Annotated in this window: 104 protein-coding genes, 2 tRNA genes and 2 other RNA genes (2 of these 108 only partly in view); 64 read left to right on the forward strand and 44 right to left on the reverse strand. The window is 56.6% G+C overall.

Annotated features, from left to right (window positions below; all coding sequences use genetic code 11):
• Nucleotides 1-362: the 5' portion of an alpha/beta hydrolase fold domain-containing protein gene (locus tag AC6IY8_RS13025; protein WP_497774955.1), read on the reverse strand. The gene continues 580 nt to the left of window position 1, outside the view; the window shows 362 of its 942 coding nt (coding positions 1-362); the start codon lies at nucleotides 360-362; its stop codon lies off the left edge, out of view.
• 342 nt (nucleotides 363-704) lie between these two features.
• On the opposite strand from AC6IY8_RS13025, the gene AC6IY8_RS13030 reads away from it, so the two are divergent.
• The 5 genes from AC6IY8_RS13030 (at nucleotide 705) to AC6IY8_RS13050 (ending at nucleotide 6,018) form a co-directional block, all read left to right on the forward strand.
• Nucleotides 705-1,940, forward strand: coding sequence for a hypothetical protein (locus AC6IY8_RS13030; protein WP_497774956.1), 1,236 nt, complete (start codon nucleotides 705-707; stop codon nucleotides 1,938-1,940).
• Between the two features lie 305 nt (nucleotides 1,941-2,245).
• Nucleotides 2,246-3,304, forward strand: a complete 1,059-nt coding sequence (locus AC6IY8_RS13035; protein WP_497774957.1) for an NAD(P)-dependent alcohol dehydrogenase — start codon at nucleotides 2,246-2,248, stop codon at nucleotides 3,302-3,304.
• Nucleotides 3,305-3,308: 4 nt separating this feature from the next.
• A complete protein-coding gene (locus AC6IY8_RS13040; protein ID WP_497774958.1) occupies nucleotides 3,309-4,313 on the forward strand; it encodes an AraC family transcriptional regulator in 1,005 nt (334 codons plus the stop codon).
• Entirely contained in the window at nucleotides 4,313-5,020 is a 708-nt protein-coding gene (locus tag AC6IY8_RS13045) for a dihydrofolate reductase family protein (RefSeq protein ID WP_497774959.1), read from the forward strand. The genes AC6IY8_RS13040 and AC6IY8_RS13045 overlap by 1 nt, the downstream gene beginning before the upstream one ends.
• An 11-nt stretch (nucleotides 5,021-5,031) precedes the next feature.
• The gene (locus AC6IY8_RS13050) at nucleotides 5,032-6,018 is read left to right on the forward strand and encodes an aldo/keto reductase (RefSeq protein ID WP_497774960.1); all 987 of its coding nucleotides are present in this window, start codon (nucleotides 5,032-5,034) and stop codon (nucleotides 6,016-6,018) included.
• 109 nt (nucleotides 6,019-6,127) lie between these two features.
• Here the strand turns inward: AC6IY8_RS13050 and AC6IY8_RS13055 are convergent, their stop codons facing one another.
• Nucleotides 6,128-7,048 (reverse strand): YeiH family protein, encoded by a 921-nt coding sequence (locus AC6IY8_RS13055; protein ID WP_497774961.1) that lies wholly within the window; start codon nucleotides 7,046-7,048, stop codon nucleotides 6,128-6,130.
• A 160-nt stretch (nucleotides 7,049-7,208) separates the two neighbouring features.
• Between AC6IY8_RS13055 and AC6IY8_RS13060 the strand changes: the two genes are divergently transcribed.
• Nucleotides 7,209-8,111, forward strand: coding sequence for a LysR substrate-binding domain-containing protein (locus tag AC6IY8_RS13060; RefSeq protein WP_497774962.1), 903 nt, complete (start codon nucleotides 7,209-7,211; stop codon nucleotides 8,109-8,111).
• 18 nt (nucleotides 8,112-8,129) lie between these two features.
• On the opposite strand, the gene AC6IY8_RS13065 is transcribed toward AC6IY8_RS13060, so the two are convergent.
• From AC6IY8_RS13065 to AC6IY8_RS13095, 7 genes are all read right to left on the reverse strand, one after another.
• Nucleotides 8,130-9,989 (reverse strand): glycosyltransferase 87 family protein, encoded by a 1,860-nt coding sequence (locus tag AC6IY8_RS13065; RefSeq protein WP_497774963.1) that lies wholly within the window; start codon nucleotides 9,987-9,989, stop codon nucleotides 8,130-8,132.
• A gap of 12 nt (nucleotides 9,990-10,001) precedes the next feature.
• Entirely contained in the window at nucleotides 10,002-11,291 is a 1,290-nt protein-coding gene (locus AC6IY8_RS13070; RefSeq protein WP_497774964.1) for a nucleotidyltransferase domain-containing protein, read from the reverse strand.
• Entirely contained in the window at nucleotides 11,288-11,815 is a 528-nt protein-coding gene (locus AC6IY8_RS13075) for a c-type cytochrome (protein WP_497774965.1), read from the reverse strand. Before AC6IY8_RS13075 ends, AC6IY8_RS13070 begins: the two co-directional genes overlap by 4 nt.
• A 4-nt stretch (nucleotides 11,816-11,819) precedes the next feature.
• Nucleotides 11,820-12,188 (reverse strand): cupredoxin domain-containing protein, encoded by a 369-nt coding sequence (locus AC6IY8_RS13080; RefSeq protein ID WP_497774966.1) that lies wholly within the window; start codon nucleotides 12,186-12,188, stop codon nucleotides 11,820-11,822.
• Between the two features lie 327 nt (nucleotides 12,189-12,515).
• A complete protein-coding gene (locus AC6IY8_RS13085; protein ID WP_497774967.1) occupies nucleotides 12,516-13,505 on the reverse strand; it encodes a hypothetical protein in 990 nt (329 codons plus the stop codon).
• A 182-nt stretch (nucleotides 13,506-13,687) separates the two neighbouring features.
• Entirely contained in the window at nucleotides 13,688-14,077 is a 390-nt protein-coding gene (locus AC6IY8_RS13090) for a hypothetical protein (RefSeq protein WP_497774968.1), read from the reverse strand.
• Nucleotides 14,074-14,979 carry a hypothetical protein gene (locus AC6IY8_RS13095; protein WP_497774969.1) on the reverse strand — a complete coding sequence of 302 codons (906 nt, stop codon included), beginning with the start codon at nucleotides 14,977-14,979 and terminating at the stop codon, nucleotides 14,074-14,076. The genes AC6IY8_RS13090 and AC6IY8_RS13095 overlap by 4 nt, the downstream gene beginning before the upstream one ends.
• A 216-nt stretch (nucleotides 14,980-15,195) precedes the next feature.
• Here AC6IY8_RS13095 and AC6IY8_RS13100 point away from each other — a divergent pair, with 216 nt between their 5' ends.
• The 13 genes from AC6IY8_RS13100 (at nucleotide 15,196) to AC6IY8_RS13160 (ending at nucleotide 32,214) form a co-directional block, all read left to right on the forward strand.
• Complete coding sequence (locus tag AC6IY8_RS13100) at nucleotides 15,196-16,692, forward strand: B12-binding domain-containing radical SAM protein (protein ID WP_497774970.1); 1,497 nt, start codon at nucleotides 15,196-15,198, stop codon at nucleotides 16,690-16,692.
• On the forward strand, nucleotides 16,689-18,191 hold the full coding sequence (locus tag AC6IY8_RS13105) for a B12-binding domain-containing radical SAM protein (RefSeq protein WP_497774971.1): 1,503 nt from the start codon (nucleotides 16,689-16,691) through the stop codon (nucleotides 18,189-18,191). The genes AC6IY8_RS13100 and AC6IY8_RS13105 overlap by 4 nt, the downstream gene beginning before the upstream one ends.
• 27 nt (nucleotides 18,192-18,218) lie before the next feature.
• A complete protein-coding gene (locus tag AC6IY8_RS13110; protein ID WP_497774972.1) occupies nucleotides 18,219-19,703 on the forward strand; it encodes a B12-binding domain-containing radical SAM protein in 1,485 nt (494 codons plus the stop codon).
• Nucleotides 19,704-21,098 carry a B12-binding domain-containing radical SAM protein gene (locus AC6IY8_RS13115; protein WP_497774973.1) on the forward strand — a complete coding sequence of 465 codons (1,395 nt, stop codon included), beginning with the start codon at nucleotides 19,704-19,706 and terminating at the stop codon, nucleotides 21,096-21,098. It begins immediately after the preceding gene.
• Nucleotides 21,095-21,907 (forward strand): class I SAM-dependent methyltransferase, encoded by an 813-nt coding sequence (locus AC6IY8_RS13120; RefSeq protein WP_497774974.1) that lies wholly within the window; start codon nucleotides 21,095-21,097, stop codon nucleotides 21,905-21,907. Before AC6IY8_RS13115 ends, AC6IY8_RS13120 begins: the two co-directional genes overlap by 4 nt.
• Complete coding sequence (locus AC6IY8_RS13125) at nucleotides 21,904-22,911, forward strand: class I SAM-dependent methyltransferase (RefSeq protein WP_497774975.1); 1,008 nt, start codon at nucleotides 21,904-21,906, stop codon at nucleotides 22,909-22,911. The genes AC6IY8_RS13120 and AC6IY8_RS13125 overlap by 4 nt, the downstream gene beginning before the upstream one ends.
• The gene (locus tag AC6IY8_RS13130) at nucleotides 22,908-24,371 is read left to right on the forward strand and encodes a B12-binding domain-containing radical SAM protein (RefSeq protein WP_497774976.1); all 1,464 of its coding nucleotides are present in this window, start codon (nucleotides 22,908-22,910) and stop codon (nucleotides 24,369-24,371) included. The genes AC6IY8_RS13125 and AC6IY8_RS13130 overlap by 4 nt, the downstream gene beginning before the upstream one ends.
• Before the next feature lie 2 nt (nucleotides 24,372-24,373).
• On the forward strand, nucleotides 24,374-26,317 hold the full coding sequence (locus AC6IY8_RS13135) for a methyltransferase domain-containing protein (RefSeq protein WP_497774977.1): 1,944 nt from the start codon (nucleotides 24,374-24,376) through the stop codon (nucleotides 26,315-26,317).
• 23 nt (nucleotides 26,318-26,340) lie between these two features.
• Entirely contained in the window at nucleotides 26,341-27,396 is a 1,056-nt protein-coding gene (locus AC6IY8_RS13140; protein ID WP_497774978.1) for an SPASM domain-containing protein, read from the forward strand.
• Between the two features lie 15 nt (nucleotides 27,397-27,411).
• Nucleotides 27,412-28,131, forward strand: a complete 720-nt coding sequence (locus AC6IY8_RS13145; RefSeq protein ID WP_497774979.1) for a response regulator transcription factor — start codon at nucleotides 27,412-27,414, stop codon at nucleotides 28,129-28,131.
• A gap of 239 nt (nucleotides 28,132-28,370) precedes the next feature.
• The gene (locus tag AC6IY8_RS13150) at nucleotides 28,371-29,879 is read left to right on the forward strand and encodes a sensor histidine kinase (protein ID WP_497774980.1); all 1,509 of its coding nucleotides are present in this window, start codon (nucleotides 28,371-28,373) and stop codon (nucleotides 29,877-29,879) included.
• 32 nt (nucleotides 29,880-29,911) lie between these two features.
• Nucleotides 29,912-31,480 carry a hypothetical protein gene (locus AC6IY8_RS13155; protein ID WP_497774981.1) on the forward strand — a complete coding sequence of 523 codons (1,569 nt, stop codon included), beginning with the start codon at nucleotides 29,912-29,914 and terminating at the stop codon, nucleotides 31,478-31,480.
• Complete coding sequence (locus tag AC6IY8_RS13160) at nucleotides 31,480-32,214, forward strand: cupredoxin domain-containing protein (RefSeq protein WP_497774982.1); 735 nt, start codon at nucleotides 31,480-31,482, stop codon at nucleotides 32,212-32,214. The genes AC6IY8_RS13155 and AC6IY8_RS13160 overlap by 1 nt, the downstream gene beginning before the upstream one ends.
• Before the next feature lie 66 nt (nucleotides 32,215-32,280).
• On the opposite strand, the gene AC6IY8_RS13165 is transcribed toward AC6IY8_RS13160, so the two are convergent.
• The 3 genes from AC6IY8_RS13165 to alr all read right to left on the reverse strand — a co-directional run bounded on the left by AC6IY8_RS13165 (nucleotide 32,281) and on the right by alr (nucleotide 34,209).
• Nucleotides 32,281-32,490, reverse strand: coding sequence for a hypothetical protein (locus tag AC6IY8_RS13165; RefSeq protein WP_497774983.1), 210 nt, complete (start codon nucleotides 32,488-32,490; stop codon nucleotides 32,281-32,283).
• Between the two features lie 310 nt (nucleotides 32,491-32,800).
• Nucleotides 32,801-32,887: transfer RNA gene (locus tag AC6IY8_RS13170), tRNA-Leu, on the reverse strand.
• Nucleotides 32,888-33,069: 182 nt separating this feature from the next.
• Nucleotides 33,070-34,209, reverse strand: coding sequence for an alanine racemase (gene alr / locus AC6IY8_RS13175; protein ID WP_497774984.1), 1,140 nt, complete (start codon nucleotides 34,207-34,209; stop codon nucleotides 33,070-33,072).
• 271 nt (nucleotides 34,210-34,480) lie between these two features.
• Here alr and AC6IY8_RS13180 point away from each other — a divergent pair, with 271 nt between their 5' ends.
• A complete protein-coding gene (locus tag AC6IY8_RS13180) occupies nucleotides 34,481-34,963 on the forward strand; it encodes a hypothetical protein (RefSeq protein ID WP_497774985.1) in 483 nt (160 codons plus the stop codon).
• Between the two features lie 34 nt (nucleotides 34,964-34,997).
• Here the strand turns inward: AC6IY8_RS13180 and dnaB are convergent, their stop codons facing one another.
• The 4 genes from dnaB to AC6IY8_RS13200 form a co-directional block, all read right to left on the reverse strand.
• Nucleotides 34,998-36,377, reverse strand: a complete 1,380-nt coding sequence (gene dnaB / locus AC6IY8_RS13185) for a replicative DNA helicase (RefSeq protein ID WP_497774986.1) — start codon at nucleotides 36,375-36,377, stop codon at nucleotides 34,998-35,000.
• Nucleotides 36,378-37,020: 643 nt separating this feature from the next.
• On the reverse strand, nucleotides 37,021-37,557 hold the full coding sequence (locus AC6IY8_RS13190; RefSeq protein ID WP_497774987.1) for a hypothetical protein: 537 nt from the start codon (nucleotides 37,555-37,557) through the stop codon (nucleotides 37,021-37,023).
• An 11-nt stretch (nucleotides 37,558-37,568) separates the two neighbouring features.
• Entirely contained in the window at nucleotides 37,569-37,898 is a 330-nt protein-coding gene (locus AC6IY8_RS13195) for a c-type cytochrome (RefSeq protein ID WP_497774988.1), read from the reverse strand.
• Between the two features lie 43 nt (nucleotides 37,899-37,941).
• Nucleotides 37,942-38,277: a c-type cytochrome gene (locus tag AC6IY8_RS13200; protein ID WP_497774989.1), complete on the reverse strand. Its 336-nt coding sequence runs from the start codon at nucleotides 38,275-38,277 to the stop codon at nucleotides 37,942-37,944.
• 115 nt (nucleotides 38,278-38,392) lie between these two features.
• On the opposite strand from AC6IY8_RS13200, the gene hpnI reads away from it, so the two are divergent.
• The gene (gene hpnI / locus AC6IY8_RS13205) at nucleotides 38,393-39,559 is read left to right on the forward strand and encodes a bacteriohopanetetrol glucosamine biosynthesis glycosyltransferase HpnI (RefSeq protein ID WP_497774990.1); all 1,167 of its coding nucleotides are present in this window, start codon (nucleotides 38,393-38,395) and stop codon (nucleotides 39,557-39,559) included.
• Nucleotides 39,560-39,566: 7 nt separating this feature from the next.
• Here hpnI and AC6IY8_RS13210 read toward each other — a convergent pair whose 3' ends face one another.
• From AC6IY8_RS13210 to tyrS, 4 genes are all read right to left on the reverse strand, one after another.
• On the reverse strand, nucleotides 39,567-40,844 hold the full coding sequence (locus AC6IY8_RS13210; protein WP_497774991.1) for a glycosyltransferase: 1,278 nt from the start codon (nucleotides 40,842-40,844) through the stop codon (nucleotides 39,567-39,569).
• A 109-nt stretch (nucleotides 40,845-40,953) separates the two neighbouring features.
• The gene (locus AC6IY8_RS13215; RefSeq protein WP_497774992.1) at nucleotides 40,954-41,541 is read right to left on the reverse strand and encodes a hypothetical protein; all 588 of its coding nucleotides are present in this window, start codon (nucleotides 41,539-41,541) and stop codon (nucleotides 40,954-40,956) included.
• A gap of 120 nt (nucleotides 41,542-41,661) precedes the next feature.
• Nucleotides 41,662-41,919, reverse strand: a complete 258-nt coding sequence (locus tag AC6IY8_RS13220) for a hypothetical protein (RefSeq protein ID WP_497774993.1) — start codon at nucleotides 41,917-41,919, stop codon at nucleotides 41,662-41,664.
• Between the two features lie 90 nt (nucleotides 41,920-42,009).
• Nucleotides 42,010-43,254, reverse strand: coding sequence for a tyrosine--tRNA ligase (gene tyrS / locus AC6IY8_RS13225; protein WP_497774994.1), 1,245 nt, complete (start codon nucleotides 43,252-43,254; stop codon nucleotides 42,010-42,012).
• A 92-nt stretch (nucleotides 43,255-43,346) separates the two neighbouring features.
• Here tyrS and AC6IY8_RS13230 point away from each other — a divergent pair, with 92 nt between their 5' ends.
• From AC6IY8_RS13230 to AC6IY8_RS13245, 4 genes are all read left to right on the forward strand, one after another.
• The gene (locus tag AC6IY8_RS13230; RefSeq protein WP_497774995.1) at nucleotides 43,347-43,781 is read left to right on the forward strand and encodes a dUTP diphosphatase; all 435 of its coding nucleotides are present in this window, start codon (nucleotides 43,347-43,349) and stop codon (nucleotides 43,779-43,781) included.
• A gap of 335 nt (nucleotides 43,782-44,116) precedes the next feature.
• Nucleotides 44,117-44,677, forward strand: a complete 561-nt coding sequence (efp, locus tag AC6IY8_RS13235) for an elongation factor P (RefSeq protein WP_497774996.1) — start codon at nucleotides 44,117-44,119, stop codon at nucleotides 44,675-44,677.
• A gap of 54 nt (nucleotides 44,678-44,731) precedes the next feature.
• The gene (locus AC6IY8_RS13240; RefSeq protein WP_497774997.1) at nucleotides 44,732-45,022 is read left to right on the forward strand and encodes an acylphosphatase; all 291 of its coding nucleotides are present in this window, start codon (nucleotides 44,732-44,734) and stop codon (nucleotides 45,020-45,022) included.
• A gap of 26 nt (nucleotides 45,023-45,048) precedes the next feature.
• Nucleotides 45,049-45,576, forward strand: a complete 528-nt coding sequence (locus AC6IY8_RS13245) for an adenine phosphoribosyltransferase (RefSeq protein ID WP_497778632.1) — start codon at nucleotides 45,049-45,051, stop codon at nucleotides 45,574-45,576.
• Nucleotides 45,577-45,625: 49 nt separating this feature from the next.
• On the opposite strand, the gene AC6IY8_RS13250 is transcribed toward AC6IY8_RS13245, so the two are convergent.
• Complete coding sequence (locus tag AC6IY8_RS13250; RefSeq protein ID WP_497774998.1) at nucleotides 45,626-46,687, reverse strand: SDR family NAD(P)-dependent oxidoreductase; 1,062 nt, start codon at nucleotides 46,685-46,687, stop codon at nucleotides 45,626-45,628.
• Nucleotides 46,688-46,848: 161 nt separating this feature from the next.
• On the opposite strand from AC6IY8_RS13250, the gene AC6IY8_RS13255 reads away from it, so the two are divergent.
• The gene (locus AC6IY8_RS13255) at nucleotides 46,849-47,268 is read left to right on the forward strand and encodes a hypothetical protein (protein WP_497774999.1); all 420 of its coding nucleotides are present in this window, start codon (nucleotides 46,849-46,851) and stop codon (nucleotides 47,266-47,268) included.
• Between the two features lie 170 nt (nucleotides 47,269-47,438).
• Nucleotides 47,439-48,254, forward strand: a complete 816-nt coding sequence (locus AC6IY8_RS13260; RefSeq protein ID WP_497775000.1) for an amidohydrolase family protein — start codon at nucleotides 47,439-47,441, stop codon at nucleotides 48,252-48,254.
• 54 nt (nucleotides 48,255-48,308) lie between these two features.
• On the opposite strand, the gene AC6IY8_RS13265 is transcribed toward AC6IY8_RS13260, so the two are convergent.
• On the reverse strand, nucleotides 48,309-48,680 hold the full coding sequence (locus AC6IY8_RS13265; protein WP_497775001.1) for a hypothetical protein: 372 nt from the start codon (nucleotides 48,678-48,680) through the stop codon (nucleotides 48,309-48,311).
• 224 nt (nucleotides 48,681-48,904) lie between these two features.
• Here AC6IY8_RS13265 and ssrS point away from each other — a divergent pair.
• From ssrS to AC6IY8_RS13285, 4 genes are all read left to right on the forward strand, one after another.
• Nucleotides 48,905-49,093, forward strand: a non-coding RNA gene (gene ssrS, locus AC6IY8_RS13270) — 6S RNA.
• A gap of 112 nt (nucleotides 49,094-49,205) precedes the next feature.
• Nucleotides 49,206-50,042 (forward strand): prolipoprotein diacylglyceryl transferase, encoded by an 837-nt coding sequence (lgt, locus tag AC6IY8_RS13275; RefSeq protein ID WP_497775002.1) that lies wholly within the window; start codon nucleotides 49,206-49,208, stop codon nucleotides 50,040-50,042.
• 24 nt (nucleotides 50,043-50,066) lie between these two features.
• Nucleotides 50,067-51,209, forward strand: a complete 1,143-nt coding sequence (locus AC6IY8_RS13280; RefSeq protein WP_497775003.1) for an RluA family pseudouridine synthase — start codon at nucleotides 50,067-50,069, stop codon at nucleotides 51,207-51,209.
• A gap of 93 nt (nucleotides 51,210-51,302) precedes the next feature.
• The gene (locus AC6IY8_RS13285) at nucleotides 51,303-52,538 is read left to right on the forward strand and encodes a VWA domain-containing protein (protein ID WP_497775004.1); all 1,236 of its coding nucleotides are present in this window, start codon (nucleotides 51,303-51,305) and stop codon (nucleotides 52,536-52,538) included.
• A gap of 15 nt (nucleotides 52,539-52,553) precedes the next feature.
• Here AC6IY8_RS13285 and AC6IY8_RS13290 read toward each other — a convergent pair whose 3' ends face one another.
• The gene (locus tag AC6IY8_RS13290) at nucleotides 52,554-53,579 is read right to left on the reverse strand and encodes a VWA domain-containing protein (protein WP_497775005.1); all 1,026 of its coding nucleotides are present in this window, start codon (nucleotides 53,577-53,579) and stop codon (nucleotides 52,554-52,556) included.
• A 244-nt stretch (nucleotides 53,580-53,823) separates the two neighbouring features.
• Between AC6IY8_RS13290 and AC6IY8_RS13295 the strand changes: the two genes are divergently transcribed.
• The 13 genes from AC6IY8_RS13295 (at nucleotide 53,824) to AC6IY8_RS13355 (ending at nucleotide 67,652) form a co-directional block, all read left to right on the forward strand.
• On the forward strand, nucleotides 53,824-55,101 hold the full coding sequence (locus AC6IY8_RS13295; protein ID WP_497775006.1) for a VWA domain-containing protein: 1,278 nt from the start codon (nucleotides 53,824-53,826) through the stop codon (nucleotides 55,099-55,101).
• 267 nt (nucleotides 55,102-55,368) lie between these two features.
• A complete protein-coding gene (locus tag AC6IY8_RS13300) occupies nucleotides 55,369-55,953 on the forward strand; it encodes a GTP-binding protein (protein WP_497775007.1) in 585 nt (194 codons plus the stop codon).
• 89 nt (nucleotides 55,954-56,042) lie between these two features.
• Complete coding sequence (msrP, locus tag AC6IY8_RS13305) at nucleotides 56,043-57,002, forward strand: protein-methionine-sulfoxide reductase catalytic subunit MsrP (RefSeq protein ID WP_497775008.1); 960 nt, start codon at nucleotides 56,043-56,045, stop codon at nucleotides 57,000-57,002.
• A gap of 146 nt (nucleotides 57,003-57,148) precedes the next feature.
• Nucleotides 57,149-58,546, forward strand: coding sequence for a class II fumarate hydratase (gene fumC / locus AC6IY8_RS13310; protein WP_497775009.1), 1,398 nt, complete (start codon nucleotides 57,149-57,151; stop codon nucleotides 58,544-58,546).
• Between the two features lie 62 nt (nucleotides 58,547-58,608).
• Complete coding sequence (locus AC6IY8_RS13315) at nucleotides 58,609-59,802, forward strand: VIT1/CCC1 transporter family protein (RefSeq protein ID WP_497775010.1); 1,194 nt, start codon at nucleotides 58,609-58,611, stop codon at nucleotides 59,800-59,802.
• A gap of 143 nt (nucleotides 59,803-59,945) precedes the next feature.
• A tRNA-Pro gene (locus tag AC6IY8_RS13320) sits at nucleotides 59,946-60,022 on the forward strand.
• Nucleotides 60,023-60,302: 280 nt separating this feature from the next.
• The gene (gene greB / locus AC6IY8_RS13325) at nucleotides 60,303-60,929 is read left to right on the forward strand and encodes a transcription elongation factor GreB (protein WP_497775011.1); all 627 of its coding nucleotides are present in this window, start codon (nucleotides 60,303-60,305) and stop codon (nucleotides 60,927-60,929) included.
• A gap of 224 nt (nucleotides 60,930-61,153) precedes the next feature.
• On the forward strand, nucleotides 61,154-62,491 hold the full coding sequence (locus AC6IY8_RS13330) for an NnrS family protein (RefSeq protein WP_497775012.1): 1,338 nt from the start codon (nucleotides 61,154-61,156) through the stop codon (nucleotides 62,489-62,491).
• Nucleotides 62,492-62,604: 113 nt separating this feature from the next.
• Nucleotides 62,605-63,702, forward strand: coding sequence for a TIGR04053 family radical SAM/SPASM domain-containing protein (locus tag AC6IY8_RS13335; protein ID WP_497775013.1), 1,098 nt, complete (start codon nucleotides 62,605-62,607; stop codon nucleotides 63,700-63,702).
• A gap of 66 nt (nucleotides 63,703-63,768) precedes the next feature.
• Entirely contained in the window at nucleotides 63,769-64,218 is a 450-nt protein-coding gene (rpiB, locus tag AC6IY8_RS13340; protein WP_497775014.1) for a ribose 5-phosphate isomerase B, read from the forward strand.
• A 12-nt stretch (nucleotides 64,219-64,230) separates the two neighbouring features.
• Complete coding sequence (locus tag AC6IY8_RS13345) at nucleotides 64,231-64,944, forward strand: GDSL-type esterase/lipase family protein (RefSeq protein WP_497775015.1); 714 nt, start codon at nucleotides 64,231-64,233, stop codon at nucleotides 64,942-64,944.
• 68 nt (nucleotides 64,945-65,012) lie between these two features.
• On the forward strand, nucleotides 65,013-66,305 hold the full coding sequence (gene glyA / locus AC6IY8_RS13350) for a serine hydroxymethyltransferase (RefSeq protein ID WP_497775016.1): 1,293 nt from the start codon (nucleotides 65,013-65,015) through the stop codon (nucleotides 66,303-66,305).
• A 174-nt stretch (nucleotides 66,306-66,479) separates the two neighbouring features.
• Nucleotides 66,480-67,652: a glycosyltransferase family 4 protein gene (locus AC6IY8_RS13355; RefSeq protein ID WP_497775017.1), complete on the forward strand. Its 1,173-nt coding sequence runs from the start codon at nucleotides 66,480-66,482 to the stop codon at nucleotides 67,650-67,652.
• 490 nt (nucleotides 67,653-68,142) lie between these two features.
• Here the strand turns inward: AC6IY8_RS13355 and AC6IY8_RS13360 are convergent, their stop codons facing one another.
• Nucleotides 68,143-70,761, reverse strand: coding sequence for a M1 family metallopeptidase (locus AC6IY8_RS13360; protein ID WP_497775018.1), 2,619 nt, complete (start codon nucleotides 70,759-70,761; stop codon nucleotides 68,143-68,145).
• Nucleotides 70,762-70,951: 190 nt separating this feature from the next.
• Between AC6IY8_RS13360 and AC6IY8_RS13365 the strand changes: the two genes are divergently transcribed.
• Nucleotides 70,952-74,017 carry a DUF4982 domain-containing protein gene (locus AC6IY8_RS13365; RefSeq protein ID WP_497775019.1) on the forward strand — a complete coding sequence of 1,022 codons (3,066 nt, stop codon included), beginning with the start codon at nucleotides 70,952-70,954 and terminating at the stop codon, nucleotides 74,015-74,017.
• Nucleotides 74,018-74,026: 9 nt separating this feature from the next.
• Nucleotides 74,027-74,785, forward strand: coding sequence for an exodeoxyribonuclease III (gene xth, locus AC6IY8_RS13370; RefSeq protein ID WP_497778633.1), 759 nt, complete (start codon nucleotides 74,027-74,029; stop codon nucleotides 74,783-74,785).
• Nucleotides 74,786-74,953: 168 nt separating this feature from the next.
• On the opposite strand, the gene AC6IY8_RS13375 is transcribed toward xth, so the two are convergent.
• Complete coding sequence (locus AC6IY8_RS13375; RefSeq protein ID WP_497775020.1) at nucleotides 74,954-76,522, reverse strand: Ig-like domain-containing protein; 1,569 nt, start codon at nucleotides 76,520-76,522, stop codon at nucleotides 74,954-74,956.
• Nucleotides 76,523-76,951: 429 nt separating this feature from the next.
• Here AC6IY8_RS13375 and AC6IY8_RS13380 point away from each other — a divergent pair, with 429 nt between their 5' ends.
• The 4 genes from AC6IY8_RS13380 (at nucleotide 76,952) to nusB (ending at nucleotide 79,682) form a co-directional block, all read left to right on the forward strand.
• On the forward strand, nucleotides 76,952-77,200 hold the full coding sequence (locus tag AC6IY8_RS13380; protein ID WP_497775021.1) for a hypothetical protein: 249 nt from the start codon (nucleotides 76,952-76,954) through the stop codon (nucleotides 77,198-77,200).
• Nucleotides 77,201-77,371: 171 nt separating this feature from the next.
• Complete coding sequence (locus AC6IY8_RS13385; RefSeq protein ID WP_497775022.1) at nucleotides 77,372-78,166, forward strand: enoyl-CoA hydratase-related protein; 795 nt, start codon at nucleotides 77,372-77,374, stop codon at nucleotides 78,164-78,166.
• A 232-nt stretch (nucleotides 78,167-78,398) separates the two neighbouring features.
• The gene (ribH, locus tag AC6IY8_RS13390) at nucleotides 78,399-79,232 is read left to right on the forward strand and encodes a 6,7-dimethyl-8-ribityllumazine synthase (protein WP_497775023.1); all 834 of its coding nucleotides are present in this window, start codon (nucleotides 78,399-78,401) and stop codon (nucleotides 79,230-79,232) included.
• An 18-nt stretch (nucleotides 79,233-79,250) separates the two neighbouring features.
• Nucleotides 79,251-79,682 (forward strand): transcription antitermination factor NusB, encoded by a 432-nt coding sequence (nusB, locus tag AC6IY8_RS13395; protein ID WP_497775024.1) that lies wholly within the window; start codon nucleotides 79,251-79,253, stop codon nucleotides 79,680-79,682.
• A gap of 90 nt (nucleotides 79,683-79,772) precedes the next feature.
• Here the strand turns inward: nusB and AC6IY8_RS13400 are convergent, their stop codons facing one another.
• A complete protein-coding gene (locus AC6IY8_RS13400) occupies nucleotides 79,773-81,827 on the reverse strand; it encodes a hypothetical protein (RefSeq protein WP_497775025.1) in 2,055 nt (684 codons plus the stop codon).
• 438 nt (nucleotides 81,828-82,265) lie between these two features.
• Here AC6IY8_RS13400 and AC6IY8_RS13405 point away from each other — a divergent pair, with 438 nt between their 5' ends.
• The 3 genes from AC6IY8_RS13405 to AC6IY8_RS13415 all read left to right on the forward strand — a co-directional run bounded on the left by AC6IY8_RS13405 (nucleotide 82,266) and on the right by AC6IY8_RS13415 (nucleotide 85,292).
• Nucleotides 82,266-83,798 carry a 2-isopropylmalate synthase gene (locus AC6IY8_RS13405; RefSeq protein WP_497775026.1) on the forward strand — a complete coding sequence of 511 codons (1,533 nt, stop codon included), beginning with the start codon at nucleotides 82,266-82,268 and terminating at the stop codon, nucleotides 83,796-83,798.
• 318 nt (nucleotides 83,799-84,116) lie between these two features.
• On the forward strand, nucleotides 84,117-84,698 hold the full coding sequence (locus AC6IY8_RS13410; protein WP_497775027.1) for a hypothetical protein: 582 nt from the start codon (nucleotides 84,117-84,119) through the stop codon (nucleotides 84,696-84,698).
• A gap of 45 nt (nucleotides 84,699-84,743) precedes the next feature.
• Nucleotides 84,744-85,292, forward strand: a complete 549-nt coding sequence (locus tag AC6IY8_RS13415) for a hypothetical protein (RefSeq protein WP_497775028.1) — start codon at nucleotides 84,744-84,746, stop codon at nucleotides 85,290-85,292.
• A gap of 670 nt (nucleotides 85,293-85,962) precedes the next feature.
• Here AC6IY8_RS13415 and AC6IY8_RS13420 read toward each other — a convergent pair.
• The 9 genes from AC6IY8_RS13420 to AC6IY8_RS13460 form a co-directional block, all read right to left on the reverse strand.
• Entirely contained in the window at nucleotides 85,963-86,220 is a 258-nt protein-coding gene (locus AC6IY8_RS13420; RefSeq protein WP_497775029.1) for a helix-turn-helix domain-containing protein, read from the reverse strand.
• On the reverse strand, nucleotides 86,217-86,477 hold the full coding sequence (locus tag AC6IY8_RS13425; RefSeq protein WP_497775030.1) for a helix-turn-helix domain-containing protein: 261 nt from the start codon (nucleotides 86,475-86,477) through the stop codon (nucleotides 86,217-86,219). The genes AC6IY8_RS13420 and AC6IY8_RS13425 overlap by 4 nt, the downstream gene beginning before the upstream one ends.
• Before the next feature lie 261 nt (nucleotides 86,478-86,738).
• Nucleotides 86,739-86,999 carry a hypothetical protein gene (locus AC6IY8_RS13430; protein ID WP_497775031.1) on the reverse strand — a complete coding sequence of 87 codons (261 nt, stop codon included), beginning with the start codon at nucleotides 86,997-86,999 and terminating at the stop codon, nucleotides 86,739-86,741.
• Entirely contained in the window at nucleotides 86,987-87,517 is a 531-nt protein-coding gene (locus AC6IY8_RS13435; RefSeq protein WP_497775032.1) for a hypothetical protein, read from the reverse strand. Before AC6IY8_RS13435 ends, AC6IY8_RS13430 begins: the two co-directional genes overlap by 13 nt.
• Entirely contained in the window at nucleotides 87,510-87,800 is a 291-nt protein-coding gene (locus tag AC6IY8_RS13440; protein ID WP_497775033.1) for a hypothetical protein, read from the reverse strand. Before AC6IY8_RS13440 ends, AC6IY8_RS13435 begins: the two co-directional genes overlap by 8 nt.
• A gap of 1 nt (nucleotide 87,801) precedes the next feature.
• Nucleotides 87,802-88,224 carry a hypothetical protein gene (locus AC6IY8_RS13445; RefSeq protein WP_497775034.1) on the reverse strand — a complete coding sequence of 141 codons (423 nt, stop codon included), beginning with the start codon at nucleotides 88,222-88,224 and terminating at the stop codon, nucleotides 87,802-87,804.
• A complete protein-coding gene (locus tag AC6IY8_RS13450) occupies nucleotides 88,214-88,576 on the reverse strand; it encodes a hypothetical protein (protein ID WP_497775035.1) in 363 nt (120 codons plus the stop codon). The genes AC6IY8_RS13445 and AC6IY8_RS13450 overlap by 11 nt, the downstream gene beginning before the upstream one ends.
• A gap of 243 nt (nucleotides 88,577-88,819) precedes the next feature.
• Nucleotides 88,820-89,158 carry a hypothetical protein gene (locus AC6IY8_RS13455; protein ID WP_497775036.1) on the reverse strand — a complete coding sequence of 113 codons (339 nt, stop codon included), beginning with the start codon at nucleotides 89,156-89,158 and terminating at the stop codon, nucleotides 88,820-88,822.
• Nucleotides 89,151-89,468: a hypothetical protein gene (locus AC6IY8_RS13460; protein ID WP_497775037.1), complete on the reverse strand. Its 318-nt coding sequence runs from the start codon at nucleotides 89,466-89,468 to the stop codon at nucleotides 89,151-89,153. Before AC6IY8_RS13460 ends, AC6IY8_RS13455 begins: the two co-directional genes overlap by 8 nt.
• 134 nt (nucleotides 89,469-89,602) lie before the next feature.
• On the opposite strand from AC6IY8_RS13460, the gene AC6IY8_RS13465 reads away from it, so the two are divergent.
• The 3 genes from AC6IY8_RS13465 to rnpB all read left to right on the forward strand — a co-directional run bounded on the left by AC6IY8_RS13465 (nucleotide 89,603) and on the right by rnpB (nucleotide 92,253).
• The gene (locus tag AC6IY8_RS13465) at nucleotides 89,603-90,640 is read left to right on the forward strand and encodes a hypothetical protein (protein WP_497775038.1); all 1,038 of its coding nucleotides are present in this window, start codon (nucleotides 89,603-89,605) and stop codon (nucleotides 90,638-90,640) included.
• 134 nt (nucleotides 90,641-90,774) lie between these two features.
• Nucleotides 90,775-91,350: a hypothetical protein gene (locus AC6IY8_RS13470; RefSeq protein WP_497775039.1), complete on the forward strand. Its 576-nt coding sequence runs from the start codon at nucleotides 90,775-90,777 to the stop codon at nucleotides 91,348-91,350.
• Between the two features lie 451 nt (nucleotides 91,351-91,801).
• Nucleotides 91,802-92,253: RNase P RNA component class A (gene rnpB, locus AC6IY8_RS13475), an RNA gene on the forward strand.
• 91 nt (nucleotides 92,254-92,344) lie between these two features.
• On the opposite strand, the gene AC6IY8_RS13480 is transcribed toward rnpB, so the two are convergent.
• On the reverse strand, nucleotides 92,345-92,791 hold the full coding sequence (locus AC6IY8_RS13480) for a hypothetical protein (RefSeq protein ID WP_497775040.1): 447 nt from the start codon (nucleotides 92,789-92,791) through the stop codon (nucleotides 92,345-92,347).
• A 429-nt stretch (nucleotides 92,792-93,220) separates the two neighbouring features.
• On the opposite strand from AC6IY8_RS13480, the gene AC6IY8_RS13485 reads away from it, so the two are divergent.
• On the forward strand, nucleotides 93,221-94,411 hold the full coding sequence (locus AC6IY8_RS13485; protein ID WP_497775041.1) for an alpha/beta hydrolase family protein: 1,191 nt from the start codon (nucleotides 93,221-93,223) through the stop codon (nucleotides 94,409-94,411).
• A 174-nt stretch (nucleotides 94,412-94,585) separates the two neighbouring features.
• Nucleotides 94,586-96,400 carry an ABC transporter ATP-binding protein gene (locus AC6IY8_RS13490; RefSeq protein WP_497775042.1) on the forward strand — a complete coding sequence of 605 codons (1,815 nt, stop codon included), beginning with the start codon at nucleotides 94,586-94,588 and terminating at the stop codon, nucleotides 96,398-96,400.
• On the opposite strand, the gene AC6IY8_RS13495 is transcribed toward AC6IY8_RS13490, so the two are convergent.
• Nucleotides 96,397-97,455: a hypothetical protein gene (locus AC6IY8_RS13495; RefSeq protein WP_497775043.1), complete on the reverse strand. Its 1,059-nt coding sequence runs from the start codon at nucleotides 97,453-97,455 to the stop codon at nucleotides 96,397-96,399. The genes AC6IY8_RS13490 and AC6IY8_RS13495 overlap by 4 nt on opposite strands.
• 105 nt (nucleotides 97,456-97,560) lie before the next feature.
• On the opposite strand from AC6IY8_RS13495, the gene AC6IY8_RS13500 reads away from it, so the two are divergent.
• The 4 genes from AC6IY8_RS13500 (at nucleotide 97,561) to AC6IY8_RS13515 (ending at nucleotide 102,522) form a co-directional block, all read left to right on the forward strand.
• Nucleotides 97,561-98,676, forward strand: coding sequence for a phospholipase D-like domain-containing protein (locus tag AC6IY8_RS13500; RefSeq protein WP_497775044.1), 1,116 nt, complete (start codon nucleotides 97,561-97,563; stop codon nucleotides 98,674-98,676).
• Nucleotides 98,666-99,298 (forward strand): hypothetical protein, encoded by a 633-nt coding sequence (locus AC6IY8_RS13505; RefSeq protein WP_497775045.1) that lies wholly within the window; start codon nucleotides 98,666-98,668, stop codon nucleotides 99,296-99,298. Before AC6IY8_RS13500 ends, AC6IY8_RS13505 begins: the two co-directional genes overlap by 11 nt.
• Nucleotides 99,299-99,307: 9 nt before the next feature.
• The gene (locus AC6IY8_RS13510; RefSeq protein WP_497775046.1) at nucleotides 99,308-100,207 is read left to right on the forward strand and encodes a metallophosphoesterase family protein; all 900 of its coding nucleotides are present in this window, start codon (nucleotides 99,308-99,310) and stop codon (nucleotides 100,205-100,207) included.
• Nucleotides 100,208-100,431: 224 nt separating this feature from the next.
• Nucleotides 100,432-102,522: a YncE family protein gene (locus AC6IY8_RS13515; protein ID WP_497775047.1), complete on the forward strand. Its 2,091-nt coding sequence runs from the start codon at nucleotides 100,432-100,434 to the stop codon at nucleotides 102,520-102,522.
• A 65-nt stretch (nucleotides 102,523-102,587) separates the two neighbouring features.
• Here the strand turns inward: AC6IY8_RS13515 and AC6IY8_RS13520 are convergent, their stop codons facing one another.
• Nucleotides 102,588-106,064 (reverse strand): tetratricopeptide repeat protein, encoded by a 3,477-nt coding sequence (locus tag AC6IY8_RS13520; protein ID WP_497775048.1) that lies wholly within the window; start codon nucleotides 106,062-106,064, stop codon nucleotides 102,588-102,590.
• Nucleotides 106,065-106,375: 311 nt separating this feature from the next.
• Here AC6IY8_RS13520 and AC6IY8_RS13525 point away from each other — a divergent pair, with 311 nt between their 5' ends.
• A complete protein-coding gene (locus tag AC6IY8_RS13525) occupies nucleotides 106,376-107,206 on the forward strand; it encodes an SDR family NAD(P)-dependent oxidoreductase (protein WP_497775049.1) in 831 nt (276 codons plus the stop codon).
• A gap of 592 nt (nucleotides 107,207-107,798) precedes the next feature.
• On the forward strand, nucleotides 107,799-108,521 hold the full coding sequence (locus AC6IY8_RS13530) for a 3-oxoacyl-ACP reductase family protein (protein ID WP_497775050.1): 723 nt from the start codon (nucleotides 107,799-107,801) through the stop codon (nucleotides 108,519-108,521).
• A 38-nt stretch (nucleotides 108,522-108,559) separates the two neighbouring features.
• On the opposite strand, the gene AC6IY8_RS13535 is transcribed toward AC6IY8_RS13530, so the two are convergent.
• The 6 genes from AC6IY8_RS13535 to AC6IY8_RS13560 form a co-directional block, all read right to left on the reverse strand.
• A complete protein-coding gene (locus AC6IY8_RS13535) occupies nucleotides 108,560-109,168 on the reverse strand; it encodes a poly(R)-hydroxyalkanoic acid synthase subunit PhaE (RefSeq protein WP_497775051.1) in 609 nt (202 codons plus the stop codon).
• Between the two features lie 85 nt (nucleotides 109,169-109,253).
• Nucleotides 109,254-109,835 carry a hypothetical protein gene (locus AC6IY8_RS13540; protein ID WP_497775052.1) on the reverse strand — a complete coding sequence of 194 codons (582 nt, stop codon included), beginning with the start codon at nucleotides 109,833-109,835 and terminating at the stop codon, nucleotides 109,254-109,256.
• A 164-nt stretch (nucleotides 109,836-109,999) separates the two neighbouring features.
• A complete protein-coding gene (locus AC6IY8_RS13545) occupies nucleotides 110,000-110,818 on the reverse strand; it encodes a 3-oxoacyl-ACP reductase family protein (RefSeq protein WP_497775053.1) in 819 nt (272 codons plus the stop codon).
• A 593-nt stretch (nucleotides 110,819-111,411) separates the two neighbouring features.
• Nucleotides 111,412-112,224: an alpha/beta fold hydrolase gene (locus AC6IY8_RS13550; RefSeq protein ID WP_497775054.1), complete on the reverse strand. Its 813-nt coding sequence runs from the start codon at nucleotides 112,222-112,224 to the stop codon at nucleotides 111,412-111,414.
• Between the two features lie 173 nt (nucleotides 112,225-112,397).
• The gene (locus tag AC6IY8_RS13555; RefSeq protein WP_497775055.1) at nucleotides 112,398-115,043 is read right to left on the reverse strand and encodes a chitobiase/beta-hexosaminidase C-terminal domain-containing protein; all 2,646 of its coding nucleotides are present in this window, start codon (nucleotides 115,041-115,043) and stop codon (nucleotides 112,398-112,400) included.
• A 16-nt stretch (nucleotides 115,044-115,059) separates the two neighbouring features.
• On the reverse strand, nucleotides 115,060-115,343 hold the end of the coding sequence (locus AC6IY8_RS13560) for a glycoside hydrolase family 30 protein (protein WP_497775056.1). Its footprint extends 1,147 nt past the window's final position; 284 of the gene's 1,431 nt are visible here — the last part of the coding sequence; its start codon lies off the right edge, out of view; the stop codon is at nucleotides 115,060-115,062.

The raw sequence follows: 115,343 nt of genomic DNA on the forward strand, positions 1-115,343 counted from the left end.
ATTCCCACCACACCATAAGTAGCTAAAAATGCGGCCTGTTTCTGAAGTTGCTTCCGATCGCCGTTGATCCAGCCACCGCCATGGATGAATACGGCGCCAGCGAATGGCCCCTCCCCTTTGGGCAGGTATAGATCGGATTTCAGCTCGATTCCATCGGGTGAAGCATAGGTAAGGTCGGTGATCAGCTCGAAATCTTCGGATCTGCTGAACCGAAGCTCCCGTTGATCAGGATTCGGTACTTCAGCTTTCGGGGTGTGCGGCATCGGCTGTCGAATGGCCGTTGAGCTCGGAGACGGCTGCTGCTGCGCAATACCATTCATGATGAAAACTGCCAGGAACAAAACACAAAGCACTCTCGCCATTGCTACTCCACATCATCAGGAACTGACAATTGGATCATGGTAGCTGTTCGAAATCAGGTTGAGTAGCGTTCCAACCGTATGTAACGAGCAATCGCCCGCAATTTTCTCCGAAGTTGTTGACACGACTAGAACTGTTATGCGCTGCTAGCAACCTGAACTGCTGTATAATACGGGGCTGGATTCACCATTTCATACTCAATTTTGGCCGCTGCGCCAGAACCGAGCTGTGCCGCGACTGGACGGATCGAAGCGTTTGGTCCTTCGTGTCGCACCCGGTTACGTGTGAAAAGGCGGATCTGAGCATGCCGACTGACGCGACTTGCAGCGCATAAAAGGTCCTAAATGAGTTACCTCGAGACACATAACGAAAAGGACCGCGCCGAGATTAATGTGCAGGTGGAGAGAATCCTGCAACACCCGCTCTTTCACCAGAGCAGGCGCATGCCTGCGTTCTTGCGTTATATCGTTGACCAATCGCTCACTCGCAAGGAGGGAGGTCCGTTCAAGGAACGGACCTTGGGAATCGAGATCTTCGGTCGCAAGCCTGACTACGACAACAACTCGGACCCTGTTGTACGCGTGACCGCAACCGAACTGCGCAAGAAACTGGCTCAGTACTATTACGAAGACGGTCACACCGACGAGATTCGGATTGAGCTTCCTCCTGGAACCTACATCCCACGGTTCCGCAAACTGCAGGAAGAGAATACTGCCGTAGCTGAAGCTGTTGTGACACACGCTGACACGCCCACTTCCACAACGAGCGAGGAATCGGCTACTCCTGTGTTGGAAGGCGACGGCAATTCGGTCGCCAGTGGAAATTCCAGAAGAACTTGGTTTCTGGGAACAGGGTTGGCCTGCGCACTTGCCTTATTGGCTCTCGTGGGTTTCAGCCGACTTGGCTGGCGCCATCCGCAATCACCGCTCGACAATTTCTGGAAACAGCTCGTGGGGAATTCCAACACCGTACTGATCGTGATGCCGGTGATCGGAAGCGACACCGCACAGTCGATGGACGCACAGCTTCGAAGCATGTCAACGAAGCCCACGCTGTCCCTTGAGGACACGGAAATTGCAGTTCGCATTGTGGGCCAGTTGGAACGGCGTAATGCGAACTACCGTCTAGTGTCATCGACAGACGTATCCGTTGATCAATTGCGCTCTGGGCCTGCCATTCTCATTGGAGCTCTAGATAACGTTTGGACCGCACGACTATCACAGAAGCTTCCTTTTATCTTCGAGGAGGCCCCCGACCATCACACGGGACGAATTGTTGACGTCAGTTCGGGGGGAACAAGAAGCTGGACGGTGGATATAAACCGACCCCACTCTCGAATTTCTCATGATTACGGAGTGGTAGCTCGCTATACAAATCACCTTACTGGCCAACCGATCGTACTTGTAGCTGGCATCTGCTCTCAAGGAACGCAAGCAGCAGGCGAGCTAATCACTTCGCGAGAGTTCGATTCGATTCGCGACATCGCTGCCAGTGGCCGCAACTTCGAAGTCATCATCGACACCGAAGCGATCGATGGCCATGCCGGAAGACCCCAGATCGTCACAAGTAAGGTCTGGTAACTGTACTTCGCAAGGCGAACACCTCTAAGACCTGCGAGTGAAGTCCTCAATCCTGAAACTCTCTCCCTAGGCCGAGATTCCGTACTCATATTCTCCAAGCCTCCCCGCCGTGAGTTCCACTCGCTCGAACCACCCATGCCGTCCTGATCGTGCGGCAGGCAGACACTTCTCGGGCGGGACAAGGAAGATGTCAGGAGAATCCGCAAGAACATGCTGGGCAGAGTGCCCGGATGCTTGACGTCATTTGCATATACTATGGCGTGCTTTGCATATTGCAAGAGCGGGCAAACATCTAAAGTAGGATCATGTTCAACGCGAAAGCTTACTCCGCTGCCTCTGCCACCTCGCCTCTCAATTCCACGAGTATTGTCCGGCGCGATCCCACTGCCAACGACGTCCAGATCGAGGTTCTGTTCTGCGGAATCTGTCACTCCGATCTGCATACGGTACGAAATGAATGGAAGGAATTCATGCCGACGGTGTATCCGTGCGTGCCCGGACATGAGATTGTTGGGCGTGTCGCGAAAGTCGGTTCGGCGGTTTCGAAGTTCAAGACTGGCGACCTTGTCGGCGTCGGCTGTCTGGTCGATTCGGACGGTACTTGTCCGCAATGCAAGGCAGACCTCGAGCAATTCTGCCCGAACGCGACTCTGACCTACAACTCCCCTGACAAGCACCTTGGAGGTGTGACTTACGGAGGTTATTCCGAGACTATTGTGGTGGATCAGCATTTCGTGTTGCGTGCTCCTTCCAATTTGAACCTTTCCGGGGTTGCTCCGCTGCTGTGCGCAGGAATAACCACGTACTCGCCAATGCGCCACTGGGGAGTAACCAAGGGCAAGAAAGTCGGTGTCGTTGGACTCGGCGGACTGGGTCATATGGGAGTGAAGTTTGCTCACGCGCTCGGTGCTCACGTGGTTGCCTTCACAACGTCTCCGAGCAAGAAGGAAGATGCGCTGCGTCTGGGAGCCGACGAGGTTGTAGTCTCGCGCAATGAAGACGAGATGAAGAAGCACACGGGAAGCTTCGACTTCATTCTCGACGCTGTTGCGGCAAACCACGACATCGGCGCATACATAAATCTGCTCGCGCGAGATGGCAACATCACGCTCGTGGGTGCGCCGGAGAAGCCGCTGCCCATACCAGCATTCGGGTTGATCATGGGCCGCCGTAGCCTTTCTGGTTCGCCGATTGGCGGAATTGCCGAGACGCAAGAGATGCTGGACTTTTGCGGACAGCACAACATAACCGCAGACGTTGAAGTTATTCCGATTCAGAAGGTGAACGAAGCCTACGAGAGATTGCTGAAGTCGGACGTGAAATATCGCTTCTCGATCGACATGGCATCTCTGAAAACTGAGTAATGCGATGAACAAACGTTTCCGCGTATCTGGCAGCACGTTTCAGAAACTGGAAGAAGTGGGAGTGAGCGCGACTGCTGTTCTCCGGCGGGCAGGACTGCCGCAGAGTCACCTCAAGGAGTCGCGCGTCCTCCTGACCACGGAAGAACTATTCGCTTTGTGGCAAGCCATAGGCGAAGTGTCTAGCGATCCGGCAATCGGAGTCCGACTCGGCATGGAAACGAAGGCGGAGCGGTTTCATCCGATTGGTATTGCCGCACTGTCATCGGAGAACTTCGGTGCGGCAATCAGCCAAATGGCTCAGTACAAGCAGCTCACCTGTCCCGAAGAAATCGTACAGTCGAAAGACAACGGTGAGTGGTGTATTCAGTTCCGCTGGTTACTCGCCGACGAAATGGAGCCTCCGGTGCTGGACGAGTGTTGCTTTGCGTGGGTGTTATCAACAGCTCGCGTCGGTACGGGAGTGCGCTTGTCACCAGTGCGCGTGGAGTTCATGCAGGTGCGCAGACATGTGAAGACGCTTGAACGCTACTTCGGCTGTCCGGTTGTTTGCGGGGCTCCACGCAATGCAATCATCTTTCGCGTAGCGGATGCAGAGCGACCATTTGTCACTCGCAACGCCGAGTTGCTCGGATTGCTGGCACCGCAGTTTGAGGAAGAGTTGAAACAGGAAGGCGGAGAGGAAAACTTCACAGAGCAAGTCCGTCTTGCCATACAGGAAAAACTCACCGGTCGTCGGCCAACGATTGATGACATTGCAGACGCGTTGCACATGAGCTCCCGTACCGTGCAGCGGCGTTTACAGGATGAAGGTTGCAGCTTCCAGAAAGTGCTGGAGGAAGCTCGGCACCAGCTTGCACGGCACTACCTCAACAACTCGGTTCTTGAATTAAACGAGGCAGCGTACCTGCTTGGGTACAACGACGCCAATTCATTTGTCCGCGCTTTTCGGAGTTGGGAGGGTGTTCCTCCTGCGCGGTGGCGGGAACAGCAGCGCGCGAGGGCAGTGTAATGAGAACAAAGCGACCCTACATCATTTGCCACATGGCTGCATCAATAGACGGCAAGATCGACGGCTCTGCGCTGAAAGAAATTATGCGTCCTGGCGAATACGAGCAACTGCATTCGAAGCTCGGTGGCAATGCCTGGATTTGCGGACGCACAACGATGCAGCAGCACTTTGCAGAAGACGAACCATTTGTGTCGGAAACCAAACCGCCTGCGGGGAAGCAGTCGATCCATATCGCTCAGCGTACGAACTCATATGCGATCGCGGTGGATACTATCGGCAAACTTCGCTGGTCAAGCGATAACGTCGATGGCGACCACCTCATCTGCATCGTTAGCGAGCGTGCACCGAGCGACTATCTGGCCATGCTTCGCGAGAAGAACATCTCCTACATTGTCTCGGGCGCAGAAACTGTCGATCTTGCCACGGCGGTGCTTCTGCTGGCTGAACACTTCGGCATAAGCACATTGCTTCTGGAAGGCGGAGGTCACATCAATGGCGGCTTTCTGCAGGCTGGGCTTATTGATGAAGTGAGCCTGTTGCTGCTCCCAGGCATCGATGGCCGACATGAAATTCCTGCAGTATTCGATGGCGTGAACGCCAGCATGAAGAATGCCATTCCGCTCAAACTTAAATCCGTTGAACGTCGCGAAGGCGATGCCCTCTGGATTCGTTACGAAGTGGTTAGACCGGAAGGTCTCTACCGCTGAAAAGGAGTATCGTGCAACAACGCAAACTCGGAAAGAGCAATCTGGAAGTATCCGCCATTGGCTTGGGCTGCATGGGGCTGAGCTTTGGTCTTGGACAGGCGGTGGACAAACAAACTGGCATCAACTTGATTCGGGCAGCGGTGGAACGAGGCGTGACATTTTTCGACACCGCGGAAGTGTATGGTGCATTCACGAATGAAGAGTTAGTCGGAGAAGCGCTTGCGCCGTTCCGAAAGGACGTGAAAATCGCCACGAAGTTCGGCTTCAAGATCGTTGATGGAAAGCAGTCGGGCCTTGATAGCCGTCCGGAACACATTAAGCATGTCGCAGAAGCATCGTTGAAGCGCTTGAAAACCGACGTCATCGACCTCTTCTATCAACATCGCGTCGACGACCAAGTGCCAATCGAGGATGTCGCAGGAGCGGTGAAGGACCTGATTCAGCAAGGCAAGGTGAAGCACTTTGGGCTCTCCGAAGCGGGCGCGCAGACGATCCGGCGCGCACACAAAGTGCAGCCCGTGACGGCGTTACAGAGCGAATACTCGCTGTGGTGGCGCGAGCCGGAGCAGGAGATTATTCCCACTCTCGAAGAACTTGGGATCGGTTTTGTTCCTTTCAGTCCGCTTGGCAAGGGATTCTTGACGGGAGCAATCAACAAGGACACGCAATTCGACAAGACAGATTTCCGCAGCGTCGTTCCGCGCTTCTCGCCGGAAAACCGCGCAGCTAATCAAGCGGTTGTCGATCTCGTCGGGAGGTTTGCGAGGCAGAAGAATGCAACGCCTGCACAGATCGCGTTGGCATGGCTGCTCGCACAAAAGCCGTGGATAGTGCCCATCCCAGGTACGACCAAGATCCACCGCCTGGAAGAAAACCTCGGCGGAGCAAATGTCGCACTCACGGCTGATGACCTGCGGCAGCTCAACGAGGCGACCTCAGCAATCAACATTCAGGGTGCCCGTTATCCGCAAGAATGGCAGAAGCTGATCAACCGGTAATCTAGACACCTGACAGCAAGTAGGCAAAACGATAAGCCCTGCGTACACTTTGGGTACAAAGGGCTTATCGTTTTGACGCAATCCGGAGGCTGGGATTTGAGTTGAAGAACTACAGGTGTATCCATCCCACACGAATGAGCTCGAGCGATGCGAGTCCGATGATTGCCCAAAGGATAACTCCCTGTAGCAAAGGTCTGACTCCGACCTCCTTCAATGTTTTGCGCGAAAGCCCGCTCCCGATCAGAAACAACGTCACCGTCAATCCGGTAACGCCTAGATGAGCAAGCGTTGGATACACGCCCCTGAACACCGGCACATACGTATTTACAACCGCTGCAAGGCAGAAGAAGAGGATGAACCACGGCCACTGAATACGAGCTTTGCTTCCGGTGACAGCTGCGGTGGCGATCGAGAGTGGGACGATCCATAACGCACGAGCAAGCTTTACGGTGGTCCCGACCGCCAAAGCCACAGCGCCGAACTTTGCGGTTGCACCCACCACCGAGCTTGTGTCGTGAATCGCAAGCGCGCTCCAAAGGCCAAACTGCGATTGCGAGAGATGCAGTGCTGAGCCGATCGGCGGGAATGTTAGCAATGCGACAGAATTGAGCACGAATACGGTGCCAAGAGAAACGGCCATCTCTTCATCGCTCGCATTCGCTATGGGAGCAACAGCCGCGATCGCGCTTCCTCCGCAGATCGCCGTGCCGGCCGAGATCAGAAAAGACGACACGTCTCCTACGCGGATCAATCGTCCGAGACCAATTCCAATCAGCAGAACAGACGTTATACTTACTGCCGTGTAGAGGAATCCGCTTTTTCCGGCACGCAATACTTCTTGCAGGTTCATTCCGAACCCAAGCCCGACAACAGAGAGTTGCAATAGAACTTTCGAGAGTTTCCTCGAGTCCGCGTGGTACGGATGAGCAAACGTAAACGCATAGATCAGGCCGAGGGCAAGGGCTACCGGAGGAGACACCAAACCACTGGCTGCCACGATCAAGCAGACGAAAAATATGTTCTTCTCCATCGACTTTCATTGTGAAGTCGATGGTCGGCGAAAATCCAATCACTAATAGTAATGGCCGATTTGAATTCTTAAGAGAGTGAGTTCCTTGTATAAGCGAGTGATTCACAATAGCCGATGCAGTACCAAGCTTGTACGATAATGCGCAGAGGGCAAGCACAGGATGGAGAATTTTCGGCTGAAGGTGTTTCGATTTGTTTGCGAACAACTAAGCTTTCGCCGTGCGGCAGAGGAACTGCGACTTAGTCAACCCGCGGTCACGCAGCAGATCAAGGCTCTTGAGGACGAGCTCCGCACACGACTGTTTGACCGAACCGGTGGTCGAGTCGTTCTCACGCCCGCGGGGCGGCTGCTCAGAAAACGAGCAGAAGAAATGGCTACGCTTGCCGCGCGCACACAGGAAGAACTAGCTGCCCTGAATGGCGAACACTCCGGCGTTTTGCGAGCCGGTTGCTCGACCAGCATCGCGCAATACGTTCTACCCAGAATGCTCGGCGACTTCAAACGAGAGCATCCGCGAGTCAAACTTCAGATCAGAAGTGGCAATACGGAACAGGTGGTCGAGTGGCTAATTGAGGCTAACATTGCAATCGGTCTCATCGAAGGTCCAGCATTGCGCAAAGATGTTCGCGTCGAGCCGTTTATGAAAGACGAACTAGTTCTGCTCTTTCCCTCCAATCACCCGTGGCGAACCCGCAAAGAACTCAATATCGAGGACCTGAAGGTCGCTCCCTTGCTAATGCGCGAGAGAGGCTCTGGCACTCGTCGCGTCCTCGAGTCAGCATTGGAGAAAGCCGGGATCAAGATCAAAGACCTCGAAATCGCTATGGAGTTGGATTCGAGTGAAGCAATCATCTCCAGCGTCGAGTCCGGACTGGGAATAGGATTTGTAACCCGTGCTGCAGTTCTCCCGAGATTGCCGTTAGGCAAGATTGCCACAGCGCGCATAAGAGGATTGAGCATAACCCGCAATTTTTCCCTGATTTATGCTCTTGGTCCTAAACCCGATGGTCTTGCAGGCGTATTCAGGAGTTTTACGCTTGATCATGGATCAGCTCATTCCTGAGCCCTCGAACTGGTTCCGCTAAAGCCAGGGCAAGAGGAGGGGCAATACACGGCGACGGCAAAGCGCATTTAACCAGAGTCCGCGACCGCAATCGCTTGTATAGAGCAGCGTCTTGGAATCCGCCTCCCAGGCTGGCTGCATGCTATTACACTCCGCAGCCGTGACCGGCTGAGACTTGCCGTCGTGAACGTTCCGGAGCCACAGGTTCCACACTCCACGCTCGAGCCGACTGTACGCAAGCCAATTACCATCAGGAGATACCGCCGGATATCTCGAAACGGTAGTCAAGCCTCGACCATTCTCCTCTCTCCATAATTCATCTCCTGCCGAGGATTGCGAGAGCTGATCCGCGTTAGCTTGGCTGACATGTACGCCAACAGAATCCAAGTCCGCTGTCCTGTACCCCTCATTCACCATGACCGTGAACCGTACGGTTGTATCTTGATAGGCAGGATGGCTGACGCTAAAGATGCCGGCCGGAAGTGGAACACGCCAACGATAGGCATCGTATAACCCGCGCTGATGCCACAGGTTTGCGGTGATCGCAATAAGTACTCCAGCAGCTAGGGCGGTACTCCAGATACCTAAGTCTCGACTCAACCCTACCCACGACCCTGAGCGATGAAGAAGCAAGTACCCAAGCATACAGATTGCGATCAGTAGGTATAACCGCGGCACACCCAGTAAGGCCGACCATGACGTGAGTGAGGCAGCATTGCTGAACGGAAAGCAAACAGCAAGGTACAGAATGGCAAGGAGCGTGAGTGCTTTCCATTCCCTTTTCCTTATCAGCTCGGACGCGATCACCGCCGCAGGTAATAGCAGCAGAGTGAAGTCATACAACGCCGGTGAAGTCGAGATGGTCAACAGCACCAGGCAGAAGACACTCCATTCGAGCTGCGTGCGAGAAGGTAAGGCGTTGCCGGGCGTCACAAGGAGCAGCGCTGGTGCAAACAGCAAGACCTGCAGAAGGGGAAGGAGTATTGCAACCAGCACGGGGAAGTGCGTGACCGGATGCGGATTCAATTGCGGCTCGAAAATAAACAGCCGGTGCAGGAGAGCGGAGATGGAATTCGCCTGCAGATTGTATGGATCAAGAGCTTCGCCCCGCAATGCCCACGGAAGCACCTGCGTAAGATAGACCCGATTCATCTCCGGGCCAAACACAGCGACGGAGATCAAAAACACGGCGCAGGCTCCGAACGCGATTCCCGCAACAGCTCTCCATTGTCGCTTGCGAAGGAAGTACAGCAGAAACAATATAGGGAAGATCTTCAAACCAAAGGCAACGCCGACCACGATCCCAGCTGTCCACATGTAATCGCGAAGATGAAGCCAAAGTGCCAGCGAGAGCAGCAGAAGTAACAGGATGTATTCCTGGCCGAGAATCAGATTCTGATGAAGAGGAAGTGTTATGAACATCAGGAGCAGTAGCGTTCTCACAGCTAGACCGGTGATCGATCGCAGCAGCGCGAGAATAACAGCCAACACCGCAATGTTTACCACGGTCCAGACTTGTTTAGCCTGCAAAGCTTGAAGCGAAGTAAGCGGCACGATAGGCAAGGCCGAGAATGGCGTGAGCGGGATAAATCCTACGAGCGGCTGCTCAATTCCTAAGCGATCTTTCTGCCGTTGAATCCACTCCCACTCGTAGGCGCGACTAGTGTCGTTACCGTGGCTTACCAGATGCGCAACGATGTAGTAGTTGGGGAAATCCGTGTTAATCGTACTCCACGCACGAGGGATGGTTCTCCCAGCCAGATATCCCGCGACTAACAGGAGAAGCAACCACTCGAACCTGCGTAGTACGGAGACGAGCCTCGCGTGTTCCACCGCTGCAGCATTCGAATTGAAAGCAGTCGGGTTCTGGCTTGTCATGTCAGGCGTTTTTCATCCTGCACTGGAGATGGCTTCTGTCGCACTATCATTCGCCTTGCGTAAGTGAGTATTCCGCACCGACTCGCAAAGCTGCGCCCATCGCCCCACCTCGCGCCAGTAACGGAATCCCTCAAGCAAATGGAAACGCAACCGAAAGAGCAGGAATGTAAATTTGCTCCAATAGCCCATCGCGGTTACAACCTTTGTAGCTTTAGCGGTGCTCACCACCGGCACGGGAAGATGCAACGGCAATATCCTCGCGTGTCTCATCTTGCGCCACTGCTGCTCGTCATTAATCAGCTCTCGCTGGAGGAGGAGATACAGCTTAGTTCCTGGAAAGTTCGCAAAGAGAAGATTCCACCCATATCTCTCAACCCAAAGGTTGATCGAGGGTGACAATGCGTCCGCTGTCCATTGCCTTAGGCCCACAGGCGCAAACTCTCCAAAGGCCATGCTAGCCAGACGAATGGATATACCAATAGCTGTCGACGCAATATCAATTCCTGCTGCGCGGCTACGTACCTCTTCCCATAAAACCGTATTGTCGCGATTGCTACTAACGAAGTTCCTAAATTCGAAGAGCCAGGAAATCCTAGTCCACTCGCCCGCGATATGCCGAAACAGATGCAAGGATTGCATCAAGAACATATCTGCACGCGACAGCGATGGAAACTGGATACTGTACAAAGTCCTTTCGCAAACACGCACAAGCAGAGCGTCGTCTGAAGTTTTGGTGGAGGTTGAATGCTTCCCGCCGAAGTGCAGCTCCACCGCGAATTGCGGCTTCGGCTTATATAACGAATCTGCGGATGGAAGCCGCTCATTGGCCATTTCAAAATGCCACTCGTTTTCGTCCTCGTGTGTAAGCTCATAGCCTAGCGATGATAATTGCTCCGCAAATCTAGGGACATCTTTGTCTAGCACGAGAAAGTCGAAATCGAATTGATAACGTAGCGTCGGATGGGGGCAATAATCGGGAACAAGGGAAAACCCTTTGAGCACGGCATATTTCAGACCAGTTTCCCGAAACGCTCGGTTGATCTTTGCAAATTCCACGAACATCTGCTGCGTTCGTGCTTGCTGGTCTGTTCGATTCTGCATGAGCCGTCGCATTGCTGATTCTGGAAGGCAATCTACGTGGCCCGCTGAGTTCAGCCTGTCGATCAAATAGAGCGCCAAGCCGCTTGCATCGAGCCAGCGATAGATACGCCTCCAGTCGTCCACGGGGAACTGGGCGAGTTTCGTGGATTCATCCTCGTTACGAAGTGTGTTGAGGATCGCGAGTTGCAGTCGGCTATTCATCGGGATTGACGTCTTCGCTCGGAATCCTGATCGCTGTCATGAACTGGCGAGCAATCGCCGCCATACATTACTGGCTCTCCGAGGCTTCCTGGCTTTGGAAGGTGCCTGATGAAGATCACGATTGACCATATCTCTTCATCATTCAGAATTCCGCGCGATGCAGGCATGCCGGCCGGGGCAATTCCATAATCGATCACCCACTTCAATTGACCATCCGTGTACCCCTGAACATCGCCCGACGCGAGCGATGGAACGGGCGGCGACATTCGGTCCGCAAATGGAACGCCTGTGTTTTGACCATCCATGCCGTGACATGCAACACAGTAATGTGAGAAGGCTTCTTTGCCGGCCGCCAGAGTTTCCGGTGTAACCTGGAGCGGATTTTGCGCGTGCTTGTCGCGAACAAATACCCAATGTTTCGCGCGGGTGATCATCCGGCTTTCCAGCGCGCCGGGCTTATCTGCTTTACAGCCCGTTGCGAGAACCGCAAGACAGAGAACGGAACACCAGACCGCTGCTCGCATCGCACTATTCCACGTGAATAGCCAGTTGCATGCGGCCGTGTCCACTGCCGCAGAAGCGTCCGCACTTGCCGATGAAGTCACCTGCCATTTGAGGCGCCAATCGGACTTCAGCCGTGCGTCCCTTGCGGATGCTCGCATTAACATTAAGTTCCTTGATCACGATGCTGTGCTCTACGTCCTCGCTGCGAAATACGATCAGGACGGGTTCACCCTTTTTCAGCGTGATCTGATTGGGGGTGAACTCAAAACGCTTGGAGACGACCTCAACACGTCGCGCACTGCCCGGTTCCGATTGGGCGCTAAAGGTGGTGATAAGAAGTACGGATGCGATCCCGGCGAGCACTCGCCGCCGAACATTCCAGAAACTATTCACGATTCAACCCTCACTGGGGAGCGAGATACTTCATAACTAGGCGCTCGTCTTCGGATGTCAGAATTGCCCGTACACGCATGTGCCGCACCACTGTGCTAGCCATGCGAGGAGGAACTTGATCTGGTGATTGATGACAGTTGCTGCAGTGCGTCTGAAAGAGAAGTTCACCCCGCTTCGCCTCGTCATCTGATTGGCTCTGTGATTGATCACGTGATTGGGCCTGTATGTGGGCCGATGTCGGGCCAAAGTGAGAATTCTGCTCGGCCGAAAGTGCTGCGGCGAAAATCAATGCAGCTAACGTAATCGCTGCAGTGGACACGATCATTCTCAATGTGACCTCCCAATACCAACTGGGAACAGAAATCGGTATGTTGCCGCAACTGTCCAGACATTACGATTTCCGAGCTCGGTGAATTGTCGTGCGTAACTGGCATTGAGTCTTACCTCGTGCGGCAAGTAATAGTTCACGCCAAAGTCCGTTCGCTGTGTATCTATCGCCGGAAGTGAGTCTCCTGAGATGCGAGCACCGCGAAAGAATTGCTGCATGCGGAATACGGGTTGAATCCTGGATGTCCAGACGTTGTTCGAGGCAGGCATGCCGCGGGCGATCTCTACCCAGTATCCTTGCCCCGCAGCTGAGTGCGCGTATTCTGCCTTGGTTTCAAGCGGCAACTGCCATGGTTGCCAGAACAGGTGTGCGCCGACTGAGTTAAGGTGAGCGCCCTGCAGAAAACGCTGATACGAAGCACCAAACTCCAGACGTTGCTTCGGGACGTAAACACTCGTCCGTCCTCCAACTGCACGACCCGAGGCGATCTGTTCAACATTGCTTGCGGCGGAGAAGTACGCCGTGTAATTGAGGGCCCACCTGGGAGATGAATACGCGGTACCCCGAATCATCGCACCATCACTTGAGCCGCTGGTTCGCGTTCCCAGGGGATAGATCAACGGCGCATCCTGGAAATTTCGAATCCAGATGGGCGTAAGCCGCTCGTTGTAAGCTCCGAATGGAGTCAGGTAGCGCCCAACAGAGACAGTAACCTTGGAGGATGCAACGTAGTCGAGTTGAAAGTATTCGAGGGTGGCGAAGTACTCACTCTTCCACGATCCGCTCTCACGCTGCATGAAGCCCCGTACATCTGCACGCGATTCCAGATCAAAGTGTTTGCCGAACGGCACCACAGCCACAGGAGCGATTACCGGTTGCAGGGATGTATGCCCGCCGTCGGTGAGGCTGACGAAACCTGCAGCACCCGAGATCAGCGGAGCATCCTGCGCAGAGATGTTTGCAGTTGCACCGGCAAGCACAAGCGACATGAATAAGCAGAGTCTGCGGATATATCGCACCAGGTCTCTCGTATCCTGAATTTCCTGAGCCTGAGCAGCAGGCCCGGACGGATGCTTGGAAGGGTAGCCAATTGCAAACGTGGGTTTGTCATGTCAGGGTCTAAAAGATGTCAAATTGATGTAACGTTCGCCCTGGCACTCCGCGATTAATCTCAATCCCTATCGGCCATGAATGGGAATACTGTTGCTGTGAGTTCTTTGACCGATTCGTTTGCGGCGAGGAATCCGAAAGCCTCGCGACGTGACGGGTCCACGAAAATCACTGTGCCATTTCCACGCAGAAGAATCCGTAGATCCTCTGTTTCAATGATTCTGCATCCGAGGTCCGGGGACAATTCACTCTCGCGGATCAACTTCCAGAACGCAAAGCGCTTCTCGACTTTCAGTTCGTTTAACCCATCGAGATTAGTGCAGGCCTCAATGAGTTCCGGATCGTTCGTATTCAGCTGGACCTCGGTGGCGCTGAAGCAGAAGTGCACATTCAAGGGAGCGGGAGTAAATCGATTCAACAGATCGGGGACGATTGGTCTTGAGATGTTCATGCAGCCACTCCAATGGTCTTGGCGAATAGACGTTTAAGTTCGTGTGCTGCAAATTGAGGGCTTCCGCTATAGCGAAACCTCCAGCCGGGCGATTCTGACAGGGCCGCGATCAATGCTGCTCTCTGTCGCTCGGCGTTGGCTAGTTGCGGAGGTAGTCGCTCGACACTGTTCTCAATGTAGGCTCGCGTCTCGTCATTCGAAACAGCTGGCAATTCACTACTGAACCCATCCCCTCGTTCAGGGAAGATCAACCAACGCGGCGCACAGCAGTGAGCAACCTGAACTCCCAGGTCAAAGGGGTTGACCTCATAGGCCAACTCTCCGTTCATTGCATAGCGAAGCGTTTGCTCCCGCAGTTCCGGAAAATGCCTGACAGCGTCGGGCAACAGCTTAATAGGCGCATGCATGCCGTGGGCTGACAGTTTGCCGCCCTCCACAGAAACATATGTCCAGTCATCAGAGAGAAAGTCAAACCTACTTTGTGCCAGCGCGACCGAAAGCGTCGATTTACCTGAGCCTGAGGCACCGGCAATGAGCAGACCATCACCATTTACCGAAACACACGCACAGTGCACAGGTAACACTCCGACCGCCGCGCCTAAAACTCCAACGGTGAGAGGAAGAAACGTTGCACTCCAGAAGTTGGTATTTCGCGCGATCGCGCCGGACACAACGCCACTTACTTTTCGCCGCAACAGATCAAAAACGAATGTCGCTGGTTCTCCAAACGACGCGATCACTACGTGCTGAAGACCTCGAAAGTGCGTAGGCCTAGCCGAGTTCGATGACAACCTCTCATCTACCATCAGATCAACAGTGAACCGCAGATCCTGCGAAGCGTCTGCTTGTTCTATACACCAGTCTGGCAGTGAATCCAGTAGAAGCTTCGAATTCGTAGCCAAGGCGCACCTCGCGCCCGCAAGTGATAACTGTGCGAGATGCTTCAAGTCGTCACGTCTTATGGTGAAAGTGTTCGTCATCCACACCACCAGTTCCATCACTCTAGCGTGAATGAAGCGATTTGCCTTTGAAGTAGCCGAAATGTGACAACTTGTTGACAAGTCGATGACAAGCCATTCGCCCGGCGAACATATCTTCGCGTGGTGGAGTTCGCGGGCATGTCGAAAAAAGTAGTTTTCTTCTTCCCTTCTTTTGCAAGTTCCGAGGCGACTGCACCGCTCGGAATACTCGCGGTTGCTACGCCTCTGCTGCGCGCCGGCTACGAAGTAAAACTGATCGACTCCACCATCACCCACAATTACAAGAAACGCGTTCTGGAAGAGGTGCATGATGCGCTGTGCCTGGGGATCTCACTAGTCACGGGCCCAATGATTCGCGAAACCGTGGAGATCGCGCGTGCAATCAAGGAGTGGAATCCTGACTTCCCGATCATCCTTGGAGGATGGCATCCGTCACTGTTGCCAACGCAGACGCTCGAGGCTTCTTATGTTGACGTCGTCGTTCGCGGCCAGGGTGAACACGCGATGCTCGAACTGGTACAGCATATCGAGGCCGGTTCGGCTCTTGACTTGATCCCAGGAATTGGTTTCAAACGCGATGGCCGCTTAATCTTCACTTTGGAACGCCCTCTCAAGCCGCTGGTGGAGATGCCACCAAAGGCTTATCACCTCGCCGACTTCGATGCTTACGAACGCTGCTGCGGGCGACGGTGGGCAATGTATATCTCCAGCCTGGCATGTCCGTTTAATTGTGCATACTGCACCAATGCCGGTGTGTATGGAAGGAAGTGGAATGCATTGCCGGCCGAACAATTTGTAGAAGAGACTGTCGATCTTACCCGCCGCTATCGCCTCGAGTTGCTCTGGGTGGTGGACGACAACTTCCTCGTTGATCTCGACCGCGCGCGCCTAATCGCCGATGGATTGGTGCGTGCGGACGCCAAGTTCAAGTGGAGTATTCAGGCCACCACCAACCTTGTCGCGCGGCTCTCAATGGAAGATTTGAAGCTGCTGCAACGGGCTGGACTTCAACAAGTATGCCAGGGAGCCGAATCGGGATCGCCCAAGGTTCTGAAAGCCATGAACAAGGACTTTCAGGATTTCGAGTCTATTCACGAAAGTGCAGCGCGATGCCTGGCTGCGGGTATCAAGCCTTCTTTCAACATAATCTTTGCGTTTCCTGGAGAAGGCCGACAGGAGAGGCGTGAGACTGTCCTGTTCATCCTCGACATGTGCAACCGCTATCCTGGCGCGGAATTCTGGACGAACATTTTCACGCCGTACCCCGGCGCTCCAATCATGCAGCGGGCGGCCGAGATCGGCATCGAGGTTCCTACCTCTTTCGAAGGATGGGCTGACTTCTTTCCGCGCTACACCACCCTTCCATGGCTCAAAGGCCGGGAGCACAAGCGGCTTCAAATTATGCGCGACTACCTTCGACTGGCGTTTGACCGAGTCCCTATCGCTGCCGACCGGCGCGGCCGTTTTACGCGTACGGTGCAGAAGTGCATCTCGCTACCCGCGCGTTGGCGGTTGCAGCGCGATGCTTACGCCGCCCCGGTTGAGCTCTGGATCAACAACAAGCTGAAGAGTATGGCTGCCCCGCTTAAACCGGCCGTCGATGCAAAGCGCCTTGAGGTTGCAAAGGCTGCATGACGAACCGCGGCAAAGTCGTACTCTTCTATCCTCCGTACGAGGGCGCGCCTCTGAGCGCCCCGCTGTGCCTGCTGTCGCTCGCGTCTCCACTCCGCAATGCCGGTTTCGAGGTCGTGCTCATCGATGCGGCGATTCATGCAGACTATCTCGAACTGATTGTTACCCATGCAAACGACGCGCTCTGTCTAGGCATCTCTCTGCTTACCGGTCCCATGATTACCGGTGCTATTGAGGTCGCAACCGCTGTCAAAAAGATTCGTCCAGACTTGCCCGTCATCTTTGGCGGGTGGCACCCAAGTCTCGAACCGGAGCAGACACTGAAAGAGCCCTTCGTTGACATTATTGTCTGCGGACAAGGCGAAGTGTCGCTGCTCGAGGTTGTCGAGAACATCGCGTCAGGCAAATGCACCGACGGACTCGCTGGAGTCATGTCGAAGAACGGTTCATCGCATCCGCGGGCTCTGACCCGGCGGCTTGAGTGGATTGCAAACCTGCCCACGCCAGCCTTTGACCTTGCCGATTTCGAAGCCTACGAACGCGTTTGCGGAATGCGTAAGCTCGCCTACGCCACGAGCGTAGGCTGTCCGTACGCATGCAATTACTGCACCGACATGGTGTTTTATAAACGCCGATTCAATGCACTGCCCGCCGATCGAGTCATATCTGAAATGACGGAGCTTGCCTCGCGATATCGCATCGAGGAAATCGCCCTACTCGACTCCAATTTCCCGGTTGACGTGCACCGCGCTCTCGATATTGCACGCGGCATTAACGATGCAGGCATTGGCTTTCGCTGGACATTCCAGGCGTCCACCGATTTTCTGTGCCGCATGAGCGAAGACGAGGTGCGTTTACTGGGCGCGAGCGGCGTATCGCACATGGGATTCGGCACCGAGTCCACGTCCGAAGCAGTGCTCAAGCTGATGAACAAGCGCCACCAACGCGTGAATGAGATGTATGAAACGGCGCGAAAGGCCGAGTTGGGCGGTATACATGTCACATTCAATCTGATTCTTGGCTATCCCGGAGAAACCGAAAGCGACCGCGTGCAGACTTTCCAAACTATGAGCGACATTGCGCGCCAGTTTTCGAATGTGAGCTTCTCGCCGAACATCTTCACACCGTATCCCGGCATTCCCATTTGGCCGCAACTACGAGAACTTGGCCTGCGCCAACCGGAGTCGCTGCGCGAATGGGCGGATTTGCCGCTCGGTGCAAACATCCTGCCGTGGCTGCAGGGAAAAGAACTGCAGCGACTTAGACGGATGCTCGAATACTTCCTGCTCAACAACCAGATTCGACGCGCTACGGAGAATCGTCCTTGGCTGAAGCGCGGCATACGCAGGCTGCTCGGAGCACCCCTGCGCTGGAGAATTCGCGCAAATCAATACTCATTCCCGTGGGAATTGTGGATCTCGCGCTCAACTGAGCGACTCATCAAGCGTCGCTCCCTCATAACCGGTCAGGAATTGCCGGCCAGAACAGCGACCGTATGCTAACGCACGATCAAGACATGAGGTGATTTTGTGGCTGACGTCCTGCTGACTCATTCTTACCATCTCCCGTTTGACCGCAAGCAGGTGCGGAAGATGCAGCCATATCCGCCGCTCGGCACTTTGTACGCGGCCACTGCGTTGCGAACGCAAGGCATTTTCGTCGCGGTGTTCGATACCATGCTGATGGATCCGGCAGAGTTCGGTAGCGCGCTCAGGCAACATCGCCCCAGGATTGTGGCGATCTATGAAGACGATTTCAATTTCCTTTCCAAGATGTGCCTTACTCGGATGCGGGATGTCGCATGGCGCATGACTGAACTCTCGCGCAACTTCGGAGCTACTGTCATCGCACACGGCTCCGATGCTACCGATCATGCGGAGCAGTACCTCCATCAGGGAGTTGATTTCATTGTGCTGGGCGAAGCCGAAGCCACGCTTGCTCAGCTATGTTCCACCCTGCTGCAATCACTCGATCCGTCACACGTGCAGAACACTCTTAGGCTTGGTTCCCTTGGTCACGTTGTACGCACTCCGGTATCTCAGGGCGCTGCTCATTGGGTGACGATGCCCAACCCTGCGCGCGATCTGATTGACATGACGCCTTATCGTGAGTCGTGGCAGCAGGCACATGGCTACTTCTCATCCAACTTGGCGGCCAGTCGCGGCTGCCCTTTCCGATGCAACTGGTGTGCGAAGCCCATCTCTGGAAACCGCTTCCACGTTCGTCCAGCACGCGCAGTGGCCGACGAGCTTCGTGAACTGAAACAGCTATACGGTGCCGACCACGCCTGGTTTGGTGACGACGTGTTTGCCCTGAATCGTCACTGGGCACACGAACTCGCTGAGGCTGTAGAACTCAATGGCTGCCGCGTACCATTCAAAATTCAGACGCGCGCCGATCTTTTGAATGCCGATATCGTTTCGTCTCTCAGGCGCGCCGGTTGCACTGAGATATGGATGGGAGTCGAGTCAGGGTCGCAAAGAGTGTTGAACAGTATGGACAAGGGCCTACGCGTTGAAGAAGTAATTGCCGCGCGTGAGTACCTCAGGAACGTGGGCATACGTGCCTGTTTCTTCCTGCAGTTTGGCTATCCTGGCGAAGACTGGCAAGACATTGAGAAGACTATCGCTCTCGTGCGTCAAACACGTCCGGACGACATCGGAGTATCGCTTTCCTATCCCTTACCCAACACTGTCTTCTACAACCGCGTGCGCGCCGAGCTTGGAGCCAAGAAGAACTGGACTGACAGCGATGATCTCTGCGTGATGTTCAAGGGAGCTTACAACGACACGTTCTATTTGACTCTTCGTGACGCATTACATGCTGAGGTCGATGGCTGGCATTCGTCCTCAGAAAGGAACAGTGAGAGTATTCGCGAATTGTGGTTGAAAGTTCAGAGGCTTGAGCCTGTGAGTCGCAATCCCGACCCGACGATCATGTCGCCTGTTGTGCCCAATTCGAATGAGCTCGCTTTCATCCCGGCGCACAAACTCGCCGAGGTTCGGGAGGCTTGAATGCAAAGCTTGCTGCTCACTCACGGTTACTTCCTATTTGAAGATCCCAAGGAGCTTCAAATCATGAAGCCCTATGCGCCTCTCGGAATCCTCTACCTATGCTCTCATCTGAGGGCAAAGGGTTTTGACGTGGACGTTTTCGACACAACCTTCTCTAGCCGCGACCTTCTCTTTCAGCATCTCCGCAGTGAGCAACCCGGGGTTCTCGGAATATACGCGAACCTTATGACCCGGAAGAATGTGGTCGAGATTATCCGAATGGCTCGTGTTGCCGGTTGGCGAGTTATCGTCGGAGGTCCTGAGCCTGGAGCATACGCTCGCGAGTACCTCGATTCAGGCGCGGAAGTAGTCGTGTTCGGCGAAGGCGAGCTCACAACAGAAGAAGTTCTGCTCGCATTCGAGTGCGGCGATCCTAGCGCACTCGCGAAGGTAAATGGCATCGCTTATCTCGAGTCTGACGGGAGCATGCATCAGACTCCTCCTAGAGCACAGATCGCGAACCTGGATTCGCAGCCTTGGCCCGCACGATCCGCAATCGACATTCCACGATACGTACGTACCTGGCGTGATGCGCACGGTCAGGGCTCCGTCTCATTCATCACTGCCCGTGGGTGCCCCTACAAATGCCGCTGGTGCAGCCACCAAGTATTCGGACAAACTCACCGCCGCAGAAACCCGTTGAACGTGGTGGATGAAGTCGAGTGGTTGCTGCACGAATACAGCCCCGACATGATCTGGGTTGCCGACGACGTATTCACCATTCACCACGGCTGGATTCGAACCTACGCCGCCGAAATGCGCCGCCGGGGCATCCGTATTCCCTTCGAATGCATTTCCCGTGCCGATCGGCTGAATGAAGAGATGCTCGATCTGCTCGCGGAACTCGGATGCTTTCGAATCTGGATCGGATCGGAAAGTGGCTCGCAGCGCATTCTTGACGCGATGGAGCGCGGTGTAAAGATCGAACAAGTGCAACAGGCTGTCGAACTGGCGCGCGCCCGTGGTATTCAGAGCGGGATGTTTCTGATGTGGGGTTACGAAGGCGAGGAACTTCAAGATGTAGAAGCCACGATCGAGCACGTTAAGCGCACCGATCCTGACATCTTCTTTACAACGGTCGCATACCCAATCAAGGGCACGCCGTACTTCAAGAGCGTGTCTGACCGACTCGTGCAGTTGAAACCTTGGTCCGAGACCTCGGACCGTGAGATTGAGATCGTCGGCAGGCGATCACGAACGTTTCATGACTACGCCGATCGCCTGCTCCGCGATGAAGTGGCGCTTGCTCGCATGCAGCGTTCAGAGAAGATCGAAGCAGGCAGGATTGATGACCTGCAGAGGCGAATTCAATATGCCAGGGCGGAACTGCTACGGAACATGGAGGCTGCTGCATGAGTTCTCAGGCGCAATATTCGGCTGCCGTCGCCTTTGACAGTATTGCCGCAAGCTATGACAGCGTTTTCACCGAATCAGCAATCGGCAGAGCGCAGAGGGCCGCGGTATGGTCGGTGCTCTCAAAAGTCTTCATGCCAGGGGAGCATGTCCTCGAGCTAAACTGCGGAACCGGTGAAGATGCGCTCTTCATGGCGCGGAGGGGAGTTTCGGTAACCGCGTGCGACGTCTCTGCGAAAATGATCGAGATCGCGCGCCAGCGCATAACTGCTGAACCTCGACCGCTCCCAATCGTGTTCCGAAAGTTAGCCATCGAAGAGCTAGATCAACTGGCGCCGCAATCTACTTTCGACGGCGTCTTCTCAAACTTCTCGGGTCTCAACTGCGTAGCCGACCTTCGTCCGGTTGCGCGGCACTTAGCTAAGCTTCTGAACCTTGGAGCAACCGCCCTGCTTTGCGTCTCGACTCGTGTGTGCGCGTGGGAAACGCTGTTACATCTCGGTCGCGGGCGCTGGAACCAGGCGTTTCGGCGCTGGCCGGGTTATGCGGATCCTGCCGTGAAAGGCCATCGCGTACGAGTTTACTATCCCACGATACGTCAGCTTCGAAGCGTGTTCTCTCCGTGGTTCGTGCTGCGTAACATCAAGGGGATCGGTGTCCTGGTCCCTCCGAGTTATGCGGAGGCGTGGGCTGGAAGGCATCTTAAGTTGCTCGCTCTTTTGGAGCGCCTCGACCATTCGCTCGCAAACACCCCAGTGCTCCGCGCCATCGGCGACCACGTACTGCTTCAGTTTGAGAGGACGAACGCATGAGACTGGCTCCGCAAAATCACGAGGAGGTAGGCAGCCTCCACACACGATCAGCAGTGAACTATCGACTGCAGTGTCCGCAGTGCGGGACCTCCGTGGGAGAACTTCCTGAAACTGGGCCTCACGTAGATGCGGTGATCACCTGCTCTGATTGTCTGCTGCGTATTCGCAGCGAGCAAGGCATTTGGCGCGCTCTTTCCCCCGAACGTGAAAGCCGCTATGAGCGTTTCATAACCGAGTACCAGATCGTTCGACAAAAGGAGGGTCGCGGGAGCACGTCCTCCGACTACTATCTCGCTCTTCCCTTTCGTGACACGACGAACAAGAACCAAGCTCAGTGGGCAATTCGTGCACGGACGTTTCATCATCTTGAGACGCACATTTTGCCGAAGCTTGAGCAATCTCATCCCAAAGGCATGCGAGTTCTCGATCTTGGGGCGGGTAACGGATGGCTGAGCTATAGGCTTGCGCTTCGCGGCCATCATCCAGTTGCGGTGGACCTGCAAATCAACGAAATGGATGGCCTAGGCGCTGCCGCACATTATGGTGGTTATCTGCCATCGCTTTTCCCGCGGTTCCAGGCAGAGCTCGATCGGCTACCGTTTGAAGCAGACCAGTTCGACTGCGCTATCTACAACGCTTCTTTCCACTACTCAGAAAATTACGAATGCACACTAAAGGAAGCGATTCGTTGCGTGCGCGCCGGAGGCGTTGTGGTGGTCTGCGATTCGCCCTGGTACCGGAGCGATATCAGCGGCAGGCAGATGATCGAGGAACACAGAGCGGCATTCGTTGCCCGGTTTGGTTTTCCCTCGGACGGCCTTGCAAGTTTGGAGTATTTGACCGACCGAATCCTGATTTCACTCGAACGGAGCTGCAGTATTCGTTGGCACGTCGAGTCACCATCGTACGGACTGCGGTGGGCGATGCGACCGCTCATAGCTCATCTGATGAATAAGCGGGAACCGTCGAAGTTCCGTATCTATCTTGCTGAGGTTCGGAAATGATCATCCTTTTCAACCCGCGCGCCACGAAACCTCGTAATCGACGTTTCCCTCTTTCGGTGCTCGCCTTGGCGGCAGTGCTGGAAGGCAAAGAAGAGTACACGATTGTTGACGGAAACTTGGATGACCATCCCGTATCGACAATCATCGATCTAATCGACCGCAAAAGGACCGAACTGCTTGGTGTCACAGTAATGCCCGGGCCACAGATGGCGGCAGCACTCGAAGCCTGTCGTACGATCCGGCTATTGCGACCTGCTGTGCCGATCGTCTGGGGAGGATACTTCCCTTCTACCTACACCGACGCGACTTTGAATGCGCACTATGTTGACTACGCCGTGCGCGGACAGGGCGAAGATACGTTGCTTGAGTTGCTGGACGCTATGCGCGGAGCACGATCACTAGATTCGGTCTTGGGACTGTCATACAAGGATGTGTTCGGGCTGCACCGGCATAATCCTGAACGCCTGATGAAAAGCCCGGACGTCTTCCCATGGAGTCCATTTCATCGGATTCCTGTGCAGGATTATCTTCGACCATCGTTCTTTGGTAAGCGAACAGCCGCACACCAGGCAAGTATCGGATGTCCCTTCAAATGCAACTTTTGCGGCGTGCACGCTGCTTACGGAACGCGCGAGCTCATGGAGAGCCCTGCTCGTACGGCGGAGATCCTTCGGCACCTTGCAACTAACTATGGAGCGGACTCCGTGCAGTTCTACGACATGAATTTCTTTTTGCGCGATGACCACGCGCGCGAACTTGTCGACCGCATTGCGCCATTGCAGCTTCGCTGGTGGTGCGAAGCTCGCATTGACGTGATGTCGCGCTACTCTGACGAAACGTTGCAAGCAATACGACGCGCTGGTTGCACCATGATTTTCTTCGGCGCAGAGTCCGGCTCTAACTGGGTGTTGAAGGATATGCAGAAAGGAATCACAACCGAACAGACCATTGAGGTCGCACGTCGCATGCGCCAGTTCGGTATTATTCCCGAGTTCTCATTCGTCCTAGGGAATCCTCGCGATCCCGAACTCGACACACACGAGACTCTGAAGTTCATTCGTTACATCAAAAAACTGAACCCTGACTCCGAGATCATCATGTATCACTACACACCTGTCCCGCAGCGCGGCGCCATGTACGGAAACATCGACGGTCAGGTCTCTTTCCCGACATCCCCGGAGGAATGGGCGACCCGAAAGTGGATGAACTTCACACTGAGAATCGATACCGAAGCTCCATGGCTAAAGCGCAAGACAAAGCGCCTTATCGACAACTTCGAGGTGGTAGTCAGCTCACGCTGGCCTACGGTGCAAGACATTCGTGCGCCTAAGTGGGCGCGTGCGCTGTTAAGAAGTCTGAGCGCATGGCGCTACTGGTTCCACATCTATGGATTCCCTCAGGAGTTGCGCTGGGCGCACCAGTTCATGAACCTTCGCAAGCCAAAGAGGGAGAGCCTGTAATTGTGAAAACAGCACCCGATCTAATCTCGCCCTCTTTTGGACACAAATCGGAAGAAGCGTTTCGCCTTTGGTCGAAAACCTATGACAAAGCGGCAAATCCTTTGCTCAACCTTGAACAACGTTACTTAAGTTGTCTGCTGCCCAATGCGCGAGGCGCAAGTGTGTTGGATATTGGCTGTGGCACTGGACGCTGGATGACCGTCATAGCCGCGCAGCACCCCCGGGCCTTGGTTGGAGTAGATAGTTCATCCGCCATGCTCGCACGTGCTATGTCGAACTGCATAGAGAACAGCTCTCTCTATCTCGGCGAGGCTACTGAGCTACCAGTGCCGGCGTCGCAGTTTGATCTTGTGCTCGCATCCTTTGTAATTAGCTATATATCGGATCTCGATCGATTTGCAGCTGAGTTGTCCCGCGTCACTCGGCAAGGTGCGCGCGTTTTCGTGACCGACCTTCATCCCGAAACAATCGCCGCATGTCGCTGGAAACGGGCGTTTCATGCGGTTGATCAGACTGTCGAGCTGGACGCCTACAAGTGGCCTCTGCAGCGCATCGTATCCTGCTTTGAAAAACACGGATTTACGACACGCAGCCTGATTGAGCCGCCGTTTGGTGCCCAGGAAAGAGCAATTCTCGCCGCGGCGGGAAAAGCGGAGGTGATATCGAAGACGGCTGATCGCTCGCCTATCTTTCTACTTGCGTTTCAGAAGCACACTGCACGATCCAGTACGATTGCCACGGCTGTCACACAACTCAACCCAACTCGCCTCGCGCTCGGAGCCAACGAATCGACCAGTCCGTCGGTCACGATCTCCCATGGGCGAATCGATTCGATTGGAGTACACCGCTCCGGGAACACGACACAAATCGATCTTCGGGGCTATCTTCTTTTGCCAGGACTGATCAACGCGCACGATCATCTTGAGTTCGGTCTGTTTCCAAATCTAGGCGATGGCCCTTACACGAGTTCACGGGAGTGGGCGTCAGATATTCGTCGACGCCACGCCGCAGACATAGAACGGAATCTCCGGGTGCCGAAGGATGTTCGCATCTGGTTTGGCGCGATTCGCAATTTGCTATGCGGTGTTACCACGGTATGTCATCACAATCCTGTCACGCCCCTAATGGAGAGCACCGAATTTCCAGTGCGCGTGATCAGAGACTTTGGTTGGGCTCACTCCATTGGGGTAGATGCTGACTATGCATCCAGATTTCATCGAACCAGCCCAGGTGATCCTTTTGTCATTCATGTTGCAGAAGGCTCTGGCGAGGAGTGCGAGCGCGAGATTTTGGAACTGGATCGCAGTGGTGTGCTCAGCGAGCGCAGTATTCTCGTTCATGCTTTGGCGCTCGGTACCAGCGGAGCTGAGTTGGTGAAGGCCAGGGGAGCAGCCATTGTCTGGTGTCCGACTTCGAATCAATTCTTATTCGGTCACACGCACTCCCCCGAGTTTATCGCTTCGGCGAGCAATGTCATTCTGGGCAGTGACTCTCCGCTCACCGCCGCCGGAGACTTGCTCGACGAACTGGCATTCGCCCGGCAACTCGGTGTGGAGCCCTCTGATTTGTACCAGCAGGTCACCGTCCGGTCCGCGCGGATATTAGGTCTTCGCGAGGGACAAGGCAGCGTAATGCCTGGAGCTATGGCCGACCTTATTGCGGTTCGCGACACGGGGCGATTCCCGGCACAGATGCTGTCGCATCTCTCGTTTGAGGACGTTGAGTTGGTGCTCGTGAGCGGCAGAGTGCAACTCGCATCGGAGGCGATGTTCTCGCGCTTGCCTGAAGACCTCACCTCAGGGTTGCACCCGATAATGATTGACACAACCCTGCGCTGGATTCGTGCACCTCTTGGACGTTTGTTTGGCCAGGCAGAGAGCGTTCTTGGACGCCCACTCATCCTCAGAGGCAAACACATTCACAACGTACTGACTGAGTGGTTGTAGCCATGGAGCAGCTTCGCAACATTATGAAGTCGATGCCTGTGCTGGTGCTCAATATTCACAACCGCTGCAACTGTCGCTGTGTAATGTGCGACATCTGGAAGCGTCCGACCACGCAGGAGCTACGCATCGACGACCCGGAACAGCATCGTGAAGCCTGGCGAAGTCTATCGCTCCGTTGGGTCGTCCTCTCTGGAGGCGAACCACTGCTTCACAGCGATCTTCGAGGCCTCTGCAATCTATTCCGACAGGATGGAATCAGACTTACGCTCCTCACCACAGGGTTGCTGCTCACTAAGAGAGCTGACGATGTGGCCGATTTGTTCGACGATGTGATCGTTTCTTTCGACGGGCCACCGGAGGTGCACGATTCGATCCGACGAATCCAGGGCGCACACCGCTTGATCGCCGATGGAATTCGCACGGTACGATCACGTCGCCCCTCAATGCGTTTTTCAGGACGGATGACCGTTCAGAAAGCGAACCATGCTTCGCTGCTGGCTACAATTCCTACTGCGAAAGCAATTGGCCTCGACTCTATTTCGTTTCTCGCCGCTGACCTGACCTCCGAAGCTTTTAATCGCCCCGAGCAGTGGAGCCCGGAAAAACAGTCCGAGGTTGCGCTTTCTGTAGACGAGGTAGATGAATTGGAAGATGAAATCTCTCGCCTGGTTCGCGATCATGCTGATGACATCCGGTCCGGCTACATTGTGGAGAGTCCAGCCAAGCTTCGCAGGATTGCGACGCATTTTCGCGCACATCTCGGACTAGCAGAGGACAGCGCGCCAATCTGTAATGCTCCCTGGACCTCTGCCGTCATCGAAGCCGATGGATCAGTACGACCTTGTTTCTTTCACCCACCTATAGGAAACCTGCGCGACGCGCCGCTCGATGCCGTGCTCAATGCGGAGAAGGCGCGTGATTTCAGGGACAGCTTGGACATACAGGCCAATCCTATCTGCCGGCGTTGCGTGTGCTCATTGAACTATTCTGGGCCGGAGAGCAGAAATCCAGAGACAAACTTGTGTCAGATCAAAACCGAACCGCCGCAAGAGCGCATCCAATCAATGCGGCAACTCTGAAGGGGACTGCTTGTCATGGACACTTTGCTCGTTATCGAAGACAGTCTCGCGATGCAGCGCGTCATCCAACGCGTATTTGAGGCAGAGACATTTGAAGTGCGACTCGCCTCTGATGGAGTTCAGGGGATCGAGGCATTCCGTGCGCAAATTCCAAAGGCTGTTGTCCTCGATCTCAAATTACCCGGAATGCCCGGACGCGAACTCTGTCGGGAGTTCAAAGCTCTTGCTCCCTCTGTTCCCGTTATTGTGGTCAGTGCGAATGCGGAAGTGGATGATAAAGTCCTGCTCCTCGAAATCGGCGCTGATGACTACGTGACCAAGCCCTTCAGTCCCAAGGAACTCGTCGCGCGGGTGCGACGTGCAATGCGGCGCACTGCGGTTGACGCTCTGCAGAAGCAAGCTGAATCTCACCTCTATTGCTTCGGAGACGTGTCCGTGGACGTCGAGTCGATGGAAGTGAAACGTGGTGGCAGAATCGTAACTCTCACCGCCCAGGAGTTTCGCGTACTGAAATATTTCATCCAGCGCGAGAACCGTGCGATTTCGCGTGAAGAACTTCTGAACGAGGTCTGGGGATATCGCAATTATCCATCCACGAGAACGGTGGACAATCACATCTTGCGACTCAGGCAAAAACTGGAGCCGGATCCTTCCGCCCCGCAGCACTTCCTGACACTTCACCGCGCCGGATACAAGTTTTCCCCGGGCAAAGCGCAAGAGCGCGCAGCAGGGTAAGCGCCGTGCGTCTTCGCCTGCGAACCCAGCTCATCATTGCAACCCTGATTATTTCGTCTCTAATTTCCGGCCTATGCCTTTTGTTGTTGCGCCGAAGCGTCTCGGCGGAACTGACAAGACAGAGAAGCGAAGCTATCGCCGCCTCCGAAAGTGCATTCACCCGAGCTGACCAGGAGCAACAGAAGACTCTGCAGCGTGCGGCAACACTACTATCGGAGTTGCCAACCCTTAAGGCATTGATGAGTTCCGGCGATCCTGCGACTATTCAGGACGCATCCGCCGCATTCTGGCGTCTTTCCGGAGCCGATATCCTTGTGCTCGCGACTCCTGACTCGCGCATCATGGCAGAGCACGCCGCCAGTATCGCGTTGTCGTTTGCATCGCTCCAACGTTCGCTCTCGGCATCCCTTTCGCGCCACGAGGAAACTGCGTGGTGGCAGGAGAACAACAATCTATATCGTGTTGCCATCAGCACCATCGTTTCCGGTGTTGGGTCGCAGCAACGCGCACTGGGATTCCTAATCATTGGACAGCACGTCAATTCAGCTTTCGCTGAACAGCTTGCGAACTCCTCTGAAAGCCAGATTGCGTTGGTATCAGGCGAGTCAGTTGTGGCCTCTACGCTGCCGCCCGCACAGCTCCAGGAATTTGCAAGCAAGGTCAGCCTTCGTCAACCCACTCCGCAGAGCATTTGGATAGTGGGTCATCATTTCGATGTGTCCACACTGGAATTGCTCGGCAGCCCCGGTCTGCGCTGTTACATGCTGCTTCCTCTCGATGCGTCAGACGCCTATCTCCACCGTCTGAATCGAACTATTCTTCTTATCGCACTGGTGGCCGGTCTTATCGGAGCAGTTCTTGTGAGCGTCATCTCGCGAGCGATTACCAAGCCTCTGGAGTCGCTCGTTGGCGCCGTGCGTGCGTTAGCAGCAGGCGATGATACCTATTCGCTGAAGCCGCAGGGTGGCGTAGAAGCAGTGGAGTTGGCCAAGGCCTTTAACCGAATGCGACATGACCTCACGATCTCGCAGAGGAAGGAGCGAGAGGCGGAGCGTATGGCCGCTCTTGGACGAGCTGCCGGATCCATCTCGCACGATCTTCGGCACCATCTGGCGGCATTGGTCGCAAACGCAGAGTTCCTGTATGACCCAGCAATCGCGGCAACAGATCGCAATGAGATTTATCAGGAGATATCACGCGCCTCGGAGCAAATGACCGGACTGCTTGATTCGCTTTTGGAAATAGCCCGCGAGCAGGTGACACTCACTCTCGCCCCGACAGATTTGCGCGGTATATTTGATCGCGCTATCAGGGCCGTCCGCTCTTCGCCTGAATTCCATGGCAGGGTTATTGAGTTGGAATCCGTTGGCTCGACCGAAGGTGAATTTGACGCACGGAAACTTGAACGCGTGTTCTTCAACATCCTTCTCAACGCGTGCCAGGCCACTCATGGTACTTGCGGGCGCGTTGGAATAAAGATCACGAGCGATGACGAGAAATTCGAGTGCCGCATTTGGGATAACGGCAGCGGCATCCCGGAGACTATTCGAGGGCAACTTTTTGAACCTTTTGTGAGTGCAGGCAAGAACAACGGCACCGGTTTAGGACTCGCCTTGGCAGCCAAAATCGTTCACGATCATGGCGGCGGAATCCACGTTGAAGAAACATCTGCGGCGGGTACCACGTTCTTGTTGATCATTCCCCGGCACAGTGCGCTCCGTTTAACTGAAGCAGCCAAAGCTTCATAATCCGCACACGCGTCACTACGCGAGGTGTTACCGTGACCAACCCATTCCGCCTTCGTTCGAAATACACGACCGCCCGCTTGTTTGTGGCCGCCGGAATTCTGATAAGCACGACGTCGCCCGCATTGGCTCAGACGCTCCCTGATACGGAAGAGGCCGACACCAGAACCGAGGTTCATCGACTCCACCTTGAGCTCGACGAGACGCGCGGGCAGCTTTCGCAGGCACAATTTGAGATACGGCAGCTTGCAACTGAACTCGCTGACTTGCGTCGAGAATTCGCCGCACGTAATCCAGTGACGAAAGAGCGGACGAACTCAACCGACGCCTTTCCATCCGCAGCCGACCTTGCGAAACAAAATCAGAACCGCCCCTTCCCTTCGTCTGAATCTGTCGCTGCATTAAGCGCCGATCAGACGTTGCTCGCTGCCCGCGTAGAAGAGCAACAACAAACCAAAGTTGAGAGCGAATCGAAATATCGAGTAAAGATCTTCGGACTGATGCTGATGAATGCATTCAGCAACCGGAACGCCTTCGATGTTGCCGATCTGCCAAAACTCGCCGTTGCTTCGGAAGCGAAAGGCAGCGTGGGAGCCTCAGTCCGGCAAAGTTATCTTGGTCTGCAAGTATTCGGACCTAATCTGGGTGGTGCCGCAACTAGCGCCAGTATTAGCGCCGATTTCTTTGGCGGCTTCCCATCACAGCAGCCTTACGGCACCACGCTGGGCATCCTTCGTTTGCGACAGGCAAGCGCGCATCTCGACTGGAACAACACATCGCTGATTGTCGGACAGGAGACATTGTTCTTCTCGCCTCTGTCGCCCACTTCTTACGCTTCTGTCGCGGAGCCTGCAATGTCTTACTCGGGAAATCTTTGGGCGTGGACGCCGCAGATTGTTGTCGGACATCGTTTCAGAACCTCAGGCCAAAGCTACCTTGACCTGAGTGGCGGCATTCTTGCCCCACTCACCGACGCCACAATCGCCGAGTACTATGGCCACTATATTGGCCCCGGTGAACGATCACGCAAGCCTGCCTTTGCCGCCCAATTGTCGCTCAATAGCAAACGTCTGCAACAACCGCTCGTAGTCGGAATCGGCGGCTACGGAAGCCATCTCAATTACGAATTTGGACGCCAGACGGATGCATGGGCGGTAACTGCCTTCGCGCGAATCCCCATCATCACTCGATTAGAAATTAGCGGAGAAATCTACCGAGGCAAGGCCGTTGGTGGGCTGGGAGGCGGCATTTGGCAATCCGTTGTATTCGACTCCGATCCGACGAGTAGTAACGCACGACTTCACCCGCTCAATGCTTTGGGTGGATGGACGCAGCTAAAATTCCACCCACATCCCAAGTGGGAGCTGAACTCCGCGATAGGCCAGGACAATGTTTTCGCCTCAGATCTGGAGTGGACGCCAATACCTGTGGGTCTCTACACAACGCCACTTGCAAGGAATCGTTCCGCATTCGGCAACTTCATCCTTCGCCCAAAATCAAATCTGCTTTTGAGTGTGGAGTACCGTAAGATCTGGACGTTTCGTTATGACGGTCTGCGCAATACAGGCGACCAAGTCAATATCGGTGCTGGAGTGAGCTTCTAATGTCATTCCCCAGATTCGAGATCGCGCTAGGGCCGTGGCTCCGCAGTGCATTCATAGTTCTGGTGGCTATGTCGCTGACCCAGCTCGCCTTGGCTGAAGGCTCGACTGTAGAGTTGCAGATCATCGTGGATCACGTGCGAGGCAAGTCGCCATCATCCGGTAACGAAGGCGTAGTAGTCTGGCTCACCCCGCTCACCCAGGAAACTCAGCCGCAGCCTTTGCGACAACGTCGTTACCAGATCACTCAGAAGGACAAGCAATTTCATCCGCACGTGCTTGCTGTTCCTGTCGGATCCCCGGTCGAGTTTCCAAACCTTGATCCTTGGTTTCACAACGTCTTTTCTCTGTACAAAGGTGAGAAATTTGATCTTGGACTCTATGAAGCAGGGACTTCCCGCACCGTACGCTTCGACCAGCCTGGGGTCTCCTTCATCTTCTGCAACATTCATCCCGAGATGAGCGCCTACGTGCTCGCGCTCCCAACGCCGTACTTCGCGGTCAGCAATCCGAAGGGTCAAATTAGGATATCCAGCGTCGCACCAGGACGTTATCGGCTTGCAGTCTGGTATGAACGTGCGGAATCATCCGAGGTCAACAAACTTGCCCGCGATGTCACCTTGACGGACTCCTCGACCTCGCTCGGCACCATCGAGATCAAAGAATCTCCAGCCACTATCCCTCAACATTCAGACAAGCACGGTCAGCCATATTCCAGCGACCACGTTCATTACTAGGTAACGTTCGGGATTCGAACTCCGCAGCGCCTGTCGGGTTGCAACAGGGCTGCGGAGTTGTCAGGTCTAAGCAGCTTTCGCCGGCTCGAATCCGTCGCACCCGCTGATCGGAGTTACTTTCAGGTGCAACGAGGCATGTTTGGGATGTCCACAATCATCGACCAGAACCTCTGGCGCATTCTTGTTCTTTCGGATCTCGACCAGTTTCTGATCAACCGCATGCGGCTCCCCGAAGTGAACACAGAGGCCGCATTGTCCATCGTGAATCGATTGCATAATCCTCCTTCCTCGTCGTCGAAAGTGATGATGCTGATCCGCCGCAAACTAACGACTTCCTATGCGCTAACCGGGCGAGCTAGCGCATCGAGATTAAGATGCAAGGCGACAGAACAATATAGCCTTGCAAATTCAAATAGCAGGGAGTATTCCAGACTACCGGTGAGGCCGTCGGTACATACGGCCGTCCCCATCCTGAGTAAGTGCCGCGGGATAATGCAGAATTCACACCGTCATCTTAGGCAAGGTTCAATAGCACAAACTAAAAGCCCTGCGTAACCGTTTGGCTACACAGGGCTTGGATCTCTAATGGTGCCGAAGAAGGGACTCGAACCCCCACACCCTTGCGAGTACATGGACCTGAACCATGCGCGTCTGCCAATTCCGCCACTTCGGCACGTATTCGGAAAGGTTCAGAGGTGAACCATGCTTCCTATTGGCTTCAAATGGATTGTAACACAAGGGTCCGTTTTGTCGAATCCGCTGCTGTGGAAGACCTTCGCGGTCGAATCCGGTACAAGCATGAGCAGAGAGTGACGCATCGCAGGCCTGAAATACTTACAAATCCCCTTCTTAGCTCTACGCGACGTACACGCGAGGAACGCGGGGAGAGAGGCCGCACAGAATCTCGTACGTGATCGTGCCTGCCAGTCGCGCCATGTCGTCGGCGCCTACCGAGCAGTGCTCCGTGCGGCCGATCAGCAACACTTCGTCGCCAATCGCCGCGTCGGCAATGTCGGTGACGTCGATCATCGTCAAGTCCATGCTGACATTGCCGGCGATGGGCGCGTATCGGTCGTGCAGGATCACGCGGCCTTCGCGCGAGAGGTGGCGCGTAAAGCCATCACCGTAACCTACAGGGATGACAGCCAGTCTCGTGGGCCGCTCGGCTTTCCAGCGCCCGTTATAACCAACGGGAGTACCTATTGCGATGTCACGCAACGCCACAATACGCGTCTTCCAGGTGAGCACCGGCTTAACGGGCAGGGTGGCCGATTCGGCTCCAGGCCCTTCACATTTGAGGTTGTATCCGTATAGCGCAAGGCCCGGACGCACCATGTTATTCCACGTGTCGGGTCGCGCAACCGTCGCGGCGGTGTTCGCCAGGTGGCGATAACGCGGTTTTAGTCCCGCCTCCGCCAGGATAGCCAAGGCACGCTCAAATCGCGCGCGCTGCTTTTCAGCCGCCGCCGAGTCAAGCACCTCTGACTCGGACAGATGACTGAACACTCCCTGTAGTTCGACCACGGGTGAGGTGGCGATTCGTTTGGCCAGCGCGGGCAGTTCGGCGAGAGAGACTCCCAGGCGCGACATGCCCGTGTCCACCTTCAGATGGACGGCTATCTTTCGTCCCTTTCCTCCAGCAGATGCTACGGCGCGCTCGAGGGCTTCCACGTGATCTAGCGTTGCAATGGCCGGGGTCAGGTCGTAACGCAGTAGCATCTCTTCTTCGCCGCGCCAGAATCCGGTCATAACCAGGATAGGCAGGCGCACACCAGCTTCACGCACGGCCATTCCCTCTTCAGTGGAGGTCACACCGAGCCACTGTGCTCCGGCTTCTTCGAGCGCTCGAGCGGTTTCGATAACGCCGTGACCATAAGCGTCGCACTTGATGACGCAGCAAGGCGTTATTCCGGGGCCAAGATGGCGGGCAATGATCCGATAGTTTTCAGCCAGAGCGGAGAGCGATATTTCAGCCCAGTTTGGGCGCGTGTGCATGGAGAATTTCTGCTGTGTAGATGACAAGGCAATTAGACCCTAACAAATTCAGTATAGCTCTGTTTGTTTGCGATACGCCCAAGTTAAGCCGCTTTCATAGTGAACATAAGGGAAACCGTGGAGCATATCTAAAGTCAAGGACAGTTAGGCGCGAGGTCGAATTGAAATCTGTCGCGTTCAGCGGATATGGAATAAAACCGCCGGTCTCCTCGTTGTGCACGATACAACGGCGCACGGGATCTGCGCCGACATTCACACAAGGAGAACCCTCATGAAACACTTCGCAGTTGGCGCCCTCACCCGCAATCTCATGGTCGCACTCGGATTCGCGCTCGTATTGGCGGGAGTCGCCGATGGCGCGACAGCGGCCTCCACACGGCAGCATAAGGTTGCTGTCCGACATCTCGAGATCAACTCTCCGGTGGAGGTTGGAGGCGTGCTTCTGCCCGCCGGAGATTACGCAGTTCACGAGATTGATTCACCAGATGGTCCGGAATTGCAGTTTGTCCGACAGTATTGGAACGAGCTTGCGTCTGAACTGGTGCAGGCCAATGAGGAGCAGGTGCTCGCGGAAGTGAAGTTCACACCGCAGCCGCGAGATGGCCAATCGAAACACACCGAACTCGTCCGCACGGACAACAACACTCTTGCGCTCGAGGTGCGAGGCAGGAACATCGAATACGTAGTTGGCGAAGTTACACCAGGAATGAACGCGAATTCCGAGGCTGCGTATCGGGCGAGGGGTGGGCAGTAACGAGGCACACCATCGTTACTGCCTCAGCCCTGTATTAGTCGTGCAGCCATTCTTCGCGCAGCAAATTTTCAAAACGCGTGGAGCCCTTGATGAAGGCGAGCTGAATGGTATCGGTCGGGCCGTTGCGTTGCTTGGCTACGATAACTTTGGCTTTGCCTTCCAGCTCCGGGTTGTTGCGATCGTAATACTCGGGGCGGTACAGGAACATCACGATATCGGCGTCCTGCTCGATCGAACCCGATTCGCGAAGATCGCTGAGCTTTGGCTCGGCGTCTTTGCCTCCGCGCGATTCAGGAGCACGGCTCAACTGTGACAACGCAATTACCGGAACCTTCAGTTCCTTCGCAATCGCCTTCAGTCCTCGCGAGATCGCCGATACTTCCTGCGTACGGTTCTCGTAACGGCGACCGCCCGGAGCCGATGCGGACATAAGCTGAAGGTAATCGATCACGATCAGGTCGAGTCCTTCCTTGTCCATCGCCTTGCGACGTGCCTTGGCTCGCAATTCCGTCAACGAAATGCCCGGCGTATCGTCGATGTACATCGGTGCCTGGATCAGTTTGTCCAGCGCTCCGCGCAACTTGTTTAGATCCTCGCGGGCGAGGAATCCCGTGCGCATCTTGTGCGCGTCCACCCTTGCCTGCGAACAGAGCATACGGTTGAGCAGCGCTTCCTTCGACATTTCGAGCGAGAAGACCGCAACACTCTTGCCACCCTGCACTGCACAGTTCTCGGCAATGTTGATGGCAAAAGCCGTCTTGCCCATGGAGGGACGCGCGGCGATGATGATCAGATCCGACCTCTGCAATCCGCTCGTCATGTCGTCGAGATCGGTGTAGTAGGTCTCGAGCCCCGTGATTCGTCCGCCGCGCTGGAACAGCTTATCGAGATCGCCGCCAAAGGACTCCATGGCGATCGTCTTGATATCCGTAAGCTGTTGTCCGCTGCGCTCTTCAGAAATGTTGAAGATGCTCGACTCAGCGGCGTCGATGACCTCTGACGCGGTGGAAGCCTGCTCGAGCGCCTGCGAGATCACCCCGTTAGCCGCATGGATCAGGTTGCGCAACATCGCTTTGTCGCGCACGATGCGAACGTAATGCTCGACCGAAGACCTGCGGGGCACGCCGTCGGTAAGCGACGCAAGATAGGCCGCGCCGCCAACGGCCTCAAGTTCCTTGTAGCGCAGCAGTTCCTCTGTCAGAGTGACGATGTCGATAGGACGATTCGTCTCAGACAGGTCCATGACGCGCTGGTAGATACGCCGATGGGCGTCGAGGAAGAAGTGGTCGGCCTTCAGCGAGGACAGAGCTTCATTCTGCAGGGTGTTGTCGAGCAGAATTGCGCCGAGGATGGAGCGTTCGGCCTCAGGACTGGCTGGGAGACCACGATCGAGACTGAAATCAGTAGCAGGCATAGAAATCGATAATCAGATCAGAACAGCAGCGATAAATGCGGAACACTGTTCCGATGGTAGTGTGCAATGGCCGAAGCTCGCAAACGGCTAAGCCCGTCGCTACGCGTAAGCACTTCCAGCGAAAGAGAAAACAAATTTCGCCAAGCTGAAAGTTGGCCCGGGGAGGCCAGCCGCCTCTCCGGGCCATGAACGGTGCGCGCGTACTGCGTCGAGTGACTCGCTCCCGCCGCCTTGCGGAAACCTGGGAGCCTCGACTAGAGCGAACTCCGCGGACTTTGGTCCGTTACCGGAGGGCTCACGCCCGGCTCCCCTTCCGTCTCTGTGAGCAGCGACCCTGTTGCCAAGGTGCGATGCGGGATGGTTGGTGTCCGGATTCCGCGCCGTCGTCGGCTGCGATCTCTCGCGCCGTACCGGGGCAAGCCTGCGTTGCCGCAGGTTCAGAAGTGCCGTCCGCCAACTGGTTCCGCTCGCTGTTCGCCGCCTCCCGAGCCGGGAAGCACCACGCAGAATCGTGCGTACCGTTGCGTTGATAGGAGAATGCAATAACCCGGGCCGGAGTAAAAGACGAAAACCGACCGTGCCTGTGCGTATGCTGTGGCAAACGGTGGAAAACTGTGAACGAGCGTGGAAAACGCAGTCGAAACTACGGTGCAGGCTCCGGTTCAATCGTATTCCGGAATCGACGGAAGACCTTCAGTGAAGCCTGGACCAGGTTATCTTCCCGTTGCCGCTCCTTCATGGACGATTTGGGCTGTTCGACGCCGCTCCAGAGCACGACCCTGTCGCGCGCATCAAGAATCGTCAGCCGGATCTGCGTGACGTTCGATGAAGTAAGCGGACGAGATGTGGTTGTCCCCGTGCGCGAATCGCCGCTGCTAACGCTGACGCCAGAATCAACCACCGGGGCGGAGATGGCGATGATCAGATCGGCTCTTTGCATCTCGTCAACAATGGTGAATCTTCCCCAGCCCTGGAACGCTTCGCCGATGACGTCGTTCGGCAGCCGCGCCCCTGAGTGCTCCACAAAAGCGGTTCTGGCGGCCAACAACCGGGCTTGTGGAGAAAGCGGCGCCGTTCGCGAGGGTTCCTGCGCGGCGCTGGGCAGAACCGCGCCCATGACAAGCACCGCACACAACAGAATGCACTGTTCCCATTTTTCGAATGAGTCTGCCTTGGCCATACTCATCTTCCCTACCAGCTCTTCAGATACTTCGCCATCGCGCGGACCTCAGTGTCGCTCGCTTTCACCTTGTGCATAATGGCAAATCCAGGATTCAGTGGCTTGCGACCGAGCCTGCGATATACCGCCTCGGGATCACGGATGAAATCCTCAACCGTGGGCTCGTCGTACTGTGGCAGTATGTTGGCCAGATTCGGTCCGCCGCCCGAAAAGTGACAGCTTGCACACCCCAGGCGTGCGAAGGAACGTTTGCCCAGATCGAGTTCGTACACGTGATACGAGGCCCAGAGGGCAAATAATGCAATAGGCAGAACGATGATCCATTTCAACTTAGAATGCAAATTCACTCCTCGCGAGCACTCGCGCTCGAAAATCTGAGTTTCATCATCGCTGGGCTGAAAGAAAGAACGATATTGCTTCAATGTCCTGCGGAGAAGCAGGAAGCCGAGGCATCGGCACGTAGCCTGCATTCAGAGGCTTATGATCGCGTCGCGCGTAGATCGTCTCAGGATCATTCAGAAACTCGACAAACATCTTGCGGTCGTACTTCTTCCCCACGTGGGCCAGCGAGGGCGCACCACCCGCGCCGTGGCACGTTGGACATCCGAGACGGTTGAAAGCATCGCGTCCCACGGTGACCTGATGCTCGCGATAGAGCACGCCCATGCAAACAGCCACGCAGATCGTGAGCGTAATCCAATGCCACGGACGCAATTTCATCAGGCACTCTCCTAACCCCTGAGTATGCCTGAAGCGAATGGAGGCGAAAAGTCGTAAGTTTCGGGCACGCCACTTTCGGCCGCCTCATTCTTCCGATAAGCTCTATTCGGCAGCTATGCTGAAAACGCTTCCTCAACTCGCCACCTACTTTTTTGCGCTTCTGGCCCTCTGTGGCCTCGGGTATCTTCTCCTATCGCTGTGGAGCGAGTGGCGGTTTCTGCGGCGGCGCAAGTCCGCAGGTGCGAGTACGACGGAGGGGTTCACGCCTCCCCTTAGCATTCTCAAGCCGCTGCGTGGCAGCGACCGCCAGATGTACGAGAGCTTTCGCTCGCATTGCCTACAGGATTACGCGCACTACGAGATCATCTTCGGCGTGAATGATTCCGAAGACGAGGCCCTCGCGGATGTCGAGCGCCTGCGGCGCGAATTCCCCGAGCGCGATATTCGCGTCGTTGTCTGCCGCGAAGTGCTGGGCAGCAACCGCAAGGTGAGTAATCTTTCGCAGATGATGCGCGAAGCAAAGTACAACCACATCATCATCAATGACAGCGACATCCGCGTCCCCACCGACTATCTACGCCGCGTAGTCTCGCCAATGCAGGACCCGCAGGTCGGCATGGTAACGGCCCTCTATCGTGCCGAAGCAGGACGCAGTCTCGCATCGCGTATGGAGGCCATCACCATCGCCACTGACTTCGCAGGCGGCGTGCTGTGTGCGATGGAATTGGAAGGCGGCCTGCATTTCGGCTTGGGCTCCACGCTCGCATTTAAACGCGAAGCAGCAGACGCGATTGGCGGGCTCTCCGCTCTGCTGGACTACCTCGCTGACGATCACGAACTGGGCCGCATGATCTCCGAAGCGGGATACAAGGTCGTGCTTTCGAATGTGGTCGTCGAAACTTTCCTGCCCGAGTACAGCTTCGGCGCCATGTTCCAGCACCAGTTGCGATGGGCGCGCACCGTGCGTGACTTGCGCAAGTTCGGCTATGTCGGCGTACTGCTCACCTTTGGACTGCCATGGGCCATGCTCGCCGACATCTTCTCAGGTGGCGCTTCGTGGACGATGGCGTTGCTGTGGGCTGTATTGCTGGCGCGCTTCGCTTCCGCCTATCTGCTCTGCGGTCCAATTCTCAATGACCGCCGCACAATGCGTGATCTATGGCTCGTTCCGGCGCGCGACGTCGTTGGAGTTGCAATATGGTTCGCCAGTTTCGGTGGAGACACCATTGTCTGGCGCGGCGAACGATTCCATCTCAAAGACGGAAAGCTGACCCGGGCGTAGCAATCATCTAGCTGGGCTGCGCTTCCTTCGCACGGATGACATTCACGATCCGGCCACCAGGGGTGAACCGGTAGAGTTCGCCCCGCCAACGGAAACTGCTCCCACCGCAGTAACTCGCGACCCAAACGAAAAATCCAAGCAGATCGCGCACCGGGTAGAGCCAGCAAAATACCAGCGAGCGCTTGTCGCCAACAATGCCGTAACCGATGGCGAGAGACTGCACAATGCGATTCAGCACGCTCCAGCCGAGGAGAATCGATCCCGCTGAAGTGTGTCCGAGAATAGCAGCCGACATGAATCCCAGCAGGCCAAACGGCATCGCGAACGTGAGTCCCGTTCCTAGATGTCCCTTGGGACGGGAGTATCGGGTGCTCTGCATCCAGCGCGTCTGTGTCGCGAATGTCTTAAGGAAAGTCGTCGTGCACAGGACGTGACCAATCCGATAGTGCGACAAAACCACGGTATATCCCGCGTTGAATACGAGATTTCCGAGCACAAAATCATCCGAATAAAACTCAGCCGTCGCTGCGATTCCTCCGCATTTCTCCAGAGCATCGCGACGCACGGCCATCACAGGACCGAGCGCGAACTGCATGCCTTCCAGCATGTCGGCCGTGATAACGCCCGAGGTCATCTCGACCGACATCCCCAGAGCTTCCAGCCGCGACCAGATATCCGGGGCAGGGATGCCCTCATACAAGCAGGTGACGAGTCCGTTCTTCGGATCGAGCAGCGGCGGAATCACATTCCTCAGAAAGTTGGGACGCACGAGAACATCGCTGTCGCTAATGACCAGGAAATCACTTTTCGTAGTCGCGATCATCTTGTCGAGTGACCAGACCTTCGCACTCGGCCACGGCGGATTGCCTGAAAGCACGACACGCGCAGCTACCTGCGGATAACGCGCCCGCAGTCGCTCAACAATCGCCAGCGCAGGGTCTTCGGCTGTGCGGCATCCGAAAACAATTTCATAAGCCGGATAGTCCTGAACGAAGAGGCTCTCAAGATTCTGCTCCAGCCGTGGCTCGGCTCCATGCAACGGCTTGATGACCGAAACGAAAGGTAATGACGTGGTCGGAATACTGCGCGCACATGCCACCTGCGCTCGTGCGATTCGCTGATTGCGCATCGCCGCCACCAGTGCCAGCAGGAGGAACACAGTCGAGGAAACAGTGCCCGCAAGGGAAACAGCCAGAAGGAGACGGCACAAAAGAGAGAATGAACCAGCGGTAAGAAACGCTAAAGGCATTGACAAGGCCGTGAGATGAAGGATCGACGGAGACATCGACACTCAGAGTCTCACGAAAACTTGGCTAGAATCAATTTGCGCTTCCATACAGCACGCAGGCCCGGAAGTCCCAGGCCTGCATGAAGTGCTGTACTGCCATTTTGTGTTATGCGGCGCGGCCGCGCGATGAGCGGGTGTGCGACGGTTTTGCGCTCTGCTTGCGAGCCATCGTTGTAACCTTGCTGCTCTTTTTCTCCGCAGGCTTGGCTTCGGTGCTCCGATTGCCGCTACGCCCTTGAGATTTGCTGCTCGCCGCCGCTCGCCCAGAGCTGCTGCTCTTCCGCGCAGAACCACTCGTCGATCTTCCGGAACTGTTCGCCGACCGGCCAGCGGAAGAATTTCGTGCACTACCGCTGCTGCTGCGAGCGGAAGAGCTTCGACTGCTTTTCTGATTTGCGGCGTTCGCCGTTTCGCGGCTTACAATCTTGTTGAAGTTGCTCTTCTGTCCGTTGGCCGTTGTTTCCTGATGCAGCAATGCGAGCCCTTGCTCGTCAAATTTCTGAAACCACTCGTCCCACGAGATTTCTTCGAGCGAATCCGCGCCGGAGTATCCCGGGAAATCCAGCCGAAGAATTCCGATATCGTTGCGGCTTCCAGTCTTGCGTACGCATGATGGTTTCGCGCCGCGCTCTTCTGCCCATCTCTTTATCTCTTCGTGATCCGTTGTCGCCGTAGCTGCAGCCTTCGATGGCATTTCGCTCCCTCCATAACCTGAGATACATCCGCTACTTATTGGTGCAGTTGGATGCATGGTGAAGCGTTCTCGCGGGTCGGAGAAAGCTCGATTTGATTGCTGCTGGCGCGGCTTTTGCGGTCAGATCTCGATCAGTCGCAGAACACCTTCGGCCCCGATGTATCCCTTGCGCCGAAACCAGTCCGTCATACGCTCGTTGAGTAGTTCGAGCGGCACACGCGAACCCACCTCGATCACCCCATCCGCCACAGGAATAGTGTCGTCAAAGATTTGATCGTTGGTGAAGTTGCGCATGGAAAAGTTGTCGAGCCACTTGATGGGAGCCGGAGCGGGAACCCCGGCATTGTCGTACTCCACGCGAATCTTGCGGGCGAACATGGAAGCAGTATAGCTCCGCGAGACCAGAGGTGCTTTGTCATTGCACCCAACGTCCGCTTATTCCCAAGCAGACGTTGGGCACGTAAGGAATCAGCCGAGATGAACCTTCTTCATCTTGCGTCCAACGCGAAACACTTTCTCTGCCGGAATGGTGATCTGGAAGTAGAGTTCCTTGTAAATCTCACCATCAATCTTCAGAGAACCGGCCCTAATCTTGCGCTGCGCGTCGCTGTTCGAGTCAGCTAGTCCGGCACGGACGATAATTCTGTCGATCTTCAGATTGGCCACGCCATCGGTAATTGTGCCCATTTCGGAGGCCGTGATCTGAACCTCTTCCAGGTTCTCCGGAACTTCGTCTTTTTGGAACTGTCGGGCCCAGTTTTCTTCCGCGGCTTCGGCCTCTGCCGCTGAGTGGAAATCGGCGATGATGTGCTTCGCCAAATCCTTCTTAGCACGCATCGGGTGTAGTGAACCCGATGCAACATCGGCCTTCATCTTTTCAATCTCCGGAAGCGTGAGATCCGTAAGCAGCTCATAGTAGCGCCACATGAGCGAGTCACTGATCGACATCAGCTTGCCAAACATCTCCTGCGCCGTTTCCGTGATGCCTACATAGTTGCCGTAGGATTTCGACATCTTGCGCTCACCGTCGAGCCCTTCCAGCAGCGGCATGGTGAGCACGATCTGAGCCGGTTGACCATAATCCTGCTGCAGCTTGCGCCCCATCAGCAGGTTGAATTTCTGATCAGTGCCACCAAGTTCCACATCGCACTCGAGCGCAACAGAGTCATAGCCCTGCATCATGGGATACAGCAGTTCGTGTACGCTGATCGGCTTTTCTTCGTTGAAACGTTTGCTGAAATCCTCGCGTTCGAGCATCTGCGATACCGTGAATTTCGCTGCCAGCCGCACAAAGCCTTCGTAGCCGAGTTTCATCAGCCACTCTGTGTTGTAGCGAACCTCAGTCTTCGCCTCGTCGAGAATCTTGAACACCTGCGCCTTGTAGGTCTCTGCGTTTGCGTCGAGTTGCTCGCGCGTCAGCGGAGGCCGCGTAGCGTTGCGTCCCGTGGGGTCGCCAATCAACCCCGTGCCGTCTCCGATCAGGAAGATCACGGTATGCCCCATGTCCTGGAAATGTTTCAGCTTGCGAATGAGCACCGTGTGTCCGAGATGCAGGTCGGGCGCCGTTGGGTCGAACCCAGCCTTGATGCGCAGCGGCTTGCCGCTCTTGAAAGACTTTTCGAGGCGCTCGCGAAGATCGCTCTCACGAATGATTTCGACCGAACCCTTGCGCAGGTAGGCCAGTTGCTCATCAACAGGACGGAAAGAGGACATGACGTTTCTGATTATATTGTGAGCAGAGCACCGCTTCGCAAGCTTTTGCCCACCGGAAGCGTCGTCATCATTGTTGCTGGTATAGTCAGCCCATGCTCAAAGTGAAGTTGCTGATCGCCTCGGCCAAGGTGCCGACCATCGCACATCCCGGTGAAGACCTGGGATACGACCTCTACGCCAGTGAAGCTGTCACGATCGCACCGCGCGGACACGCCGTCGTTCCTACCGGAATCGCCATTGAACTGACCAGTGCTTCCGGCGAACCGCTCGGCGCCCTATTGCGCGACAAATCCTCCATGGCCGCCCGGCGCTTGACCTGTACCGGGGGCGTGATTGACGCAGGGTATCGCGGAGAAGTACGCGTGCTGATGGAAAATCTTGCTGAGGTTGCCGCTGAGATTCACGCTGGAGACAAGCTCGTGAATCTGATTCCCTACCCTGTCCTGACGACGCCGGTCGAACTGGTCGATGATTTAGCCGAAAGCAGCCGCAAAGCGGGCGGCTTTGGATCGAGTGGAAGAAAGTAGCGAGCGGCTTTTTGGCTGGTTGATTGTGTCCCAGCGGCAACTGGTTTCGATCAAGCGCGAAGTAAAGCGGATCGCATACTATCTCGAGGCTACTCATCACCTGAGGGTCGGATAGCTCGGCCCGAGGGACTCGGCGTTATTGGGCTGACGATTCTATTGGTTTCAAATTCTGCCCTCCTACGGGTAGAATTGATTGTTCGCCGTGGCTGGTTTTACCATTTCCGCAAGCAATCAGACGCTTGCAGGGGTGCTCTGGCCGGGGCACGACCCGCCTGTCGGGACGGCAGCGCCGCCCAAGGCCATTATTCTCAAAAGAAATTGGAGCAACAACCGTCATGGCAATCATTGCCACTCAAATGCGTCCGGGTATGATCATCAAGCACAACAACGAACTTCACTCGGTCTTTACCGTGGAGCATCGCACCCCCGGCAACCTTCGCGCCTTTATTCAAGCCAAGCTGCGCAACCTCCGCACGGGCGCCATGTTCGAGCATCGCTTTCGCTCCGGCGATGCGATCGAGAAAATCACCGTCGATGAGATCAAGATGGAGTACCTCTACAACGACGGCGACACCTACTACTTCATGGACATCAACAACTACGAGCAGACGCCGCTGAGCCGCGATACGCTGGGCGATTCGGTTGATTACCTCACGCCGAACCTTCAGATCACGGTGGAGTTTTATGACGGTAAGGCCGTGGGCATCGATCTGCCGCAGACCGTCGAGCTTACGGTCATTGAGACCGAGCCCGGCCTGAAGTCGGCAACCGCCTCCAGCGTCACCAAGCCCGCCAAGACCGAAACCGGCCTCGTCGTGCAGGTTCCCCCCTTCGTCAACGAAGGCGAAAAGATCAAGGTTGATACCGCCGAAGGCACGTACCTTTCTCGCGCCTAGAGTTCACCACCCGCGCGCCTTATTTGAGGGCGCGCTTTTTCATTCGGGAGAGCGATGGCTTCGATTGCAACATTTCGCCGGTACCTGGTGACTGGGCGCGTGCAAGGCGTAGGTTTCCGCTGGTTTGTAGAACGCGAAGCACGCCTGATCGGTGTCGGAGGTTGGGTGCGCAATCGCGATGATGGCGCAGTGGAAGTGCTGGCGTCGGGCACCAATGAGCAATTGGGTTCGTTGTACGACAAGCTAAAGGAAGGTCCGCGTGCTGCCCGCATCGACCGTGTCGAGGTGGAGGACGCATCGCCTTTCAGCGGCTACAAGACATTTCAAATTGAAGAAACACGGTGATCATCTTGCCCACGACTAAGACCGTAATGGATTCGGAAGACCTGAAAAAACTCATTCGCGAGATTCCCGACTATCCGAAGCCGGGCATTCTCTTTTACGACATCACGACCCTGATCAAGGACCGCGCCGGTTTTGCTCGCGTCGTGGACTACATGACATCACCGTACCTCGACAAGAATGTCGATTTGGTGCTGGGCATGGAAGCCCGAGGCTTCATTTTTGGCCCTGCGATGGCTTATCGCCTCAACGCCGGGTTCATTCCCGTGCGCAAGGCGAAGAAGCTTCCCGGTGAAACCGTGAGCTACACCTATGCTCTCGAATATGGCACCGACACGCTGGAGATTCACAAGGATGCCATTCAGCCAGGGCAGCGCGTCCTGATCATCGATGACCTGCTCGCCACGGGCGGCACAGCCCAGGCAGCGGCGAAGCTTGCAGACAAGCTCGGCGCTGACATCTGCGGCTTAAGTTTTCTGGTTGAGCTCGATTTCCTCAACGGACGCGATAAGCTCGCTCCTTACGACGTGTTCTCACTGCTGCACTACGCGAAGTAAAAGCCGCAAGATCCAAATAGAAGCCCGGCGCGCAGCCGGGCTTTTCCATTCAGGCAATTTTTCGCTGGTTCCATCGACGCGCTGCAAGCGACCCAAATGCGGTCAGAGGACTCTTCGTGGCTGCGCTCTCGCTTTCCTTTCCGCGATGTCGCGCCTGATTGCTTTGCGGATTCATTGGCAGCAAGCGGTTCACAAATCCAAGAGCGTGGACGGTGGTCGCTGGTGCAACCCCGTGAGCCAGGGCCGCGATCTTGGCGGGCATTCCAAGAATGACCTCTGACTCGCCTCTCCGAATGGCTTGCAGAATTCTGCGCGCCGCTCGCTTCGCATTCATTGCCAGCCCCGGAGTACTTGCCGACACTCCGAACCACGCATACTCCGCGCGATGATCGCCCTTGAAAAACGCATTCTCGTGAGAACCCGTGCGCATCAGCCCTGGAATGACGGTTGTTACCTTAATCCCCTGATGTGCCAGTTCGCTTGTGATGCCCTCGGAAAAACCGGTAATCGCAAACTTCGCCGCTGAGTATGGCAGCAGATGTGGCACCGAGATCCTTCCGCCGATCGACGTGATGTTTGCAATCTGACCTGCGCCAGCCTGCAGCATATGAGGAAGCACCAGTAGAGTCGTGTGCAATGGGCCCCAGAACATCACGTCCATTGCCTCCGCGTAGTCCTCAATCGTGTGCGCATTCATCGGGCCAACCGCGATGGTTCCGGCGTTATTGATCAGGACATCCACCCTTCCGTATCGCGCGATCACTTCACGAACCATGGTCTCGATTTCGTCGCGTTTTGATACGTCACAGCGAATCGCGAACACCTCAGCACCCATCGAGTGCAGTTTTCCCTTGGCTCTTTGCAGTGCCTGATCATCTCGGGCGCAAATAGCCAAGCGGCAGCCATTGGCGGCACATTCCTCGGCAAGCGCGAGCCCGAGTCCTCGACTGGCACCCGTGATGAGAACCACTTTGCCACTCAGGGTAGCCGTGGTGAACGCGTTCCATAACCGACGCCCTACAACCAGAGCACCTATCCCGGCCAATAGCCCTGCGGCACCCACTCCTGCCGCTCCAGCCACCATGGTCTGCAACATCTTTTTGCGCTTCATGGCGACTTGGATGCGTTGCCCACGGAGAAATTTGTCATTCTGCCCTGCAAACCCTGAGCGGCTCAGAAAACGTGAAGGCTGGGTCAACCTTCCGGGGAGTTCGTTCCTCTAAGCTTGAGTACTGCCACAACGTCGAATTACTCGGTTCAGGAGATCCTGAGATGAAGAAGTTACTCTACACGGCTTCGGTCGCGCTGCTCGGTTGCGGAATGGCACTCGCGCAATCCACCAGCACCACTGACCAGTCATCCAGCACAACCAGCTCAACCACACAGACGCCTTCGGCTGCAACGCCGCAGACGAACTCTCCGGACTCGATGGGTCGTGAGAATCCGAGCAGCGGGCAAAACCCCGATTCGCAGAAGAACCCCAGTGCGGCCGGGTCGATGAGTGGGAACACCGACAGCAGCAGCACGATGGGCAGCAGCACCAGCTCTGACCAGTCCGGGATGAATGATCAGTCATCGGCGAAGAAGAAGAAGCACCACAAGAAGTCTTCGACGACGACCACCGAGACCCAGAGCACCACGACGACCACCACGCCGAACTCAACCGACACTCAGACCACTCCTTCGAAGTAACCTGACGCAGCTTGGAAGCGGGCGCGGCCACTTGCCGCGCCCTTACTCTTGCGCGTCGGTTTACGCCAGACTGATTCCAAGTGGTGCAGCTTTGTTGTCGTGACCCGGGTCACTGCAAATCAGTCTCCTCCCCGCTACGCTGAAGCGAAAGTTGCAGCGAGGAGCGCGCCATGTCACATACGCCGATCATCGATGCCCTCCACAGGATTCCAAGGTCCGGCACTGCGCAGCAGATCTCAGATTGCGTTCTTTTCAACCAGGACCTCGCTCCGACGATGTCCGCCGATGGGATTGCCGGAGCCGTATTGGCGCCCTGCAATTGCGCGCAATGTCAGCACCAATGGAATTGTGCTGACCGCAGGACGCACGAAGTCCGAACAACAGCGAAGCGAAATTCAAGTCGGCTTCGTGGTCTCGGCTGTTATGACCAATTGCGAATCGGTGAGAGCCTTCGCTGGATCGATGAGGGCGTCATGGAAGGCGACCTGGCGGGAGCTTACACGAAGGCCGAATGCAGCGTCACAGGGTTGGATGCTGCGCGCATGTATCCGCTTTACGGAGCCTGCGCCAAGCTTCGAGTGCCGATGGTGATTGAGTTCGCCACCTGCGATGGGTGGACGTATCAGCGGCCCCAGGTGGAGATGATTGCGGCTGATTTCCCCGAACTCGACATAGTCATTGCCACTCCGGTGCAAACCGACAGCGCGACGATCATCACAATGATGCAACGCTTTTCGCGAATTGCGTTCTTGTTATCGCCCGAGGAGCTGAGACAGAATCGCGCGTTTCGCGAGTTTGTGGAATTCAGCGGCCGTGAGCGAGTGTTATTCCGTGCTCAGGGAAGCACGTGGTCCGATGCAGTCGAGGCAGTCCATTCACTCGAGCTTGGCCCCACGGCGCTCGCCGCATACCTGTTTGAAAATTCGGCGCGATTGTTCAAGTTCGACATGGGATTGCAAGCGCACGAAGTGAATCGGGTTCAATAAACAAAGGCTCGTTCAGAGTGTCCTAAACGAGCCTATCGTTCGTAGTTTCCACTGTTACCAGCGCCGATCCCAATCCCGATCATGCCAGTAGCCGTCGCCGTCACGATCCCAACCATAGCGGGCGTTGGCGCGAAATGCCTGGCGATATCCCCGCTCGTATCCCTCACGATACTCGCGATCTTCATGATCGCGGTAGGAGCCGTGTTCATACAGGATGAACCCTCGCCCATGGCGTGCGTCCTCGCGTCCCGAGTGTGCACCGTCACGGAAACCCGCCCTATACTCGCGAGCTTCATGATCATCGTAATAGTTGTTGTAGTATCCCCACTGCACTGGCTTGATGGTCGCGACCTGTTGTGCATGGGCGCTGCCGATCAGGGAGCCGAGACTTAAGGCAGCGGTCGTCAAGATCGTTCTTATTTTCATTGCTTCTTCTCCTCTAACCCAGCCGCTACGTGGCGCCCGTGCGGTGTGTTGAGATAACGAACACGTGAGTTCGAGAGAAGTTGCAAAAGAGGAATATTCGCCGAGCAAAATTGCAACATTCGTAATCAGCGATGTTTCTCGGACACGCATTTCGGGTGCCAACATTTCGCGCCGCTCCGCTTGCGCTTCGGCGCACGAATCCATAGCATCTAATTCTTAACGGTGCCGGCCTGCAAAGTTGGTGATGGGGTGGTACACCACTGCGAACCGATATTTCTAAATCGGGTGCCTGACTCGAAAATTGGTCTGGTGTGCTGATCCCTCGTCGGATCGGCCTAAAGGACCACGGAGGGCGCCCACCTGGTGCTTTCGGTTCATAGCAACCCCGCCCCACACGGCCAAGCGGACTGGCACTTAGACTCCTAGCGGCGAACTTATCCGCTATCGCGAATCGTGTGTGCATTCCACCGATCCTTTGAATTCCCTGCGACCGTGGGGCACGCGTTTCCATCTACAATAGAAAGCGTGTTCCCTCACTTCTTTCATATCGGCTCGTTTGCACTGCCAACTTACGGACTCATGGCTGCTCTGGGCATGGTGTCTGGCCTCTCGGTCGTATTTCATCTTGCGCGCTTCCGCAGCCTTGATCCTGACCAGATGTGGAATCTTGGCGGAATCGCTGCATTCAGCGGGATCGTGGGAGCCAAACTCCTGATGCTGATTGTGGACTGGCGCGACTACGTTGCGGAACCAAGCCGCATCTTCAGCGTCGCCACCCTACAGTCAGGCGGAGTGTTTTCTGGCGGGCTGGTGCTGGCCATCTTTTGTAGCTGGTGGTACGTGCATCGTCAGCGCATTCCTTTTCTCTCGGCCGCCGATGTATTTGCTCCCGGAGTGGCCCTAGGGCACGCCTTCGGACGCATTGGATGTTTTGCCGCCGGATGCTGCTACGGGCGCGAGACTCACGTGCCCTGGGCGGTGACGTTCCACAATCCCTGGGCTGCGGAGTTCTCTGGAACACCGCTGGGCAGACCTCTGCATCCGACGCAGTTGTACGAGTTCGTCGCCGAACTAATCAATTTCGCGTTCCTCTACTCGCTCTGCAAGCGTAAGAAGTTTGAAGGTCAGGTGATTGCGCTTTTCATGATCGTTTACGGCATCGAGCGCTATGTATTCGAGTTCTTCCGTGGCGATCCCGGACGAGGCGAGGTTCTCGGCGGGTTGATGAGTGGAACGCAACTGATCGCGCTCGGCCTTGTCATCAGCGGTTTCATCATCTACGCTCGCCGCACCCCTTTGCGTAGCTTGCAAATGACGGCGGCAAAGCCGAAGACTGCTACTCCGACCGCATCACGAGCCTAGCCTCACCTGCTATGCTCAGAAGCGATGACACGCAAAACTGCTCGGCCGACAGAAACTGAAAACATTGACTCGGAAGACCTGCTGACCGCAGCGCCGCAGGACGGCGCCTCCTCAGAGCCAACGCTCTTCAATGCCACAGAGGAAGATGCCGGAGTGCGCCTGGATCAATACCTCGTGTCGCAGATTCCGAACGTCAGTCGTGTACGAGTTCAGCAACTTGTGGAGCAGGGCAAAGTTCTGGTCAACCAGCGCCCGGCCAAGGCTTCGCTGAAGCTCAAAGGTACCGAGCAGATCGAGATTACTGGCGAAGTAGAAGCCGCGCCGCTCAAGGCCTTCCCCGAAGACATTCCCCTCGAAGTTGTTTTCGAAGACAAAGAACTGGCCGTGGTCAACAAGCCCGCTGGCATGGTTGTCCATGCAAGTAATGGCAGCGCGGAAGATGAGCGCAATCGCGGAACCCTGGTGAATGCGCTGCTATTCCGGTTCAACAAGCTCAGCGAACTCGGCGGCGAGCTGCGTCCGGGCATCGTGCATCGCTTGGACAAAGACACCAGCGGTCTGATCGTTGTTGCCAAGAACGACCTCGCACATCGCAAGCTCGTCGATCAGTTTTCTTCGCGGCAGGTGCACAAGACGTACGTGGCATTGGTTCACAACTGGCCGAAAAAAGAAGAAGGCACGGTGAACGATCCAATCGGGCGCGATCCTCGCAACCGTACACGGATGAGCACCGCCGGTATTGAGGCGCGTTCCGCAGTATCGCACTACAAGCTTCTTGAGCGGCTGCTGACGCCCTATGGACGTTTCGCAGTCGTGGAGGTTCGAATCGAAACCGGCCGCACTCACCAGATCCGCGTGCATATGTCGTCCATTGGCCACCCGATCGTTGGCGACACGCTGTATGGCGCTCCGCAGGTACTGCTGCCCAACACGCTCGCGCGTGAGCGCCACGGAAACGCGATCAGCTCACGCACCGAGGCGAAAAAAGCACGCGCGCACGGTGAGAGCGCAGCGACGCTATCGCTGCATCGTAATTTCCTCCATGCCATGCGGCTCAGCCTGACGCATCCGAAAAACGGGAAACCCTTGGAATTCCAAGCTCCCCTACCAGAAGACCTGGAATCGTTTCTGGATAAGCTGCGTAAATCGGCTCGTACTCTAGACTGATCCTCCTATCGCCGAACGGGGATTTACCTGTTGCGGCCATGGAACGAACGTTACCTGTCCAGAGTTTTGCCTGCCCGTTATACACTTGAGCATATGACAAAGCTGGTATCTGCCCTGTTTAGCGCCGTCCTATTGCTTAGTTCCGCGGCATGGGCACAGAGCACTCAGGATCTGCCGTCAGCTCCTTCCACTGTGCAGCCCCGATTCCCGGGCGCTCCGGCCAAGCCGCCGGAGAAACCGGCACAGCCCGCACCTGCGACGACCGAGGAAAGTGGTTTGAGCACGCTCCCGCCAGCGGCACCTCCGGCCACCGCCGAGAGCACGGCGAGCACCGCCCCACAGCAGGAACCGCAGACAAAGCCCAGCGACAGCTCCCCGCAGAACACGAAATCTGAGGCGGATTCGACCCTGCTTCCAGATGTTTCCGACGACGCTCCCGCGCAGAAATCGCAGAAGTCCTCGTCGTTGCAGGAATCTGATCCCGGCGTCTATCGCATCGGCGTCGAGGTCGATCTCGTCGATCTGATCTTCACTGCGACGGACAAACATGGCCGCTTCATCAAGGACCTGAAGAAAGATGACGTTCGGCTTCTGGACGAGGGCAAGGCACCGGTTCGCATCGACGCATTCGAAAGCGAAACAGGGCTCCCGCTGCGAGTAGGCCTGCTGGTCGATGCCAGCAATTCGATTCGTGATCGTTTCCGCTTCGAGCAGGATGCCGCGGTGGAATTCCTCCATCAGGTTGTGCGTCCGAAGTCAGACCGTGCCTTCGTCATCGGCTTTGACTCCCTGAGTGACCTCACACAAGATTTCACGGACAACACGGACGCGCTTGCCCATGGCGTACGCGTTCTGCGTCCGGGCGGTGGCACGGCTCTGCACGACGCCATCTTCCAGGCGAGCGAGAAACTGGCCAAGGCGCCTATTCGCGGCCCTTCACGCCGAGCCATCATCCTGCTGAGCGATGGAGACGACAACCAAAGCCGCCACACTCGCGAAGAAGCCATCGAGGCCGCGCTTCGAGCCGAAGTGATCATCTACGTGATCAGCACCAATATCACCGATTCAGACAAAAAGGGTGACAAGGTCCTGATGCGTTATGCCGAGGCAACAGGCGGAAGGGTCTTCTTCCCGCTGCGTTTGGAGGAAGTCGCGAATGCGTTCGCCGAAATCCAGGACGAGCTGCGCAGCCAATATGTGATTGCGTATAAGCCGCAGAATTTCGAGCAGGATGGGCGCTATCGCTCGATCTCGATCGATGCCCCGCGTCGCCCCAACGTCAAGATTCGCGCGCGCAAGGGATACTACGCGCCGACCCACAAACAATAGGCAAACGCGCTCAAGTTAATCCTTGGGCGCGTAATATCCCTTCCGGGCCTGCACTTTGTAATCGGAACTGATAGTCTTCAGCTCGAGCTTGCGATACTTCCCATCCGCCGCCGTATTGGTTGGGACATAGCCGATCATGTATTGGCTGCGAAGCTCGGTGCCGATCTCGTCGAAGGCTTTCCGCAGCTTCTTGGGATCGTTGCCCACGTCAATCACGCGCCCGCCTGTTTGCTCCGCCAGTTTATGCATCTCGTGATCGCCCGGCATGAAATTGGCGCGGTCGGCGATCATAATCACGTAAACGATGACTTCGGAGCGCTGAGCGGCTTCAATAGCGTTGGCCAGTGTTTCCTGGCTTCCCTGATCGCCACCGTCGGTCAGCAGTACCATTGCTTTGCGGCCGGTTTCTTTTTGCAGCTTGTCGTTGGCCGCCAGGTAAACGGCGTCATAGAGCAGCGTTCCCTTGGGCCGCAGAACCGGAATCGTACCCTGCCCAGCGCCGGCAATTCCTCCAGCGCCGCTTCCGCCGCCATCGTTGATGCGGGTTTTATCCAGTGCTCGACGCAGACGCGCAGTGTCATTCGTGTAATCCGTCAGCAGTTCAACGTCGATATCGAAATTGATCAGAAACGCCAGATCCTTGGATGTTAGGACATCGCGCAGGAATGCCGCTCCCACTTCCTGCTCCATCGGCAGCACGCGTGTCTGGCTGCCGCTGGTATCGATCAGCAGCCCGAGCGTGAGAGGCTGGTTCGACTCCGCAGCGAAATACTTGATCGTCTGCGGCTTGCCATCCTCGGAAATCTGGAAATCCTCTTTCTTCAAATTCGGAATAAGCGCACCATGCTTGTCCTTCACATTGAAGTACAGGCTCACCAGTTGAACGTTGGCCTTGAAGATTGCGACCGGCTCATCCTGGTCCGCTGTCTTGTCCTTCAGCCTTGGCGTTTCGGGCAGGGAGTAGCCGTTGTCGTCTGGCGCATTCGAAGCCTTCGGTGGCTCTTTCGGCGGGCGCTGCGCCTGTACCGCGCTCGACGACATCAAACAGACAGCGAATGCGAGAATCGCGGGTATTCTGACTTGCCTTAGGGTGAGCATAGCTTCTCGACTCGTGCAACGTTAGTCTAGTATGTACGTAGCTTCGGTACGTGACTAAAGCACTACTATGATTAGTTGCCATCGAGGGTATTTTGGCAACGTCAAATGCAATGCGACTTGCGGATTGGCAATTCTGAATCCGGAGTTGAGCTCTGCGGAGGGTACCAGGATGCACCGCCCACGGTGTTTGGCCATTTTGCTTCCGATTCTTCTTTTCACATCTCTGGTGTTGTTTGCCCAGCAGTCCCTACCGGACGCCCCTAAGCCGCAACCGGCGCCGCAGTCTTTGCCCGATGCGCCCAAGGCCCAGACGCCGATTCCTCCCGCCGGAGTTGGCCAGTCCACGGCAGGAGAAGTAAGCTCGGCTGACACCGCTGCCGAAGCCGAAAATGAGAATGCCACCCCGGTTCGCAACCCAAATACCGGCCGCGTGGTCCCCTCCAATCGCAAAGCGAACTCGACCAGCAGTGGCTACGACAACATGGGAACAATCGTCGTCAACGTCAACGCGATTCCCGTGCCGGTCACGGTGAAGGACGCCAACGGACGGCTGTTCCCCGGCCTGACCATCGACAATTTTTCCGTATATGAAGATGGCGTGAAGCAGAGAATCACCTTCTTCAGCAGCGATCCCTTCCCCGTCTCCGCGGCAATCATCGTGGATATCGGTATGCCCGAGATCGCGCTTCGCAAGGTGAAAGAAACCTTCGGAGCCCTGACCGGAGCCTTCAGCCAGTTCGATGAAGTCTCGATCTATACCTATGGCAACACCGTGCGACAGCAACAAGACTTTGTCTCAGCTTTCGGCGACACGACGACCCATACTCTTGCGAGAGTGCAGCAGGTCGAGGGCCGCAACGCCGGGCCAGCCGCCTACAATCCCATGACTGTCGGCCCTTCGGTGAACGGACGGGGCTTCGATCCTGGTCAACAGCGAAATGCGATTGAGAACGCGCCGCCCAAGGATGCCGAGCCTTCGCGTGTGCTCAACGACGCCCTGCTGCAGGCAGCACAGGATCTTGGCCGCCGCGCCAAGGCACGTCGTCGCGTGATCTTCATCGTCTCGGACGGACGCGAATATGGTTCCCGCGCCAGCTACAAGGACGTGCTTAAGGTATTGCTCACGAACAATGTCAGCGTGTACGGCGTTGCCGTGGATGCTGCGGCGATTCCCGGCTACAACAAGCTATCGAAGATCCATCTCCCCCGTCAGGGCTACAGCAACGTGCTGCCAAAGTTCGCGTCGGCGACGGGTGGCGAAATCTTCCGGGAGTTCACATCCGAAGCTGTCGAGTCCGCCTACGGCAGCGCCATGGAAGAAGCGCGCAGTCAGTACACGCTGGTGTACAACACCGACGCAACGAAATCGACTACTTACCGCAAAATCGAAGTGCGTGTAAGCGGCTACGGCACGAGCCTGAAGGTGTATGCGCGCGACGGCTATTACCCAGTACCGCAGAAATAAGCATTCCCTAAGATCGCCCCGGGTATGAGACGCTCCGGGGCGTTTTTTTCAGTTGGCGAACTATCCAGCGTTTATCATTTTCGGCATTGGGCGTAGTACTCAGGATGGCACCGGGTCACAATGTTTACAGTTAGATAGCCCTTCCGATGTGGTATAACCCAACTATCTGCTCTGTTCGGAGCAGGCGAATCGGAAACCCCCGCGCATACGGTGTATGCGACCGATTGTGGCATCTTGGTGCCGCTCGGGGCCCCGCAAGAGGCATCATTGAGCTTCATCAACTTCGCTGCGCGCGAGATCAACTGCAAAATCGTCTATTACGGCCCCGGCCTCGGTGGCAAAACGACGAACCTGCAGCACATTTTCGACAAAACAGGCGAGCAGCAGAAGGGCAAAATGATCTCGCTTGCGACCGAAACGGATCGCACGCTGTTCTTCGACTTTCTTCCGCTCGACTTGGGAACAATTCGCGGCTTCAAGACCCGTTTCCACCTCTACACCGTTCCCGGACAGGTGTTCTATGATGCTTCGCGCAAGCTGATCCTGCGCGGAGTGGATGGCGTGGTATTCGTCGCCGACTCGCAGGCAGAGCGTGCCGATGCCAATGTCGAGGCTCTCGACAACTTGGTCGACAACCTCAAGGAACATGGCTACGATTTCGCCACCATTCCTTATGTGCTGCAATTCAACAAGCGCGATCTGCCCAACGTGCTCTCGGTGGACGAGATGAAGCGCCAGCTCGCGCGACGCGACGAACCCACGTTTGAGTCCGTCGCCTCCCAAGGAATGGGTGTATTCGAGACTCTCAAAGAGATCGCCCGACAGGTCCTGGTCGAGCTGAAGAAGTCCTGATCCTCCTCCGGCAGGCTAATTAGCTGTAACTTTTCCGCTCCATTCCTAATCGAACCCTTGGACAGGCAGCACGATTGAGGGTCTCAGCCGTGAAATTCAGATTTAACCAGTCAAAGTCTTCCGAAATCACCCCAAAGTCTCTGTACCTCGACCGTCGGCGCTTTCTGGCCGCAGCCGCTGGTTTCGGCGCCGCCGCGCTCTCGACAGAGAAACTGCTCGAGCTGTTTTCGCCCGCTATGGCAGCGCTCGCCGGAACCAGATTGCCGGCAACAAAGAGCTCCATCAGCACCACCGGAGAGAAGCTCACTCCGGTGCAGGACGTAACACATTACAACAATTTCTACGAGCTCTCGACGGATAAGGAAGGGCCTGCAAAACTTGCCGGGGGCTTCCATCCCCTTCCCTGGACGGTGCAGGTCGATGGACTCGTGAAGAAACCGCTGAAGCTTGATTACGACTCCCTGCTGAAACTGGCGCCACTCGAAGAACGTGTCTATCGCCATCGCTGCGTCGAAGGGTGGTCGATGGTGATTCCATGGACGGGCTTTCCCTTGAAGGCGCTTCTGGACCGAGTCGAGCCTACATCACAGGCAAAGTTCGTTGCCTTCGCCAGTGTCTCGCGACCAAGCGAACTTCCTGGGCAGCAGCGCGACGTGCTGAACTGGCCATATAAAGAGGGTCTCCGACTTGATGAGGGAATGAATCCGCTAACACTACTCACGGTTGGCCTCTACGGTGAAGCGTTGCCCAATCAGAACGGCGCGCCGGTGCGCGTCGTCGTCCCCTGGAAGTACGGTTTCAAGAGCGCCAAGTCCATCGTGAGAATCACCCTGACGGACAAGATGCCCGTTACCAGTTGGAACGAGGCCAATGCGCACGAATACGGGTTCTATTCCAATGTGAATCCGCAGGTGGATCATCCGCGATGGAGCCAGGCTAAGGAGCGCCGCATCGGCGAACTCTTCCGGCGCGACACCTTGATGTTCAACGGCTATGGGGAATTCGTGGCCGGCATGTACAAGGGCATGGATCTGCGGAAGGACTTCTAATCCATACCCTCGAGCCCTGCTCAGCGAAACGCGCCCACCTGGGTGCGTTTTCGTTTTCAACGACCACGACACAACGGAACTGCGAACACATGCACCCAACTCGGAGGTGTGAGCGGTTCGCATAATGTTCTGAAGGTGAGCAAGAGATGAACGAGACGCGAAAAGAACGCGACAGCATGGGCGAAATCGCGGTCCCAGCTGATAAGTTGTGGGGTGCGCAAACGCAGAGGTCCATCGAGTACTTCAGCATCGGACACGATCTGATTCCGCGTGAGATGATCACCGCATACGCCATCCTGAAGAAGGCTTCGGCCAATGCCAATCACGCCGGCCATCGTCTGAGCGATCAAGCGCACCAGCTCATTGTTCGGGTGTGCGATGAAATCCTCGCAGGACAGCATCAGGAAATGTTTCCGCTGCACGTCTGGATGACCGGCAGCGGCACGCAATTCAACATGAACATGAACGAGGTCATCGCGAATCGCAGTTCACAGATCACAGGAAAGCCTCTGGGCAGCAAAGACCCCGTGCACCCCAACGATCATGTAAACATGTCCCAGTCATCCAACGATACCTTCCCGGCGGCAATGTACATCGCATCGGCAATGGCCACCAAACAGCGACTCATCCCAGCCGTGCAGTCTCTTCACGACTCCATTGCTGCGAAAGCCGAGGAATGGAAGGACATCATTAAGATCGGGCGCACCCACATGCAGGATGCGACTCCGCTGACACTTGGACAGGAGTGGTCGGGATACGCAGCGTTGCTTGCCGATGACCTCGTCCGAATTAAGAATGCGCTCACAGGCGTATATCAACTAGCACTTGGCGGTACCGCAGTGGGCACCGGTATCAACGCAGCCGAAGGTTTCGCCGAAGCAGCGGCGGCCGAGATCGCGAGCATCACAGGACTGCCCTTCATCACGGCGCCAAACAAGTTCGCTGTGCAGGGCTCACACGACGCTCTCGTTCATCTCTCAGGAACGCTGCGCACCACCGCCGTTTCTCTCTACAAGATTGCCAACGATATTCGTCTGATGTCGTGCGGTCCACGTGCTGGATTCGCGGAGTTGATGATCCCGGAGAACGAGCCCGGCTCATCCATCATGCCCGGAAAAGTGAACCCTACGCAGGTCGAGGCGCTCACCATGATCGCCGTCCAAGTAATGGCAAATGACGTGGCAGTGGGCTTGGGTGGAGCAGGCGGCTATCTCGAAATGAACGTTTACAAGCCGCTCATGATCCACGACATCCTCCAGTCGATCACGATTCTTGCAGACGGCTGCACGAACTTCCGTCGTTTCCTGATCGAGGGCACGAAACCAAATGTCGCCAAATTTAAGGAGTACGTGGAGCGGTCATTGATGCTGGTAACCGCTCTCGCCCCTGTAATCGGTTACGACAAGGCCAGCGAAATCGCCCATCACGCCGCCGAGAAAGACTCGACCTTGAAGGCTGCCGCGCTGGAGCTTGGCTACATCAGTGAACAAGATTTTGACCGCATCGTGGACCCAGCCAAGATGGTGAGGCCCGGCGGGAAATAGAACCCTCTCGTGCGCAATGCTGCATTGTCCCGGCTTGTGTGCCGATTGTATGATGGCCGGTGATGAAAAATGGCGCACGAGAGAGAGTTCTGCACGCGCTTGCCCAGAACTGGCAAGCCGAAATGCGCGGCTTCCACACCTACAACGCGTTTTCTGAAAGGGATCACGACCCCATCCGCAGACGCATCCTGCGCAATCTGGCAGAGGCCGAAGCGCGCCATGCGTCCATGTGGGCCAAGCGCATCGTCGAGCTTGGCGGAGACGCGCCGCAGTATGACGGTCCTGCCGGAGGCGATGCCGACACTCTAGCCAGCCGCGTCGGTGGTGCGGGCATGGCGTTGCGCCGCCTGGAAATCGATGAGAGCCGCGACATCGCGCGCTATGGCAAGCAACTCGAAGAACTCGGCGACGAACCGAGCGTTGCCATCCTCAACCAGGTAATCGAAGACGAGCAGGAGCACTATCGCGAACTCGGTAGCCTCATCCGCGAACACTATCCTGCATCGGCCGTAGCTGAAATCAAAGCCGACCCGAAGGCAGAAATCGCCGAGCTGTTGGCAAAGCGTTCCAATTCCGGCAAGCAGGCCGCGGGATGGATCGGCGATGCAATCTACGGAGTAAACGACGGACTCGGCGCCATCTTCGGTATCGTGTCCGGCGTCTCCGGTGCAACCCTGGGAAACTCCAGATACGTGCTGCTGGCGGGAATCGCCGGCATGGTAGCCAGCGCCCTGTCCATGGGCTCCGGTGCGTATCTCGCCGCCAAGAGCGAAGCCGAAATCTACGAAGCAGAGCTCGCCCGTGAACGCGAAGCCATGGAGATGAACGGCCTTGAAGCCCGCGAACTGCTGTCGCTCTACTACCAGGTGAAGGGACTTCCGCAGGAAGACGCCGACCGCGTGGTGGATCACATTGCTAAAAAGCCGGAGCAAATGCTGCGAGCCCTGGCGGCCGAGCGATTGAACCTGACAGAAGAGGCCTTGAGTAATCCTGTGACTTCTGCGATGTCTGGTGCGCTCTCGACTGCAGTTGGAGCATTCATTCCGATCATTCCATTTTTCTTCATGAACGGCTATCCGGCGGTGATTGCCTCGGCCATCGTGTCGCTGGTTGCTCACTTTGCGGTAGGTGCTGCGAAGTCGCTCATCACCGTGCGCTCCTGGTTTGGTAGCGGCATGGAGATGACCGTTGTCGGAGCCGTAGAAGGCGTCGTCACATACATCATCGGCATCGGACTCGGCAAACTAGGAGCCTAAACCGCGTCAGCGCCAGAGCAACGGCATCGCTTTCTGGACCACTTCCCCTGCGCAGAGTTTGCGCAAGCGCGGAAATGCACAGCGGGCTTTTTGCGCAGGCTTGCTGCTCTGTTATAATCCAAACAACGCGCAACCGCGTCAGTCGGGGAGTGGCTCAGCCTGGTAGAGCACCTGGTTCGGGACCAGGGGGTCGGAGGTTCAAATCCTCTCTCCCCGACCATTTTCTTCAGTAACTTCCACCCAGATCAGCCGGTCTCGACGTCTGGGGTTCTCAAACAGGTTTCCCGCGGTTCGCCCCGCCCCATCGCGTAGGCGTTTGGGTGCTGCATTCTCTTCTTTTACCTTCTTTGCTTCCCGTTCTGTTATCACCGTTTCAACAACACGCGGGGACGTGAAAGAATCAGTTAAGGTCGCAGATGAGCCGTAAAAGCGGACGACCTTGAGTATATTCTCGCCGTTCATCTGCGTTCGATTGGGCACCTACTGGGAACACCTGCGAAATGCGAAAAGGATTTACGAGAAAGCCACAAGAGAACGAGCCCGCGACGCGCGTAAAGAACTACATAACGCCGAGCGGGCTGCAGCGCCTCAAAGATGAGCACCGGTTTCTGCTCACCAGGGAACGCCCGGCCGTTGTAGAGGTGGTGGCGTGGGCTGCCAGCAACGGCGACCGCAGCGAAAACGCCGACTATCAGTACGCCAAGCGGCGGCTGCGGCAGATCGATGGGCGGATCCGCTTTCTGTCGAAGCGAATCGAAGCAGCGGAAGTAGTGGACCCGGAAGCTCCGCGATCAGCCCAAGCGCAGGCGAGGGCATACTTTGGAGCGACCGTGCGCTATGCCAGTGCCGCCGGAGCCGAACGAGTGGTGAGCATTGTGGGCGCAGACGAGGTCGATCTCGAACGTAACCACATCAGCTGGATGTCACCTCTGGCGCGCGCATTGATGAAGTCGACAGAGGGCGACAGCGTAGTTCTCCACGCGCCGGGCGGCACAGAATACCTGACAGTGCTGGAAGTCTCTTATGAGCGCATTTCGATAGAGCCTTTCCGTGAACCACCTGGGTCAGAGGCCAGGCAAAAGGACTCCCGTACCAGCGCAACTCCAGCCGACGAAGAAGAAACTTAACGACACAGGCGGTGAAGAGCGACCAAGTGTTTGAGAATCAACTCTGAGCAGAGTTCCGCCTCCTGAAATTCATTGATCCATCGTGGTTTGCGTTTCCGTCCCGAGTCCCTGGAATCCAAGCTCGCTTTCACACAGAACTCTTCGTTCCCTGCGAGTGACGTTAGTCATCGCTGCCGCGCCTGATCCTGGCTAGGCTTTAGCCAGGATTAATCAGGAGTTCTCCCATGGCGGCACACGAAGCGAATCTTGCCAATCTCAATTCTTCTCTCGATAACCGAGTCGCAGAGACTAAGCGACGCGAAGTTGCACTCGCTCGCATGGTGATGACATACATCGGCACGGGACTCGCCTTCATGCTGTTGCCCGGAACATTCCTGGGCGTGTGGAACCTGCTGTCTATCAGTGGGAAGCACGCAGCCGATTCCGTTTCCCCCGCGTGGATTCAAGCGCACGGACATGCACAGGTGTTCGGTTGGATCGGCACATTCATCCTCGGAATCGGCTTCTATTCCATTCCGAAAATGCGCAGCGCGAAGCCGTTTGCAATGGGGGAAGCATGGGCCTGCTGGGCGATGTGGACCGCCGGAGTGCTGCTACGCTGGTCAGCCACGGTTTACGAATGGCATTGGCGCATCGTGTTCCCAATCTCTGCGACTCTTGAACTGCTGGCATTCGCACTTTTCTTCAAGACAGTTTCATCACATCGTCCCGCTGAAAATTCTGGCACTCGCCCTAAACTTGCTCGCTGGATACTCGTCGTAATAGCGGGAACGATTGGACTGCTCGCGACGTTGATAGCAAACCTCGTCGGTGCCATCGATGCGGCTTTGCATGCAACAGCGCCCGCACTTCAGCCGGGCTTTGATCAACGTTTCCTTGTGTTAATGGCTTGGGGATTCATGGTTCCGTTTGTCTGGGGATTCAGCGCGCGTTGGCTCCCGGTCTTTGTCGGACTGCGGCCTGCCTGCGAGCGCGGCCTTATCGTCCTCATCAGCGTGAACTCCCTGGGGGTTTTGCTGGCGATGTTTGGACTGTTCCGTGTGGCAGTGTTGCTTCTGCTTGCCTCCTCCATTCTCTCGCTACTTGCACTCAGGGTGGCATTCCCTGCAATACAGCAGGCGAAGACACACGGCATACATAGCTCATTCCCTTATTTCGTTCGACTTGCGTATGCATGGCTGGTTGTCGCTGCTTTGCTTGGGGTCTGGGCTGCTTTCGTCGCACACCCGGACGGCATTTGGGGCGCCTCGCGTCATGCGTTAACCGTCGGCTTCGTCTCAACCATGGTCTTCGCCATCGGACAGCGCGTTCTTCCCGCATTCAGCGGAATGCGCGTGCTGTATAGCCCTCGGCTGATGGCTGCTGCCCTTTCAACACTGACCATCGGATGCTTTCTGCGCGTGACGTCTGAAGTGCTGGCTTATCAGGAAATAGCGCACAGTGCGTGGAGAGTTCTTCCTGTTTCCGCCGTTATCGAACTCACAGCGGTGACTCTCTTTGCCGCGAACCTCGCTGCAACCTTCCTCACCCGGCCGCCCTCGCGATTGGTGCAAATCAAGTAGCCGGTGCGGGCGTGACATAAGTCATTTTGGCCGTGCGACTCGGATGCGAAACTGAACTCACAGTGGGGACAGCGATGACAACAACAGCGACAATAAGCAGCCCGGCAAGACTCATGAATATCGATTTTGATGAACGACCTTTCCTCGTGATTTGGGAGGCCACCCAGGCCTGCGACTTGGCATGCCTTCATTGCAGGGCTTGCGCCCAGCCCGCACGAAATCCGCTTGAGCTTTCAACTGAGGAGGCTAAGCGGCTCATTGACGATGTTGCCAAGATGCAAGCGCCGCTTTTCGTCATCAGTGGTGGAGATCCACTAAAGCGCCCGGACATCTACGAACTCGTGAGCCACGCTGCCAACCAGGGACTGCGCCCTTCCATGACTCCTAGTGCAACTCCGCTGCTGACACGCGAAGCGATCGCCAGGCTGCAGGAAAATGGTCTTGCACGCCTCGCCATCAGTCTCGACGGCCCAACAGCAGAAATTCATGATGGATTTCGGCGCGTCAAAGGCTCGTTTGATCTCACGATTCAGGGTGCGCGCTGGGCACGTGAACTGGGTCTTTCGGTGCAGATCAACACCACGATCACGCGTCACAATCTCAAGCACCTCGATAGCATTATCCATCTGCTCGAAGAACTGGACATCGCATTGTGGAGTGTGTTCTTTCTTGTCCCAACTGGCCGCGGATCGGACATCGACCTCATCTCGGCAGAGGAGTTTGAGGACGTTTTTGCGAAGCTGTATGAAACCTCGCGACGCGTGAAGTTCGACATCAAGAGCACCGAAGCACAGCACTATCGCCGCTATCTCCTGCAGCGCCGCACCGAACTCAAGCGTCAGGGCCAGACTGCGCAACTTCCGCCAGTGCTTGGTACAGCGTCAGAGGACGGAATCGGGCGCTCACCGAAGGGTATCAACGACGGCAAAGGATTTGCGTTCGTATCTCACATAGGCGAAGTATTTCCGAGCGGCTTCCTGCCAATCTCGGCTGGAAATGTTCGCAAGGAACCTTTGTCGAAGCTGTACCGAGAAAGCCCTCTATTTCAAAGCTTGCGGGACGCGAACAACCTCGAGGGAAAGTGCGGCCGCTGCGAGTACAAGCAGATTTGCGGAGGTTCGCGAGCCCGCGCATTCGCTCTGACCGGAGATGCTTTCGCCGAAGAGCCATGCTGCGCGTACCAGCCGCGAAAGCAAGAGCACACAAATTAACTACTGCCGAATTCGGCTATTTAGGAAGTTGTCCACCGGGAGAGCAACTCCGGTTACAATACAAAAATGAAAATCGCTTTAGGCGCTGACCACGCGGGATATCTCCTGAAAGGCCGAATTCGACAGTACGTGTTGGAGCACGGTCATCAGGTGATCGACGAAGGCACAAACACTTCGGACTCGGTGGACTATCCCGACTACGCCGCCAAAGTGGCTGAAGACGTCGCTGCAGGACGCGCCGAACGCGGTATTCTCGTCTGCGGTTCCGGCATCGGTATGGCGATCGCCGCCAATAAGGTTCCCGGCGTCCGCGCAGCCAACATCTGCAGCGAATACGAAGCTCAGATGTCACGCGAGCACAACAACCTCAATGTGCTCACGCTCGGTGCACGTATTCTCGACGAAAGCGCGGCCAAGCATATCGTGCAGATCTGGCTCGACACCCCGTTCTCCGGTGGCCGTCACTCTGGACGCGTCGACAAGATTCACGCAATCGAAAAGACACACACGATCTAGCCGCGGCTCGCGATGTCGCACGACCACACTCCCGACTGGCATGAGATCGCGAACGACTGGGAAGCGCTTTCCCAGTTCTACGTGAACTGGGCGGATCTCGACCGTTTCCGTCGCGCCAATGCAGCACTTGCAGCGCCGTCGCCCGGAGATCCGCGCGTTGTGCTCATCGGTGACTCAATCACCGAAGGATGGCGTTACACGGCCAATCCAGAAGGCCCCGAGTTGGGCGACTTTTTTCACGACAAGCCATATTTCAATCGCGGCATCTCTGGACAAATCACACCTCAAATTCTGCTCCGCTTCCGTCAGGACGTGATCGACCTTCAGCCTGCCGCAGTTGTAGTTCTTGCGGGAACAAACGATCTCTCGATGGATGCTCGCGATGTCGCGCTTGAGCACATCCAGAACAATCTGGAGACAATGGCGGAGTTGGCAACACTGCACAGTATTCGCGTGATTCTCGCGTCGATCACGCCTGTTGCCGAATACCCGTGGGCGCCTGGAATGCAGCCCACACCACGAATCATGGCCGTGAATCGCTGGATTCGCGAGTACTGCTCAACACACAGTCACATCTATCTCGATTACTTCACCGCGCTTGCGAACTCGAGTGGGGCGTTTCATCCGGAGTTCAGTGTGGACGGCGTGCATCTGAGCTACGCTGGATATGGCGCAATGGTTATGCCGCTCGAACAGGCAGTTCAACAGGCATTGGGAGGGCGGTAAACGCGCCTGCCCTTTTCACCCGCGCCCTATCCGTCGTACCCTATATATTCAGTCCAATAGGAGCTCCTATGTCTAATTCGACTATGTCGCGGCCGCTCAGCGCGGTGGACCCTGAGATCGCGCAGGCAATTTTCAACGAGGAAAACCGTCAGCATGAGGGACTCGAACTGATTGCCTCAGAGAACTTTGTGAGTGAAGCTGTGCTCGAAGCAGCAGGCTCGGTCTTCACCAACAAGTACGCCGAAGGTTATCCCGCAAAGCGCTACTACGGCGGTTGCGAGTTCACCGATGTAGTCGAAAATCTTGCACGCGATCGCGCCAAGCAGTTGTTTGGCGCAGAGCACGCAAACGTGCAGCCGCACTCGGGCTCCTCGGCCAACATGGCTGCTTACGCGGCTGTGATCCAGCCGGGTGACACCATCATGGGACTCGATCTCGCGATGGGTGGCCACCTAACGCACGGGCATAAGCTCAGCTTCAGCGGCAAAACGTATAAGGTCGTGAGCTATGGCGTAACGCGCGAGACGGAGACTCTGGATTACGACGAGATGGAAGCAATCGCCGTGCGTGAGCAGCCGAAGCTGATTATCGGCGGCGGCTCGGCGTACCCGCGCACGATCGACTTCGCTCGCATGCGACAGATTGCAGACAAAGTCGGAGCGCTGTATCTGGTCGATATGGCACACTTCGCGGGACTTGTGGCTGGTGGCGCGCATCCTTCGCCTGTGCCGCACGCGCACATTGTTACGACTACAACACATAAAACGCTGCGCGGACCGCGCTCGGGCATGATCCTGAGCAAGCAGGAATTTGCTGCGGCCATTGATAAATCAGTGTTCCCGGGATGCCAGGGAGGACCGCTGGTTCACATTGTTGCCGCCAAGGCTGTGTGCTTCAAGGAAGCGATGCAGCCCAGCTTCAAGGAATATGCGGCGCAGATTGTGGCGAATGCGAAAGTGTTGGCAAAGACGCTGGCCGACGAGGGCTATCGCATCATCTCGGGCGGAACAGATACTCACCTGATGCTGGTGGATGTGTTCAGCAAGGGAATGCTGGGCAGTGAAGCGGAAAAGGCTCTGGGACTGGCTGGAATCACAGTCAACAAGAATGCGATTCCGTTTGATACGAATCCGCCGATGAAGCCGAGCGGCATTCGAGTTGGGACTCCGGCACTGACGACGCGGGGCATGAAGGAAGCAGAGATGAAGCAGGTGGGACAATGGATCGCGCGTGCGCTGGAACAGCGTGGAGATGAAGCGGCGCTGAAGGCAATCCGTGGGCAGGTGTTCGAATTCTGCGAGCAGTTCCCTCTTTATCCTGAGCGCAGAAAAGCGCACGAGCCTGAGACTCTGCACGCGTAAGTTCGATTTTGGTACAGGGAAAAGCACGGCTGCGGCCGTGCTTTTTTCGTTTACGAGTGAGTGCAAGCAGTATCGGAATGTGAAATGGGGCGCGTAACGCTGCAAAGATTATCGCTTCGGTAACGGTTAGGCCGCAGACCATGCACTTCTGGTCAATGGCGGTAGAATTCCTCCTTGCCTGCTCGGCTCGGGTACACTTATCGCATGCGCATCGCGATCGACGTTCGGCGGATGTACGAGTTTGGTCTTGCGACCTACATCCGTAATGTCGTGCGAACCCTCGGCCAGATCGACGCCAAGAACGAATACTACCTGGTGGGTGCGGCGCAACGGTTCGAGCAACTCGGTTCGCTGCCGGAAAATTTTCATCTGCTACCCCTGCAAAATCCTGAAGCGACATTTGCCACGTATCTCGAGATGCACAAGGTGATCGGTGCGCATGAGGTGGACCTGATACATGTGCCGCATGTGTCGTGGCGTCCGATCATGTTGCGGGCTCCTTATGTGGTCACGGTTCACGATCTGCTGGACTATATGTATCGGGCGCGCACGAATAACGGACTGCGACGCATGGTGCACTCGTATATGACAAAGCAGGTGGTGCATCATGCGGCGCGAATCTTCGCGGTCTCGAATTTCACAAAGCGCGATGTGGCGCGCTATTTCGGCGTGAAGCCGGAAAAGATCGAAGTGGTGTACAACGCGCTCGATGAGAATTTCCGGCGCGGGCACGCGACACGCGCCGAGCAGGAGATGATTCGCGGGCGATATCAGGTGGACTCGCCCTTTCTGCTGTATGCGGGGCGCATCAGTCCGCACAAAAATGTGGCGCGCATCATTGAGGCGTTCTCGGCGCTGAAGGCGGAGTTGGCGAAAGAGGGCGCGTTTCCTGATCTGAAGCTGATTGTTATCGGCGATGAGGTTTCGAAAAACCCTGATATACGGCGCGCTGTGATTCGCAGCGGGATGCAGCACGATGTGCGCTTCCTGGGATATGTGTCAATCGATGTGCTGCGCATCTTTTTCGATATGGCGAAGGTGTTTGTGTTTCCGTCGCTCTATGAAGGTTTCGGATTGCCGCCTCTGGAGGCGATGGCACATGGGACTCCGGTGGTGGCTTCGAACACCTCTTCGTTGCCGGAGGTGGTGGGGAATGCGGCACTGTTGGTGAATCCGGAGAACGTGTTTGAGATCAGCCGCGCGCTGCAGAGGGTGCTGATGGATCAATGTTTGCGCGATCGGATGAAGGCCGCCGGGATTGAGCAGGCGCAGAAGTTTTCGTGGGAAACGTCGGTGAGAAGGATGCTCAGTGTGTATGAGCAGGTGCTGGCGGAGAGGAAGCGGTAAGTCGGTGGTTGGTGACCTGAGGCGGAGGTAGAGATACAAGAGGCGGCGGGGATCCTTCGCTGCGCTCAGGATGACACATTAAGAGCAAAAGCAAGAACAAGAACAAGAGCAAGAGCAAGAACAAAAGAAGAGCAAGAACAAGAGCAAGAGCAAGAGCAAGGACAAGAGCAAGAGCAAGGACAAGAGCAACCCCGAGGTCCTTCGCATCGCTCAGGATGACACCTCAAACAAAAACAAGAACAAGAACAAGAGCAAGAGCAAAAGCAAGAACAACCCGAGGTCCTTCGCATCGCTCAGGATGACACCGTAAAAACAAAAGCAACAACCCAAAGAGCAAGGGCTTTCAACCCTCAGGATGACGCTCTAAATAAAAAGGCAAGTGCAACAGCAAAACACCCACCTCTGCCAAAGACGGGCAGAGGTGGGGCACCAAGCGCTTCGCACAAAGCATTTGCGCGAAGCGTTGTTTAGGCCTGCAAGCAGAGGGTCTTTACTGCTGGCCGGAGGCGGTGGTGGCTCGGCGTTGCGTGAGCCACTGAGCAAGGGGGGCGGCGTTTCGTTGTTTCATTTCGACGCAGCCGGTTGACGTTTCCTGAGCTTCGCGAAGTTCGCGCTCGGTGCCGGGTTCGGGATGCTGCGCGAGGAACTGGTCGGCTTCCTTGCGCAGGGTGGGATCGCAGAACGAACTGGTGGCGTCGATGATGAAGCGCGGGCCACGGTCGGTGGACTTCTTCTTATAGTCGTCGTAATGAGACTTCACAAACTGCCAGCTCTGCTCGGTGCCGAAGCCGCTTTGCAGGACAGCGCCGGTGAGATACAGGTCTTGATTGCGCACGGCAGGAGTGAGGGTCCACTCGAGGGTGCGGCGCAGCAGGACGGGATCGCGGAAACTGGCGAGAGAGTAGAAGTAGGTGTAGTACTCCTGCGGACTGCCCACATTATTCAGCTTTCGGCGGAAGGCTTCGTAGAGTTGTGCATCGCCGTGCTCGGCGGCAACGCGGATGGCAGCCTGCGCCAGGTTGGGCTCGACAGACTTGGCATCAGCCATATAGGACTTGGCCAGTTCGCGGCTCTGGGCGATGATCTTGGGGTCTTCGCCGATGTTGCCGAGGGTGCGGAAGGCGAGCGCACGAAGCGATGCGGTTTCAGGCGCTTCGCCCGGCTTAGTGGCTACTCCGGTTTCGCTCAGCATGGGTTGCAGGTAGGAACGCACGAACTCCTGAAACTGCGGGCGGTCGGAGTCGGTGAGCAGGTAGCGGTAGATGTAGGTGAGGCGCGTAACGGCTTCCTCTACCAGAGCGCGAGTGTGATCCTGACGAAGGTTCTCGAGAAGCGAGAGGTAGTCGGGAACGCGATGGACGCCGGAACGCACGAGTGCCCACTCATCGTTGAGCAAAGAGATACGCTCGGCCGGAGTGAAGGACTGCTGGAGGTTGGTGCCGGTGCGCTGCAACGACGCGGGATCGTATCCGTAGCGGTAGTAGCCGACGGCGTTGGCGTTCGGCAATACCCAGCCGCATCCGGGAACAGTGAAGCTCTGCTGCGCGGCGCTGAGGAGCTGGCAATGCTGAGTGCCTGTGTTATCTCCGGCAACTTTTACGCAGAGCGGAATCTGCCAGACGGAATCACTGGAAGCGTTGAACAGCTTTGGATCAAAGAAGAAGCGCTTTTGTGAGGCCTCAATGCTCGTGGTGCCGTTGTTGCACTGCGATGCGAGTTGGACGAAGGGCACTCCGGCCTGAGTAACGAATGACGGCATGATCTTGTCCACGGGCTTGCCGGAAGAGGCAGTCATTGCGCCCCAGAAATCTTCGGCGGTGGCGTTGGCGTAAGCGTGGGCGGAGAGATAGCTGCTGACACCTTTGCGGAACTCTTCACGTCCGAGGTAGGACTCGAGCATATCGAGCACGGCTGCGGTTTTGCCGTAGGCGATGCCGTCGAAGAGTGCGTCGATCTCCTTGGGCGTGCTGGCCTGATTGCGAATGGGGCGCGTGGCCTGAACGGAATCAACATCCATCGACTGGCTGTTGCGGCGGACGCGATCGAGATTCACTTTCCACTCGGGCTTCCATGCTTCGACGGGCTTGGAGGCCATCCAGGTGGCGAAGCCTTCGTTGAGCCAGATGTCATTCCACCAATTCATCGTTACAAGATCACCGAACCACTGGTGCGCCATCTCGTGCGCGATAACAGAAGCGATGCTCTGCTTGGCATTTTCAGACATGGTTTTCTCATCGCCTAGCAAGAGTGGTTCGCGATAGAAGATGGCTCCCGTGTTTTCCATGGCTCCGGCTTCAAAGTCGGGGACGGCGAGCTGATCGAGTTTCTTGAACGGATACTTGATGCCGTAGTAGTGGTCGTAGAACTCGAGGATGTGCTTGGTGGCTTCGAGGGCGTAGGCTCCTTGCGCTTCCTTGCCGGGGACGGAGCAGATGCGGAGAGGAATGCCATCCTGCTCGCCGCTGATGCACTTCCAGTCTCCGACGGCGAGAGCGACGAGGTAGGTGGACATCTTGGGGCTGGTGCTGAACTTGATGGTGTGCTTGTTGCCGGGGCCGGGCGTGTCGGAAACGATGCTGCCGTTGGAGATGGCAGTGTCTCCGGTATCGACGATGGCGGCAATGTCGAAGGTGGCTTTGTAGGCAGGCTCGTCAAACGAGGGGAAGGCCCAGCGCGCGCTGGTGGACTCGAACTGCGTCACCGCGTACTTGCGATTGGTGCCCTGGCTTAGATAAAGGCCGCGCAATTTGCTATTGAGCGCTCCGCTGTAATGAATGGCAAGCGTGGCGGGGCCGGAGGGGATATCGCTGTCGAAGGTGAGCGTGGCCATCTGATCCGCGGCGTTAAGCGTGACCTTGGCGGTTTGCGATTTTCCGGCGGAGCTGATGGTGGCGCGATCGAACTTGATATCGACGGCGTTGAGGGTGATGGTGCGCGTGGGCGCAGGCACCTGAAGGTCGATGGTCTCGTCACCGATGAAGGTGTTGTTGGAGAACTCGGGCTGGAAGGTGATCTGGTAATGGCTGGGGACGGCAGATGCGGGGAGTCGCTGCGCAAAGGCGGAGGCGGAAGCCAGGCAGAGCGCGAAGCAAAGTACAACGTTTCTCATAAACCCTCTTCTTCAAAGGTTGTGGACAGTTGATAGTTTCTCCGATGCGGGGAGAAGCTGAAAAGCAGCCAGGGACGAGTTCGCCCCACATAGACGATGGTACGACGAGCGGCCGGGAATGGTTCCACGAGCTACGAGGGAATCGTGGAGCTTAGAATGGTGTCGCGAAAAAAGATAGGCCAGGGAGAGCATGAGAAAGATCCGAAAAAACGTGCGTTCGACGATGATGGCGCTGTTTTGTGCGCTGGTTTGCGGGCAGATGTTTGCGACGTCAGGGGCGGGGCGGACGGTTTGGAATTTCGATGCGGACTGGCGTTTTACGAAGTCGGACCCGGCGGGAGCGCAGGTATTCTCATTCGATGACGCTGCGTGGGAGGCGGTGTCGCTTCCACATACATTCAATGATGTCGATACATTTGACGACTGGTCGCTGCCGGGACATCGTGGTGAACAGAACCAATGGAGCGGAAGGACGTGGTATCGAAAGACATTTCGGCTGCCCGAGAAATATCGCGGAAAGCGAGTGTTCATCGAGTTTGAAGGAGTAAGGCAGGTTGCGGAAGTGTATTTGAATGGCGTGCTGCTGGGGACGAGCAAGACGGGGTTTACGCCATTTGGACTGGAACTGACGGAGCGGTTGAAATATGGCGCGCAAGACAACGTGATTGCCGTGATGTGCGACAACCGGTTTGCACGCGATCCGCTGGATGCGCAGACGGCGGAGGCTCTGCGGATGGCGGGAGCGCTGGGGCCTGTGGCGAATACGGATTTAGGAGCGATGGCGCGCGAGCAGAATGAGAGCCTGCCGGAAAACATCGAAGAGCTGAGGGCGGATCAGATTCCATGGAACAACCCGCATTGGCATCCGGCGCATGGCGGGATTTATCGCAATGTGCGGCTGTATGTGATGGATCCGCTGCATGTGGAGCTTCCGCTGTGGAGCTTCTTGCAGACGGCGGGGCCGTACGCGTATGCGACGAAGGTGGAGAAGGACGCGGCGGAGATCGCAGTCGAAGTGCCCATCGTGAATGGGCGCGCGACACGGCAGCAATTTGAACTGCGCATAGAGGTAATGGATGAGCGCGGGAGGTTGGCGGCGTCGGCATCGCAAGCATCCGCGATGGGGGCGGGCGAGCGGAGGACGTTCACGCTGAAGGCTCCGATTGCGAAGCCGGAGATGTGGTCAACGGAGCATCCGACGCTGTATCGGGTGGTGAGCACGGTGGTCGTGAAGGGCGAGGCCGTGGATCGGAGCGAGGTTCCGCTAGGGATTCGCGTGGCAAGGTGGGATGCGAAGCAAGGATTCTTTCTGAACGGCGAGCATGTGAAGTTGCACGGGTGGGGGCAGAAACCTACCGACGAGTGGCCGGGGCTGGGAGCGGCGTTGCCGGACTGGATGCATTTCTACACGCTGCAGATGATGAAGAGTGCGGGCGGGAATTTTGTGCGCTGGGGACATGCGGCGGCAGGCGCGGCGCAGATTGCGGCCTCGGACAGGCTGGGGATGGTGGTGGATCAGCCGGGGGTGGATGGAGAGTCGGACACGGTGAGGGCAGCATGGAAGCTGAGGGTGGAGGCTTTCAGGGATGCGGTGATCTATTTCAGGAACAATCCATCGATTGTGATGTGGGAGGCGGGAAATCAGAAGGTGACGCGCGAGCATGCGAAAGAGCTGCATGACATCGTCGATCGTTACGATCCGCATGGCGGGCGCGTGGTGGGGTATCGGAGGGCAGACAAGATCACAGCGGAGTTTATGGAAGTGGGCGTGGGGACCGAGGGCGGGCGAGAGATTGCCGGGTTGCCGGTAGTGGAGGGTGAATACGATCGCGAGGAGTCTCCGCGGAGAGTGTGGGATACGGCGACACCGCCGAACTTTGGGTATCCGGAGGCGAAGGGGCAGACGTATCAGTTGACGTCGGAGCAGTTTGCGGTGAATCAGGTGGCGCAGTATGTGAGGAAGCTGGGAGCACGGGATCACTCGGGCGGAGCGAACTGGATATTTTCGGACTCGACGAGCGGCGGGCGTGTGGGAGTGGAGGTGGCACGCGCAGGTGGCGAGGTGGATGGCGTGCGGCTGCCGAAAGAGGCTTATTTCGTCTGCGCGGCAATGTGGAGGGGCGATCCGCAGGTGCATATTGTGGGGCACTGGAATTATCCGGAGGGGACGAGGAAGCCGGTATACGTGGCATCGAATGGCGACACGGTGGAGCTGTTTCTGAACGGAGTGTCGCTGGGGCGGGGAGAGAGGTCGGATGGGTATCTGTTTACGTTTCCCGATGTGCGGTGGGCGGCTGGTGAACTGAGGGCGGTGGCGTATCGCCAGGGGAAGGCAGTAGCCGAAGATCGCAAGCACACGACGGGAATGGCGGTGGCGCTGGAGATGACGCCGACCACGGGGCCGGGAGGATGGAGGGCCGATGGATCGGATATTGCGCTGGTGGATGTGGAGGCCGTGGACGCGAGGGGCGAGCGGGTTCCGACGTGGCAGGGACGAGTGGATTTTGAACTGAGCGGGCCGGGAGTGTGGCGTGGGGGATACAACAGCGGCAAGGTGAAATCGACGAATCATCGCTATCTCGATTTGGAGGCGGGCGTGAACCGGGTGGCGATTCGGGCAACGAGGACGGCGGGGGTGGCGACGCTGGAGGCGAAGAGCGACGGACTGCGCAGGGCGGCGGTGCGGCTGGAGACAACGGCATTTGCGGCGAAGAACGGATTGGCGGCGGAGATGCCAGCGGTGCCGGAAGCGCATCTGGTAAACAGCGCGGGAGAGATCGAGGCGGTGGCGAGTTCGGCGCAGGAGGTGGGTGGAAAGTTTGTGCGGGGGTTCAACTATTCGGGGCCAGCGGGGAGATCGGTGCACGTGGAGTCCGAGGCGGCGAATGGAAAAAACGCGTATTATGATGCGCCATCGGCAATGACGGAGCTGCCGCGAGAGTTGGCGGGAGCGGACTGGGTGCAGGCGAGCGAGCGCGAGAGTTTGTATTCAGCCGTGGATCTGATGCAGTTGAGAGTTGCGGGTGGCACAACGGTTTTTGTAGCGCATGATGAGCGGCTTGGAGTGCCGGGGTGGCTGGGGCAGCAGTTTAAGGCTACAGCGATGACGGTTCGGGTGGATGGAGTAGCGATGCGGATCTATACGCATCCGGCGGCACAAGAAGAGAGCCTGACGCTGGGATCGAATGCGGAGGGAGTGGCGGGCCAGCAGGGGATGATGTACGTGGTGTTTGTGAATTCTGACCGGGAGAAATGACCTATCAAAATCGCTAGCTGGAATGTGAATTCGATACGAGCGCGAATGGAGCATGTGAAGTCCTGGCTCGGTGCGGTGCAGCCGGATGTGCTGCTGATGCAGGAGCTGAAGGGAACGGAGTTTCCGGCAGAGGCGTTCAAGGAGCTGGGATACGAAAGCGCGGCCGTGACGCAGAAGGCATACAACGGCGTGGCCACGTTGTCGCGAACTCCGATTGAGACGCTGTGCACGGCATTGATGGGAGATGAGCAGGACAGTCACGCGCGATTTCTGGAAACGAAGATTGATGGAATTCGCGTGGTGAATTTGTATCTGCCGAATGGGAATCCGGTGGGGAGCGAGAACTTCGCGTATAAGCTGGCGTGGATGGAACGGCTGAAAAAGCAGATGAAGGCGTGGGTGGATGACGGCGTCCCGGTGGTGGTGGGCGGAGATATGAACGTTATTCCCGAAGACCTGGATTGCCATAAGCCAGCGTCATGGGCGAAGGACGCACTGTTCCAGCCGGAGCCGAGAGCGGCGTTTCGGGCACTGCTGGAGATGGGATATACGGATGCGTTTAGGAAACTGCATCCGGGCGAGGCAGGGTGCTTCACGTTCTGGGATTATTTCAGGCAGGCGTTTCAGAACAATCGGGGGATCAGGATTGATCACTTTTTGCTGTCGCCGGAACTGGCAGAGCGGCTGGTGAGTTGCGAAATCGATAAGGGGCCAAGGGGGTTGGAGAAGCCTTCGGATCATACGCCAATTGTGGTGGAGCTGAGATAGGGGTTCCTTCGCTTCGCGAAGGACGATGGTTAAGGGCAAGGGCAAGAGCAAAAGCAAGAGCAACCCCGAGGTCCTTCGCTTCGCTCAGAGCAAAAGCAAGGACAACAGCAAAACGAAAAAGAGGGGCGAATCGATCGCCCCTACAGGTTGTGTTGCAATTACCGCTTGTTACTTCACGGTGATACTTAGGCTCGTCTTATAAATGGTTCCCTTGCTGTCCCATGCCTGGACGGTGACGGCGCGCGTGCCGGTGCTGAGCGTGAGAGTGGTGTTGAGGCTCGAGGCTGAAGTGAAGTACTTGCTCACGCCATCGACGTAGATGCGCATCGACGTGATGGGATTAGCAGACTTGGCAGTGGCGACGAAATTCACGGCTCCGCTGATGGTGGCGCTCGGCGTCGGCGAGGTGACGGTGACGCCGCTGGTGCTGGTGCTGGTGTTGGACGTGGGCGGATTGACACCGATGGTGAGCGGCAGGGCGCCAGTCATGTGGTTGCGCATGAGAGGCTTGCCTACGGCCTTGACGAACACTTTGTAGCTTCCCGCAGCGAGGGCGAAGCCGCTGAAGTCATAAGAGGTCTGGGTGACGGGGACGTCGGCGACCTTCATGAGGTTGGTGCCATCGGTGGAAACGAAGACAGTGTAGTGATCCAGAGTGTTGCTGTTTCCGGTGATGCTCCAGGAGACCTTGGTGCCCGAAGACGATCCGCTGATGCTGACACAGTTGTCGATGCCGCTCTCAAGCTCGGTGGCCTCTTCGTAGTCGTTCCAGGTTGCGAGCTGAATGGCGAGGAGCTGACGGGCCGAGGAGTAGTACTTGGCGATCTGATCGAATCCGTTGAGGAAGGTCTGGCCGCAGTTCTGATTCATTACGCGGTTGGCGGTCCAGGCGGCGAGCTTATCGTTGAAGCCCTTGTAGAGAGAGCCGTAGGCCAGGTCGGGCAGATTATTGATTCCGGTGTTGTAGAAATTGTCCAGATAGGCGGTGCCGATGTCGGAGGGATTGGAAGCGTTGGGGGAGACCCAGCCGAACGCGCCTCCGAATGCGGAGTTGGTAAAGGCGCTGGCGTTGCGCTGAATGAGGATGGGATTGCCGGGAACGCTGGACTTCACACGCGACCAATCGATGGAATACTTCTCAACTCCGAAGAAGAAGACCACGGGACGGCCGTTGTAACGGATGTAGGCCGGGGAGACTTCGAAGTTGTTGTAAGCGTACGTCAGGTCGGAGATCATCTGGGTGGTGACGTTGCAACCGGAGGTTGCGGCGCAGCTGTTGAGCGCGCCCACATCTTCCATTACTGCGAACTGGAATCCGCTACGCTTTTCGGCTTCGGCGCGGAGCAACTTGGTGGCGCCATTGGTGCGAGTGTTGTACGGACCGTACCAGTCAACGATTGCTCCGTCGAGACCGCGGCTGAGCATGTCGGTAACCTGCATGGCGACCTGGGTGGAGTTGTTGGACTCATAGCCGACATTCATGTGGTTGGTGCCACCGAACCAGGCCATGAGGTGCGCGTAAACTTTGCCGTTGAATCCGGGGTAGAAGAGCGTCTTGATGGAAACCTTGCTGACGTTGGTGGCGCCTTCGTTGCCGTTGCTCTGCGTGGTGAAAGTGGTAGCGGTGCTCGTGTTGTTGCCGGTTTCGGCGGCCAGGGTGGTATTGGGAACCACAGGGGTGCTGGCGAAGAGCAGGGACGATGTAGCCAGAACCAGAAGAGCTGCGAAGCGTTTCATGAGACTTCCCTCAAAGGTCCAAGCTCTTGGTGACGAAAGTGGCGCTATCGCACAGGCCCGGATCCCAGTGCTGCGGATGAATATGGGTTATTGGGAATAACTGAATGGAGGTTAGCTGGAGCAGGGCAAAAGGGCTGTTCGCAGAATCACTAAGGTGATGGAATATTTCTTCCCGATTACCTACGACATGGCACCTGAGGGTGAAAGAACCAAATAGGTACTTTGGTGGTGAACAGTTGGCGAAGAATGAGGGATTTGCATGAGGCTGTTTTGCGGAATCAGCATGTTGCGTCTATAGTTTTGCTGTCGGTTGTAGGAGGTTGAGAGATGTTTCTGGATTGCATGTCTCACCTCAGGGCTGCCATTCGGGGCCTGACCTCATCCATAGATTTTCAGCGCGATGCGCGCGATTACAACTAGAGGAGATACATGTCCGAGCCAAACACCGATTCAGTGCGCAAGATTCCTCTGCCGATCAGCAAGGAGCTCCGCACGCTTGCGCACGACCTGAGCAACTCAATCGAAACGATCATGCAGGCAACCTACCTCCTCAGCCAAGCCAAGTTCGACGATACGAACAAGAAGTGGCTCGAACTGATCGATCAGGCGACTCGTGACGCAGCGAAAATCAATCGCGAGATCCGCGACGTGCTGCGCACCCGCAGCGAAGAGTCGTAACCGGCACAGTACTCCTCCAGCACGACGATAGTCCCCAGGTTGGCGAGAAAGAGTGTGCGCAACCTGGGCCGCGCAGTGGTGTGCTTCCCTTCCCCAGAAATCGCTTTTCCGCACTGGATTGTCTGCAGCAACATCCGTTGGTACACTCTTGGGTCGTTCAGGAGAAGGTCTATGCCTGCACTCACGCAATTCGAAAATATCCGGTACGAAAAACGAAACCAGATTGCATTTGTAACCGTCGCGCGGCCAAAGGTGTTGAACGCACTGAACAACGCAACCCTGCGCGAACTGATGATGGCCTTCCAGACGGTCCGCGATGATGACGATGTGAGGGTGGCCATCGTGACGGGCGAGGGAGAAAAAGCTTTTGTGGCGGGAGCCGACATCAGCGAACTCGCACAACTGAGCGGCGTGGACGGCGAAGCCCAGGCAGCGCGCGGACAGGCCGTGTTTTCGCTGATTGAGAACTGCGGCAAGCCGGTGATCGCGGCTGTCAACGGATTTGCACTGGGAGGAGGATGCGAACTGGCGCTGGCCTGCACACTGCGGATCGCCTCGGAAAACGCACGCTTCGGGCAGCCGGAAACCAAGCTGGGATTGATTCCTGGCTACGGCGGATCGCAACGCCTGCCACGGCTGGTGGGTAAGGGAGTGGCTCTGCAGATCATGCTGACGGGAGAGATGCTGAGAGCCGATGAAGCATATCGCATTGGGCTGGTGAACGCCGTGCTTCCGGCGGCGGAGCTGATGACGCACGCAGAGGCACTTGCGCAGAAGATTGTTGCAAATGCTCCGATCGCGACACGGTACTGTCTGGAGGCGGTGAACAAGGGGATGGAGATGCCGCTGGCAGAAGCATTGGCGTATGAGGCTTCGATGTTTGGACTGTGCTGTGGGACCGCCGATAAGAACGAGGGGACAAAAGCGTTCCTGGAGAAGAGGGTGCCGCAGTTTAGGAAGGCGTAGGGAGGAGCCAAAAACGGCAAAAGCGCTGGGTGTTTGGTGATCTGGGGCGGGGGAAGAGGCGCAGGGCGGCTGGGATCCTTTGCTGCGCTCAGGATGACACCTCTACAACCAAAGACAAGAGCAGGAGCAAGAACAAGAGCTAAGGCAACAGCAAGACCAAGGCAACAGGAAGGCAGGTGCGAGAGGAAGAGCAAAAGAACCTCGGGGCGGGACCTGTGATAAAAATGAGGATGTGATTCGCTCATTTAACCGCCTTTTGCTGCCAGCCACCGACGAGGACTTCCGCTCACTTGAGGAGTTCTTTACAACACTGGGCTTCGCTCCGGGCGAAGCTTGGGATGGTCGCAGGTCTCATGGACGCAAGTTTGAAGCCCTGGATTCAGGGGTGGAGCTTGCGAAGGGACAGGATATGCCCGCGGCTGACCTGATCGCCGAGGTTGATAACGCCGACATCGTGGCAGAGGCGGCGAGGGCGAAGGGGTACAAGTTCGTTGAAGAAATAGCGGATCACGACTGGGGCGCGCGGTTGTTTGTGCTGGAGGTTCCGGCGGGATTTGGACGGCTGGCCGTCTTCAGCTACAACGAGAACTGGCGACAGCCGACGAAGGAAGCGCAACTGGACGCGACGGGGATGAAGTTCGCCGTGGTCGTCTCGCGCTTTAATGCCTTTATCACCGAGCGACTGCTGGGCGGAGCGACCGATGCGCTGCGACGCACGGGAGCGGCCGCAGCAGATATCGAGATTGTGCGGGTGCCTGGCGCTTTCGAAATTCCGGCGACGGCGAAGATGCTGGCAGAGACGGGCAAGTATGACGCGCTGGTCGCGATTGGGTGCCTGTTGCGCGGTGATACGGCGCACTATGATGTAATTGTGAATGAAGTCACGCGCGGAGTGGGAGAAGTGACGCTGGCGACGGGGGTTCCCATCGGATTTGGCGTGCTCACTTGCGATACGCTGGAACAGGCAATTGACCGCGCTGGACTGAAGATGGGCAACAAGGGATTTGAAGCCGCATTGGCCGCATTGGAACTCGCAGCCCTGAAACGCACGCTCCAGAACAAGTAATCATCAGTAGAAGGAATCATGGGTACAAGACGTAAATCACGCGAACTGGCGCTGCAAATGCTGTTTCAGGCCGATATGGGCAAACAGTCGGTCGAGCATGTGAAGAAGACATTCTGGGCGGAGCGCCGCGACCTGGAAGACAGCGTACGCAATTTTGCCGACGATATTTTCCGAGTGGCGATGGAACGCTTCGACGAGATCAGCCAGTTGCTGGAAGGACACACGGAACACTGGAGGCTGGAACGCATGGCCGCCGTGGACCGCAATATCCTCAGGGCTGGAGTGGCGGAGTTTCTCGGCTTTCCGAAGACACCGCGGCCGGTAATCATCAACGAAGCGCTGGAGATCGCACGGCGATTCTCTACGCCGGAGTCGGTGCAGTTTATCAATGGCGTGCTGGATTCGGTGGCGCGCAAGCTGGAACCGCAGGCGGCAGCGAACAAGAAGTAAACTCACCCGAAAACAGCGCGAATTTCTAAGCTTTAAACAAAGAAAGGGACTATCCACAGGGGATAGTCCCTTTTAGGTCGTGGTCAAACACTACGGCGTGAGTTTACTGATGCGCGTGGACCAGTTGCCCAGAGCGCCGCGGGATCCGGCAGCGCCGGGCGATGCGGCACAGGTGCCGAGTTTGTTATCGCCTCCGGTCTGTCCGACGAAGAACTGCCCTCCCCACTGCAGGTATGGGCACGCGCTTGCGATGTATTCGCTCGCAAGCCAGATGGAGTTGCCATCGACGGCCGCTGCACCGTAGTCGCCCCAGCGGGTTCTGGGAGGATTGCCGACCTGCGACTTATAGCTGGTGAAGCCATCGTCCTGAGCAGCACCGAGGCCGCCGGGAAGATCGTTCCAAACGCTGACACCCACGATGCCATCAATGGCGGCGTAGGCCGCGCTTGGGTTCGTGGTGTCGCCGGTGTCGGTGAAGGCAATGACGCCGCGTCCGCTGGAGGTGACGCCGATGGCGGGATAGGTGAAGTCGTGGCCCGCAGCTCCAAGGTAGCCCTGCATTGAGAGTTTGGCGCTGAGTTGGCCGGTGGAAGTGTCAGGCTTGACGATGTACCACGCGATGCCCGCGCGTTGCTGGCCGCCATCGGGATTGAGGGCCGTGTCGAGCGCTCCCCAGAGCTTTCCGTTGGCATACATGACCTGCTGCATGCGGGTGTCGTTGGAGTCAGGCCGCGAAATCACCTCATTGTGTGCGGGTTGCGATGTAAACAGCAGTCGCCAGCAGCCAACTCCAGCGATGGTCGGAGTGGTGGTGTCGTTGATGCAGAATCCCTGCGGCGTACTGGTGGTGGCAAGTGTGCCCGATCCGGGCTGACTCTGTTTTGGCGGAATTCCGTACTGACCAACGCTGAGCACTTTGTTGGTCAAGGTCAGGTTGGGTGCGGACGAATTCAGAGACGAAGTATTGGTCAGTGCCCATACGATGAGGTTGGTCGAGGCGCCGGTATAGGCATTGCCTGCCGCTTCTCCACCTGCATTGGAGCTGAGGAAGTACTCGGTGCCGCCAGCATTCAGATCGAAGGAGTTTACGCCCGGAGACTGAGCCGGCCAAACGGTGAATCCGGCCTCGGTCTGGGCGACGGGGGAGGTGGCGTGCACTGTTCCGGTGGTGTCGATGTGCACGATGTTGACATTGGCAGCACCGGCAACGAGTTGGGCCTTGGAGAGCGCATAGATCTGCGCGCCATCGAAATCACCTGGCCCGAAGGGGTAGGAGTTTGTTGTGAGATATATTCCGTAGGCATCGGCTCCGATGTGCGGATAGTCTCCGAGGCAGGGGCAGGGGCCTCCGATGGTGCCTACGCTGCCATCGTTGGTGACGTTGATGCGATAGATGTTCCAGCTACCGGTGGGATTGGACGTCTGACTGACAGCGAGGTCAAGGTGATTGCCAGTGGTCAGGGCTCCGTTGGGGAAGGTGTCGAGGGTGAGGATCACAACGAACCACCGCTGAGTCGCCGCGTCGTAAAGGCAACTGGGGTCGGTGACTTCCGGTCCGCGAACGCCGGTAGTGCGGTTGATGGCCGGAGCATATCCGAAGAACGAATTGAGGTCTACGGCGTGATTTACGTTGGTCGGGACTCCGGCGACGATGTTGGTGGCCGTATTGTCGGGCAGCACGGATTGGCCGGAGGTGTTGAAGATGTTGAGCACGTCGTTGACGGCTTCGAGCACGTATCCGTTTCCGGCACACAAGCCCTGATCAGGAGGTTCGACGGAGAACTGGTTTCCGCCGCGAGCATAGCGCTGCTGGAAGAAGTTGAGGCCCTCAAAGCCGAAATTGAATTGAGGATTAGATTTGGCTTTCTTTCCGCTTGTCACGGATGCGCCGGGGCCAACGCCTTTGGACAAGCTCTTGTTTACGATGCTTCCACTATATGCGGCCGGACCTTCCTCGCTATCCAGTTGCTCGGGAAACTCCGCGTTGGTTACATCTCCCGGTCCGGAACTTGAAAACTCGCGAGTGACCGGCGCAGATGTTCCGCTTAATGAAACCTGTTGAGCGCTGGCGGATGTAGCCCAAAGCGCAACAAGCGCAAGACAAGCCGTCAACTTCGACCATCTCCTAAACGACCGTAGTCTCATCGTTCTCTCCTGAAATGTGGTGGCAAGGTGGCAAGAGGCGGGCTCATCCAAAGGTGAATTTCAGCCCGGCGGATTCGAACTCCCTGTGAGTTGTGAAGATTTGTAAACGGGTTGTACTACTCGGGGCAAAAAACCTCATTAAAAGCGGAGAAGCTGGTTGTTGTCGGGAGAGTAGATGCAGGTGGGAGGCAAACAGCCCCATCCTCCGGCTGCGCCGGAAGGGTAGGGTAGCCGGGAGTGCAATCGTGGAGGCATTGCAATCCCACATTCGCCAAAAGAGGGCGGATGTGGGCCACCATGTGGCAAAGGAAGACATGAACTGATTGGGTCATTCGATCGGCTTATAGGTGCGTTTGGAATGGGCCGCTGCTGTATGCTGGAACTGTAAGGCTTCCCTCCGTCTAGCCAATCCAACAACATTCGTATGAGGATGCAGGAATGAAAACTACTTCGAAAATAGCTGTATTTGACACCACATTGAGAGATGGCGAACAGGCAGCCGGAACACGGCTGGGCAGTCGCGACAAGATCACGCTCGCGCGCCAACTAGCTCGTCTCAAGGTGGACATCATCGAAGCAGGGTTCCCGGCGTCTTCGCCGGAAGATTTTGACGCGGTGAAGAAGATCGCGATGGAGATCGAAGGGCCGACGATCTGCGCGTTGTCGCGGGCGGTGGAAGCCGATATTGAAGCGTGCGGCAAGGCGCTGGCGAAGGCCGCGAAGGGCCGCATCCACACGGGCATTGGCGTGTCAGATATTCACATCATGGGGAAGTTCCAGGATGACCGCTATGGTAAGACTCTGGCGGCCAAGAAGGCGAAGCTGATCACGCTCGGGGTTGAAGCGGTGAAGCGCGCACGAAACCTGGTGAAAGATGTGCAGTTTTATGCCGAGGACGCAGGGCGCGCAGAGCCTGAATACCTGTACCAGATGCTGGAAGCGGTGATCGATGCAGGTGCGACGGTGGTGAATATTCCCGACACGACGGGCTACACGGTGCCGGAGCAGTATGGAGCGCTGATTGCCGGGATTCGCGATAACGTGCCGAACATCGCGAAGGCAACGATCAGCGTGCACTGCCATGACGATCTGGGGCTGGCGGTGGCGAATTCGCTGGCAGGTATTCGCAATGGAGCACGGCAGGTGGAAGGCACGATTAACGGCATTGGCGAGAGAGCAGGAAACGCGGCGCTGGAAGAAGTAGTGATGGGGATTCGCACGCGCGGAGACTATTACGAACTGACGACGGGAGTGGAGCCGAAGGAGTTCTACCGCACGAGCCGCATGGTGGCCGATATGCTCGGTATGCCGGTGCCGGCGAACAAGGCCGTGATTGGGGCGAACGCGTTTTCACACAGCTCGGGCATTCACGTGGATGGATTTTTGAAAGACCGGCAGACGTACGAGATTATGCGTCCGGTGGACGTGGGATTTGAGGATAGCAAGGTGGTGCTGACGGCGCGCACGGGACGACATGGGCTGAAATCGCGTTTGGAAAAGCTTGGGTATGAGCTGTCAAAGGCGGAGCTGGAGACGATGTATCAGCGCTTCCTCGTGGTCGCCGACAAGAAGCAGGAAGTTCTGGACGAAGATCTGATGGCGCTGATCCACGATGAGCTGCCGCCGACGGAGCAGGCGTTGAAGCTCGAGTATCTGCACAGCTACAGCGGAACCTCGGCGATTCCGACGGCAACAGTGCGGCTGCTGATCAAGGGAAAGACACGCGAGGGAGCGGCGATTGGCGATGGTCCGGTGGATGCCGTGTATCGCGCAATCTCGACCGTGACAGGGACGAAGGCGAGACTGGTGAAGTATGACATTCGAGCAGTGACCTCGGGCACGGAAGCTGTGGGTGAGGTGACTGTGCATCTCGAAGACGATGGGCGGCGCGCAATGGGACGTGGCGCTTCGACGGACATCATCGAGGCGAGCGCAAAGGCCTATGTGGATGGGCTGAACCGGCTGGGGTAGTAGTGGTAGTCTCGCGAAGAAAGTCCCACGCTCGGGCTGCGCCGTAAGGGTAGGGGCCTCAGTTCCTGCTGGCTATACTCTCTGGAAGTTCCGGCTAATAATTGGAAATCTTGCAATCCCACATTCGCCAAAAGAAGGCGGATGTGGGCTACCTGTTTTTCTCAGCACAACAACATCGGGCGTAGGGAATTGCGCACCACTGCATTGTTGCCTGCGCGTAGGCCACCTGAAGGCGCGAGGGCGAATCCGATTTAGCAGTTAGCGAAAGCAAAGAACTAGCTTGCGGAGAACTCACCCAGAGGGGGACAGAGGACGCCCATGAACCTTTCACAGATAGAACCGAAATACATTGTGCTCGCGGCGGTGGTGATCGTCGCGATTATTGTTTTGGCCGTGATTTACGCGCGAGATCGTGCAGCTGCGCGCGCCAGACTGCGCGAGCGCTTCGGGCCGGAATACAACCGGGCAGTGCGCGATGTTGGCTCGGAACGTAGGGCAGAGGCGGAGTTGGCAGAGCGCGCGCGAAGGGTAGAGAAACTCAGCATTCGCGAACTGAGCCCGATGGAGCGCGACAGATTTATCAACCAGTGGAACGCGCTGCAGTTGCGATTTGTGGATTCGCCAAAGGGTGCGGTGGCCGAAGCGGATGACCTGATCGGAATGGTGATGCAGACGCGGGGATATCCGGTGAGCGACTTCGAACAACGCGCAGCGGATATTTCGGTGGATCATCCGGTGGTGGTCGAGAACTATCGCGCGGCGCACACCATCGCGAACCGGGTACGCAACAACGAGGCAGGAACGGAAGATCTGCGCAAGGCGATGATCCACTATCGCACGCTCTTTGAAGACATGGTGAGCGTGCCGACGACAGGACAGACGAATCGCGAAGTAGCTTAACGGAACTGCACAGCATAGAAAGAATTCAGGGAAGAGGTAGAAAATATGGCACAGATCAATCCGCAGAAACGCGAACTGACAACGGCTGAACTGGCGGGGTATGAGACTCCGGCGAAGGACACGACGAAAGAGGCTATCAATGCGGCGGAGCGTCCGCGGCTGGTGAAGCCGGTTGAGGGCGAAGCACAGATGGAACATCAGGAGATGCGGGAACGCGTGCAGGATGAGCGAGTGCGCGAGATGCGTCCGCAGGAAGTTCGCATGCAGGATGACCGCGCTCAGCATGTGCAGGAGCGGACGCAACAGATGAACTCGCATGCGAATCCGATGCCGCTGTTCTCGGAATCGGAGATGAATGACTTCCGTTCACAGTGGATCAGGGTGCAGACGGGGTTTGTCGATGAGCCGCGGAGGACAGTGCAGGATGCCGATAAACTGGTCGCCATGGTGATGCAGCGGCTGGCACAGGGATTTGCCAATGAGCGCTCGGGCCTGGAGAAACAGTGGAGCCAGGGGGAGAACGTTTCGACGGAAGATTTAAGGGTGGCGCTGCAGAGGTACAGGTCGTTCTTTGATCGGTTGTTGAGTGTGTAAGGTTGGATTGCTATCCCACATTCGCCAAAGGAGGGCGGATGTGGGCAGCTGACCGGTTGCTGAGCGTGGGGTTTGGTGGTTGGTGACCTGGAGCGGCGGAGGAGACTGGGAGATGGCTGGGGTCCTTCGCTGCGCTCAGGATGACACTTTAAGAGCAAAAGCAAAAAACAATAGCAACAGCAACACACAGAGCAAGAACCACGGCAAGAGCAAGAACCACGGCAAGAACAAGAGCTGAGACTAGCAGGACTATGGGGCAGTAAGGGGATATGGCGGGAAGTGGGGTGAAGCGGCGGGAAATGTGCGCGCAACCTCACGCGAAATCAGCAGGTTAGGCAATCCATACGGCGGCATGGACCAAGTTCACCGCGAGAGCCCCGGAGCAGAATTGTGGGGCAGTAAGCGTCAGCGCGTGGCCAAATGTCGTCCGCAAGTTATTGATAACTACTTCTTGCGATTGAAATCCAACGGACATCGCAAACGGACCGGGTGAAGGAATGCGTAAGTACCTGATCGGTCGCGAGATATTCCTACGGACACCGCTGATGGAAGCGTCTAGTCCGCGAAAATCCAACGGACACGAGTCACAACCAGAGGAGCGCCGCTTATCGGATCGGAATCTATTTACCGATTTATCAATGAGGCGCACCACAATCATCCTTTCCTGAGCCTAAATAGCGGGCTCATTCAGCGTCCGATTGATGAGTTCCAGGACAGAGTCCACTTCGATCCAGATACGCCCACCGCGCCGTACGCGATGGGCCTTCAGATCTCCGCTTTCAACCAGCCGATACACGGACTGACGCGAGTATCCGTGACCCAAAGCAGAGGACAGAATATAGGCGGCGCGCTGAGGGGCAACGCAGCGTTCATGCTTGAGTGGGAGATTGATCTGGCCGTTCATAGGAGCGTGCTTCTGTGCGTTCATCGTATCCTTCCCTGAGATCGTTTCTTGCTGTCGCGGACCGTGCTTTTGATTGTTTCCGGGCGTTGACGCCTGGAGCCCATACGACGTTGGAGATACTGGTCCAGCGAGCGCCCTAGAACTTTCCACCAGCCGTTGTCGCGGAGCTGCATGGCCTGCAACTCTCCGCATTCGATCAGCCGGTACACCGTTTGCCTAGAACATCCAAGAGCTTTCGCCACCTCGGGCAATGCAAGGAAATCACTGGCGCGATACTTCATTCAGGCACCCGCTCGCTGGCGCGCTGCGATCCGGCACAGCGCGAGCTGTCCTTACAAGTCTTACAGTGGGCGCGAATTGCGCGCGCGATGCGGCGCTCTAAATCGTCTTTCGCCTTGGCGCGCTTTGAAGCAATACGCTCGGCGCGATCGGCTTTGCCGCACGTATCGGGAGAGCAAAAATAGCGGGTGTAATCCGGCTTCCCATCCCTCAGTAGTGGCTGCGTACAGTGACCGCAATATCTCATTCTTGGCGGGGCCCCTTTACTGAATCTCTGGATCTGGAATGATGTGCAGCGACTTCAGCCATTTCTCATCGGCAGCCGTCATGCGAAGAAAGCAAGGTAGTGTTTCCTGTTCCTCGGGCCATCCGTTTTCGATGTCCAATGAGAGCGAGCACTGGAGAACTCCTAACGCGCGCAACGTTCGGCGCAGATCGCTAACCTCTGGATCTTCGCTAATGAGTTGAGCGATTCGTTGCCGCAGGCGATTTTCGAGAGCTTTCCTTGCGTCTAGTTGTGCCATGCTCCATTTCCTTTCAACATCGATTTCAAGGCCCACCAAACCCGGTTGCAGTCATGCAGCGTGCGAAGCGTTATGTCCGCAGGCGGAACGCGAGTAGAACCTACTTTGCGGGCCAACGGAGAGCGCGTGGAGCGCAGCCAAGCCTCGAACTGGGCCTGCGACCAACCCAATCGCTGCAAGGCGCTCTGAATGCGGTCCAAATCGGCTTGTGTTGGCAGCGTGCGCATGTTCTGCTGGCTATCGCGGCGGCCTTCGGTACCTGCAGCTTGAGAATTGGTGCGCGGACGGCGGCGGCGCGGAGACGGAGCGATTCCAAGTGCGCCCTGCAGGGTGTTGATGAGCGCGCTGGCATCATCAATGGAGATCTCGCTGAACGATGCGACCATTCGTCCGAGCTGCTCGCTCGCCCACTGCAAGCGGCACTCGCGCGAGCTGTCGAGATCGATGGTGCGCCTTTTTGAATACTGCGCATATAGGACCTGCAAGCGCTTGAGCTGGGGAGCGGTAATCTTAGACATCAAGGTCCTCCATAATCCCTGAGTCGGCCACTTCGTATTCAGGAAAATCAAGCTGTTGTGCCCGCTCTATCACCTCTAATTCCAGTGATGCCGCTATCTCGGGATATTCGCGAAGCAATTTCAGAATGTGGCTTTGTACCAGTTCGATCGGTGCGGCAAGCACGGCGGTGATGCAGGAGCCGATCGCGGACACCTTCGGATCTTTGTGTGTTTGCAGCTCTTGGGCGAGCTGAACCGCAAATGCTGCGCGCTGATATTTGGTCCGAATCTTGAGCCAGGGCACGCTACACCTCCTTCGCTCTCTCTGCGGCGCGGGCACGCATTTCATGAATGCGTTGATACTTCTTGGAGAGAGGCTGGCGCGCTGGCTTCTCTGAATCCGGATAATGGACACGATCCAACTCATCCATCTCGTCGAAGATCTCGCAAGTCCGTTCCATGGTTCGCTCGCTGCAGTTCGGCTTTGCATTCAGTCGATCTAGCTCGCGCTGCAATTTGCTGTATCTGACGTGGTACTCGTACGTCTCGCATTCCTCCAGGAAGCGATCTGCGTACGTGAAGTACGCCCCGAGCATCGCTTCGACAATGGCCTCTGGAGAGCATGCGGCGATACGGCGCACCATCTCTTTCTTTCCACCCAGAGCTTTCGCGCGCGAGTTCCGAGTGGCAGTTATCTCCTTCAAGAGTTCCTCGTCGCTATTCGTCACGCGCCATCTCCGCGAAGTGCTTATGAAACGTCTTAAGGTCTGTTTCTTCGAGCCCAAAGAACGTGAAGGCGAGATGTCCATCGACGTAGATGTAGATCATGCTTCCGCCTGGTGAATGCTCTATTTCAACTGGCCCCTCTTCGACAGCAGTGCGGCCCGTAAAGAACTGCAGCTTTTTGATACAGCGCCCCGTTGTCTTCGGATGAATGAACGCCTGGACAACTGCCGGGTCGGTTGTTGGAACGCTGTCCGCTCCGTTGGAAACTGTTTGAGCTAGAGACGCAATTTCCTGGACAGCTTCTAATTCATCAAACAGGGACGGAGCATTTCCGTCGATGGCTTTCCGGCTCATCAGAACAGTTCTCCTTGCTTGGCCTCATCCTTATGTTTTGGGCAGTAATCGATATTCTTGCCGCCGCTGGTTGCGCACATGTCGCAGATCGCGGCGTCGCAGGTTCCCTCGCCCATTGTGGAGTGATGAATTACTTTTGCATCGCAGAGCTTCGTTGCTGGACGCTCGTGACAGAACTGGCAAAACCTTGGACGCTTTCCACTGGTGCGGATGATCCCCCAGGAATTTCCGAACTTGATGTACTCACAGGGCATCGCGAACCTCCGGCTTTGTGATCGGGGACGCATAACAGGACCAATCGATCTTTGCGGAGCGAGATCCAGTGCGGCGCACCTTGTATCCATCCACACTCTTGCATCCAGTCGCGATGTAGCTGGCGGCTAAGAAGTCGTTCACAAGGCAACGCATTGCTAGTTCAGTGGGAAGCTCATGCGTGTGGGCTCGCCGTGCGTACCAATTGCGCACGGAAAGCGGGAGGCGCTTGAATGTCTGCTGTGTGACCGGCTTGCGATCAGGATCTCGCTCCTGCACAGCCTGACGGAACTCTTCGAGTGCGCGCTTGATGCGCTCGACGTCAGTCATTGGCATCCTCTCGACGATCTTGCAGATAGGCGCGAAGGTTATTTACCTGCTGCTCTCCGATGGTGAGGTGAATCAGACCGTGGGTGGAACAGACATACAAAGCTTCATCGGCAGACAAAATGTAGATGGAGCAGTTGCAGTAGCGCTGTCGATAGCAGGCATGGCGGACAGCAGCGGCGCGGCGAGCGCGGACCCAATAAGGTGCGCGAAGGGTAGGCAGCCGAAATCCTAGCAGCGAGGCGACTAATGCCAAGTAATAGGCTCCGGCTGCCACAGCCACACTGATGAGTATCCAGCCCGCGATGTTCACTGTTCCTCCGTCGCTCCGAGGATTCCGTAACCAGCGATGTCACGATATGGGTTCTCACCGAGCGCATCTTTGGTGCCACGAACACGAAGTTCTACGACGGGAATGCCTACATCGTGACAGGCGACGTATTTCGGATGTCGGGCTCGATCGCGAGCCAGGTGATTCAGGGAAACTGGATGGAGAATATCGCCCGCGCCTACCATCTGCACGATGGAGGGACAACAGCCCAGGCTACAGGTTTCAATTTTGTTGGGAACCGGCTGCTGATGACGTCCGGAAACAGCGCGCCCTCGCAGGCCATCTTTGTCGACAATTCCAATGGATCTAAAATCGTATATCTCGATGGGAGATACGTTGGTAACACCATGTATTGCGCGTCGAACGAGGGCTTGTGTAGCGTTCAGAAGCCGCTCCAAGTTTCGTATCCGACAACTCCAGACCCATCAAGCTTTGTGGCGCTCACCGTCGAGGACAACACGTTCCAATACCTTGCCCCGGGTGGGTCGCTCGCATCCTCGAACCATGCCGCTGCCGCTTTTCGGTTTGGCACCAATCGAGCATTCAGCAGTACAGGCGCTCCTGTCGCCGACTTCACCGGGACCGGGAACTACTCATATATACGCAGGGGTGCTCTCTACGGCATCGTTTCTCTCGGGCCAATCGTGAACGTCGAAGGATCACTGAACGTGTCAGGCGTTGGATTGTTTCATAACCACGCCAATGCAGATGCAAATCTAGGCGTCGGAGCAGGCGACACAACCGCGCAGAACGCGTACTTCAACTTCTACGATCGCACCACTGTTTCCTGGCAGCTCATTAAAGATGCCAGTGGAAACTTCTGGCTCGCTGACAGTACTCACGGAGTATCCAGACTCGGCTTCCTTGGAGGATCGGCGTCATACGTAAACTCCATGGGCGGCGATGGAGTCTATGTCAACATCCAGCCGAATACTGGAACGGGTGGCGTCGTGTTTGGCTCTGGAGGTCCTTCTCCGACTGTCGTGGGCAGTGTCGATAACGCTGGAAAAGCTACCTTCTCTAGTGGTGTCAACATCCCGACCGGAAAAGCGTACCAAGTCGGAAGTGCCGACGGATTCACGGGAAGCAAGACGATAGGCTCGTGCACGCTGACCATCGCGGGCGGAATCATTATGAGCGTGGGGGGATGCTAATGACTGGAGGAATGGTAGTGATCGCCGGAAGAGTTTCCCAGACCGTGTTGAGGTGTGCTTGTGTTATCTTTTTGGGCTATGTCGCGTTTGTTTTGTGGCCCCTGCGCAGCGTTCTCCAGGAGAGCAAGTCAACTGTGCACGATACTGGAGACATCGTTCGCATCGTGAAGCCGCACGTAGACGCGACGGCCCACAACATCCAATTGGTTAGCAAGAATGCGGCGGTGATGACAGACGAGGGTGCAAGGGCGAGCGTTGCACAGAAGAAATACTGGAACGCAACCGCCCAACAGACTTCTGATCTGATCGGAGACGCTCAGGATACAGTTAAGGCTTGGAGAAGTGTCGGAGTCGCCGCCGAGCGTCAGATCGATCCGACTTTGCTTCGTTTCCAAATCATGCTCGATCGCACAAACACCCTGCTCGCCACCACTAATGATCAGGTTGTAAAGGCCGGTCCTTTCCTGCTCTCAGCGACGAGATTGATGGGGCACGCGGATGGTCTGGTCTCCGATCCAGCGCTGCACGGATCTCTGGTCAACATGCGGCGCATGTCCGGAGCCGGAGCTCTCTTTATGGAAGATACTCAGCGGAAGTTCCACGGATGGTACTATCCGGCACGGCAAAGTCCATTCAAAGCATCCTTCGCGCTGCTTCCCGTCGCGGGGCGGCTTGCCGAGTTTTGCTACTACCTAGGGCCGTGCCGGTGAGCGGTGGCAGCTATGCTGCACATATTGGCTCGACGATTTTGTCGTGCTGCTTGTGATGTGCAAAGGATGCGATCGCGGCCACATGAAAGAGAGGCGTCCAGGCTGCCCAGGTACAACGTTGGCAGTGCAGAAAATACAATGTCCTTTCGTTCTCGCCCCGTCTTGAAGGAACGATGGTCACGCGTGAGAGATCATCGGAATTGTGCATCAACCTTCAGATGCTGGTCACAAGAGAGAGCGAAGTGGCTGTTTACAAATAAGTAATATCCCTGGCAGTGCAGCGGTATTGGTACGTGGTTCCCTGGAGGTGGGTGTCTTTCGTTGGAAGTTACTGCCCTACAATTCTGCACACTGCCCCGTAATTCCGCGATTTACTGCCCCGCAATTCCGCGAGCCTCAAGAGCAAGAATGAGAGCGATTTGCGAAGGGCTGTATAATCAGGAATTGATAGCGTTGGGATCGGGTGATCGCCGCCTGTATGGCTTACGCCGGCTTCGGCCGGAGGGTGCAATGCAGGGGGAGGAAAGTCCGAACTCCACAGAGCGGTGTGCCGGATAACGTCCGGGAGCGATGGCGTCAAGGCCATCCGACGGCCAGTGCCACAGAGAAAATACCGCCTCGCGAACCCCGGTGAGCTTTGCGCTTGCTGGCCGCGAGGTAAGGGTGAAAAGGTGCGGTAAGAGCGCACCGGGCGTTCAGTAATGAACGTTGCATGGCAAACCCCACACGGAGCAAGACCAAATAGGGGCGAAGTGCGCAGCGTGAAAACGCTGGCTGCGAGCCGGCTCGGTTCGCCAAACGTCCGGGTAGGTCGCTTGAGCGCCGCGGTAACGCGTCGCCTAGAGGAATGATCGCCACGGCAGCAATGCCGTACAAAATTCGGCTTACAGATCCCAACGCTACAACTTATCCAATATACAAGTGAGTGCAAAGCAATGGGCGGCGCCATTCGTGCACGCCGCCCATTGTGTAACCTGCCGGGCTAATTCAAATCTTATTGAGGCTTGGTGGTGGTCCCGCTGTTGCCCGAACTCGAGCCGGAACCCTGGCTGGTTTCACTGCTGCTCTGGCTTGTGCTGTCACTGCTGCTGGAATGCTTCTTGTGTTTCTTGTGATGGCGGGCGCTGGAGGATTGGCCACTGTTAGAGCCACTCATGTCGCTGCTGCTGCCACTTCCCTGCCCTGAACTCATGGAACCGGGATTACTGCCGCTGGAGCTCTGTCCGGAAGAGGTCGAGCTTTGGCCGGAACTGGAACCCTGATTTCCGTAGCTGCCCTGTTCGGAGCTGGTTGATCCCTGATTGGTTGAACTTCCGCTTTGGCCCGCTCCCATGGACGAAGAGCCTCCGCCGGTGCCCGTGTTTGAACTGCCGCTTTGCGCAAACAGGAGCGCGGTGGACAAAAGCAGGCTGCCGCCTAAAAGCATTATCTTTTTCTGCATTGGGTCTTAACCTCTATGGGATTCAGATGCGGGGCGGGACAGACGGCGCAATACGCCATGATGCGCCCAAATAGGTCGAGAGAGTGGAACCTTCGCTTCGCGAAGATGACACTTGAAATGCAAAGTCACGCAAGAGCAAAGGCAACAACAAGAGCAAGAGAAGAACCTTTGGAGGGCGCTTCGCGCCTTCTTTCATAGATCCCACATGCGCTCGCCAAAAGAGGCGAGCGTATATGGGGCACCCGCGGTGCTTGGGTTCTGTGCGAGGGAAGCGCGGTGCTCAGGATTGAAGCGGGAGAATCCTGCGAGTGTGGGCCGGTTTGCCGTTGAAGGGCCAAGGGATGCTTTTCGGCTCCGGATGCGGCCCTCTGGATGCGGTGCTCTCGAACGAGGCGGTGTGCGGTTGATAGAATCTTCGTACGAACGACTATGATCCGCTCTCGCTACGCACGCTGGATGAATGACTGGGAGTATCGGCTGGAGACCCGCGACAGCAATCGCGTGGTACGTCCTTTTGAATGGGGTCTCGATTGGACCACTGAATTTCTCGGCAGCGATGCTGAGGTGGCAAACGCCGAGGCAGAGCAACAGAAGAAATATTTCTTTGCGCTGAATGATCGGCTGGTCGCGAGCAGCGACGAGTTCTTCAACTACAAGACACCTACGGATTTTCGACTGGAGCAGCGCCCGATTCGGGTGCATGGGACGGGGAGTAACGCGAATCCGGAGATCGATGACGCGAAGTATGCAGGACAGTTTGGAACATTTCTGCGCTTTACGTCGCCGGTACGCTCGCCGTATCCGGAAAACGACCTGGCGAATGCGAGGTGGTTCCCGGCGCCTGCGCGAGAGGGCAAGCCGAAGCGCGCGATGATCATCATTCCGCAGTGGAATGGCGACGCGCTGAGTCATAACGCGTTCGCGAAACTGTTCCGTCCATTTGGAATATCGACGCTGCGGCTGAGCATGCCCTATCACGACATTCGTATGCCGTCGGAACTGCATCGCGCAGATTACTCGGTGAGTGCGAATATAGGGCGCACGATTCATGCGGCACGACAAGGCATTCTCGACATCCGTTGCTGTCTGGATTGGCTGGAACAGCAAGGCTACACGGAATTCGGAGTGCTGGGGACAAGTCTCGGATCGTGCTATGCGTTTATCGCCAGCGCTCACGACCGGCGCTTGCGCGTGAACATTTTTAATCACGCTTCGACTTACTTTGGCGATGTGGTGTGGACGGGGTACTCCACGCGGCACGTGCGAGAAGGCATTGAGAAAGTGCTGAACGCGGAAGAGCTGCGGCATGCACTTGACTGCGTGAGCCCGATGAATTATTTCGACAAGTTCGAGCGCTGGCCCAAGCAGGTGCTGATGATTCACACGGCGTACGATCGCACGTTCCTGCCGGAATTCAGCAACCGGATTGCCGACGAGTTTCGCAGGCGCAAACTGCAAGCGCAAATCAAGTGCCTGCCGTGTGGGCACTACACGTTGGGAGAGTCGCCTTACAAATACATGGACGGCTTCCTGGTAACGCGCTTTGTGGCAGGGGCGTTCCAACGGGCTTACGACGGAGACGAGGCGGTAGAAACGGCAACGCTGGAAGCAACTTCGTAACGGGCGAGGAAGAGAAATCCAGCCGCTACTTTCGAATTCTGTGGCTCCAGAGAAGATAGACGAATATAAAAACAATTGCTCGTCCCCCCAATTAAGAAGGGCGCGCAGCGGCCACGCTCCGCGCCCGAGCTTTTCTGACTGACCCCGTAGTGACTCAGACGCATCCAACCTGCAATGGATTCCGAGGCAAGCCGCGTACAACGCGGAATCACAGTGCTTGAGCTACTCCGCCCACATCAGAAGATGCTGGGACTGGGGCTGCTGGCCATTGCGGGAGAGAGCATTGCCGACCTGCTAGAACCCTGGCCACTGAAGATTGTGCTCGACAACGTGATTGCAGGAAGGCATTCGCATGGATGGTTGTTTGCCTTTATAAGCAGAACGATTGGGACTGATCCGCGGCAGATTCTCGTGTTTGCCTGCGCGGCGGTGATTGGTATTGCAGTGTTGAACGCGCTGTGCACCTACTCGGAAAAATACATTACAACCAGCATTGGGCAGTGGGTGACGCACGATCTGCGGCGCAGGCTGTACGCGCATGTGCAGCGGCTCTCGCTGGCGTATCACGACCAGAAGCAGACGGGTGACCTGATCAGCCGCGTGACGAGCGACATCGATTCGGTGCAGACATTCATTGTCTCGGGACTGCTGAGCATCCTGGTAGACGTGCTGACGCTGGTGGGCATGATAGGCGTGATGTTTTACGTAAACTGGCGATTGACGCTGGTGGCGCTGGCTGTGGTTCCGGTGCTGTTCGCGATTGTATACACGTACACACGTAGGGTGAAGAAGGCTTCGCGGAATGTGAGAAAGCATGAAGGCAAGCTGCTGTCGGTGGTACAGGAGGTGCTTGGATCGATTCGCGTGGTGAAGGCCTTCGCACGGGAGAACTATGAAGTGCATAGGCTGGAAGGGGAGAGCCTGGAGACGGTGGAAGCTGCGTTGAAGGCTCGCGCACTGAAAGCAAGGCTGGTGCCGATTGTGAATCTGGTAACAGGGGTGGGCGTGTGCGGGGTGCTCTATTTCGGCACGAGTAGCGCGCTGCGCAATGGGCTTTCGGCGGGCTCGATTGTTCTCTTCCTCAGCTACATTTCGAAAATGTACAAACCGATGCAGGACATCTCGAAGATTATGGACTCGTACTCGAAGGCCGATGTGGGCTATGAGCGAATCCAGGAGGTGATACGCACGGATGACGAGATGCGCGATCTGCCGGGAGCGAAGAGGGCACCTGCGTTCAAGGGAGAGATCGATTTCGAGCACGTGGACTTTGCGTATTCGAACGAACGACAGATTTTGTTTGACGTGAATCTGCATGTGGCGGCGGGAACATGCGTGGCGCTGGTGGGACCGACGGGCTCGGGCAAGACGACAATTGCAAACATGATTGCGCGCTTTTACGATCCGTCGGCGGGATACGTGAAGATCGACGGCGTGGACATTCGGAAGTACACACAGAAATCGGTTCGCAACCAGATGAGCTTTGTGCTGCAGGATACGGTACTGTTCAGCGGATCGATCTGGGACAACATCGCGTACGGAAAACCGGAGGCCACGCACAGCGAAATTGCCAAGGCGGCCGAAGCGGCCAATGCGATGGAGTTCATTGAGAAGCTTCCGGGGAAGTTTGACGCGCAGGTGGGCGAGCGCGGAGTGACGCTGTCAGGAGGACAGCGGCAGCGAATCGCAATTGCACGCGCGCTGGTGCGCAACAGCCCAATACTGATTCTGGATGAACCGAGCTCGGGGCTGGACGCGGCTTCAGAACAACTTGTGTTTGAGGCGCTGGACAGGCTGATGACGGGACGCACTTCGCTGGTGATCGCTCATCGTCTCTCCACGATACGGAATGCGGCGTGCATTTACGTGGTGAAAGATGGGCGCATCGTGGAGGGCGGCGTTCATGATGAACTGCTGCGCAAACCCGATGGCGTGTATCGCCAACTGCATGACATTCAATTCAACAACGATGAGGCATCGGTGGCCTAGAGGGCTTTGAGCTGGGCGATGCGGCTCTCGATGATGGAGACGTAAGCCTCGACTTCCTCGGGAGAAAAGTTGCCGGCGCGAAACGCATCGACGAGTTGGCGATGCGTGAGTTGCGAGAGCAACGAGGCGATCCAGCGCGCATCCTGGCGAGGAATTTTCTTTCCAATCCAACCAAGTGCTCGACGCTTCTCGAACGAAATGAGGCCGAAGCCGAAGCTCTCGGCCATGACGGCCTTGGGAGCGGCAGGCGTGGCGAAATCCACCGTGGTATCGGTGGTTCGGGTGATGAAGCGCGAGGCCTTGAAGCTTTGCAGATTCCCCTTGGAACGAGAACGCGTCCAGCTAAGTCCATTGGTGCCGAAGGTGGATCCGATATCGCTCACCATGTAGAGATTGCGACTGCCGTCATCGTCCTGATAGATGGCGTTGTTTTCATCCTTTAAATCCCAGTTATTCATCAGGGCCATCATGACGCGGAGGCCGTTGAATTCGCGGGTGCCGGTGAAGGGACTCTTCTTCCAATGCCAGATGCCGATTTTCTTTTCACCTTCGGGCTTGCGGGCAAAACGCGCATTGGTGATGGTGTTTCTTTTCTGATCAGGAGGACGGCGCGTAAGTTTGAGACCTTGCACCTCGGTTTTGGGAACAAGGAAGTCGTCGTTGGCGATGTATCCGACAGCCCAGAGCAGGCGCGAGGCAACGACTTCGGGACGAGACTCTTCGCCGAGTTTGACGCGCCACTTGTGACCGTCGGCGTCGCTCACATCAAACTTAGGATTGCTTCCCTTCAAGTCTTCAGAGAGGAATGTGAACGGCGGTTTCGGCTGCTGGTGTTTGCCTCCGGGGCCGAGAAAGAGATCGAGAGCGGAGATGTTGGCGGGCTGTTGCCAGAGCACGTTGGAAGCGGCAGCGGAATCGTGCTTGTCGTGCTTCTCGGCGTGCAGGCTTGGCGCAAAGGTGAGAACGATGGTCAGGAGTGCGAGTGCAGCCACTCTTGAGGGACGGAGAAAGAAAGATGGTGAGCCGGGTTGGATGGCGGCGTTCGAAAAACGCATTCTCCTTTAGAAGCAACAAACGTTCTGAGGGCTATCTAGCGTTTTGTGAAAACATCCGATTCGCACCAGCACGCATCTTTCCACATTGGCCGCACAGGAGAATTCATGAAGCTGATTGTAGAGCCGGAGGATGGGATCGAACCTATCGTGAAAGCTCTGGGGCAGGCGAAAAAGAGTATTCGCATCCTGATCTTCCGCATAGATCGGAGCGAAATCGAAAAAGCGCTGGTGGCGGCGGTGGAACGAGGAGTGATGGTGCAGGCACTGATCGCCTACACCAATCGCGGAGGAGAGAAGCTGCTTCGCCGATTCGAGATGCGGCTGCTGGAAAAAGGTGTGACCGTGACACGAACGGCAGACGATCTGGTTCGGTATCACGGAAAGATGTTCATTGTGGACGAGAAGGAGCTGTACCTGCTCGCGTTCAACTACAGCCACCTGGATATCTCGCTGAGCCGATCATTTGCCGTTAGTACGCGAGAGCCGGACGTTGTGGCGGAAGCTGTGAAGCTCTTTGACAGCGATGTGAAACGAGTGCAGTACAAGCCGGGAAACGACAACCTGGTGGTGAGTCCGGTGAATGCGCGCGAACGGCTGAAGCAGTTCATTGCGGGTGCGAAAAAGCAACTGCTGATTTATGACATGAAGGTCAGCGATCCGGAATTTATCTCACTGCTGAATCAGAAGGTGTCGCAAGGAGTGGATGTCCGCATCATTGGACAGACATCCACGCGAGGGAAGGCACTCTCGACAAGAGCACTCTCGATGCGCATTCACGCGAGGGCAATGCTGCGCGATGGGAAATCTGCTTTTCTTGGAAGCCAGAGCATGAGGAAGCTGGAGTTGGAAGCACGGCGGGAGATCGGACTGATCTTCAACGATGCAAAGACAGTGAAGCGCATGATCGAGGTATTCGACAAGGACTGGGGCAGCTCGGCTCCGGCAGAGGCAGCGAGCGCGGGCATGTCACTGCTGAATGCTCCGGCGAAGAAGGTTGCAAAGGTGGTGGCCAAACGGCTGGATGTGGCAAGCAAGGTGGAGCAGGTGCTCGACAAGGTGATTGACACGGCAAGCGATGGACAGATCGAGCCTAAAGAAGTCGTTGAGAGCGTGCGCGAAGCTGTCCGCGAAGAGGTGCAGAACGCTGTGGTGCATGCGATGCGAGAACTGGTGACCGATGCGGCAGACGCCACTCAAAACGGGGGACGCGATGCCAAGTAAGCGAGAGCTGCACGGGATACGCTCGTGGAGACTGGTTGCCGCCTCGAGCGCACTGGCGATGTCCATACTGGCAAGCTGGGCGACGGCGCAGACGGCGCCTGCGACACAGGCAGTGGAACTTTCGCCGGAAGATCAGAAGACGGTGCAGGATTTCGAGACGCGAGTGAACGAGTATCTGAAGCTGAAACAGAAAGCTCCGCGAACGGCTCACCTGAAACGCAGCTCCGATGTTCATGAGTTGGAGAAGCGGCGCGAGGCTCTGAAGAAAGCGGTTCGCGATGGGCGGCCGAATGCAAAGCAGGGAGACCTGTTCACACCTGAGGTGGCGGAAGTGATGCGCAAGCTGCTTGCGAAATCACTGGACGGAGACAAAGGAGTGAAGCTGCGCGGCAGCCTGAAGCATGCAGAACCTGTCGCGGCCGCGGAGTCTTCGAAGGTGGTGGTGAACGGAGATTATCCGAACAAGAATGGAGAGCCGCTGCAATCGTCTCCGGGAACACTGCTGCAACACTTGCCTGTGTTGCCCAAGACATTGGAGTATCGATTGGTGGGAAAGACGCTGGTGTTGCGCGATGCAGAAGCAAACCTGGTGGTGGACTATCTTCCTGATGCCATTCATTGAGCACGATCTATGATTCGATCCGCAGTCCTTTATCTTGTATCGCTGCTGGCGGTGGTGGGTGTGGCCGGCGGGCAGACGCGGGCGCCGCAAGAGGCGCCGCCGAATGTGAAGCTTCCGCTGAAGGAAGGGTCTGTTCGTTTTGCAGTCATCGGAGACAACGGAACGGGCGAGAAGCCGCAGTATGAAGTGGCAGAGCAGATGGAGCGATTCCGCAAGGTGGTGAAGTTCGATTTCGTCACGATGAACGGAGACAACATCTACGGACGGCATCGGGCAGACGATTTCAAGAGGAAGTTTGAACTGCCTTACAAAGCTCTGCTCGATGCGAACGTGAAATTCTACGCGTCGTTGGGGAATCACGACGATCCGGAGATCGAGCGAAATTACAAGCTCTACAACATGGGCGGCGAGCGGTACTACAGCTTCAAGCGCGGGAACGTTGAATTCTTTGCGCTGGACAGCAACTATATGGACCCGCGGCAGCTTGGGTGGCTGGAAGATAAATTGAAGACTTCGAATGCAGCGTGGAAGGTCTGCTTCTTTCATCATCCTCTATTCACCAGCGCGAAGTTCCACGGGCCGGATTTGGACTTGCGAAAGCAGTTGATGCCGCTGTTTGTAAAATACAACGTCAACGTTGTGCTGTATGGGCATGAGCACGTTTATGAGCGATTGAAGCCGCAGGACGGAGTGTACCTGTTCCTGGTGGGGAACTCGGGAGAACTGCGATTCCACAACCTGCGCAAAGGCAGCGACCTTGATCAAGCAGGCTTCGATACAGACCGTGATTTTATGCTGATGGAAATTGCGGGAGATCAGCTGTACTTCGAGACCGTGTCCCGCACGGGCGAAGTGATCGACTCGGGCGTGCTGAGCCGCATTCAGCAGAGAGCCGCAGCGGCGAAGTAGTAGCACTTCCGGCGTAAGGCTAATTTTTTCAAAGCCGAGTGCAGCCCTGACGAAGGCTCAGGCATCTACCCGCTCCAATACAGGACTGCTGGACGATGAAGATCCATCAGCAACTCTCCCCCTGCGTCTTGCGCAATTTCGCCGCTTAGCTCTGACGAAGTTTTTTGCTCACATTGCGCAGTGACAGAACCTACATCTCAGCCGTCAGGCAGAAGAGGGTTTTTATGCGAAAGCATCTCTCCTTCGGATCGCTCGCGATCTTGTTGTTAGTCTCTCCATGCTTGTTAACCGCACAAACATCCTGGAAAGTTGGAGACGTCTTTATTGGAGCAGGAAGCAATTACCAGGTCTGGCGTAATGGCACGTTACTCGAATCGTTTGCGGCCGGAGCAGGGCAGGCGGGAGGATGCGCGTTCGATTCGCAGTTCAACCTGTACACCACAAGTGGCGTGAGCGCCACATCAGGATCGGTCATCGAGTTCAGTGGAGCAGCGCACAGTGGCTCGCCGGTGACGGTGGGAACTCTGAGCACGACGGTCTATGCTGAGTCGATTGTGTTCGACGCGAGCGGGCATTTCTATGTTGGAAGCCCGAACAGCTCTGTCCTGCAATTCACTCCCACACTTCCGCCGAATGCGGACAGCAGCATCGGCTATCAGGCCCCGGTGGCGATCAGCACTGGCGCGGTTGCCGACCAGGTGGACCTGGGAACGGATCAGACAAGCCTGTTCTTTGCGTCAAGTAGCGCGTTCCTTAAGACAACGTCAACGGCCGTCGCTCGCGTGGACATGACGAACGCTGCAACGGAGGCGACCAGCGCTACGGCGGCGGATACGGCATGGTCGGTAAAGCTGCTACCGGCGGCGAACATCAATCCGACGACGCATGCTCCACTGAACGGAATGCTGATCGCGGCGGACAGCGCGGTGTATCAACTGAACAGCGCTGGGAATTTCGTAAAGTTCACTGTTCCGAAATCAAAGAGCTTGCGATTCCTGGCACTCGATCCGGATGGCGCATCGTTCTGGGTGGCGGATGTGGGGAACGCGACAGTGTCGAAAATCGGGCTTGCCAACAAGCAGGTCCTAGCGACAATTAGCCTGAGCGGGAAGCCGGTAATTGGTGGAGTGTGCGTGCTGGGCGGACAGCAACTGAACATTGTTCCTCTGCAGTTCCCCGGGAACAGCAGCAATGTTACGAGGGTGGCGAACTTCGGCGATCCGCAGATCGATGCCACAACGCTGCAACCGAAGCTGGACAATTCAGGCACGGGCCAGACGGCAAGCACGAACTTCCATACATGGGCAGCCACGATTGATTCCGTGCCAAGCGCTTACACACTGGTGGTGAGCGCGACAGGACAAGGGCCGCAACCCTCACCAAGAACCATTGACAACGCAACCGCGCCTCTTCCCTTCCTGAACCGGTTTGACGAGTATTTCTGCGGGCAGGGTGAGCCGTGTGGAAGCACGTTCCCGGCAAGTGGACCGACGCTGGTGCCGATTCCTTACACGGACCAGACGGTGGGGAATTTTGGAATTCCGACGGTGACGGGCAGCGGAACACACCTTGCGCAAGGAAACCGCGTGGTGTATCGCGTGGCGAATCCTCCGGCGACGGGAAATATCATTGCGGCGGTTCACTATCTGCAGCCTCCAGCATGCCCGGTGAATGGAACGCTGATAAGCCCGCTTCTTACCGGGACAAGTAACACGGCAAATTGTTATGTGCCGGCGTCGTGTCCATCGAGTACAGCGAACTTTTTCGTGAACAGCCCGAGGTTCATGCTCGATCCGAGCGAAGGGCCTCCGGCGGACGCGGCGAGCAACCACCAATTCACATTTGACACGACGGTGAACTACTTCCGCGATACAGGGATTTCGGGCGGAGGAGGACGCAGCGATCACGCGGTTGCAGACCGCTGTCCGTCATTAAATGGAGGAGCGTGCGTTGCAAGCGCAATCTTCAACAACCCGCTACCGAAGTCAACCAACAAGATCGGGTCGAATCTGCCGGTGAAGGTCAGCGTGACGGATTGTAACGGGAACGCAGTGCTGGGAGCGAATACGCCACCGAATGCGATGACCATATCCGTAACGGGTCCACAGGATCAGGTGGAGGCAGCGACGGGGCAATCGTTCCAGTTCTTCACGCAGAATGGAGGCAGTGGCGGGACATACTCGGGCAACCTAGTGACGAATAACTTCGTGCCAGGCCTGACGACGATCTGCGTTACATCCACGAATTCATCGAGCACCACGACCGGCGGGGGTCAGTTCGTTCCGGTGTGTACTACGGTGAACATGGTGAAGTAGTTCAGAAGCAGTACGAAAGAAGAGCCGGGCGCGCTCCGGCTCTTTGTATTGGCATCGAGTTGGCTTCAGTGCGCGGCGATGGCGAGAAGATCGCTGCGATTCGCAACGCTGTTGCCCGACTCACGGGAGATTTGATCGAGGGCGCGACGGGCTTCCTGCAGATTGCGGTCGGCCTCGGCAGTGTCGCCGGTGGCGCGGAGCGCGGTCGAAAGCAGATAGCGACTCTGAGCGGTGAGAGCACGGAAGCCGAGGCGCTCGCTCTGTTCAAGGGCGGAATCGAGTTCCTGGCGCGCGTGCGGCAAATCCTTTTGGAGAACAAGCGCCTCGCCAAGCGCAACGCGGGCAGCGATCTCCTGATACTTAAGGCCGAGGGTGCGCGCTTCATCGGCGGCGGCGCGCAGACGTGGCGCTGCGTTGCGAATGTCGCCAGACTTCAGCATGGACTTGGCGACATTGATCTTCGAAGTGAGCAAAAGATGAGGGTCGGCACCGGGATGAGAGGCTGACTTGAGCGATTGCTCGTAGAGCGTGCGCGCACTCTTGACGTCACCTGCGTAGAACAGGCGGTCGCCCTGGTAGTTGAGCACTTCGGCAGTGACATCTGGATTCTTGAGTTCGCGGGCGAGTGCGAGAGCTTCATCGAGCGGCTGCTGAGATTCACTCCAGCGCCCGGCCTGGTTTAACGCGTTGCCATACGCGCCAAGCACCTCGGCAACCCAGAAGCCATGCTCCTGCAGTTCGCGGAAGGTTTGGACGGCTTCGCCGGTGGATTTGACGGCGGCACCGAAGTTGCCCTGCTGCTCGAAGGCGAACGCGATGCTTTGGGAATCCATGGCGGCACCGCGACGATCTCCGCTCTGATGGCGGATGTCGAGCGCCTTGAGGTAATTGCTGAGGGCGCGATCGTTCTGTCCGGTGAAGGTGGCGACGTCTCCGAGGTTGTGCAGGGTGTCTGCGATATCGCTGGGAATTTTGAGCTGCTCGCGCAGATGCAACGCCTGTTCGTAGTAGCTGAGGGCGTCGTCATACTGCGCTTTATTGACATATATCAATGCAATGTTATTGAGGTTGACGGCTTCGAGAGTTTTGTCGCCGAGGTTGCGTTCGATTTGCAGCGATTCCTTGTAAGCCTTGAGCGCACGGTCGTAGTCGCTGCGCTCGTTGTAGAGGTCGCCGTAGTCGATGAGGGTGTCGGCGAGGCCGCGGTTGTCGCCGATGGAGCGCTGGATGCGGATGGCCTCTTCAAAGCCCTTGATGGCCGGTTCCATCTTGCCCTGGCGAGTCTGGATTTGAGCGATGGTGTGGAGACTCTCGGCAATTCCCTGCTGCTGCCCGAGGCGGCGGCGGATGTCGAGCGACTCCTGCGCGTAACGCAAAGCGTCGTCGGGCTTATTGAGTTGACGGTAAGCAACTCCGATATCCTGCAGGACTTTTGCCCGGCGCTCGTCGTTGCCAAACTGGATGGTGAGGGCGAGGGCGCGGTTTAGGTTCTCGATGCTGTCTTGCGGATTGAGGCGGAAGGTTTCGACTTTGCCCATGCCGATGAGGGCGTCCACGGATTTTGGATCGCGAGCGAGGACTCGCTGATACTGCTCGCGCGCCTTGTCGTAGGCTCCGGTGGAGAGATATAGCCCGGCAAGGGCAAACTGCAAATCCTCATCTTCCGGCGAGAGCTTAGCAAGTTGCTCATAGTCGCGAATGGCGTTCTCGGTGTCGTTGACGACGCGGGCGTGACTGGCCTTGATGAGCATCCGCTCGCGCTCAGGAAGGCTGGAGCTGAGGTCCACGGCTTTGCGAGAAGCGGATGCGGCTTCGCTGGCGTAGCCAAGTTCGGCGTAGGTTTGGCCGAGACGGGAAAAAGCAAGAGCGAACTCAGGGTCCTGCTTCGTGGAAGACTCGAACTTCTTTTGCGCGGCAAGGTGATTGCCTTCGCGCTCCAGTTGCACGCCTCCGGTGTAGTCGCGCAGGGCGTCGATGGAGCGAGTGGAGGGCGCAAAGGCGACGGCACGCAGTGCATTAATAGCGTCGGGAGCGAGAGACAGGTTTTCCTGCACGGAGCGGGAGAGCGTTGTGAGTGCGGACAACAGCTGGCTCTGATCGGGCGCGGTGGCTTTGAGACGGGTGACGTGCGAATTCTTCAAATCCTGAATCACGGCTTCGATGTCGATGGCGTTGCCGTTGCGCGTGAATTGCCCGGAGATGACTTGATCGGCGTTGCTGAAGTCAGCGACGCGGCGCAGCGTGCTTTCATCGATGGCGGTCGAAGGGGAAACTCTAAGATCGCGAAGCACCTGAAAAACACGGTCGGCAGGAACGATGCGCAGCTTGGACGACTGGCCGACACCGCTGTCGAGCGTTTCGGCAATACTGGGGCCAATCCAATCAAGCGAAGCGTCGCCTGTCGCATTGCGGAAAGGCAGGAAGGCTATGGAGAAGGCGGGAGCTGCATTGGCTACCGGAGTCGTGGCAGTGCTGGAAGATCGATGACGAAGTCCGATGAATGTCGCGGCCAGCGCAGCGATGAGCACAATCGCTGTGGTGATAAAGGCGACACTCTTCTTCACGCTGGCAGGCGTAGGCGGGCGAAGCTTTCTGACCTTGACGGCACTGCCGCTCTGCCATAGCTCGAGGTCGCGCAGGATTTCGGCGGCGCTCTGATATCGGCGCGCGCGGTCGCGCTCGAGGCATCGCGCGACGATTTCGCTGAGTACGGGAGGAATGGCTTTGTCGATCTGCGAGACAGAAACAGCGGGTTCCTGCGAGCGCTTGAGCAGACTGGCGATAGCGGTATCGGCCTTGTAAGGGGCGCGGCCAGTGAGCAGTTCGAAGAAGATGAGCCCGAGGGCGAAGAGATCGGAGCGAGCATCCACAGCGAGGCCGAGAGCCTGCTCGGGCGACATGTACTCCATGGTGCCGACGAGCGCGCCGGTCTGGGTGAGACCGTCGAGACCAAACGGACGCGCGAGACCGAAATCCATCACGACGATGCGCCCGTGTTGATCGCGCATGATGTTCTGCGGCTTAAGATCGCGGTGGATTACGCCTTCGGCATGAGCGGCCTCGAGCGCACTGCATACCTGCTTGATTACGGCGACGGCTTCGTCGGCGGAGAACTTCCCTTTCTGTTGCAGGAGCGAACGGAGGTCGTCACCCTCGACGTACTCCATGGTGATGAACTTGGCGCCATCGGCTTCGCCGATGTCATAAATCCGGATGACGTTGCGATGGGTGATCTGGCGGGCGAGGATGATCTCCTGCTTGAAGCGGGCAAGCATCTCGGCGTTTCCGGCCAACTCGGCGCGAATGGTTTTGAGCGCGACGGTGCGATCGAGTTCGCGGTCGTGTGCCTTGTAAACGGCACCCATGCCACCTTGGCCGAGGAGTTGGACGATCTGGTAGCGGCCGACGAGCAGGACGCCGGTTTCATACACCGGCCCGGGATAGGAAGAGAAACCGGAGTTGCTGGATCTGGACGCAGGAACGGCTGCCACGCCGCCTACGATCGTCACATCGTCATCTGGTCGGTTTTCAGGTGTTCCCACGTAACGCCTTCCACTCGAAGCGCGCTAAAGCACGCGTTATGAGTAGGGATCGCAAACTTTCGTTTTGACAAAGATGGAGTTACACGAATGCACCGCCAGCCGCACATGCCTGACGTGCGCTGTAGTATATGGCAAATCCAGAGCTGGCGAGTGAAGAACTGTGAGCTGCCGGACAGGAAGTTTTGCGCTAAAAATTCGATTCGATTGCATTCTGAATGCATCTCATAGAGTTATGCTGCACTGCACAATAGCTTCCGCTGCACAGGATAAGGAAGCGTGGTGCGAATTTGTTCCTGGGGAAGGGTTAAACAATGTCCTTTAGTCTGTGTTGCAAGACGGCGCTGGTGACGGGTGCTGGACGGGGTATCGGCCGAGCTATAGCAGAGAAGCTGGCGTCAGCCGGAGCAAAGGTCATGGTGAATGACCTGGACGAATCTGCACTTTGCGAAACAGAATCGGCACTGCGAAAAGAGGGCTACAAGATCGACCACGCGACTGGCGATCTTACGGATCCCGCTACGCCGGACAAGCTGGTACAGAAAACAATCGAGACATTTGGGTCTGTGGACATCATCGTCAACAACGCAGGTTATAGCTGGGACGGAGTGATCCAGAAAACGACGGATGAACAGTTTTTGGCAATGCTCGAAATCCATCTGCTCGTTCCCTTCCGAATTTTGCGCGCTGCCTCGGGGTTCCTGCGAGATAAGGCGAAAGAGGAAATAGCCGCTGGGAAAACCGTGATGCGGAAAGTAGTGAACATCACATCGATTGCAGGCACGGACGGTAACGCGGGGCAGGCAGGCTATTCCTCAGGAAAGGCCGGAGTGATTGGACTGACGAAGACGATGGCAAAGGAATGGGGCCGGTACAACGTGAACGTGAACGCAGTCGGCTTTGGGCTGATCAATACGCGACTGGTGCAGCCGCTGACGGGCGATAACGCGAACATGGAAATGCATGGGCACCAGATCAAGATCGGAGTGCAACCCTCGATGCTGGAGTCGGTGAAACATGCATGTCCACTCGGCAGGCTTGGAACTCCGGAGGAAGCGGCAGGAGCAGTGCTGTTCTTCTGTTCTCCCCTTTCCGACTACGTAACGGGCGAAGTGCTGATTTGCGGCGGAGGATTCCACTTCTAGAGCATCAGAAGGCTGAACAAGGACACGTAGAGCGCAGTAGGTCACGCCAATATGCGGTGAATACTGCGCTCGTTGTGTTTTTGGCTATGCGGAAATCAGGCAGCGGCACCCTTGCTTTTGCCTAGGTGGGAGACGCCCTGGTCCTCGTCGGACTCTACCAACATCCGCAGCTCGACAAGGTGCTCAATGCTATGTTCGTGTCCGGAGTCATAGGAACTCAGCTGTGGACGTTGGGATTGTTGAGCTTCGGTTCGGTTATTTGACTCTTGGTTATACGGCATTACTGCACCCCTGTTGAATATAAGTGGCGGACATTGTAAGCCAGATCCTTTGTAGGAATTAGAGGAAAGCAGAGTTCCTGCCGCTTTTTGTGCGGCGACGGCGAAAACCGCAGCGCCGGGCAGACCAGTCACTGTAATAGCAGAAAGGTTCAATGAACTTCGTGTTATCTTCCATGCCGCGATATTCGACGCGAGTGGGCGCGGCAATTTGGCCGGGAGCACTCGGGCGAAGCAGACGAGGAGATCAAGCACGAATGGCCGCCGAGAAATGGACTGGGAAGGAAAGACGCACTGGCGCACTAGGAGGTAAGGTGGCCCTTGTCACAGGAGCATCGCGTGGCATAGGGCGCGCAATCGCACTGGAACTCGCACATCGCAGTGCAACGATCGCGGTGAACTATTGTTCGAATCGCGAATGTGCGGACTCGCTTGCTGAAGAGATACGCGCGTTTGGCGGTGTCTGCGAAATCTTTCAGGGCGATGTGTCATCGAGTGGCGAGGCACGAAGGGTCGTACAGGAAGTAATCGAGAAGCTGAAAAGAATCGACATTCTGGTAAACAATGCTGGGATCACACGCGACAAGTCACTGGGCAAGATGACCGATGAAGACTGGGCTCATGTGATCAACGTGAACCTGAATGGCACCTTCTACTGCACGAGCGCCGTGCTGCCGGTGATGATGGAACAGAAGTTCGGCAGGATTATCAACATCAGTTCACTGATTGGGCAGATCGGCGGATTTGGCCAGGCAAACTATGCGGCAAGCAAGGGCGGCATCGCTGCATTCACAAAGGCCCTGGCACTGGAGATGGCGAAATACAACATCACCGCCAACTGCATTGCTCCGGGTTATACGGGGACAGAGATGGTTTCTGCTATGCCGGAAGAGGTGCTGGCGAAAATCCAGACAAAGATACCGCTGCGGCGACTGGCAAGACCGGAGGAGATCGCAAAGGCCGCCGCCTTCCTGGCCCTGGACGGAGATTACATCACAGGGCAGGAACTGGCGATCAACGGCGGCATTGCAATGTAGAAACTAGACACTGGATTGGCCAGCGATGATTGCAGGCGTCAGTGCTTCTTGCTTTTTCCGTGACGCTTGGCGCTCATCGCCGGCTCCGGCGAAGGCACTGGAACCGCGCGCAACTCGGCCTCAGAACCAGCATCGGCAGACTCTTCTACGGGAAGAGAACGATCGACTTCCGGAATCTGCCGCAGCGTCTCTTTTTCAGCGGCGGACTTCAATTGCAGTGTCTGTTGCTTCGAGGAACTCGCCGCAGATGCAGGAGCGTGTTCGGCGGCAATCTGCGCGGGTTCTGGATAGTTGGCGGCCTTGCTGGCGTTCTGCGTGGCGAGTTCGAGAAGCTTGCTCAGTTTGTTGTCCATGTCGTCGAGCAACAGCTCGAGATTGGACAGTCGCTGGGCCAGACTCGTGAACTCCTCACGGGAAGGCATGTTCAGCTGTTCCAGCGCGCTAAGCATGATCTTCTTCTGAGCTTCGCGAAGCGGGGCAGTCATTAGAAAGCTCTCAAGCATGGTTGCGCTGGCCTTGCTGTAGGCCTCGGAGTTGACGGCTTCGCCCATGGCTTTTGCCCACACTTCCATGTAGGAATCGCGCATGGCGCGCCATGGCTCGAACGGATCTACTGCGGTCTTTTTTACTTCCGGTGTGTCACTCATCTGGGATCCTCGTAGTAAGCCTGAAACACTAAACGGAGCGCCTGGTCCGGCGCTCCGATACTTGTGATGAGATTTCGGAGGATATCTATGCCTTCGCGGCGGAAGCCTTCAGAGACTTGGAGGCGAGATTCAGAATATCCTTCTGGGCCGAGATCACGGTTTCAACGCTCTTCTGCACGGAGTCGGCAACGGCTTCGTTGGAGGTGCCGGTGACACCGGGCTGCTGCTTGACGGCTTCGCTGACGAGCTTGGTCTGAGTCGCAGCGTAGTTCAACACCGAAGACTGAGCCGTGACGGTGCGCTGAACGGACTGCTGAACGAGATTGGTGATTTCGCTCTGCGCCTTGCGCGAGTCGTGGCTTACTTCCTTTGCAGCTTCCACAATGGCCGAGCTCTGCTCAACGGCGAGATCAAGCAGATTCTTCTGCAGCGTGACGTAGCCTTCGAAAGCCTGGCCAGCCAGGTCAAAAAGGAACAGGCCGGGCGTGGACGCGTTCAGCGTCTTCTTGTAAGCCGACAATAGCTTCGTGTTCTGTTCAGCCGCGAGGTCGAGCGAGGTCTTGCTGGCCTTTACTGCTTCCGCAAAGCCCTTGTTGAGCAGGGTGGCGTAGGAAGCGGGGCAAAAAGTGGCGGTTTCGTTTTCGGACTTGGTGGACTGGTTGCTCATAATCTTTTCTCCTGAGGGCCTTGAAGACCTTGCTGCGCAGTTTGCTGCGCTGCAGCAAAACCATTCTGCCCCGTCCCGCGATGAGTGTCAAGTGAAATTGTGAACCGGAGGGAAAGGGCGTGAGGGGCGCCGGGGGAGTGACGCCCCGCTTCACAGCTCAATAGTTACATGTGGACTCCACCGTTCACGTTCAGCTCGTGCCCGGTGATGTAGCTGCCATCGGTGATGAGGAAGGCCGCGGCCTTGGCAACCTCCTCGGGCTGGCCGAGGCGCTTGAGCGGAATCTTGGCAGCGATTTCCTTGAGGACCTGATCGGGCATCGCAGCAACCATGTCCGTCGCGGTATAGCCGGGAGCAATGACGTTGGCGGTGATGTTGAACTGCGCAACCTCGAGAGCGACGGTCTTGGTGAAAGCGATGATAGCGCCCTTGCTGGCGGCATAGTTGGCCTGTCCGTAGGCACCTGCCTGACCGACGATGGAGGCGATATTAACGATGCGGCCGTACTTGTTCTGAATCATGGACGGCAGGGCGGCACGAGTGCAAAAGAAAGTGCCATTGAGATTGGTATTGAGCACATCGTTCCATTCTTCATCGGTCATCTTGCGCAGAGTGCGATCGCGCGTGATGCCGGCATTGTTTACAAGAATGTCGATCTGCTTGTAGGAATCGAGAACGGATTCCATCACGTACTTTGCGTCCTGATTGCTGGAGATATCGCCCTTGATGAGCACGCTGTCGGAGCCGAGGCTCTCGATCTCAGAAGCCAGCTTTTCGGCCTCAGAAGCGCTGGATCGATAGTTGATGGCGACCGATGCACCGCGGCTGGCAAGCTCAATCGCAATCGCCCGGCCTATGCCTCGCGCGCCGCCAGTGACGAGCGCAACCTTGCCATGGAGAGGCTTCGGATGAATGGTAACTACGTTGTTGATATGTGATTTGTGCTGATTTTGCCCATATTCTCCAACTGCTGCGGTTGCCATATATATCCTCATTCTCCTCAGATAGATTCTCGTGATGATTTCAATCTCAATAGTCGAACGTTCTGAAAGACAGGCACTTCCTAGATCGTTTTCAGACGGCCAGACGAAACAACAGAATTTATAGAGTGCTCAACCTCAGCCACGGTGGACGATGTTGAGTCCTGTGGGTCAGAGGGGCGTTTGGAATGCTCCAAACAGGTCGTGCTTTGCGTTGGGTCTTGCTTGGCAGAGGCTGAAGCGGGCGAGGCGCCGATTGTGGCCTCTGCTCGCGTCCTCAGTTGAAAGAGAGAATCCCATGATCAACTTAGCCTCGCTGTGACCCATGTCACCGTTAACAATGGCAGAGCGGAGCAACCTTTCTACTCCGACTACCATCTTGCCGCGATTTCATTCCCTGGAGTGTACTGATGCCGGCCTACGTCGAGCGATCTACCGTACTGCTTCGGTGCCGCGAATGGCCGGACATGGTGTGCGGGATTGCTGTGCGAGCCACCCCCACAAACCTTGTACTAAGTGAGATTCAGAGTGCGTGAGAGTTGATTCAAATTTATGGACGAAGTTTCGCTGAGGCTGCTGCGCAGTTCTGTTCTGGATTACCGGCGAGTCGTTGCGTTCTCCAGAAGGATCAAGGACTGCATGAACTCGCGGGTAAACTCGTCGGCGACAAGTCTCTCACTGTGAGGACAGTGCTCACCCAGTTCGATCATGCGAAAGTCGGCAGACGGCACCTGGGCGCGTACGGCGTCAAGCTCTCCTGGATCGGTGCGAGGATCGCGTGCGCCATGAATGAATACGGAGGGAACCTGAAGCTCACGGATGTGGCCGTCGAAGAGGTCTTCGGATGTGGAGTCGGCGGATTTCGCAAGATCGAGCCAGGTGCGGCCTTCCATCTGGACGAGTTCGCGCCAGTAATTTTCACCGTGCTCGTGAGCGAGGACGGCAGCGACGCGCGGACCGAACTTCTCCGGCGCTGTCGCCATAATGTCAAAGAACTCGCGTGACGCAGTCTTGCGGCGGAAGTAGTGGAACGACTCAAGAATCAGGCCGCGGCAGCGTTCGGGAGCCATGAGCGCCATGTGCACGGCGATAACAGAGCCGTCGCTGTGTCCCCAAAGCAGAGCTTCGCGTACACCGAGTGCATCCATAAATGCGAATGTCTCTTGCGCAGCGCGAACGTGAAAGTCGATTCCGAACTCAGCGGGTTTCGTGGAGAGACCGTAGCCGCTGCGGTCGGGGATGAGGACGCGGTGTGTCTTCAAGGCATGTAGTTGCTTGTTGATGGGATAGATGTGGTATCCCCAACCGCCATGAAGAAAGATGAGCGGAGTGCCAGCGCCAAATTCGCGGTAGTGAATCTCCGCATCTCGGCGAGCAAGTGGCGAGTTTTCGACGCTAACGAACGGCACGGAAACCTCCGGCGGACATTGGCCATTCTATGAGATGAAATGAGAACGCACCGAGAGATGAGCGGCGCGGAAATTTTGGACAGTAAGAGGCTCGCGCCAGATTACTCATGGCAGAAGAAAAAAACGCAGTTCCGAAGAGCTCGGAACTGCGCGAGGGGTGAAGCGTCGAGGAGCTAGTTGAATTGGAACCAGTTGAAATTTCCGCCGCCCTTGAACACGACATAAACGTCATGCACGCCGGTGGGAGTCGAATTCATGGTGCCATTTACGGTTTGCCATGCTTGCCATCCGCCGCTAGCAGGCACGGTGGCCGTGGCGGCAACAGGGCCAGTGGCGCTATCGACGTGGAACTCGACAGTGCCATTGCATGTTCCGCTGCAGGCAAATCGCGCGCTGAGACCGCTGACGCCCGTTCCGAAATCCAGGCTCTTGTACACGGCGGTAGATCCGCTCGAACTGTAGCCGAGATCGTATCCACCGTTGGCATCGCTGGTGGTTTCGGTTTGGAAGCCGGTGGCCGTGCTGTAACTGGAGGCCTGGATTCTGGTCTTCGCACTCAGAGTGGTTGACATGTCCTGGGTACCGTACCAGGTGAAGGTTGCGCCGGTGAGGCTGGCGAGCGTGTAGGAGAACATCTGGTCTCCCCACTGCACCTGGAAGGTCTGCGAGGTCGAAGCATCGTTGAATACGACCAGGACCTTGGAGCTGTCTGGGTTGACGTAGGCAGTGCTTACAAGTCCGCTGGCATTGCTGGAATGGATGCGAGTGGCACCCGGCAGAATGTATTTGCTGTACATGCCCAGGGTGTAGTACTCGAGGTTGTAATTGACCGCACCGGTGACGCTGTTGACGGTGATGGGAGCCGTACATGTCCCGCATCCGCCATAGTGAGGCCCGAGGTTTTCATCGACAGCAAGGCTCCACTTCACATATGCCTTGCCCCAATTGCGCATGACCTGGGTGATCTCATCAAAATCAGACGTGCCTTGATCATTCACCCAAGTGCCGCCGGAATGTTCGGTCTGGTACTGCCCGAAGTTGGGGTATTGGTTATGGAGCAGATTCTGGGCTCCAGGAGTTCCACCGTATCCGTGCCATGCGATGCCGGCGACGCGGGTGGAGGCCGCAATCGTGGAATCACTCAGCACCGTCTGCGGGAAGCTCGTGCCGTCCCAGTTGTGGTCGTAGATAAGAACTTTGGTCTTGAGATTGTTATTGGAGAGCGCGGGCAGGATGTAGTCGCGCAGAACAGTCGTCTGCTGGTTGGCATCCATGCACATGCCTGGGTAGTTGGTGGGGGAGTAGAGAGGCTCGTTCTGCAGCGAGATGTAGTCGATATCTACGCCGGCATTCGCATAAGCCTGAATGTATTTGACGAAATAGTTGGCGAACGGCGTGTACATGGTGCTGGACAGAATGTTGCTGGTGCAGCTTTGTCCGACCATCGATCCATTCACCTTCATCCAGCCCGGCGGGCTCCACGGGTTGGCCATGACCTTGAGCTGCGGATTGAGCTGCTTCGCCCTGAGGGTGAGTGGCAGAACGTCAGCCTGATCGTGGGAGATGGAGAAGTTGGCAAGCGTGGGATCGGCAGCACCATTGTTATCGTCGTAAGAGTACAAGGTGCGGGCCAGATCGCTGGATCCCATGGGATTGCGCATGAAGCTCAGGCCGATGCCATTGCCTTCACGAGTGAACAGGTTCTTCATCGCTGTGTCACGCTCGGAGCTGGGCGCGACCTCGTTGATGAGATAGCCGGCAGTATCGGTGAATGCAGCACCGAATCCCTCAATCTGCTGGAAGGTTTGGCCCTCATCGACGACGATGATCGGCTTGGAAGAGGAGGCTGTTCCGGTGGTGAAGATCACGCTCGGCTGCGCTTCGAGCTTGTGCGCGTAATCGGTGCTGGTGATGACAACCGAAACGACTGCGCCTGTTCCCGTTTGAATGACATAGGTGGCCGAGGCAGTCGCGCTCTGGGCGTAACCAGATGCGATCGCGATGGCCTTGATGGTGGTCGTGGCACTTACGCTGATTGGCGTGCTGTACACCGGCGACGAGTTCGTAGGTGTGGTGCCGTCGGTCGTGTAATGAATGGTAGCTCCGGCGGTTGCATCGGAGATGGTCACCGACTGCGCGGAGGTAAACGTCCCCGCAGCAGGTGAGAACGTGGGAATTGCGGCGGTGGGTGCCTGGATGGTGAAGGTGGCCGAAGCAACTGCGCTCTGGCTGTATCCGGAGGCGGTGGCGATGGCTTTAACAGTGCTTGTGCTGCTTATGGTGATGGGCGCGCTGTAGACCGGCGATGAGGTCGTGGGCGTGCTGCCATCGATGGTGTAGTAGATCGTGGCTCCCGTTGTGCTGTCGGAGATGGTGACCGACTGTGCGGAGGTAAACGTTCCGGCAGCGGGAGAGAACGTGGGAGTGGCGACGGCCGGCGCCTGGATGGTGTAGGTGGCCGAAGCAACCGCGCTCGGGTTGTATCCAGAGGCGGAGGCGATGGCCTTGATAGTGGTCGTGCTGCTTACGGTGATGGCCGCGCTATAGACCGGCGATGAGATCGTGGGCGTGCTACCGTCGGTGGTGTAGTAGATCGTGGCTCCCGTTGTTGCGTCCGAGATGCTCACCAACTGCGTGCTGGTATAGGTGCCCGCGGCGAGTGAGAAAGTGGGAGTGGCCGCCGTCGGCGTTGGAGTGGGAGTGGGCGTCGAGGAACCGGAGCCTCCACCACTGCAATTACAAAGAGCAACGGACAGAATGAGTACGAAAGCTATGAACGTGCCGCAACGAAACTTGGTACTACTGAATGTTTTCAGCATCTCTGTCTCCGAGTACTTAAGCGCCCCACACGAGCGTGGTGACGGACTCTGCATCGAGCTCAAGCTCGGCGGAGCCGCGGCCGACTTGCAACGCAACTGTGCGCGCCGCACCAGAGTTGGTGAGCACGAGGCAACGCTTGCCATCAGGATTGATGAAGGCAACGTGTGACAGGCCAGCAATCTCGCCGTCTGACGCAATGCGATGAGCACCGCGGCGCACAACGCGGGAATAGTGATTCATGGCCCAATAGATCCCATTGCGGGTCAACTCACCAGACTGTGCGTTACAGGTGATCATGC

The organism is Koromonas soli, assembly GCF_059726265.1.

Bases quoted from the DNA above. Each gene is read 5' to 3' on its own strand.
- AC6IY8_RS13435 (WP_497775032.1), bottom strand. From the start codon at position 87,517: ATGTCTAAGATTACCGCTCCCCAGCTCAAGCGCTTGCAGGTCCTATAT.
- AC6IY8_RS13265 (WP_497775001.1), bottom strand. From the start codon at position 48,680: ATGAAAATAAGAACGATCTTGACGACCGCTGCCTTAAGTCTCGGCTCC.
- AC6IY8_RS13525 (WP_497775049.1), top strand. From the start codon at position 106,376: ATGTCCTTTAGTCTGTGTTGCAAGACGGCGCTGGTGACGGGTGCTGGA.
- AC6IY8_RS13415 (WP_497775028.1), top strand. From the start codon at position 84,744: ATGGCACAGATCAATCCGCAGAAACGCGAACTGACAACGGCTGAACTG.
- AC6IY8_RS13200 (WP_497774989.1), bottom strand. From the start codon at position 38,277: ATGAAATTGCGTCCGTGGCATTGGATTACGCTCACGATCTGCGTGGCT.
- AC6IY8_RS13100 (WP_497774970.1), top strand. From the start codon at position 15,196: ATGTCGAAAAAAGTAGTTTTCTTCTTCCCTTCTTTTGCAAGTTCCGAG.
- AC6IY8_RS13090 (WP_497774968.1), bottom strand. From the start codon at position 14,077: ATGAACATCTCAAGACCAATCGTCCCCGATCTGTTGAATCGATTTACT.
- AC6IY8_RS13280 (WP_497775003.1), top strand. From the start codon at position 50,067: ATGACACGCAAAACTGCTCGGCCGACAGAAACTGAAAACATTGACTCG.
- AC6IY8_RS13405 (WP_497775026.1), top strand. From the start codon at position 82,266: ATGAAAACTACTTCGAAAATAGCTGTATTTGACACCACATTGAGAGAT.
- AC6IY8_RS13335 (WP_497775013.1), top strand. From the start codon at position 62,605: ATGAATATCGATTTTGATGAACGACCTTTCCTCGTGATTTGGGAGGCC.
- AC6IY8_RS13075 (WP_497774965.1), bottom strand. From the start codon at position 11,815: ATGCGAGCAGCGGTCTGGTGTTCCGTTCTCTGTCTTGCGGTTCTCGCA.
- AC6IY8_RS13290 (WP_497775005.1), bottom strand. From the start codon at position 53,579: ATGTCGTCGAGCGCGGTACAGGCGCAGCGCCCGCCGAAAGAGCCACCG.
- hpnI (WP_497774990.1), top strand. From the start codon at position 38,393: ATGCTGAAAACGCTTCCTCAACTCGCCACCTACTTTTTTGCGCTTCTG.
- AC6IY8_RS13360 (WP_497775018.1), bottom strand. From the start codon at position 70,761: ATGAGAAACGTTGTACTTTGCTTCGCGCTCTGCCTGGCTTCCGCCTCC.
- alr (WP_497774984.1), bottom strand. From the start codon at position 34,209: ATGCACACGCGCCCAAACTGGGCTGAAATATCGCTCTCCGCTCTGGCT.
- tyrS (WP_497774994.1), bottom strand. From the start codon at position 43,254: ATGTCCTCTTTCCGTCCTGTTGATGAGCAACTGGCCTACCTGCGCAAG.
- AC6IY8_RS13250 (WP_497774998.1), bottom strand. From the start codon at position 46,687: ATGAAGCGCAAAAAGATGTTGCAGACCATGGTGGCTGGAGCGGCAGGA.
- rpiB (WP_497775014.1), top strand. From the start codon at position 63,769: ATGAAAATCGCTTTAGGCGCTGACCACGCGGGATATCTCCTGAAAGGC.
- AC6IY8_RS13040 (WP_497774958.1), top strand. From the start codon at position 3,309: ATGAACAAACGTTTCCGCGTATCTGGCAGCACGTTTCAGAAACTGGAA.
- AC6IY8_RS13165 (WP_497774983.1), bottom strand. From the start codon at position 32,490: ATGCAATCGATTCACGATGGACAATGCGGCCTCTGTGTTCACTTCGGG.
- AC6IY8_RS13230 (WP_497774995.1), top strand. From the start codon at position 43,347: ATGCTCAAAGTGAAGTTGCTGATCGCCTCGGCCAAGGTGCCGACCATC.
- AC6IY8_RS13180 (WP_497774985.1), top strand. From the start codon at position 34,481: ATGAAACACTTCGCAGTTGGCGCCCTCACCCGCAATCTCATGGTCGCA.
- AC6IY8_RS13045 (WP_497774959.1), top strand. From the start codon at position 4,313: ATGAGAACAAAGCGACCCTACATCATTTGCCACATGGCTGCATCAATA.
- AC6IY8_RS13465 (WP_497775038.1), top strand. From the start codon at position 89,603: ATGTCGGGCTCGATCGCGAGCCAGGTGATTCAGGGAAACTGGATGGAG.
- AC6IY8_RS13490 (WP_497775042.1), top strand. From the start codon at position 94,586: ATGGATTCCGAGGCAAGCCGCGTACAACGCGGAATCACAGTGCTTGAG.
- AC6IY8_RS13115 (WP_497774973.1), top strand. From the start codon at position 19,704: ATGCAAAGCTTGCTGCTCACTCACGGTTACTTCCTATTTGAAGATCCC.
- AC6IY8_RS13150 (WP_497774980.1), top strand. From the start codon at position 28,371: ATGAGTTCCGGCGATCCTGCGACTATTCAGGACGCATCCGCCGCATTC.
- AC6IY8_RS13375 (WP_497775020.1), bottom strand. From the start codon at position 76,522: ATGAAACGCTTCGCAGCTCTTCTGGTTCTGGCTACATCGTCCCTGCTC.
- AC6IY8_RS13035 (WP_497774957.1), top strand. From the start codon at position 2,246: ATGTTCAACGCGAAAGCTTACTCCGCTGCCTCTGCCACCTCGCCTCTC.
- dnaB (WP_497774986.1), bottom strand. From the start codon at position 36,377: ATGCCTGCTACTGATTTCAGTCTCGATCGTGGTCTCCCAGCCAGTCCT.
- AC6IY8_RS13450 (WP_497775035.1), bottom strand. From the start codon at position 88,576: ATGAGCCGGAAAGCCATCGACGGAAATGCTCCGTCCCTGTTTGATGAA.
- AC6IY8_RS13515 (WP_497775047.1), top strand. From the start codon at position 100,432: ATGCGAAAGCATCTCTCCTTCGGATCGCTCGCGATCTTGTTGTTAGTC.
- AC6IY8_RS13190 (WP_497774987.1), bottom strand. From the start codon at position 37,557: ATGGCCAAGGCAGACTCATTCGAAAAATGGGAACAGTGCATTCTGTTG.
- AC6IY8_RS13130 (WP_497774976.1), top strand. From the start codon at position 22,908: ATGATCATCCTTTTCAACCCGCGCGCCACGAAACCTCGTAATCGACGT.
- AC6IY8_RS13145 (WP_497774979.1), top strand. From the start codon at position 27,412: ATGGACACTTTGCTCGTTATCGAAGACAGTCTCGCGATGCAGCGCGTC.
- AC6IY8_RS13455 (WP_497775036.1), bottom strand. From the start codon at position 89,158: ATGACTGACGTCGAGCGCATCAAGCGCGCACTCGAAGAGTTCCGTCAG.
- AC6IY8_RS13210 (WP_497774991.1), bottom strand. From the start codon at position 40,844: ATGTCTCCGTCGATCCTTCATCTCACGGCCTTGTCAATGCCTTTAGCG.
- AC6IY8_RS13060 (WP_497774962.1), top strand. From the start codon at position 7,209: ATGGAGAATTTTCGGCTGAAGGTGTTTCGATTTGTTTGCGAACAACTA.
- AC6IY8_RS13540 (WP_497775052.1), bottom strand. From the start codon at position 109,835: ATGAGCAACCAGTCCACCAAGTCCGAAAACGAAACCGCCACTTTTTGC.
- AC6IY8_RS13545 (WP_497775053.1), bottom strand. From the start codon at position 110,818: ATGGCAACCGCAGCAGTTGGAGAATATGGGCAAAATCAGCACAAATCA.
- nusB (WP_497775024.1), top strand. From the start codon at position 79,251: ATGGGTACAAGACGTAAATCACGCGAACTGGCGCTGCAAATGCTGTTT.
- AC6IY8_RS13365 (WP_497775019.1), top strand. From the start codon at position 70,952: ATGAGAAAGATCCGAAAAAACGTGCGTTCGACGATGATGGCGCTGTTT.
- AC6IY8_RS13505 (WP_497775045.1), top strand. From the start codon at position 98,666: ATGCCAAGTAAGCGAGAGCTGCACGGGATACGCTCGTGGAGACTGGTT.
- glyA (WP_497775016.1), top strand. From the start codon at position 65,013: ATGTCTAATTCGACTATGTCGCGGCCGCTCAGCGCGGTGGACCCTGAG.
- AC6IY8_RS13315 (WP_497775010.1), top strand. From the start codon at position 58,609: ATGAAAAATGGCGCACGAGAGAGAGTTCTGCACGCGCTTGCCCAGAAC.
- AC6IY8_RS13330 (WP_497775012.1), top strand. From the start codon at position 61,154: ATGGCGGCACACGAAGCGAATCTTGCCAATCTCAATTCTTCTCTCGAT.
- AC6IY8_RS13255 (WP_497774999.1), top strand. From the start codon at position 46,849: ATGAAGAAGTTACTCTACACGGCTTCGGTCGCGCTGCTCGGTTGCGGA.
- AC6IY8_RS13220 (WP_497774993.1), bottom strand. From the start codon at position 41,919: ATGTTCGCCCGCAAGATTCGCGTGGAGTACGACAATGCCGGGGTTCCC.
- AC6IY8_RS13120 (WP_497774974.1), top strand. From the start codon at position 21,095: ATGAGTTCTCAGGCGCAATATTCGGCTGCCGTCGCCTTTGACAGTATT.
- AC6IY8_RS13385 (WP_497775022.1), top strand. From the start codon at position 77,372: ATGCCTGCACTCACGCAATTCGAAAATATCCGGTACGAAAAACGAAAC.
- AC6IY8_RS13485 (WP_497775041.1), top strand. From the start codon at position 93,221: ATGATCCGCTCTCGCTACGCACGCTGGATGAATGACTGGGAGTATCGG.
- AC6IY8_RS13215 (WP_497774992.1), bottom strand. From the start codon at position 41,541: ATGCCATCGAAGGCTGCAGCTACGGCGACAACGGATCACGAAGAGATA.
- AC6IY8_RS13400 (WP_497775025.1), bottom strand. From the start codon at position 81,827: ATGAGACTACGGTCGTTTAGGAGATGGTCGAAGTTGACGGCTTGTCTT.
- fumC (WP_497775009.1), top strand. From the start codon at position 57,149: ATGAACGAGACGCGAAAAGAACGCGACAGCATGGGCGAAATCGCGGTC.
- AC6IY8_RS13160 (WP_497774982.1), top strand. From the start codon at position 31,480: ATGTCATTCCCCAGATTCGAGATCGCGCTAGGGCCGTGGCTCCGCAGT.
- AC6IY8_RS13055 (WP_497774961.1), bottom strand. From the start codon at position 7,048: ATGGAGAAGAACATATTTTTCGTCTGCTTGATCGTGGCAGCCAGTGGT.
- AC6IY8_RS13125 (WP_497774975.1), top strand. From the start codon at position 21,904: ATGAGACTGGCTCCGCAAAATCACGAGGAGGTAGGCAGCCTCCACACA.
- AC6IY8_RS13500 (WP_497775044.1), top strand. From the start codon at position 97,561: ATGAAGCTGATTGTAGAGCCGGAGGATGGGATCGAACCTATCGTGAAA.
- AC6IY8_RS13085 (WP_497774967.1), bottom strand. From the start codon at position 13,505: ATGTCGCTTGTGCTTGCCGGTGCAACTGCAAACATCTCTGCGCAGGAT.
- AC6IY8_RS13105 (WP_497774971.1), top strand. From the start codon at position 16,689: ATGACGAACCGCGGCAAAGTCGTACTCTTCTATCCTCCGTACGAGGGC.
- AC6IY8_RS13380 (WP_497775021.1), top strand. From the start codon at position 76,952: ATGTCCGAGCCAAACACCGATTCAGTGCGCAAGATTCCTCTGCCGATC.
- AC6IY8_RS13065 (WP_497774963.1), bottom strand. From the start codon at position 9,989: ATGACAAGCCAGAACCCGACTGCTTTCAATTCGAATGCTGCAGCGGTG.
- AC6IY8_RS13030 (WP_497774956.1), top strand. From the start codon at position 705: ATGAGTTACCTCGAGACACATAACGAAAAGGACCGCGCCGAGATTAAT.
- AC6IY8_RS13430 (WP_497775031.1), bottom strand. From the start codon at position 86,999: ATGGCACAACTAGACGCAAGGAAAGCTCTCGAAAATCGCCTGCGGCAA.
- AC6IY8_RS13425 (WP_497775030.1), bottom strand. From the start codon at position 86,477: ATGAAGTATCGCGCCAGTGATTTCCTTGCATTGCCCGAGGTGGCGAAA.
- AC6IY8_RS13410 (WP_497775027.1), top strand. From the start codon at position 84,117: ATGAACCTTTCACAGATAGAACCGAAATACATTGTGCTCGCGGCGGTG.
- greB (WP_497775011.1), top strand. From the start codon at position 60,303: ATGCGAAAAGGATTTACGAGAAAGCCACAAGAGAACGAGCCCGCGACG.
- AC6IY8_RS13070 (WP_497774964.1), bottom strand. From the start codon at position 11,291: ATGAATAGCCGACTGCAACTCGCGATCCTCAACACACTTCGTAACGAG.
- AC6IY8_RS13140 (WP_497774978.1), top strand. From the start codon at position 26,341: ATGAAGTCGATGCCTGTGCTGGTGCTCAATATTCACAACCGCTGCAAC.
- AC6IY8_RS13285 (WP_497775004.1), top strand. From the start codon at position 51,303: ATGACAAAGCTGGTATCTGCCCTGTTTAGCGCCGTCCTATTGCTTAGT.
- AC6IY8_RS13495 (WP_497775043.1), bottom strand. From the start codon at position 97,455: ATGCGTTTTTCGAACGCCGCCATCCAACCCGGCTCACCATCTTTCTTT.
- AC6IY8_RS13345 (WP_497775015.1), top strand. From the start codon at position 64,231: ATGTCGCACGACCACACTCCCGACTGGCATGAGATCGCGAACGACTGG.
- AC6IY8_RS13420 (WP_497775029.1), bottom strand. From the start codon at position 86,220: ATGAACGCACAGAAGCACGCTCCTATGAACGGCCAGATCAATCTCCCA.
- AC6IY8_RS13260 (WP_497775000.1), top strand. From the start codon at position 47,439: ATGTCACATACGCCGATCATCGATGCCCTCCACAGGATTCCAAGGTCC.
- AC6IY8_RS13555 (WP_497775055.1), bottom strand. From the start codon at position 115,043: ATGCTGAAAACATTCAGTAGTACCAAGTTTCGTTGCGGCACGTTCATA.
- AC6IY8_RS13480 (WP_497775040.1), bottom strand. From the start codon at position 92,791: ATGCAGAAAAAGATAATGCTTTTAGGCGGCAGCCTGCTTTTGTCCACC.
- AC6IY8_RS13240 (WP_497774997.1), top strand. From the start codon at position 44,732: ATGGCTTCGATTGCAACATTTCGCCGGTACCTGGTGACTGGGCGCGTG.
- AC6IY8_RS13510 (WP_497775046.1), top strand. From the start codon at position 99,308: ATGATTCGATCCGCAGTCCTTTATCTTGTATCGCTGCTGGCGGTGGTG.
- AC6IY8_RS13535 (WP_497775051.1), bottom strand. From the start codon at position 109,168: ATGAGTGACACACCGGAAGTAAAAAAGACCGCAGTAGATCCGTTCGAG.
- AC6IY8_RS13245 (WP_497778632.1), top strand. From the start codon at position 45,049: ATGGATTCGGAAGACCTGAAAAAACTCATTCGCGAGATTCCCGACTAT.
- efp (WP_497774996.1), top strand. From the start codon at position 44,117: ATGGCAATCATTGCCACTCAAATGCGTCCGGGTATGATCATCAAGCAC.